This window comes from Sediminicoccus sp. KRV36 (assembly GCF_023243115.1).
Taxonomy (GTDB): Bacteria; Pseudomonadota; Alphaproteobacteria; order Acetobacterales; family Acetobacteraceae; genus Roseococcus.
Genome location: NZ_CP085081.1, coordinates 112,772 through 228,114, shown reverse-complemented (window position 1 = coordinate 228,114; position 115,343 = coordinate 112,772). Strand labels below are relative to the sequence as shown.

Below are 115,343 nucleotides of genomic sequence, written 5' to 3'. Positions count from 1 at the left end.
ATTGCGCCAGCCACCCCCATGCGCCGGGCCGCCGCCTTGGGGTTGCCGGCGGCATGGTCCGGCGGTTCGGCGTGCGACGGGCCTGCCTCAAACGCCTTGCCGCGCGGGCGCGTCACTGAGCGCCGGCCGGCCGATTTCGCCTCGCAAAGGCAAATCTCGCCGCACGCGGCCCCGCAGCTCCTGGCCGGATCAGGCAAGGCCGTTCGGCTGGGCGCGGCAGCTCGCGCATGTTCAAGCGGTGCATCGTCGCGCGGCGACGCGGAACATGCGTGGAGCAAAGGACTGGAGGCGTTTCACCGTCTTCGCTTCCGGTGAAACGGCTTCAGGGTGAATGATGCGCTACCCAGTGCCGCGCGATATCGCCCCGCCGGCACACCCAGACCTCCGGCTGGGTGGCGACCCAGTCCAGCAGCCTCGCCAGCCCAGCCGCGCGCCCGGGATGGCCCATGATGCGGTTGTGCAGGCCGACGCTGAGCATGCGCCCACCCGGCTCGCTCAGCATCAGCTGGACGGCGCCCTTGATGTAGCGGAAGAACTCGGCCCCGGTCGTCAGCGCCGCCCGCTGAAAGCGGACGTCATTGTGCGCAAGGTTGTAGGGCAGGACCAGATGCGGCCGGCCCGCCACGCTGCGCCAATAGGGCAATTCATCATCATAGGCGTCGCTGTCGTAAAGGTAGCCCGCCTCGGCCAGGAGGCGACGGGTGTTCTCGCTGGGCGCATAGCGGGTGTACCAGCCGAGCGGCGGTGCCCCGATCTCGCGCGTGATGATGGCGGTGGCCTCGGCGATCCGCTGCCGCTCCGCGGCCTCCTCCAGGCCGATATGCATTTCCCAGCGCAGGCCGTGCCCGGCGACATCCCAGCCCGCCTCGCGGATGGCGGCGACGCATTGGGGCGTGCGCTCCAGCGCGCGGGCCACGGCGAAGACGGTGCAGGGCAGGGCGCGCTCGGTGAACAGGCGATGCAGGCGCCAGAAACCGACGCGGCTGCCATACTGGAACATGCTTTCAGCCGCGAGGTCACGGCCCTTCACCGGTGCGGTGCTGCCCTCGGTCAGGGCGTTTTCGCTGCGCGGATCGCCATCGGGGATGCTCTCCTCGCCGCCTTCCTCATGGTTGATCACGAAGTTCAGCGCGAGCCTGGCGCCATTTGGCCAACGCGGATCGGGCGGGTTGCGGCCATAGCCCTCAAGGTCGCGCATCACGCCCCCGATCGCCGCAGGGCATATGCCCGGAGGCGTGAATCGGTGGCGCGCCAAAGTGCCCCCGATCGTGGCGGGCCAGTTTCGCGGAAATGTGAATCGGCGGCGCTCACGCCTCCGAGCCGGGGATGATGCCCGCGGGCAGTCCGGTGACAAATTCGGCCAATTCGCCGGGCCGCGCGAGCCAGAGTTGGTCCTGATGGGCCATGATGTGACGCAGCGCCTGGCGCAGCGGCCGCAACCGATGCGGCTGGCCCAGGATGAAGGGATGCAGCACCACGCTGCACACCAGGGGTCGCTTCTCCGACTGGCGCAGCAACTCATCGAATTGATCGGTCAGCATCTCGGCGAATTCACGCGCACTGTGCTGCCGCGCGATCAGCGCCGGGCTGTCATTCAACTCGACCGAATAGGGCACGGAGAGGATCTTTCCGGCGCGCGTGCTCATCCAGAAGGGCTGGTCATCCGCCGGCCAATCCATGACATAGGTGAAGCCCGATTCCTTCAACAGGTCGAGCGTCACGGCACTTTGCGCGACATAGGGGCCAAGCCAGCCCTTCGGCGGCGTGCCGGCATGGCGGGCCAGGACATCGCGGCTTTCCTCGATCAGGCGCCGCTCATCCTCCTCCCAGAGGATATCCTGGCGCTCCGAATTGCTGCGCCCATGGCCGATGAATTCATCACCGCGCGCCAGCAGCGCGGGCGCGATCTCGGGGCAGGCATCCAGCGCGGCGGAGTTGATGTTGTGCGCCGAGGGGATGCCCAGCTCATCGAGCATGTCCAGCATGTTCCAGAGGCCGACGCGATTGCCGTAATCGCGCCAGGCATAGCTGCGCTGGTTCTGGATCGGCGCCGGGCTCGTGCTGTCGGAGCCGAGGCCGGCGCGATAGGCGAAATGCTCGATGTTGTTGACGACGAGCAGCGCCAGACGCTTGCCGCCAGGCCAGTCATAGACCGGGCGGGAGGGGATGGCGCTATGGGCGTAGCGGTGATGGGCAGGGAGCTTCATGGCCCTCAGGCTGCCATGCCGCCCCGGCTCGCGCTACTGGCCGTGGCGCTATTCGATCTTCACCCCGGCCGCCCGCACGATCGGCGCCCAGCGTGCATATTCCTCGCGCACGAAGCGGTCGGTCGTGGCCGCATCCATCCAGATGGCTTCGCTGCCCAGGTCACGCAGGCGGGCCTGCATCTGGGGCATTTCCAGCACTTCCTTCGAGACGCTGGACATGCGGTTCACGATGGATGCCGGCGTGCCGCGCGGCGCGAACAGCCCCATCCAGGAGCGCACCGCGTAATCCGGCACGCCGCTCTCGGCGACGGTGGGCAGATCAGGGCGCACCGCCACGCGCTCCGCCGTGCAGACCGCGATGATGCGGATGCGCCCGGCCTCGGCCGGCGGGATCACGGTGGGCAGGTTCATGAAGCCGAGCTGGATGGTGCCGGCCAGCAGATCCGTCAGCACCGGCCCGCCGCCACGATAGGGAACATGCGTCATGTCGAGGCCCGTCCGCATGCGGAACAGCTCCCCGGCCAGATGGTTTGAGGTGCCGACGCCCGAGGAGCCGAAGCTCACGCCCCCGCGCTGCGCGCGAATGAAGGCGATGAGTTCCTGCACGTTGCGCACCGGCATGGCAGGGTTCACCGCGATGACATTGGGCACATCGGTCCACATCGCCATCCCGTGGAACACCTCCCGCACGTCGTAAGTCAGCTCGCCCGAGATCAGCGGATGGAACACATGGTTGGAGGCGGAGGAGGCGAGCAGCGTATGGCCATCCGGCCGCGCCCGCATCGCCACCCCCATGCCCACCGTGCCGCCGCCGCCCGGGCGGTTCTCCACCAGGAAGGGCTGGCCCAGCCGCGCCTCCAACTGCGGCGCGAAAAGCCGGGCGGTCACGTCATTGGAGCCGGCCGGCGCCCAGGGGACGATCAGGTTGACCGGGCGCGTGGGCCAGGCCTCCTGCGCGCGGGCCAGCATGGGGATGGCCAGCAAGGGGGCCGCTAGAAAAGGGCGACGATGCATGTTCTTGTTCCTCTCCATGGGGTTCTGATAGCACCAATCACGCCCTGCTGAAATCGCGACGCATGGCGAAGACAGCGCAGCCGGGTTAAGACAGTGGGGAATGGCGTGAGATGAGAGCGATGATGCGGCCCCTTCACCTGAGCTTGCTCGCGGCGACCCTGGCCGCCTGCGCCAACACGAATCCCGGGATCAACGCCACCGGCGGCGATGGCTTCGTGCTGGATGTGCAGGGCCTCAGCGGGACGCGGGCCGTGGAAAGCGGCCTGGCGCAGGCCCAGAGCTTCTGCGGCGAGCATGGGCGGCTTTTCGTCATGACCAACAGCCAGGTCGGCTCCAGCAGCTATCGGCTGGAATTCCGCTGTATCGGGCCGGCCAATGTGCTCCCGCCGCCGCCGGTCGTGGCCAGCGCCCCACCGCCCGCGCCCAGCCCGGTGCGGGGCCAGGGCCGGGGCCGCCGCGGGGCACCAGCCCCCGCTCCCGAGATCACGAGCAATGGCCCGCCCCTCGCCTATGGCGCCGTACTGCCGCCGCTGGCCGCCCCGATCGTGGCCCCGCCATGGAGCCCGGGTACGGCTAATATCCAACCGGTCCTGCCGCCCGTTGCTACCACGCCGCTCTTCGCGCCGCCGGCGGGCACGATGCTGAGTGTGGCGCCCTTGACCGGCCCGCGCCTGCCCCCGCCCGACAACTCGCCCCTGGTTGCGCTGCCACGGCTTGATGCCGTGACGACGCCCGAAACCCGCCCGGCCGCCATCGCGACGGCCGCGCCCTATGTGGCCCCGGCCGCGGCAGCGCAGCCCGTTTTGACGCGGGAGCCGCTGCCGCCCGTCGGCTCGCTGCCGCTGCTGCAAAGCCAGCCTGCGGTTCAACCCGCAGCGCAGCCCATGGCCTTGCCGCCGGCCAGCAGCCTGCCAATGGTGCAGGCCCAGCCCCTGCCGCCGATCCAGGCGCAGCCCGTCCAGCCGGCCTATATTCCGCTCAGTGCTCCGCCGGCCAGCTTCGGGACGGTGGTGCCAAGCCCGACGCCGCTGCCAGGGGCCCCCAGCTCCCTGCCGCCCATCGCCGGGGGAAGCACCCGCCCGGTGCCGCTGCCGGGCGGGAGCGGCTCCGGTTTCTCCAGCAACTCCTCCAGCTTCACGCAGGGGGTGCGCTGAGCACCCTCGCCGCGTCAAACGGCCCTGTCCGCCCCGGGCCCGGGATGCGGCCTAATCGTAAACCTGGCTGAGCGTCTCGGCGACGAGGCAGGGGCGCGGGTTGCCCTCCACTTCCATCTCGTTCTCCACCGTCAGGCGCACGCCGCCCTGGATCGGCTCGCAGGCCTTCAGCGTCATATGCAGCCGCACACGCGAGCCTGAGGGCACCATCGCGGTGAAGCGGACCTTGTTGCTGCCGTAGTTCAGCGCGCGCGAACGGTTCTTGATGCGATAGACCAGCGGCGACAAGCGCGGCAGCAGCGAGAGCGTCAGGAAACCATGGGCGATGGTCCTGCCGCCCGGCAATTCCCGCGCCGCGCGCTCGGCGTCAATATGGATCCATTGATGGTCCCCGGTGGCTTCGGCGAAGAGATCAATGGTGCGCTGGTCCACCGTGTACCAATCGCTGGTGCCCAGCTTCTTGCCGACCCATTGGGCCATGTCGCCAGGGTTTTCGATTTCGAGCATCCGCGTTTCCTCCAGATTGTTGGAGCCAGCTTGCGGAGGCGGGGGCTAGTCGTCCAGCCCCACCAGGCCGCGGGCGAAATCCCGCGCGGCGAAGGGGCGCAGATCGGCCGCCTTCTCGCCCACGCCCACCGCATGAACGGGCAGGCCGAATTCCTGCGCCAGCGCCACCACCACACCGCCCTTGGCCGAGCCATCGAGCTTGGTGACGACCAGGCCCGTCACATCCACCATGTCCTTGAAAACGCGCACCTGGCTGACCGCGTTCTGCCCGGTGGTGGCGTCGAGCACGAGCAGGGTGGAATGCGGGATCGCCGCATCATCGCGCTTCAGCACGCGCACCACCTTGCGGAGTTCCTCCATCAGCGCGGATTTGTTGTGCAGGCGCCCCGCGGTATCCACCAGCAGCACATCCACACCCGCCGCGCGCGCATCACGCAGCCCGTCAAAGGCGAGCCCCGCCGCATCGGCGCCTGGCTTGGCGGGAACCACCACATGGGCGCCCGTCCGCTCGCCCCAGATCTGCAATTGCTCGACGGCGGCGGCGCGGAAGGTATCGCCCGCCACCATCCAGACCTTCAGGCCGTCGGCGCGGTATTGCTCGGCCAGCTTGGCGATGGTGGTGGTCTTGCCCGTGCCGTTCACACCCACCACCAGCACCACATGCGGCGCATAGTCGCGGCGGATGACCAGGGGATGCGCCACGGGGGCGAGGATGGCGGCGATCTCCTCGGCCAGGGCCGCCTTCACCTCCGCATCCGTCACCTCGCGGCCGAAGCGCGTGCGCCGGAACGCCTCCACGATGCGGCCGGATGCGCTGACGCCGAGATCGGCGCCGATCAGCATTTCCTCCAGCTCCTCCAGCGCCGCGTCATCCAGCTTGCGCTTGGTGAAGACACCACCGATGGCGTCGGTGAGCTTGGCGGTGGAGCGGGCCAGCCCGGCCTTGAGGCGACCGAAGAAGCCCAGCTGCGCTTCCGCGGGTGGCGGCGCTTCGATGGGCGGCGGCGCCTCCGCCGGGGGTGGCTCGCCGATGGGCTCAGGCGATGGCGGCGGGGTTTCGGGCGGCGCGGGGGGCTGTACCGGCTCGGGCTCCGCCGGCGGCAATTCGACGGGCGGCCGCGGAATATCGCCCAGTGCCTGGCTGTCCCCCTGGCTGTCGCGCGGCAGCTCCGTCTCGCTGTCCGGCTTGCCGGATGCCTTGCCGGTGAGCTTGCCCCAGAAATCGCGCAACGCCATCAGGCGGCCTCCGCCATGAGAATGCGGCCATCGCTGCCCGTGACGCGCGCCCGGATCAGGCTGCCGCGCGCGGCACCCGGCACGCGGATGGGCGCGGAATGCTGCGTGTGGCCCATGCCATCCGCCTCCATCAGGCTTTCCTCCGTGCGACCGATGCGGCTGGCCAGGAATCGCCCCCGTTCGGCCTCGCCAGCGGCGCGCAGCCGCGCCGCGCGCTCGCGCCGCAGCGCCACGGGCAGTTGCGGCATGCGGGCGGCGGGCGTGCCTGCCCGCGCCGAATAGGGAAACACATGCAGGAAGGCGAAGCGCGCCTCCGCCACCAGTTCCAGCATCGCGCATAAATGCTCCTCCGTTTCGGTCGGGAAGCCGGCGATGAGATCCGCCCCCAGCGCCGCATCCGGACGTAAAGCGCGGGCGCGGGCGGCAAGTTGCAGCAGATCGGCGCGGGAATGGCGGCGCTTCATCCGCTTGAGCATCAGGTCATGCCCGTGCTGGGCCGAGAGATGCAGATGCGGCATCAGCCGATCCTCCTCGGCGAAGACGCGCCAGAAGGCGTCATCCAAGGCGGCCGGATCGAGGGAGGAGAGGCGCAGGCGCGGCAATTCCGGCACCTCGCGCAGTACGGCACGGATCAGCGCCGCCAGTTGCGGATGGCTGGCGAGGTCCACGCCCGTCAGCACGATTTCGGCATGGTGGGCAGCGAGCGCCCGGGCCGCCATGACCGCCTCGGCGATGGGCAGGGCGCGCGCCGGGCCACGCCCCTGCGGGATGATGCAGAAGGTGCAGCCATGGTCACAGCCCTGCTGCACCGCCAGGAAGGCCCGCGTGCCACCACCGGCAGCGATGCTCATCGGCGCCTCACGCAGGATCGGCGCCACGGGCGCCCCCCAGGCGCTGGGATCCAGCTTCACGCCATTGCCGATGACACGCGTGACGCCGGGCAGCGCGGCCCAGGCCTCGGGCGCGATCTGCGCGGCGCAGCCCGTCACCAGGATGGGCCGGCCCGGGTTTTCGCGCGCGGCGCGGCGGATGGCCTGCCGCGCCTGGGATTCAGCCTCGCCCGTCACCGCGCAGGTGTTGATGATGAGCGCATCGGCATAGCCGGCGCGGGCGGCGAGGCCGCGCATCGTCTCGCTCTCGGCGATGTTGAGGCGGCAGCCGAAGGTGATGGCCTGGGCTTGGCTGGCCAGCTGATTCACGCCTCCGCGCCCTTCGGCGCTCCAGCGATCAGCGGCTTGATTGACCAGCTGATTCACGCCTCCGCGCCCTTCGGCGCTCCAGCGATCAGCTGGCAAGGTCAAGCACTCCGCGAAAGGACGTCGCCACCGGGCCACTCATCAGCACGTGCCCATCCTCGCGCTGCTCGATGACGAGATCGCCGCCCGGGAGGGTGACGGTGCAGCGCGCCTGCACCAGGCCGCGGCGCCGCGCATTCACCAGGGCCGCGCAGGCGCCCGAGCCGCAAGCCAGGGTAAAGCCGGCGCCACGCTCCCAGACGATCAGATTCAGGTGGTCCTGCGCCAGGACCTGCACGAAGCCGATATTGGCGCGGTCCGGCAGGAGGGGGTGATGCTCCAGCAGCGGGCCGATGCGGGGGATATCGAGCGCCGCCAGATCGGGCACGAAGAAATTGGCATGCGGGTTGCCCATGGAGCAGCAGGCGGCATCGCCCACGCCCTCGGCCTGCATAGGGACGTGCAGCGTGTCCATCTCCCGCGCCAGCGGCACATCCCGCCAGCCAAGGCGTGGCGGGCCCATATCCACGCGGACGGTGCCATCCGCCAGGCGCTCGGCGCCGAGCAGGCCGGCGATGGTGCGAATGGAGATGTTCTGGCGCCCCGTCTCGGCCAGGACGAGTGATGCCACGCAGCGCGTGCCATTGCCGCAGGCCCCGGCCTCGCTCCCGTCGGAATTGTGGAAACGAAAGAAGACATCGGCGTCGCTCGCGGGCTCCAGCGTGATGAGCTGGTCGAAGCCCACGCCGCGATGCCGGTCCCCCACCCAGCGGATGGTCTCGGCGGGCAGGGTGAGCGGCTTGGGCCGCGCATCCAGCACGACGAAGTCGTTGCCCAGCCCATGCATCTTGAGGAAAGGAACTTGCATCGCCTGCATATAGAGTCGGATTGCCTTTGGTGAAATCACCAAAGCCTGGATGCCGGTCTGCGCCTCTCGCTCACCATGCGGGCGATGCAAAGACTTGGCGCGAAGGGGTGGGGGGGCCTATGTGCTGGGCGCATGATCCATCCATCCTTCCCACGCCTGGCCGCTGCCTTGCTCGGCGCCTCGCTCCTCGGCGCCTGTGGCAGCAATTATTCGGCCAATGAATACGCATCCCGCGCGGTGCAGCAGGCCAATCCGGTCCAGCAGGGCACCATTGTCGGCTCGCGCCGCGTCGCCATCGCGGCGGGCGGCGAAACCGGGGCCACGGCGGGTGGCGCGGCCGGCGGGGCCATCGGTGGCGCGGCGGCGGCGGGCAATTCGGTCAGCACCGCCCTGGGCGCCGTGGGCGGCGCGCTGCTCGGCAGCCTGGTCGGCACGGCGGCGGAGCGCGCTTCGGCCAATACCGACGCGGTGGAATACATCATCCGCAAGAATGATGGCGAGCTGATCTCCGTCACGCAGCGGGACCAGGTGCCGATTCCGCTCGGCACGGCGGTGCTGGTCATCACAGGCAACCAGGCGCGGGTGGTGCCGGACTATATTTCCACCCAGGCCGAGCCGCCTGCGCGCAGCGGTCAGCGCCGGCCAGCGCTGCCGCGCGCCGAGGGCGGCATGGCACCCATCGCCGGCCCGGCCGCCAGCGTCGTGACCGAACCATCCACGGCGCCGCTGCCACCCATGCCGACCGCCGAACCCCTGGCGGCGCCGGCCCAGGCACCGGCGCCCGCACCGATCCCGGCAACTGCACCAGCCCCAGCACCAGTCCAGGCCCCCGCGCCGGAGCCAGCGCCGCCGCCGCCCGCCGTGGCGGCGCCAATCACCCCCACCCCCGCGGCCGATGCGGCACCGGCCGGGTTGCCGCCCATTGCCGGCCAGCGCGGTGAGCCCCAGCGCAACGCGACACCAACGCCTTGATCCGGCCGCGGCGGGCGGCGGAAGCAAAAGGGCGGACGGCCCCTGGACTCAGCCGGGGAGCCCCGCTACACACCCGCCTCCCTTGCCGAGGCCGTTGGACAGCCCGGCGAGAGGAAGCTTGCCTCCGTCGCATGGTGCGATAGCCAGGGGCAGCCCCAACCCACCGACAGGAGGGCCCGAATGTCCAAGATGAAGACGACTTCAAGCGCCAAAAAGCGCTTCAAGATCACGGCCACCGGCAAGGTCATGGCCGGCCCCGGCAAGAAGCGCCATTGCCTTTCCGCCCGCAGCCAGAAGGCCAAGCGGCAGAATCGCGGCTCGCAGGTTCTGGAACCGCAGGATGCCAAGACGGTGATGAACTGGCTGCCCTACGGGTTGCCCCGGTAAAGCGCGGGAAGGAGAGAAGATATGGCTCGTGTCAAGCGCGGCGTTACCGCCCATGCCCGTCACAAGAAGATCCTGGACCTCGCGAAGGGCTATGTGGGGCGCAGCTCCACCACCTATCGCGCAGCGTTGCAGCGGGTCGAGAAGGCGCTGCAATACGCCTATCGTGACCGCCGCAACAAGAAGCGCGATTTCCGTGGCCTGTGGATTCAGCGCATCAACGCGGCCTGCCGTGAGCAGGGGATGACCTATTCCCAGTTCATCGCCGGCATCAAGGCGGCGGGCATCGAGATGGACCGCAAGGTCCTCGCCGCCCTCGCCTTCGACGAACCGGCTGCCTTTGCGGCCATCGTCGAGAAGGCCAAGGAAGCCCGCACCCCGGCGGCCTAATTCGCCCAAGGGTTGTCAAGTTTCGAGGGGCCGCGGCGCGAGAGCGTTGGCGGCCCTTTTTCTTGTGAACAGGGACCACTGCATGTCCGATGATCTTCTCGCCCTGGCCGCCAGCACCGAGGCCGATCTCGCCGCCGCCACCGATCTGCGCGCGCTGGACGCCGTGCGCGTGGCCGTGCTCGGCAAGTCGGGCGCGCTGACGGCGCTGCTCAAGGGGCTGGGCGCCATTCCGGCCGAGCAGCGTAAGGAGCGCGGTGCAGCGGTCAACGCGCTGAAGCTGCAGCTGGAGGCAGCGATCGAGGCCCGCAAAGCTGTGCTGGAAGCCGCCGCGCTGGACGCCAAGCTCGCCGCCGAAACCCAGGACATGACGCTGCCGCCGCGCCCCTTTGCACCAGGCGGTACCGGCGGCATCCACCCGATTTCACGCACCATCGAGGAACTGACCGCCATCTTCGGCGCCATGGGTTTCAAGGTGGTGGAAGGCCCGGATATCGAGGGCGACTGGTACAATTTCGCCGCGCTGAATATTCCCGACCACCATCCCGCACGGCAGGATCAGGATACCTTCTACCTGCCCGGCCTGATCGAGGGCCGCCGCACCGTGCTGCGCACGCAAACGAGCCCGCTGCAGATCCGCACCATGATCGGCCAGGCCCCGCCGATCCGCGTCATCGCACCAGGCCGCACCTACCGCGCCGACCATGACGCCACGCACTCGCCGATGTTCCACCAGGTGGAGGGGCTGGTGATTGATCGCGGCATCACGCTGGGGCACCTCAAGGGCTGCCTCACGGATTTCCTGCGCAGCTTCTTTGGCATCTCGACGCTGCCGGTGCGGTTCCGCAGCAGCTACTTCCCCTTCACCGAGCCCTCGATGGAGGTGGATATCGGCTGGAACCGCAAGACGGGCGAGCTCGGCGCCGGCACGGATTGGCTGGAAATCCTGGGCAGCGGCATGGTGCATCCCCGCGTGCTGGCCAATTGCGGGCTGGATGCCCGCGAATGGCAGGGCTTCGCCTTCGGCATGGGCATCGAGCGCATCACCATGCTGAAGCACGGCATGGCCGATCTGCGCCCCTTCTTCGAGGGCGATACGCGCTGGCTGAGCCACTACGGCAGCAACCCGCTCTCCCCCGCCAGCCTGCATGAGGGCGTGTGATGAAATTCCCCCTGTCCTGGCTGCGTGAACACCTGGAAACCAGCGCCCCGCTGGATGAGATCAGCACCACCCTCTCCGCCATCGGCATCGAGGTCGAAGGCATCGAGGATCGCGCCGCGGCGCTGGCGCATTTCCGCATCGCCCGCGTGATCGAGGCCGTGCAGCACCCCAATGCCGACCGGCTGCGCATGCTGCGCGTGGATGTGGGCGATGGCGTGGAGCGTTCCGTGGTCTGCGGCGCGCCCAATGCGCGCAGCGGCATGCTGGGTGTCGCGGCCCTGCCCGGCGCCTTCATTCCCGGCACCGGGATCACGCTCAAGGCCGGCGAAATCCGCGGCGTGAAGAGCGAGGCCATGATGCTCTCGGCCCGCGAAATGGGCCTGGGCGAGGATCACTCCGGCATCATGGACCTGCCGGAGGATGCCGTGGTCGGCGCGCGCTACGTGGATTATGCGGGCCTGGATGACCCGATCATCGAGATCAAGGTCACGCCCAATCGCGGCGACGCGCTGGCCATTCGCGGCATCGCGCGGGACCTGGCCGCCGCCGGGCTGGGCACGCTCAAGCCCTGGTCGGCGCCCGCTGTGACGCCCGCCTATGACACACCACTCACCTGGCGCATCGAGGACCCGCGCGCCTGCACCTGGGTGCTCGGCCGCGCCGTGCGCGGCGTGAAGAACGGCCCCTCCCCCGCCTGGTTGCAGGACCGCCTGACGGCGATCGGCCTGCGCCCCATCTCGGCGCTGGTGGATGTGACCAACTGGTTCACCTTCGCCCTGGGCCGGCCCTTGCATGTGTTCGACGTGGCGAAGGTGCGCGGCCCCACCCTGCACATGCGCATGGCCCGCCCCGGCGAGGAGATGCTGGCGCTGAACGGCAAGAGCTACGCCCTGACCGAGGAGGACGGCATCATCGCCGATGCCGCCGGCCCCGAGGCGCTGGGCGGCATCATCGGCGGCGAGCATTCGGGCTGCGACGAGAGCACGACCGAGGTCTTCATCGAATGCGCGCTGTTCGATCCGGTGCGCATCGCGCTCAGTGGGCGGCGGCACAACATCTTCACCGACGCCCGCGCGCGCAATGAGCGCGGGCTGGACCAGGCGCTGCTGCCGGCCGCACTGGATGCCGCAACGGCCATGATCCAGGAGCTTTGCGGCGGCGAGCCCAGCACCGTGACCGAAGCCGGCACCGAACCAGCCTGGCGGCGCGAGGCGACACTGCGCTTCGAGCGCCTGGCCGGCTTGGGCGGGCTGGATGTGGCGCCGGACCTGGCCGTGGCCCGGCTGGAAGGGCTGGGCTTCAGCGTCACGGCGCGCGATGCGCATCGCGTGACGGTTGCAGTGCCGCCCTGGCGGAACGACATCGCCGCCGCGATCCATCTGGACCAGGACCCGACGCTGGCCCCCGAGCGCGCGCGCATCGCCGAAGCCGGCTGCGCCGCCGTGGAAGCCGAATGCGACCTGATCGAGGAAGTGCTGCGGCTTGGCGGGCTGGATGCGGTGCCCTCGGTTTCCTTGCCGGTTGCGTCGCCCGTGCCGGTGCCGGCGCTGGATGCGAAGCAGGTGCGCTCTGTCCTGGCGCGGCGCGTGATGGCGGCGCGCGGGATGCAGGAGGCGGTGACCTACGGCTTCATCGAACGGCGTGTGGCGGGCTTGTTCGGCGACACGCCGGATGCGCTGCATCTGGAAAACCCGATCGCCTCCGATCTGGATCAGATGCGGCCGACACCCATCGCCTCGCTCGCTTTGGCCGCCGCGCAGAACGCGGCGCGCGGCTTCGCCGATGTGGCGCTGTGCGAGCTGGGCGGCGGCTATCGGGACACCTCGCCCGCCGGGCAGCTCGCCATGGCCTGCGGGCTGCGCGCGGGCATGACGCCGGCGAATTGGGCCGCGCCCGCGCGGCCGGTCGAGGCGCTGGACGCCAAGGGGGATGCTCTGGCCGTGCTGGAGGCGCTCGCCGTGCCGATGGCGGCGCTGCAAGTGACCCAGGATGCGCCGGGCTACTACCACCCCGGGCGCTCGGGCGTGCTGCGCCAGGGGCCGAAGACGGTGCTGGCACAGTTCGGCCAACTGCACCCGCGGCTCTGCGCGGCGCTCGACCTGCCAGCCGGCAGCGTGGCCTTCGAGGTGTTCCTGGATGCCATCCCGGAGCCGAAGCGCCGCAAGAAATCAGCGCCGGAGCTTTCGGCCTTTCAGCCGGTACGGCGCGATTTCGCCTTCCTGGTGGATGCCGGCATGCCGGCGGAAAAGCTGCTGCGCGCGGCCAGCGGCGCCGAGCGCGCGCTGATCACCGAGGTCACGCTGTTCGACCGCTATGCCGGCGAACGCCTGCCGGAGGGCAAGGTGAGCCTGGCCATCCAGGTGACGCTGCAACCGCGCGAACGCACGCTGACCGATGCCGAGATCGAGGCCGTGGCGGGCAAGATCGTGGCGGCGGTGGGCAAGGCGACCGGTGCGACGCTGCGGGGGTAGCGGGCAACGCGAGGCACACCAGCCCTGCGCACACCTTGCCCAATCCGCCATCCGCTGGCATCCACCCGGGGCCAAAAAATTCCGCGAGAAGGTTGCTTCCCATGCGCGTCAAGGATGTCAAGAAAGTCGTGCTCGCCTATTCCGGCGGCCTCGACACCAGCGTGATCCTGAAGTGGCTGCAAACCACCTATAATTGCGAGGTCGTGACCTTCACGGCCGATCTCGGCCAGGGCGAGGAGCTGGGCCCGGCCCGGGACAAGGCGCTGCTGCTGGGCATCAAGCCGGAGAACATCTTCATTGACGATCTGCGCGAGACCTTCGTCTCGGATTTCGTCTTCCCGATGTTCCGCGCCAATGCGCTGTATGAGGGGCAATACCTGCTCGGCACCTCCATCGCCCGCCCGCTGATTTCCCAGCGCCAGATCGAGATCGCCGAGATGGTCGGCGCCGACGCCGTGGCCCATGGCGCGACGGGCAAGGGCAATGACCAGGTGCGCTTCGAAATCAGCTATTACGCGCTGAAGCCGGACATCAAGATCATCGCCCCCTGGCGCGAATGGGACCTCACCAGCCGCACCGCGCTGATCGCCTTCGCCGAGCAGCACCAGATCCCCATCGCCAAGGACAAGCGCGGCGAATCTCCCTTCTCGGTGGACGCCAACCTCCTGCACAGCAGCTCCGAGGGGAAGATCCTGGAGGAGCCCTGGGACGCGCCGGATGAGATGGTCTGGCAGCGCACCCTCAGCCCGATGGACGCGCCCGATGTGGCGACCGAGATCACCATCGAGTTCAAGAATGGCGACCCCGTGGCGATCAATGGCGAGGCGATGAGCCCCGCCACCATCCTCACGAAGCTCAACGCGCTGGGCAAGGCCAATGGCATCGGCCGGCTGGATCTGGTGGAGAACCGCTTTGTCGGCATGAAGTCCCGCGGCTGCTACGAAACTCCCGGGGGCACCATCCTCTGGCAGGCGCATCGCGCGATCGAGAGCATCACGCTCGACCGTGAGGCCGCCCATCTGAAGGACAGCCTGATGCCCCGCTATGCCGAGTGCATCTATAACGGCTTCTGGTTCAGCCCGGAGCGGCGGATGCTGCAGGCGCTGATTGATACCAGCCAGGCCAGCGTCGAGGGCACGGTGCGGATGAAGCTCTACAAGGGCAATGTCATCGTCACCGGCCGGCAATCGCCGCACAGCCTGTATTCGATGAAGCATGTGACCTTCGAGGACGACCAGGGCGCCTATGACCAGTTCGACGCGCAGGGATTCATCAAGCTGAACGCGCTTAGGCTGCGCCTCGGCGCCATGGCCGGCCGCAAAGGTGGCGCCCTCTGATCTGGGTGCAGGGACCTGGGTCCCTGCCGGGGAGTTTGAGGGGCAGCGCCCCTCAAGCTAAGCTCCCCCCATGTCGCTCTACACCCCGCCCGCCTTCCGTGAAGACCGCCCCGAGGTGCTCCTGCGCCTCATGCGCACATCGCGTCTGCCGCTGCTGATCAGCAATGGCGCCAATGGCCTGCCCGATGTCACGCATCTGCCGCTGCTGACCGATGGCGTGCGCATTGTCGGCCATCTGGCGCGCGCCAATCCGCATTGGAAGGCGCTGCGGGATGGCGCACGGGCCATCGCCATCTTTCCCGGGCCGGAGGGCTACATCTCGCCCTCCAGCTACGCCTCCAAGGCGGAGCACCACCGCGTGGTGCCCACCTGGAATTACGAGGCTGTGCATGCCGAGGGGCCGATCGAGATCATCGAGGATGCGGCCCGGCTGCACGAGATCGTCTCGACGCTGACCGACCATCACGAAAAGCCGCGCGCGGAGCGCTGGAAGGTGGGCGATGCGCCGGCGGAATTCATTGCGGGGCAGCTCAAGGGGATTGTCGGCGTGGTGCTGACGATTGAAGCTCTCATCGGCAAGCGCAAGCTTTCGCAGAATCGCCCCGCGGCGGATCGCGATGGCGCGCTGGAGGATGTCGACCAGCATAATGCCGGCCTTGCGGAAGCGATGCGCGCGGCACGGGATGGGAATTAGCGCCTGATCCACCGAAGTGGTGAACCAGGCGCCCAGCAAGGGACCAGACGATGGATATGGAACTCGCCGGCAAGCGCGTGGTGATCACGGGCGCCTCCAAGGGCATCGGCTATGCCTGCGCCGAAGCCTTCGCGGCCGAGGGGTGTGACATCGTGCTGGCCGCGCGCACGCCTGATGCGGCAGCGGCGCAGCTGCGCGCCAAGTACCAGGTGCGGGTGGAGGCCGTGACGGCCGATCTCTCCAAACCAGAGGAGCGCGCGCGGCTGCACGCCTTCGCCCCCGATGCGGATATCCTGGTGAACAATGCGGGCGCCATTCCGTCCGGCGGGATTGCCGATATCTCGATGGAGAAATGGGCGGAGTCCTGGCAGCTCAAGGTCTTTGGCTATTTCCACCTGACGCAGCTGTTCATGGGCAGCATGTGCGCGCGCAAATCCGGCGTGGTGGTGAACATCATTGGCATGGCGGGGCGGGCCTGGAAGCCCGGTTACATTGCCGGCACGGCCGGGAATGCGGCGATCATCGCCTTCACCTCGGCCGTGGGGTTTGACGCGCAGAAGGATGGCGTGCGCGTCTTCGGCATCAACCCGGCGGTGACCCGGACGGAGCGCATGGAAACCCAGGCGCGGTTCCGCGCGGAACAGGCCCTCGGCGATCCCAATCGCTGGCCGGAGATGATCAAGGGCCTGCCCTTCGACCGCCCGATCGAGCCACGGGAAATCGCGGAAATGGCCGTCTTCGGCGCGTCACCACGCGGCGGTTACCTGAACGGCACCGTGATTGATATTGATGGCGCCGGGCAGTTCAAGGGGTAGGGCCCGGTCACCGCGGGTCACCTCGCCCGGCCCCCGAGCTTGTGCATGCTGCCCGCACCACGGATGCCAGCAGCGCCAGCGCCCGATTGACACGACATGGCGGGGATCGCGGCAAGCGGCCAGGGCGCAGGGCGGTGGCCCGCGTACAGCCTGCACGCAGCCCCGTCGTCACCATGCTTCATCGCCATGGGCCAGGCGCTACACGCCCATGGTGATGGGCAGGCGCAGCTCCGCCGAGAGCCCCTGGGCCACCCGGTTGCGCAGCCGAAGCTGCCCGCCATGCGCGCGCGCCACACTGGCCACGATGGCCAGCCCAAGCCCGAAGCCTTCCGCCGCACTGGGATTGCGCCGGAACGCCTCGGTGATATGCGGCAATTCCACCTCCGCGATGCCGGGGCCGTCATCCTCGACCGTCAGGCGCATCATGTCCTGGTCCTCCAGCAGCAGAATGCGGGCGCTGCCGGCATGCTTGCAGGCGTTATCCACCAGGTTGCTCAGGGCCCGCTCCAGCGCATTGGGCTGGGCGCGTACCACGAGGTGCAGCGGGCCGTCATAGGTGACGTCATGCCCCGCATCGGCGAATTGATCGCAGACGGTGCTGGCCATGGCCGCCACATCCAGCACCTCCGGCTCCTCCTCCCGCAGATCCGCCTCCAGCAGGGAGAGCGAGGCGCCGACGATGCGCTCCATCAGCCCGAGATCGGCGCCAAGGCGCTGGCGCTGGCCGGCATCCTCCACGGTTTCCACCCGCAGGCGCAGCCGGGTCAGCGGCGTGCGCAGATCATGGCTGACGCCAGCGAGGATGCGGGCGCGCTCCGCCACATCCTCATGCAGCCGCGCCAGCAACCCGTTGATGGCGCGCGCCAGGCGCCGCACCTCGCTGGTGCCCATTTCCGGCAGCACGGCATGGTGCCAGGCGGCGGCGATCGATTCAGCGGCGCGGGCCAGATGGGCCAGCGGGCGCGTCACGCGGGACGCCACCCAGAGCAGCACCAGCAGCAGCGGCACCCCCAGTAGAAGGATGGCGGTGGTGGGCGGCAGGACCAGGCTGGGAATGACGAGGCGCATCCGGGCCTCATTCAGCATCACCTGCCAACCCTCTCCGTCCGGCGCGGTCAGGGTCAGCACCAGCCCCTGCCGGGCGCTGCCGCTGGGCGCGAAGGCCGCAGCACTCATGGGCAGCCCGCGCTCGGCCAGCCGCTCGGTCACGGCGCGGGTGGCCACGGCATCGAGCCGGGCAGGCGGCTCCGCGCCGGAGATCGGCGTGATCTGAAAGAGCTGGCGGCCGGCCGTGGCGGCCATGCTCCCGCGTTCGGCCGCGGGCGCTGCCTCCAGCAACTCCACCACCGCGACGATCTCGGCCGCCATGGCACGGACCGAGCCCGGCATGACGCTGCCCGGCGAGAGGATCAGCCAGACCGCCAGCACCATCAGGTTGGAGGAGATGGTGGCCAGCGCCACCACCCAGGCCACCTGGCGGCCCGTGCTGCCAAAGAGGAAGGCGCGCAAGGGCTTATGCCTCGGTCACGCTGCGCACGGGGCGGGTGAAGACATAGCCGCCATTGCGCACCGTCTCGATCACCGTCGGCTCCAGCGGGTCGGGCTCGATCTTTCGCCGCAGCCGGCTGACCGCCACGTCAATGGTGCGGTCCAGCGGGTCCAGATTGCGGCCATGCAGCCGGCGCGCGATCATGTCGCGCGAGAGGACGGTCTGCGGCTGCTGCATGAAGATGGTCAGCAAGGCCAGCTCCATGGTGGTAAGCGGCAGCCGGGCGCCATTCTCGGCATGCAGGGCGTGGCGCCGCAGATCGAGGCGCATCCCTTCCGCCTCCAGGATATCCAGGCTCGCCACGTGATGCGCCTGGAGCAGGGAATGCCGCCGCAGCACGGCACGGATGCGCGCCAGCAGCTCCTCCGGGCCAAAGGGCTTCACCAGGTAATCATCCGCGCCGATATCGAGGCCGCGCACCCGCTCCACCTGGCTGCTGAGGGCGGAGACGATGATGATCGGGATCGCCGCCGTCTCGGGCGCCGCCCGCAGCGATTGGCAGATGGTGAGGCCGTCCACATCGGGCAGCATGATATCGAGCAGGATGAGATCAATGCCCTGGCTGCGCAGCACGCGCCGGAGCTGCCGCTCATTCGAAGCCCGCGTGACGATCAGGCCGCGTTGCGCCAGGAAATTGCTGATGAGCTGAGCGATCTCGCGGTCATCCTCGACGACGACGATATGCTGCGGCGGCCCGGCGTCTGCGGGGTCGTTGGGCCCCGGTCGGATGGCGATGTTCATGCGGCCGGTATAGCGCGGCTGGGCCAGGCCAGCGCATGCGCTTTGGTATCAAAACATGTCGCTCAGCCGCGGCGGAACCAGCCGCGCATGCGGTCGATCTGCCGGTCGCTCCAGGCCATCGCCCGCTCCTCACGCGCCTCGATGCCGGGGATCAGGTGCGGCCAGCGGCGATCAATCACGCTGACGCCGCGATAGGCCCAGACATACTGGTCCCGCAGGATGAAGGTGCCGAGGCCGACGAAGATGAAGCCCGGCAGGATGGGCAGGATCAGCCCCACCGGCCCGAGGCAGAGGCAGCCTATGCCGATGGCCTTGCGGCGGCGGGATGGACGAATTTCAATCATCCCGAAGCAATTGGCATCGAGGCGGCGCGGGTTCAAGCGAAATCAACCCCTCGACCGCGGCGGGGACATGACCCGCCAGCCTTGATCGCGGCCTGGCGCATCATCCATTCAAACGGGATCGTTTGGACGGATAAAGATGCTCGAAAATCAATGGTCCAGAGGTTGTGTCGTGAGCCCTTGCGAACGGAACAAGTTCTAGCGCGCCGGATGGATCGGGACGAAGACCGGGCGCAGCAGCCAGCGCCGGGCAATGGCGAAATAGCCCGGAAAGACGAAATGCCCGTTATGGGCCAGCAGCTTCTCCCGGTTCCGCCGCCAGAAGCCCGGAATCTCGAACCAGGACAGCGTCGGGTAGAGGTGATGCACGATGTGCAGGTTGTTCCACAGGAACAGCAGGCCAAAGAGCCAGTTGCTCTCGACCGAGGCGGTGCGTTCGCCCGGTCGCTCGCCCCAGCGATGCTCGATGAAGGCGCGCAGCAGGCCGAGCGAAATCCCCGGCAGCACCCAGACGAGGTAGTAATGCCAGACCGGCATATGGGCCACCTGCGTCACGAACCACAGCACGCCCGCCAGCCCGACAAAGAAGCCCAGCCAAGCCGGCACATCGGAAAAGTCGCCGCGTTGCAGCTTCGCACTTTCCACCAACACCAGCTTGCGCAGCCGCAGGATGGGCCCGACCGTCAGCCGCCCCAGCAAGGTCTGGTTGAACAGCAGCACGGCGCGGAAGGCGGGGGTATAGCCGCTCCAGTCTTCCTGCCTGTGATACTGCGTCTCGGTGTCTTCGCCTGGATAGGTGAGATGGGTGTTGCGATGGTGCTTGCTGTGGCTGCGCTTGTAGAGCTCGAACGGCCACCAGCCGCCGATGGGCGGCCAGACGATGGCGGTGCGCAGCCAGCCGGGCAGGCTGCGCCAGCCATGGATCGCCTCATGCTGCAACGAAAAATGCCAGGCGAGGATATAGGCGGCCAGCAACGCCTCGATCGGCCAGGGCACCTGCTCATGCAGCAGCAGCAGCGTGGCCCAGCTGGCATAGATGGCAATGGCGACGCCCCAGGTCGGCAACTCCCAGCGGCGCCAGAAAGCGCGCGGGGCGGCGATGTCGGGCAGGGGTGCGATCTTGGCCATCGGCCGGATGCTGCCATATCATGCGGCAGTGCAGCAATCGCGTTGCGCGCCCGCGACGCTCCCCTTAGGCTTCCCCGATGCCCGCACCCAAGACCCTCGCCGAACTCGAAGCCGATGTGGCGCGGGACCTGGACCTGACCGGCCACCCCAGGGCGCCCTGGCTCGTGCCGAAAACGGTGGGCGGGGCGGCCGCGCTGGATGTGCTGGTCATCGGCGGCGGGCAATGCGGCATGTCGGTGGCGCATGCGCTGAAGCGGGACAAGGTCGACAATATCCTGGTGCTGGACCGTGCCGATTTCGGCCGCGAAGGGCCCTGGACCACCTATGGCCGCATGCGCACCCTGCGCAGCCTGAAGGACATGACAGGCCCCGATCTGCGGCTGCCCAGCCTCACCTACCAGGCCTGGCACGAGGCGAATTTCGGCGTGGCCCATTGGGAGGCGATGCGCTTCATCCCCAAGGACCTCTGGAACGACTACCTCCTCTGGTTCCGCCGCGTGACGGGCGTGCCGGTGCGCAACGGTGTGGAGGCGGGCGCCATCACGCCGGCCACCACGGATGATGGCCTGCCTGCCTTTCGCGTGGAGACCAGCGAAGGGCCGATGCACGCGCGCAAGATCGTGATGGCGACGGGGCAGGAGGGCATCGGCGCCTGGTGGATGCCTGAGCATATCGCCGCCCTGCCACGCGAGTTCCGCGCCCATACGAATGAAATGATTGATTTCGCCGCCCTGCGCGGCAAGGTGGTGGCGGTGCTGGGTGCTGGCGCCTCGGCCTTCGACAATGCCGCCGTCGCGCTGGAACACGGTGCTGCGGAGGTGCATATCTTCTGCCGCCGCGCGGAACTCATGGTGGTGCAGCCCTATCGCTGGCTCACCTTCGCCGGCTTCCTGCGCCACATGGGCGAGATGCCGGATGAATGGCGCTGGCGCTTCATGTCCCATGTGCTGGGCATGCGCGAGGGCTTCGCGCAGGATCATTATGACCGCGTGATCCGCTTCCCGAATTTCCGCCTGCATGCCGGGCGCGAGTGGCAGGCGGCGCGCATCGAGAAAGGCCGCGTGGTGCTGACCACGCAAACCGGCGATTTCACCGCGGACTACTGCATCACCGGCACCGGCGTGCGGATGGATGCCGCGCTGCGCCCGGAACTCGCCCATTGCGCGGGAAACATCGCCACCTGGGGAGACCGCTACACGCCCCCGCCGGAGGAAGCGAATCCGCGCCTGGCCCTCTACCCCTATCTCAACGCCGACAGCGCCTTCGTGGAAAAACACCCCGGCGAGACGCCCTGGATTTCGGGCATCCACCTGTTCGGGATCGGCACGACGATGAGCTTCGGCCCGGCCGGCAGCTCGATCAACGCCATGGCGATCTCCGCTCCGCGTGTGGCCGCCGGTGTGACGCGCAACCTCTTTGCCGAGGACATGCCCCGCCTCTACGTCGATCTCCGCGCCTATGACGAGAAGCAGGTGGAAATCGACGCGGCCCGATTGGCCGCCGAGTAACCCCGCTGGCCCAGGATTCCCGCAAGGGCCTGCTGCTCATGGTGGCGGCGATGTTCGTCTTCGGCACCCAGGACGCCATTTCGCGCTACCTTGCCGAAATCTATTCGGTGCTGGGCATCCTGCTGATCCGCTACTGGTTCTTCGCGGGCTTCGTGGTGCTGCGCGCCGCGCGTTCGCCCGGCGGGATCGGCGGCGTCATCCGCAGCAAGCGGCCCTTCGTGCAAAGCCTGCGTGGCGTGATGCTGGTGGTGCAGGTCTGGATGATCGTCAACGCCTTCAAGCTGCTGGGCCTGGTCGAGACGCATGCCATCTTCGCCTGCTATCCGTTGATCATCACTGCACTCGCCGGCCCCGTGCTGGGCGAGCGTGTCACGCTGATGCGCTGGCTCACCATCCTGGCCGGCGCGCTGGGCGTGCTGCTCATCCTGCGGCCGGGGCCTGGCATGTTCTCGCCCGCCGCCTTGCTGGTGCTGCTCGCCGCGCTGAATTTCGCAGCCTATGGGCTTATCACCCGGCTGGTCGCGCGCGATGACCCGCCGGAGACGAGCTTCTTCTACACGGGCCTGGCCGGGGCTGCGGCAATCACCTTGCTGACGCCCTGGATCTGGACGCCCATCGCCTTCGCGGATTGGGGCTGGATGGGGCTGCTCTGCATCTCCGGCACGCTCGGCCATTACTTCCTGATCCGCGCGCTGGACCTGGCGGAGGCGAGCCGGTTGCAGCCGCTGGCCTATCTCCAGCTGGTCTTTGCCGCCGCACTCGGCGTGCTGGTCTTCGCCGAGCCGCTGCCCTGGACCACGGTGATGGGCGGTGCGCTGGTGGTGGCGGCCGGGGTGGTGAATATGCGGCTGACGCGGATGGGGCGTTGAGCGTTTTCAAGCCTTGTGGCTTGGCAAGGCGGCTTGGAACACGCGTGACAACAAAAGCTGGAGCGGGTGTCGTGAGCCCTTGCGAACGAAGCCCGCTCTAGCCTTTCAGCATCGCCGCCAGCTCTGGCGTCAGCCCCATGCTGTTCCGCCCGCGCGGCGCGGCAAAGCTTCCGCTCTGTGGCTTGGGCAGCTTCAACGCCACCAGCATTTCGGCCAGCTTCACCCCGCAGGCGATGCCATCCAGCAGGGGCACGGAAGCCTCCGCCTGCATCCCGGCCGCGAAGCCGGCCAGCGCGGCACCGCCGAGGATCACGCTCTCGGCCCCTTCGGCCACCGCGTGCGCGATGCCGGCCTGGACCTTGCGCCGCACGCCCTCGGGGTCCCGCACACTCTCCTGCGGGGTCGCATCCACGCCGATCAGCGCGGCAAGGCGTGTGGCCAGCCCGTGTTGCGTGATGCGCTCACGGTAGGTCTCCACGCCACCGAAGGTCACGAGGCCGAAGCGCCCGCCCACGAGGCAGGCGGTGAAACAGGCGGCTTCCGTCATCCCCACCACCGGGCAGGGCATGAGCTGGCGCGCGGCTTCCAGCGCGGTGTCATGACTGACCGCCAGCAGCACCGCATCCACCTGGCCCGCATGCTCGGCCAGCAGCGCCAGCAGGGCATGGCCGGCGATGATATTCTCCGCCCGCGTGCTGATCACCTCCGGCCCGAAGCGCGGCGTCGCGGGAATGATCTGCGTGCCGGCCGCGGCGGCCTCTCGCGCGGCGGCGGCGCAGCGCTGCGTGATGGCCTCGGTGGTGTTGGCATTGGCGACGAGCAGACGCATCCTGTTTTCCTTATTCCCCATCGGCGCGGCAAGGCCGCCATACGACACGAACAGGAGACTCCATGGAAGCCAAGCTCGACCTGCCCTTCGACAATGAGGCGATGCTCACCGGCCTGCGCACATGGGTCGAATGCGAAAGCCCGACGCATGACGCCGCGGCGGTGAACCGCATGATGTCACTCGCCGCACGCCACCTGGCGTTGATGGGCGCCACGGTCGAGACGATTCCCGGCCGCATGGGCTTTGGCGATTGCGTCCGCGCCCGCTTCCCGCATGCCTCGAAAGAGCCGGGCATCCTGGTGCTGGCGCATCTGGACACGGTGCATCCCATCGGCACGCTGGCCGGCGGATTGCCGTTCAAGCGCGAGGGTGACCGCGCCTATGGCCCCGGCATCCAGGACATGAAGGGGGGCACCTATCTCGCCATCGAGGCGATCCGCCAGCTCGCCATCGCCGGCATCGCCACCTCCAAGCCCGTGACCGTGCTGCTGACGCCGGATGAGGAAGTCGGCAGCCCCTCCACGCGGGACCTGATCGAGGCCGAAGCGGCACGTCATTCCGTCGTGCTGGTGCCGGAGCCCGCGCGGCCCGATGGCGGCGTCGTCACCGGCCGCTACGCCATCGCGCGCTTCAACCTGCGCACCACCGGCAAGCCGAGCCATGCCGGCGCGCGGCTGGGCGAGGGGCGCAGCGCCATCCGCGAGATGTGCAAGCAGGTCATCGCGATCGAGGAAATGACGACCGAGGCCTGCACCTTCTCGGTCGGCGTCATTCATGCCGGGCAATGGGTGAATTGCGTGGCGACCTATTGCGACGCCGAGGCGCTCTCCATGGCCAAGCGCCAGGAAGACCTGGATGCCGCCGTGGAGATCATGCTGAACCGCAAGGCCACGGGGAATGACGTGCAGCTGGAGGTGAAGCGCGGCGTGACACGCCCGGTCTGGGAGCCGGATGGCAAGGTGCTGGCGCTGCACGCCACCGCCGAAGGGATCGCCAAGCGGCTGGGTTTCGCGCTGCCGCACCAATCCTCGGGCGGCGGTTCGGATGGGAATTTTACGGGCGCGATGGGCATCCCCACGCTGGACGGCCTCGGCATCATCGGCGCCCTGGCCCATACGCTGGAGGAGCATGTGATCGTCAGCAGCATGGCGCCACGGGCCAAGCTCTTCGCCGGGCTGCTGCAAAGCGTCTGATAGGTAACCTCTATCGGTGTGATGGGTTTCTTGCCCTCACGCCGATGAGAGGCCGCGCGCTAATTCTTCTCTCACCGGCGGGGAAATCCCCCCGCCGCCGAGACGAGGAAGATCCCCATGCGCCGCTTCACCCTGTCCGCTGCCCTGCTGATCGCCGGTTTCGCTGGCGCGGCCTTCGCCCATGGCGCCGCCGCGCAGGGCATTGCGCCGAATGGCGTGGTGTTCGGCCAGGGCTGGAACCTGCCGCAGGATTTCTCGACGCTGGAGCGGATGCAGGCCGCACAGGGCTCCGGCACCGCGGCCGAGCGCGCCGCCCGCGCCGCCCGCCAGGCCCAGTTCAACCGCAACTTCCCGGGCACGCCCATCCGCCGCACCAGCGCCAGCCGCTGAACACTGGCGCCGGCAGCGGACCTCCAGCGGACCGGCCCTGCGGAACAGCGGGCTGAACGCCGGGGCCGGGGCCCAATGCAGCCTTGCAGGCCGGACACGGGCTCAGCTGAAAATGCCGCGACGATCCGGCTCGGCCCGCGTTAGAATGCGACCAGAGAGGTTCAACACACGCCATGAAGCACGTCGCTCTCCTCGCCATTCTGCTGGTTTCCCCCGTCACGGCGCCGCTGGCCCAGGGCGTATCGCCCAACGGAGCCATCTTTGGGGATGGTCGGGATTTTCAGCAGGATCTCAACCGCCCCGTCGAGCCGCCGCCACGGCCATCCCAGGCGGGGTCTGAACGCAGCCGGCGGACGGCACGGCAGCGCCAGGCCAGCCAGAACTTCCCTGGCACGGGGCGGCCGGTCGCTGCGCCCCCCGCCTCGACGCAGCCCGCCCCGGGTTTCGCCACGCCGACAGTCCCCACGCCGGCGCAACCCGCGGTGACAGCACCGGCGCGACCCAGCGCGCCCACCTCCGCGCGGCCGGCGGTGCCCGCTCCCGCCCAGCCCGCCGCGAGCCCGGCCGAGCCACGGCCCGCCACCGCCACGCCGCCGCCTTCACCGCGCGCAGCACCGGTGGCGATCCTGCCTGGTCAGTCCACCGGGGCCGCCAGGGGTACCCCAGCCTCGCGGTAAAACCGCATGGCGCCGGGGTGGAAGGGCAGGATGCGGTTATTGGCCGCATTCGCCGCCCGGCTTGCGGCCGCCACGGGCGCGATGTCGCGCGCCGGATCGCCCACCGAGAGCACCGCGCGGGTGATGGCATAGGCCGTCGCCTCGCTCAGCGCCCGGTTCGCGACGATGAAGTTCCACGCGGCAAAGCTCTCGATCGGCACGGTCTGGCCGGGATAGGTGCCGGGTTGCAGCGTGGTCGGCGCCAGCATCGGCAGGCGCTGGGTCACCCGGCCCACCACCTCTGCACCCGGGCCGAACACCACGCCCGGCGCGCGGGCCAGGGCGGCGAGGATGGAGGGGATCGGCACGATGGCGCCCTGCCAGAGCGCATCCATGCGGCCGGCCAGCAGGCCCTCGCTCATTTCGGCCGGGCTGCCGCTGACGATCTCGATGCGGATGCCGGCCGCCTCGGCCGCCGCGACCAGGAAGGTCTCGGCCGGGCCACGCGCCGGGCCGGCCCCCACACGCTTGCCGGCCAATTGGCTGAACTGGGTGAGGCCGCTCGTCGTCAGTGCCGCGATCTGGAAGCTTGTTTCATACATGGGCCACAGGGCCCGCACATTCACATGCTTGCGGCCACCCGCCGCCGGCGTGCCCTGCAGCGCATCCCAGACCGAGCCCAGGAAGGCCGTCCCCAGGGCATTGGGGTTATCCTCCACCGCCGTCAGGTTTTGCAGCGAGCCGGTGCTGGGTTCGACCGTCGCGGCCACGCCGTTGCGGCCCAGCAGCACGGCGATGGCCTGGCCATAGGTGACGAAAGGGCTGCCCTGCCCGGCCGTATGAATGGCCAGGGGGGCCGTCGGCGCGGCCAGCTGGGCCGAGGCCCCGCCCGGGAGTGCAAAGACGGCAGGGGAAGCCAGCAAGGAGCGGCGCATCATCTTGGTCTATCCTCAATCGGTTCGGGCGGATTAGATGGCAGGGAACGCCCGCCGCCAAGGACATCATGCCGCAAATCGCCGTCGCCCGCCTCTGGTTCGAAGGCAACAGCTTCGCTCCGGAGCCCACCCCCCTCGCCGCCTTTCAGGGACGCGAATGGCTGTCGGGGCCAGAGGCGCTCTCCCGCTATTCCGGCACCGCCACCGAGCTCGGCGCCCTGGCCGGCTTCGTGGCCGAGCGCCCGGACTGGCAGGTGGCCATGCTGCGCTGCGCCGCGGCCCAGCCCGGCGGGCCGATGAGCGACCTGGCCTTCGACGCCTGGATGAGCGAGGTGGAGGAAGGCCTCGCGCGCGGCCAAGGGGGCAGCCGGTGGGACGGCGTCTATCTCTCGCTGCATGGCGCCTGCGTGACGGAGAGCGACCCGGAGGCCGATCTCACCATCATCCGTCGGGTGCGCGCGGTGATCGGGCCCAGGGCGAAGCTCGTCGCCAGCTTCGATTTCCATGGCAATGTCTCGCCCCAGATGATCGGGCTGCTGGATGGCGCCTCGGTCTATCGGACCTATCCGCATGTGGACATGGCAGAGACGGCGCTGCGGGCGCTGCGCCTGCTGGAGCGGGCGCTGGCCGGCCACACCAACCACGGCTCATTGATGAAACTGCCCGCCCTACTGCACAGCTTCCACATGCGCGACGCCGAAGGCCCCATGGCGGAGGTCTGGGCGGAAGCGCTGGCGGCGGAGCAGCCGCCCATCCTGGATGCCTCGCTGTTCGGCGGCTTTGCCTGGGGGGACAGCCCACATGCCGGCCCCTCTGCCATGGTCTGGGCGGAGGAGCACGGCGCGGCGCGGGCCCTGGCGCGGCAGCTCATCGCCAGCATCGGCGCGCGGCGCGCACGCTTCGCCGTCACCCTCCCCTCGCCCGAGGCTGCGCTGAGCACGGCGCTGGCCGCGCCCCCTGGCCTCGTTGCGCTGCTGGACCCCGCGGATAATCCGCTTTCGGGTGGCGTCGCTGACACGCCCGGCCTGCTGCGCTTGCTGATGCAGGCACAGCCGGAGGTGGAGACGGTTTTCTGCTTCCTGCATGACCCCGAAGGAGTGGCCGCCGCCCGCGCCGCCGGGCTGGGCAGCGCCTTCGCGCGCGATCTGGGCGGGCGCACCACCGCGCAATTCGGCCCGCCCGTGCCCTTCTCGGGCGTGGTCGAGGCGCTGACTCATGGCCGCTTCCTCAACACCGGGCCGATGGAGCATGGGGCGCCCGTGGATCTCGGCCCCACCGCGCTGCTGCGCGCCGGCAAGCTGCGCGTGGTGCTGACCAGCCGCAAGGAGGCGGCGGTGGACCCGGCCTTCTTCGCGCTGCACGGCATTGATCTGGGCCAGGTGCGCCTCCTGGTGAACAAGGCGAAAAACCATTTCCGCGCGGCCTTCGCCAGCCGCTGCAGCGCCATCGTGGAATGCGATGTGCCCGGGCCGGCCGCGCTGGATCTCGCGGCGCTGCCCTTCCGGCATGTGCCGGCAGGCTGGAGGCAGGGATAGCGTCCCCACGGCCGATGCAGGTCGGTGCCTCGGCGGCATACGCCTGGCCGGAGCTCGGCCGGGCCCTGCCTCAACAACCCATATCAGCGTGGTCTGGTTCGGTCCGACGGCTCTGCCGGATCGAGCGATGCGCAGGCGCGGGGTTACCGAAAGCGAAGGCGGGAAACCGCTCCAGCCTGGTGTTTGGATCCGTGTTCCGGGTCGCCTTGCAAAGCGGCAAGGCGTGAAAAGCGCTACACCACCTCGTCGGTGAAGACCTGGAAGCCCGCCAGGGTGCAGGGGCCGAAGGTGGTCGCGATCGCTACATCCGTCGCGTCGCGGCCGCGGGCCATGAGGATGCGGCCGATGCGCGGCATGTTGTTGCGCGCATCGAAAGTGTGCCAGCAATCATCCAGATAGACCTCGAACCAGGCGGCGAAATCCATCGGGCCATAGGGCGGCGGCATGCCGATATCGCCGAGATACCCCGTGCAATAGCGCGCCGGCACGTTCACGCAGCGGCAGAGCGCGACAGCCAGATGCGCGTAGTCACGGCACACGCCGCGCCGCTCGAAAAACGCCTCGGAGGCGGAGCGCGTGGCGCTGGCATGCTCATAGCCGAAGGCGATGCGCTCATGCGCGTAGTCGCAGATTGCCTGCACACGGTCCCAGCCCGATGCGGCCTGGCCAAATAGCGACCAGGCGAGGTCGGTCAGCTTGTCCGTGTCGCAATAGCGGCTGCCCAGCAGATAGATCAGCATCTCATCGGGCAGTTGCTCGATGGGGCGCTGCCAGGCGGCCCGCGTCACGTCATCGGGCAGGCCGGAATCCTGCACCTGGAAGCGCGTCGTGATGGTCAGGCGCCCGGGCGGGGCGACGATCCGCGTGCAGGTGTTGCCGAAGCTGTCCTGGTAATCGCGAAAGGGAATCGGCGGATCGAAGCGCATCTCATGCGGGCCCACCACATCCGGCAGGCGGGAGGGGTGCGGGCTGATCATCAGCAGCATCGGGGTGGGCTGGGGGCAGTCATAGGCGATCTGGCAGCCGGCATTGATGCGCATGGGGAGCTCCGTCCGAAGATTCGTCATGGCCGCCCTCTCACCGCGCGGGTGAGAGGACCGCCTCGCTGTATTGGTCAACGGCCGAAACATGCACCGTGACGGTCATGCCGAGATCGTCGGAGGGAAAGCCGGTGAAGGTCCCGTGCAATGGCAGCACCTGCCGGTGATCGCGCGCGATCGCCACGCGGATCAGGTCACGATTGCCGATGATGCCATTGGTCGGGTCCAGTTCGATCCAGCCCGCCCCCGGCAGATAAACCCTCAGCCAGGCATGGGTTGCACCGCCACCGACGCGGCCGCTGCGTTCGGGCACATAAAGATAGCCCGAGACGAATTGCGCAGCGAGGCCGAGGGCGCGCACCGCCTCGATCATCAGCACCGCGAAATCCCGGCAGGTGCCGCTGTTGATGCGCAAGGTCTGCGTGGGCGTCTGCACGCCGCGTTCGGCGCGGGAGATATAGGTGAAGTCGGCGCGGATGGCCTGGGTCATCGTCGCCAGCATGGCGCGCGTCCGGGTTGGCCCGTCACGCCGCAGGAAGCGGCGCGCCCAGCGTTCCACCGTGTGGTCGGGGTCCGGATATTGCCGCTCGATGGAGCGCGCAAGGTCGGGCATGTCATCCACATCATAGGAGAAGGGATAGGTCTCGGCGTCCTGTTCGATCGGGAAATCGAGGCCACCATGGGGCGTATGATCGAGTTCGACCTTGCTCTCGAAGCGCAATTCCCGCGCGCGTTCCGAGAAATTCGCCACTGCCACGCTGTTGCCGAACACGTCATGCAGCCAGCGCAGCGAGACGGGCTCGGGCGTGATGTCGAGGCGGGCGCTGATCAGGCGGAGATCATGCCCCTCCCGCGGGCGGAACATGATCCGATGCTCACCGAAGCCCACCGGGCGACGATAGCGATAGGTGGTCAGATGATGGACGGCGAGAAGCGGCAAGCGGGACCTCCATCGGGAATGGAGGACACGGGCCAGGCGGCCTGCTGAAAGGGGATCATCCGGTCAGGTCTAGGCGCAACGGGCGCCGGGCGCATCAGCTAAGTTGCGCGCGCCGCGGGATCATGCGCGATCAGGCGCCGCTTTCGAGCCGCCGCTTGCGCAGATTGAGCCAGACCACCGCCGCCACGAGGGGAACCAGGACGGCAATGATCGTCTCGGCGCGGGTGCCGTAAAGCTCCCAGGGGAGTGGCTTGAGCAGATAGCCCAGCACGGTCAGCAGGTAATAGGTGATGCCCGCGACCGAGAGCCCCTCCACGGTCTGTTGCAGGCGAAGCTGCGCGCGGCCGGTGCCGGCGAGGGTGGCGAGCTGGGCTTCGGCCTGGGCCTCCTGCGTCACGGCGACGCGGGCGCGCAGCAGATCCACCAGCCGCCCGGTGCGGACCGAGAGCGCGGAAATACGGGCGCCGGTGGCGCTGACCGTCGCCATCGCGGGCTCCATCCGGCGGTCAAGGAAGCGGGTCAACGTGGGCAGGCCCACCAGCGGCGCCTCGCCCAATTCGGCCAGGCGCCGCAGCACCAGGCGGTGATAGGCGGCGCTGGCCGAAAAGCGTTCGGCCGTCGCGGCATTGGCGCGCTCGATCTCGCCGCCGATCTGGGTGAGTTCCTCCAGCGCCTCGCGCTCCTCGGCCAGTGTGTCCAGTGCGGTCAGCCGCTCGGACAGGCGGGTCAATTGCTCGGAGGCGGAAGCGAGGCCCGGCCCCACCGCGCGGGCGGCCGGCAGGGCCAGCAAGGCGAGGGCACGATAGGTCTCGATCTCCCACAGGGTCTGGGCAAGGCGGCCAGCGACGAGCGGCGAAGGATGCTCGGCCACCAGGATATGCGTGGCGCCATCGGCATGCAGGCGGAAATCGGTGAAGACCATCGCCTCACCGCCCGCGACCGCAGCCCCCGAGAGGCTGTCCCCGGCGAAGCCGCAAAGCTCTGGCGCGGTATCCACCAGGGTGATGTGCATGGCGGCGATCGCGGCACCCGGCAGGCCAGCCAGCCATTCAGGCGGCAGGGCAGCGAGGGCGGGTTGCTCGAAGGGGCGGTTGGGGTCGGCGCCATCGGCTACGAAATTCCAGCCGGTGAATTCGGTGTGGCGCTCAAAGCGGAGGCGGAAGGCGCCGAAATCGGCCAGAAACCAGGAAGCGCCGGGGGCGGGCGGCTGCACGCCATGCCGCGCGCAGAGGGCCGCCAGATGCGCATCCTCCGCCGCACGGTCGGGGGCCAGCATGGCGAGGCGCGAAAGCCGGGCCGGGCCATGGATGGGGATGGCCGGCCGGGCGTGCAATTCGCCAACCAGGGATTCGCGGGCAGGGTGGGTGGGAAAGCTCATGCCTGTGGTAACTAGGGATGCGGCACGCCGGGCGAAACCCTCGCCAGTCATCAAACTTCGTGCCAATCATGAGCCTATGGAGATTCGCAACATCCGGGACGGCGATGTGCCGGCCCTGCTCGCCCTGAACAATGCCGAGGCGGAACGCGTCAACGCGCTGACGGAGGAGGCCCTCTCCTCCCTGCTGGCCCGCGCCTTCGCGGCCCGGATCACGGCGGATGGGCAGGCCTTCCTGATCGCCTTCGATCACGCGACACCGCCGCAGGGCCCGAACCACGCCTGGTTCACCGCGCGGGAGAGCTATTTCGCCTATATCGACCGCGTGGTGGTGGCGCCCGGCGCGCGGGGCCGGGGCCTTGCCCGCGCGCTGTATGACGATCTGGCGCGGATTGCCCTGGGCGAGGCCACCAACCTGCTGGTCTGCGAGGTCAATCTGGACCCGCCCAATCCGGAAAGCATGGCCTTCCACGAGCGCCTCGGCTTCACGGCCTGCGGCGAGGCGGTGGATCACCGGAACGGCAAGCGGGTGCAGTATCTGCGCAAGCCACTCCAGGGCTGATCGCGGCGCTGGGATGCGGGCCTGGTCCCCGGGGCCTCGCGCGATCATTCACGAATGCTAGGCCCAGGCTCCGCCAAGGCGGCGCTGACAGAGGAGCCTGCCGCCGGAACTTCTGGCCTTTTCACGCGCCGCTGAGGCGCCCGCTTCAGCAGATCAGGCGATCCACCAGCGCCTCCATGCTGCCTTCCTCGCGGATGGCGCCGTCCAGCAGCAGATGCGCCAGGCCATGGACCATTCCCCAGCCGCGCAGTGCTGCGTCTTTTTCCCCGGTGCTGGCCTGCAACGCGGCAAAGGCCTGGCGTGAGGCGGCGAGCAAGGCCGGATGCGCGCCCGAGCGCGCCAGCAGCGGCCCGAACATCAGCCGGAACCGCCCAGGCCGCGCCAGGGCAAAGCGGATATAGGCCCGGCCACGGGCGACATAGGGCGTCACGTCGCCGCGCGCGACCGCCGCCGCCATCGCCGCGCCGAAGGCCTCGAACCCGCGCAGCGCCAGGGCTGCCAGCAGGGCGTCTTTGTCGGCGAAATGCCGGTAGGCGGCGGTGGGCGAGACACCGGCCATCCGCGCCGCTTCCCGCAGGCTGACCGCCCCATCCCCGCCCTGATCCAGCAGCGCATCGGCGGCGTCCAGCAGGGCCGTGCGCAAATCCCCGTGGTGATAGGGTTTTTCTAATGTTGACATCGCTTACATCCAGTGTATGTTTACGACGATAACATACCGAAGGCGATCCCACCATGCTCATGCTTCATCTCTCCCTCTCCCTCCTGGCCTTGGCCGCGATCCTGGTCATCCTCCTGCTGCCCAAGGGCATGGGGGCGCATCGCTGGCTGGGCCGCCTCGCCGCCGCGGCCCTGATGCTCAGTGCGCTGAGTTCCTTCGGCATCCAGGCGCGGGGGCATCTTTCCTGGCTGCATATCCTCTCGGTGGTGACGCTGGTGAACATCCCCTTTGCGATCTGGGCCGTGCGCCACGGCCGCGTCGCCACGCATAAGCGCGCCATGCTGATCAATGCGGGCGGGCTGTTCGTCGCCGGGCTTTTCGCCAGCCTGGCGCCGGGGCGCTACCTTTACGGCGTGTTGTTGGGCTGAGCGCGCAATTCCGCGACCTCGGCCCGCAGCGCCCGTACCTCCTGCACGAGGGCGCGGATATCCATCCGCTCGGCGCTTTTCGCCGCCTCCTCGGCGACGATCTTGTCGGCGCCGCGGTCATCGCGCAGCGTCTGGATGCTCTCCACGATCACGCCGATGAACAGGTTCAACACCACGAAGGTGGAGATGATGATGAAGGGCATGAAGAACACCAGCGCATAGGGCTGCAACTCCATGGCCGGCTTCACGATATTGGCCCAGTCATCCAGCGTCATCAGCTGGAACAGGGTAAAGAGGCTGGCGCCGAGCGTGCCGAATTGCTCCTCCATCTCGCCGCCGAACAGCTTGGTCGCCATCACGGCGAACACGTAAAACAGCAGCGCCATGAGCAGCACGATGCTGCCCATGCCGGGCAGCGCGCCCAGCATCGCCTCCACCACATTGCGCAGGCTTGGCACCACCGAAATGAGCCGCAGCACCCGCAGGACACGCAAGGCGCGCAGCACGGCGAGCGGCCCGCTGGCCGGCATCCAGGCGATGGCGACGACGGCAAAGTCGAACAGGCCCCAGGGATCCCGGAAGAAGCGCCCGCGGAAGGCATAGATGCGCAGCAGCAATTCCGCCGTGAACAGGTAAAGCAGCGCCGCATCCAGCGCGTGCAGCACGCCGCCGAACGTCTCCATCACGCTGTCGCTCGTCTCAAGCCCGAGGGTGACGGCGTTGATCAGGATCAGCCCGATCACCACGCGCTGAAAGATCGGCGTCAGCACGAGGCGCGCCACCCGCGCGCGGAGGGCATCGCCGGCGTCGAGGGCGGTCAGGGCTTCCTGCATGTCCGATTCTCCATCTTCCGGAGATGGAATGGCGGCCCCCGCGCCGGGGATCAAGCCCCGGCTCATGAACCCCGGGGCGATGCCAGCCAGGCGGCGATCCGTGGATCGGCGGCGAAGTGCGTGAGCGGGAGTTCAATCCGGATGCGCGGCGCCTCGCACCAGGCTTGCAGCGAATGGGGGCGGATGAAGATCCACCAGCTTTGACTGTCGCGCGGGGCAGCTTCGGCGAAAGCGGCGCAGTCCAGCAGGGCGATATTGGCGCGCCGCTCAGGGTCGCGCACGCTTTCGTAGCGCAGCGCCATGACGCCGGCGTGCTGCGCTTCCTCGGCGAAGGCCTAGCACGGCGCATCATCCACCGGATGCGTCCAGGCCGCGCGCCGCTGGTCCAGGGGTGGCGCTGTGAGATCCAGCGCCGATGCCGTCTCGACCGCCGCCGAAAAGGCGCGTCGCTGCAACGCCTGGCCCGGCCAGGTCAGGCCGGGCGCATCGGCCAGGAACAGCATCTGCCAGAAACCCGTCTCGATGGCCGCCGTCTCCACCGCCTCGGCCGCGTAGAAGCAGCCATGGGGGGCGAATGCGCGGCGGAAACGGCTGCCATGGCGGCTGGGCTGATAGCGGAAAGGCGTCGCGAGAAGGAAGTGGAGATGGGCGCAGGCCGCCGGCAGGGCAGGCTTGCTGGCTTCGAGCAGTTCTTCGAGCAAGGCCTGCTCATCCAGCGTATCCACCAGCCGCATGGTGGCGGGCCGGCCCTGATCCTCCACCAACCGCCAGACTAGCCCAGCATAGGGCCGCGCGTCAGATGCGGGCACGCGCCGCGTCGAGATAAGCGACCGTGTTCACCAATCCTGTGACCGTTCCGATGAGTTCCGCTGGAACGCCGCCCAGTGCGCGATTCTCCACACGCATCCAGGCGCTGATCTGCTCGATCTGATCGCCGAGAACGCCGCTCAGGCTGCGAAAGGCGCGGATCACCAGCAAGGCCATCTCAAAGGGCTTGCTGCCCGCCGGAAGCAGATACTGGCCCGCCATCAGACGAGAGGCGGACGCCGGCGAGATGCCGAGGGTATGGGCGAGTTCCAGCTGGCGCAGGCCCAGCGCCCCCGCCGCCCGAACCACCGCCTTGGAGACCACGGCGGAACTTGCCCCTGCGTCGCCGCGCGGCGGCGGGGAGCGGAGAGATGGAAGGGCGACGTTGGAGGGCATGATCCTGGGCTTTCTGTAGAAGGGCAGAGCCTATCCACAGAAAGTCCAGACCTCAAGAATTTCCTCAGAAAGGCAAGGCCGGATATCCGAAGATCCACCGATGCCCGAAGAGCAGCCCCAGCCAGGCGACCCCGCCCAGGATCCAGACCAGCCGGGGAATCTCCGCCAGCACCAGCTTGTTCCGCCCGACCAGAATGGCCAGGAAGGGCAGGATCGAGGTGCTGGGCGCCAGCCGCGCCCAAAGCGCCGGCTGCAGGGCGGCGAGCTTCCGATCAATCGAAGGCATGCCAACCAGCGAGGTCACAAGGAATGCGCCGAAGAACAGCACGCCCGCCAGATTGCCCTTGGCGATCAGGTGTAGTGCGGCCCAAAGCGCGAAGGACCAGAGCATCGGATGGCGCGTGATGCGCTGGATACCGCGCGGCCCCGCCTCATCGAGTTTCCCCGCCACCGCCGTGGGGTTGGGCGTCGCCACCGAGGCGACGAAGAGCAGCAGCACCGGCAGCATGAGCAACGCCATCACCCAGCGGAACCAGTCCGGAATGCCCCAGAGCGGGACATAGGGCGCGGCCTGCCAGGCCATGACCAGCAGCGTGATGCTCACCACGGAGATCAGCGAATAGCCGATGCGGAAGCCGGCATCGCCCAGGCGTTCCACCAGCCGCGCCCGCACCGCCGTCCCGGCGATGCCGACATGAACCCCAACCCAAAGCATCGCCGCGGCGAGAAGAAGCAACATCATGCATCCAGCGTAGCCGAAGCCGGACGCCCAAGGCCATGCCGAAATGGGCTCAGCCCTGGGACAGCGCGTCCAGATCCGCACGCACCATTTCCGCCACCAGGCCATCAAGCCCGGTTTGCGGGCGCCAGCCGAGCCGGTTGGCCGCCTTGGACGCATCGCCGATCAACAGGTCCACCTCGGCCGGCCGGAAGAAGGCGGGGTCCACCCGGACCAGGATGCGGCCAGTGGCCTTGCAGCGGCCCGTCTCCGTCACGCCCGCGCCCTCCCAGGCCAGATCCACCCCGATCTCGCGAAAGGCCAGGGTGGCGAAATCCCGGACGCGATGCGTCTCGCCCGTGGCCAGCACATAATCATCCGCCTCCGGCTGTTGGACGATGCGCCACATGCCCTCCACATAGTCCCGCGCATGGCCCCAATCGCGCCGCGCCTCCAGATTGCCCAGCAGCAGGCAATCCTGCCGGCCATGATGGATCGCCGCCACCGCGCGGGTGATCTTGCGGCTGACGAAGCCCTCACCCCGACGCGGGCTCTCATGGTTGAACAGGATGCCGTTGGAAGCGTGCAGCCCGTAGCTCTCACGGTAATTCACCGTGATCCAATAGGCGTAGAGCTTGGCCACGCCATAGGGCGAGCGCGGATGGAAGGGCGTTGTCTCGCTCTGCGGGACGGCCTGGACCTTGCCGAACAACTCGCTGGTGGAGGCCTGGTAGAAGCGGGTCCGCCGCTCCATGCCCAGCAGCCGGATGGCTTCCAGCAGGCGCAGCGCGCCCAGCCCATCCGTGTTCGAAGTGTATTCCGGCAATTCGAAGCTGACCGCGACATCGCTTTGGGCGGCAAGATTGTAGAGTTCGTCCGGCTGGGTCTCCTGCAGGACGCGGACCAGATTGGCGCCATCGGTCAGATCGCCGTCATGCAGGATGAGGCGGCCCGCATATTCCGGTGTGATGAGATGGGCGATCCGCCCCCGCGCCGCGGTCCCCGCCCGGCGCAGCAGGCCATGCACGATATAGCCCTTTGCCAACAGGAGTTCGGCAAGGTAGGAGCCATCCTGTCCGGTGATGCCGGTGATGAGAGCCGAGGGCATGCGCAGTCCTCTCATGATTGCAGGCACAGGACTACAGCAAGATCCGTCTCCCTGAAATCATCTGTTCAGTCGGCGGCGTCGCCTTGCGCTGCACGAAAGCGACGGCATATCTCCAAAGCCGACGGAAATTTCCAACTGCCAGCCCTTGAGCGGTGACCAGGGAATATTGCGGTCGCTCGTCAACTGTCGGCGCTGAGGGATTGCGGGTCGCTGGCCAGCCGCCTGGACCGCCGGCCAAGGATCAAATTTTCGTGACACATCCCCGCAAGCTGGCTTCACTCGAAGCCGGCCAGGTTTTGTTCGACCCCGGCGCCGATCGCCGGGCGCGCGGACGCATTCTCCGGCAGGGCTTTGCCATCCTGGCCTTAGGCGCGGCGCTCACATGGCTCGCCGTGGCCTTCGCCAATGCGCCGCTTGGCCTGTTGAGCCTGGCCATGGTGCTGGGCGGGCTCGGCTGGACCAGCATTCGCCTGCTGGTGAATTTCGCCACCCGCTTCCGCGCCCGCGCCAGACAGCGATAGGGCAACAAAAAAGCGCCGGGGGTTGCCCCCCGGCGCCTTCGATCCGCCAAAGAGGCGGCGTTACTTGCCGGTGCGCCAATCCGCCGCACTGGCCGAGCCATCCTCATTGGTCGCGAAGATGTCCCGCTTGAAGGTCTCCGGCACCATGAAGATGCCGATCACCACGGTCGCGAGCGCGATGACGATGGGATACCACAGGCCGTAATACACATCGCCCGTCTGCGCGATCATGGCGAAGGCGGTGGCGGGCATCAGCCCGCCGAACCAGCCATTGCCGATGTGGTAGGGCAGCGACATCGAGGTGTAGCGGATGCGCGTGGGGAACAACTCCACCAGCGCCGCCGCTATCGGGCCATAGACCATCGTCACATAGATCACGAGCAGCGTGAGGATGCCGATAAGAACGGCGGGCTGCTCGCGGAAGATGTCAAAGGGCCCCGACATCTTCACGACAGTCGGGTTGCTGGCCGCCGGATAACCGGCCGCCGTCACCGCCGTGGCCAAGGCCGCCGCGAAGCCTGGCTGGTCGGAGGAGACGCTCTGGTTGCCGATCTGCACCCGGGCCACATTCTGGCCGGGCACATTCTCAACCCGGTAATTCACCGAAAGCCGCGCGAGCGCCGCCTTGGTGATGTCACAGGCCTGGGTGAAGCGCGCCGTGCCGGTCGGGTTGAACTGGAAGGAGCAGGTGCTCTGATCCACCGAAACAACCGTGGAGATATTGGCGTGGGCGGCCGAGAGGGCGGGATTGGCCTCCGCACTCATCAGCTTGAACAGCGGGAAATAGGTCAGCGCCGCGATCAGGCAGCCACCCAGGATGATCGGCTTGCGGCCGATCTTGTCCGAGAGCCAGCCGAACAGGACGAAGCCGCCCGAACCCAGCACGAGCGACCAGGCGATCAGCATGTTGGTGGTGAAGCCATCCACCTTCAGCACCTGGCCCAGGAAGAACAGCGCGTAGAACTGGCCCGTATACCAGACAACGGCCTGCCCCATGACAAGGCCGAGCAGGGCAAACAAGGCGATCTTGGCGTTCTTCCACTGGCCGAAAGCCTCGCCCAGCGGCGCCTTAGAGCCCTTGCCCTCGTCCTTCATCTTCTGGAAGGCCGGGCTTTCCTGCATCTGCAACCGGATCCAGACGGAAATGCCGAGCAGGACGATCGAGAGCAGGAAGGGAACGCGCCAGCCCCAATCGGCGAAGGCGGCCTCACCCACGATGGAGCGGGTGCCCAGGATGACCAGCAGCGAGAGGAACAGGCCGGCCGTCGCGGTGATCTGGATGAAGCTGGTGTAGAAGCCGCGGCGCCCATTGGGCGCGTGCTCGGCCACATAGGTCGCCGCCCCGCCATATTCGCCACCAAGCGCCAGGCCCTGCAGCATGCGCAAGGCGATGAGCGCGATGGGCGCGACGATGCCGATCTGATCCGAAGTGGGCAGGATGCCGACGACAAAGGTCGAGGCGCCCATGATCACGATGGTGATGAGGAAGGTGTATTTGCGCCCGACCATATCGCCCAGGCGGCCAAACACCAGCGCGCCAAAGGGGCGGACCAGGAAGCCGGCGGCGAAGGCGAGGAGCGCGAAGACGTTTCGCGTGGACTCGTCATACATCGAGAAGAACTTCAACCCGATGACGGCGGCGAGCGAGCCGTAGAGATAAAAGTCATACCACTCAAAGACGGTGCCGAGGGAGGAGGCCAGGATGACCTTCTTCTCCTCCGGCGTCATGGGCCCTGCCGCCGATGACGCGACTATTCCTGAAGCCATTCCCCAACCCTTTCTTATTGAACACAAAAACACGGCCGACCGCGCCATGCGCTTCGGCGGTGACCGTGCCATTCAGACAGGGCTGTTGTGGCGCAGGCGTTGCGCTGGATCAAATTAAGCTGACATGCCGAAAACGTTAATCAACGCATTGCTGCACTGCAATAATTACATTTGATTCAGCATATTATCAACCATTTTGGCAGCATCGAAGCGGCGCTCCATCTCCTGCTGGGTCGTCACCATCTGAAAGCGGAGCGCGCCCTTGATGGCGAGGCTCTCGCCACGCCGCTGTTCGGGATGAACCGGCAGCGTCGCGAAGAGGACGGCCTCCGCCAGCAGCGGCAATTTGTCAGCCGGGAGGGGCGGCGCAAGCTGCAGGGTGGAGAGGTAATGCGGCAGGGCGTCGCGCGCATCCGCGGCACTGGGGACCTCACCGAGGGGCGGCGTCTCGTTGAGCAGGGCCGCCTGGTGCAGCGCGATAAGCCGTTCCTTCAGCGCGACTTCCTGGCCCGGGGCGTGCGGGCGCAGATGCGCCTCGATCAGGGCGGTCACGTCGGCGAGCGCGGCAAAGAAAACCTGCCACCGGCAATGCGCCAGCGCCGCCTGGAAGTCAGGATCGCCGAAAAGCTGCCTTTCGCTGCGGCCCGCCTTGACCCGGCAGTAATCCAGCACGGTCTTCTGCGCGACATAGGCCGCCTGGCCCTGGAGGAACCGCGCGAGCTCGGCGGGTGCCGAGCCGCGCCGGGTGCGAAAAAAATCAAGAAGGGCCATGGGATAGCCTCCATATCGGCGCTGGTATGGCGCGAAAACCACGCCAATTCCACTTCATTAAAGATTAACCATTCTTAACTCATCAGTGGGTTTCGGCTTCGCTAGATGACAAAACAGGTAGTGCACGTCGGAAACGTGTGCCGGGAGGAGAGTGAGCATGCCCTTAGTTGAATCCGGCCCTGAGCCGGAATCCGCGACGATGGCCGCCGTGGATCCAGTGACCGCGCAGGCCTATTGGAAAAAGACGTCCGGCCTGATGTGGACCGTTCTGGCCATTTGGTTCGCCGCCGGCTTTGGCGTGCATTTCTTCGCGCAGTCGTTGAACCCCATTCACATCTTCGGCTTTCCGCTCGGCTTCTACATGGCCGCCCAGGGCAGCCTGATCATCTTCGTCGTTGCCCTCTTCTGGTTCGCCAAGCGCCAGAACGAGATTGACGAAGAGTTCGGCGTGCAGGAGGACGCGTAACATGGCCGATACAACCGGGGCCAAAGACCCCTTCATCGCCAATCTCAACAAGATCTACATCGGCTACACGGGTGGCTTTGCCTTCTTCGTGGTGCTGCTGGGTATTCTTGAGCAAATGGGCGTGCCGGATCGCATCATCGGCTACCTCTTTGTCTTTTTGACCATTGGCGTCTATGCCTATATCGGTATTATCAGCCGGACGCAGGTTGCTTCCGAATACTATGTGGCGGGGCGGCGTGTCCCAGCCATATACAACGGCATGGCCACCGGTTCGGACTGGATGTCGGCCGCGAGCTTCATCGGCATGGCCGGCAGCCTGTATGCGCTCGGCTATGGCGGCCTCGCCTTCATCCTGGGGTGGACCGGCGGCTACATGCTCGTCGCCATCCTGCTCGCGCCCTATCTGCGCAAATTCGGCCAATACACCGTGCCGGACTTCCTGGGCGCACGCTTTGGCGGCAACTGGGCGCGCGGGCTGGGCGTGATCGTGCTGATCACCGCCTCCTTCGTTTATGTCGTGGCGCAGATCGTGGGTGTCGGCATCATCACCCAGCGCTTCCTGGAAGTCTCCTTCCTCACGGCGGTATTTCTCGGCCTGGGCGGCATCCTGGTCTGCTCGATGCTGGGCGGCATGCGCGCGGTCACCTGGACCCAGGTGGCGCAGTACATCATCCTCATCATCGCCTATCTGATCCCGGCGATCCTGATGTCGGTGAAGATCTCGGGCGTGCCCATCCCGCAGCTCATGTACGGGCTGGCGCTGGAGCGGATCGAGGTGCTGGAGCAAGGCTTCCGTGCGGCCGGCATGACGCCACCGCCCGGTGTCACGGGCTGGCATACGGCTCCCTTCATCGGCCCCAATGGCCAGTTCAGCCTGAACGCGGCGGTCAACTTCTTCGCGCTGATCTTCTGCCTCATGGTCGGCACCGCGGCGCTGCCGCATGTGCTGATGCGCTACTTCACCACGCCGAGCGTGCGTGAAGCGCGGGCATCCGTCGCCTGGTCGCTGTTCTTCATCTTCCTGCTCTACTTCACGGCGCCGGCCTATGCCGCCTTCGGCAAGCTGGAAATCTACCAGACCGTGATCGGCCAGCCGATCGCGAACCTGCCGGAATGGATCAAGAACTGGCAGATCATCTCGCCCTACGGCACACCTTGGGTGAACATCGTGGACGTGAACCGCGATGGCATCGTGCAATGGGGCGATTTCCGCATCCATCCCGACGTGGTCGTGCTCGCCACGCCCGAGATCGCGGGCTTGCCCTATGTGATTGCGGGCCTGGTTGCGGCCGGTGGCCTGGCCGCGGCACTCTCCACCGCGGATGGCCTGCTGCTGGCGCTGGCCAATGCGCTCAGCCATGACGTCTACTACAAGATGATCAACCGCGACGCGCCGACGGCCCGCCGCCTGGTCATCTCGCGCGTGCTGCTGCTGGTGGTGGCGCTGGCGGCCGCCTGGACGGCGGGCTCCATGGGGGCGGATATCCTGTTCCTGGTCGCCTGGGCCTTCTCGATCGCGGCAGGTGGCTTGTTTGCCGCACTGGTGATGGGCGTCTGGTACAAGAAGACGACCAATGCCGCCGCCTGCTGGGGCATGGCCGTGGGCTACCTCGTGACCTTCTTCTACCTGATCTGGTCCGAGTTCTACGGCCTGAGCTTCATGCAGACCTTTGGCACCAAGGAGGCGATCCTGCGCGCGGCCACGGCCACGGCCGCGTTGGCGACTGCCTCGCCGGAGCTGAAGGCCTATGCCGCCGGGCTGGTTGCCAATGCGGCGGCGATCCAGGACGGCACGCTCGCCTGGTTCGGCGCGCTGTTCGGCGGCCTGCCGACGGACCACGTGGTGCTGCGTGGCCGGGTGGTCGGGCGCCTCTGGGGCCTGAACAACATCTCGGGCGGCGTGCTGGGCGTGCCGCTCTCCTTCCTGACCATCTACCTAGTCTCGAAGTTCACCACGGCACCCTCCCTCGCGATGCAGAACTTCGTCGAGGATATCCGCATCCCGCGTGGCGGCGTTCGCCTGGCGGATCGGCGCGAGGCGGTGGACTGAACATCGCCCCGGCTTTCGGGTAACGGGGGCGGCCGCGGCAACGTGGCCGCCCCCTCTTTTTTGATCTCACGCTGAACGCCAGGACCCATGGAACAGCCGCATTTCGTCTTCGGGCACCTGCCCTTCTGGCTCATCACCTACACGCTGGCGCTGACCGCCTGGGCGTGCATCGGCCGCTTCATGATGGGCTTCTTCGTCCCGCATGAGAGCACGAACTATATCTGGCGCGGCTTTCGCGCGCTGAGCGACTGGGCCGTCTGGTGCGCGGCGCGCCTGGTGCCGAGCTATGTGGCGCCGCTCTATCTCCCGCTGGTGGCGATGGGCTGGCTCTTCGGGCTGCGCATGGTCTTTGGCATCTTCATGATCTCCGCCGGATGGGCGCCCCGCCTGGGGTCAGGAGTGACGCCATGACCCCGCAGGGCCTCTTTGTCACCATCGTCGCCGTTTGCCTGATCAATGGCTTCATCTCACCCATGCTCGCCGTCGTCTGGCACCTGCACCCGGTCTGGATGCCCGAGATGATGCCCGCCACGCGTGAGACGATCTTCTATGGCGCGAGCCTGATGGTCTCCACCGGCACGCTGCTGCTCTCGGCCGCGCCGGCCGGGGTCGCTGAACGGCTTGGCATGTCGCTCGGCAACGCCATGTGGGTCTGGCTGGGCAGTGCCGTCCTGCTGGTCCTCTTTGGCTTGCGCTGACTGCAACCCCGGCGTGTAGAATTGCCTTCTCTCAAGCCGGGGGGACTGCATGGATCGTCTGGACGCCTTTGCCGATATCTCCATCCGCCGCGCCTGCGCCTTTGTCGGGTTGGGCGCCGCGACCGTGATGATCGCCCTCTCCTTCGATCCGGTTCTGGCCTTCCGGACGGGCGCCGAGATCACCGCCCTGCTGGCCGTCGGGCTCGCCATCTCGGCCTGGCGCACGCCGCGGCGCAACATCCGTCACAGTGAGGTCTATGCGATGCTGCGCGGCGCCGGCGTGCCGCCGAACTGGCTGAGTGCCGAGGTGAATCGCACGCAGATCGCCGCCGTCCTGCGGGCCCGCCTGGCCTGGCATGCCGAGCGTGTGGCCGTGACCGCCATCGCCCTGTGGTGCCTCGCATTGGTCTTCTGGTTGCTGCGCCCAGGCTGAGTTGCACCGGCCCCCACTCTGGCCCGGCCCGCCTCGCCATGCCATGAATCGCGCATGATACAGATCGGCATCACCGGCATCGCCGGCCGCATGGGCAAGCTCCTGGCCGAGGAGGTGGCGGCGGCGGGCTGCACCCTCGCCGGCGGCACGGGGCGCGGCGATGACCCGCGCGCGCTGTTTGCCGCGAGCGATGTGGTGATTGATTTCACCCATGCCCACGCCGCCCCCCTCCATGCCGCGCTGGCGGCGGAATTCGGCAAGGGGCTGGTGCTCGGCTCCTCCGGCCTCTCGGCCGCCGAGGAAGCGGCGGTGGCCGAGGCCGCGCAGCACGCGCCCATCGTCTACGCGGCAAATTTCGCGACCGGCGTAAACCTCGTCATCGCCATGGCCGAGAAGCTCGCTGCCGCCCTGCCCGGCGCGCAATACGATGCCGAGATCGTCGAGATGCATCACCGCCAGAAGGTGGATGCCCCCTCGGGCACGGCGGTCGCCATGGGGCGCGCGGTGGCACGCGGGCGCGGCACCACGCTGGAGGAAGCCGGCCGCGAAAGCGGGCGCGATGGCCATACGGGGGCGCGCGGCACCGGCACCATCGGCTTCGCGGCGCTGCGCGGTGGCCAGGTGGTGGGGGAGCACACGCTGCTGTTTGCCGCGGGCTCCGAGCATATCGCGCTGACGCATCGCAGCTTCGACCGCCGTGCCTATGCGACGGGCGCGGTGCGCGCGGCGCAATGGCTGAAAGGCCGCCCGCCCGGTCTGTACAGCATGAATGACGTGCTGGGCCTGGCGTGACGCCCTTCATCTTCGCGGCGGCGATGGCCGCCACCAGCCCGCTCGAACCCGGCCGGGCCTCGGCGCGCATTTTCAGCCAGGGCAGCATGCAACTGCGCTGGTACGCGCCGCGCAGCACGGATGGGCAGGAACCGCACACCCAGGACGAAATCTACGTCGTGGTGAGCGGGCAGGGGCAATTCCGGCGCGGTGAGGACCTGCTGCCCTTCGGCGCGGGCGACGCCATCTTTGTGCCCGCCGGCATTCCCCATCGCTTCGAGGCATTTTCCGACGATCTGGGCGTCTGGGTCGTCTTCTACGGACCACAGGGAGGCGAGCATGACTGAGGTGAAGATCACCCCGCTGGCAGAACGCCACCGCGCCGATTGGGAGGCGCTCTATGCCGGCTACGCCGCCTTCTACAAGGTCACGCAGACTGCCGAGATGCGCGCCAAGGTCTGGTCCTGGATCATGGACCCCGCGCATGAAACCAAGGCCCTGGTGGCCGAGGACGCGGCCGGCCGCGCCGTGGGCCTGGCGCATTACCGCCCGTTCGCGCGGCCGCTCTCGGCCAGCACGGGCGGCTTTCTCGATGACCTGTTTGTGGACCCTTCGCAGCGTGGCCTTCGCGTGGCGGATGCGTTGATCGAGGCCCTCTCGCGGATTGGGCGCGAGAAGGGCTGGACTGTCATCCGCTGGATCACCGCGGATGACAATTATCGCGGCCGTGGCGTCTATGACCGCCTGGCGAAGCGCACCTTATGGATCACCTACGACAAGACGCTTTGATTTCGGCCCGCGGCTTCACTGCCGGACGATGCGCGGCGGCTGGTTGCCGAGCGTCGCCCATTGCGGCCAGCCGATGAAACGCTCCACCAGCACCAGCGCCACGCAGAGACCCAGCACCAGGGCCATGATGATGACGCGTTGGCGGGAAGGCGGGTGGCGGAACCATTGGGCGAGGCGGAAGCCCCAGCGGATCATCGGGTCCATCCACGCCGCTCCTGCGGGCGGCGCGCGTCAGGCCGGGCTTGGCCGCAGCTTCGCCATGAGGGCGCTGATCGCCGGGTAGAACATCAGCGTCAACCCCGCCACCATGATGCCGCCCACCAGCCAGTTCGAGAAGAACACCGCCAGCGACCCCTCGCTGATCAGCAGCGCCTGGCGGAAGCTTTCCTCCGTCCGATCACCCAGCACCAGGGCCAGCACCAGCGGCGCCAGCGGGTAATCCAGCTTCTTCATGACATAGCCGATGACGCCGAAGATCAGCATCAGCACCACGTCGAACTCCGCGCTGTTCACCGTATAGGCGCCGATGGCGCAGACCATCAGGATGATGGCGGCGATGATGGAGAAGGGCACGCGCAGGATCATCGCGAACCAGGGCACGGCGGCCAGCACGATGATCAGCCCCACGATATTGCCGATATACATCGAGGCGATCAGCCCCCAGACGAAATCCTTCTGCTCGACGAACAGCATCGGCCCGGGCTGCAAGCCCCACATGATGAGTCCACCCAGCAGCACCGCTGCCGTAGGCGAGCCTGGCACGCCGAGCGAGAGCATGGGCAGCAGCGCTGCCGTTCCCGCGGCATGGGCGGCCGTCTCGGGCGCGATCACGCCCTCGACGCGGCCCTTGCCGAAACTGTCCTTGTCGGTCGCCATGCGGCGCGCCATGCCGTAGCTCATGAAGCTGGCCGGCGTGGCGCCGGCCGGCGTGATGCCCATCCAGCAGCCGATCACGGAGGAGCGGATGAAGAGCCACCAATGCCGTGGCAGTTCCGACCAGGTTTTCAGCATGGTCCGCAGCGTGATCTTCGCGGATTGCCCCTTGAAGCGCAGCCCTTCCTCGATGGATTGGAAGATCTCGGAGAGGCCAAACAGGCCGATCACGACGACGAGGAAATCCACGCCGCGCATCAGTTCCATCGAGCCGAAGGTCATGCGCAACTGGCCCGTGACGCCATCCAGGCCCACGCCGGCCAGCAGGAAGCCGAACATCATCGCGGCCAGCGCCTTGAAGGGCGAACCCTTGGAGAGGCCGATGAAGCAGGCAAACGACAGGAACATCACCGCGAAGAATTCCGGCGGGCCGAATTGCAGCGCGAATTGCGCGACCAGCGGCGCCACGAAAGTGATCATCAGCACGGCGATGAAGGCGCCGACGAAGCTGGAGGTGAAGGCCGCCACCAGCGCCTCGCCCGCGCGGCCCTGCTGCGCCATGGGATAGCCGTCGAAGGTGGTGGCGACGGACCAGGGCTCGCCCGGGATATTGAACAGGATGGAGGTGATCGCACCCCCGAACAACGCACCCCAATAGATGCAGGAGAGCAGGATGATGGCGCTGACCGGCGGCAAGGCGAAGGTCAGCGGCAGCAGGATGGCGATGCCATTCGCCCCGCCCAGGCCCGGCAGCACGCCGATCAAGACGCCGAGCACGATGCCCGCGACCATGAGAACAATGTTCTCCGGCTGCAAGGCGACCGCGAAGCCCTGCATCAGCAGACCGATTTCTTCCATCAGAGCGAACCCTTCAGCGCCGCCGGGCGCGCCATTGCAGCATCACGCGCAACCGAGACGGCGCGTGCCTAGGAGCCCCGATGCGGCTTTGCCGCACCGGGATGAGGTGGTTGTTGGAGTGAAGGGGCCCCGGGGCCCCCGCGAAGATTTCGGCGGCGGAAGGCCGCGCAGCCGGCATTCCGCCGGCGAAAGCTTCGTGGGGAGAGCTAGTAGCCCAGATAGGTCTCAAGCGGGCCCTTGGGCAGCGCCACCAGGAACCACAGCTCGAAGATGGCGAAGGCCACCCCGGCCGCCAGCGCGCCCGAGGGGAAGGAGACGATGGAGCGGAACTCGCCGAAGCGGATCATGAAGAAGGCGATCAGCAGCGCGGAGCTGACATAGATCCCGGCGAAGGGGATCACCGCGACATAGATCGTGGTTGGCAGCAGCACGGAACCCACCATGCGCAATTGCGGCCAGGTGGCAAAGAGCGCGCCCGCCGATTTGACGCGGGGCCTGAGCGCCATTGCGAGATTGACGAAACTCGCCGCCATCAGGATGAGGCCGAGCCAGAAGGGAAAATAGCCCGATTGCGGGCCATCGGCACCCCAGCCGGCGCCAATGCGCAGGCTGTCCATGATGGCGATGCCGCCCAGGGTCATGAGGGCGACGGCGGTCGCGATCTCCATGCCCTTCATGCTCGGGCCGCGCTCGGCCGCCGCTTCGATCAGGGTGTCGTTGCCAGTCGTCACGCTCATGGTTGTCAGCCTCCGGAAGCGGCCAGGAATCCGGCCTCCTGCATCAGGGAACGGTGCCGCGCTTCCTCGCGCGTCAGCCACTCGACGAAGGGCGCACCCGTCATCGTCGTGGTGTTGAAGGCGCCGGTGGCCATCAGGTCCCGCCATTCGGGCGTCTGGGTCACGCGGTTGAGCAGGTCGGTGTAGAAGGCGATCTGCGGGGCGGTGATGCCGGGCGCGGCGAAGATGCCGCGCAGCATGAGGTATTCGACATCCAGCCCGGCCTCCTTGCAGGTGGGAATATCCTGCCAGCCCTGGGTTTCGGTGATGCGGCCCTCGCCCGGCAGGCGGCGGCTGTCAAAGACGCAAAGCGGGCGCAGCGTGCCCGCCCGCCAATGCGTCACCGCCTCGATCGGGTTGTTCACCGTGGCCTGGATGTGGTTGCCGACCAGCTGCGTCGCGACCTCACCACCGCCACGGAAGGGCACGTAGATGAACTCCGTGCCCATGGCGCGCTGCATGGCGACGGCGATGATCTGGTCTTCCTGGCGCGAACCGGTGCCGCCCAGGCGGATGCGCTGGGTTTTCGCTGCTTCGACGAACTCCGCCAGCGTGGTCCAGGGCGAGGACGCATTCACCCAGAGCACGAATTCATCCAGCGCCATCATCTTTACCGGCGTCAGGTCCCGCCAGGTGAAGGGGATGCCGGTGGACATCGGCGTGGTGAAAAGGTTGGACAGGCTGATGATCAGCATATGCGGGTTGCCGCGCGCACTGCGCGCTTCGAGGAAGCCCTCCGCACCGGCACCGCCCGCCTTGTTCACCACCATCATGGGCTGACGCATCAGGCTGTGCTTGGTGACGATGCCCTGGATGATGCGCGCCATCTGGTCGGCCCCGCCACCTGTGCCGGCGGGAACGATGAATTGCACGGGCCGCTGCGGCTCCCAGCCACGCTGCGCCAGCGCGGGCGCCGAGAGGACAAGCCCGGATCCAAGGATCGGCAATTGGCGGCGGCTGAGAATCATCACTGGCGCGCTCCGAGAGGCGTTCACGAAGTTTGTAAATGCCCTTTACAAACCGGCTTGGGAGCCCTCTCGTTTCGTAAAGGCGTCAATCCGCTGTGAAGCGATGAAAAGCTTGAAAAGCCGCTTGGCATCGCCCGACTTCCGCGCGATGCCGCATGACCGTTCCATTCGGGTTTCAGGAGAGTTCCGTTTCATGAGTGCGATCAGCAACCTCGGTGAATTGTTGCAGCGCGGCCCCGCCGCCCGGCCCGCGCTGCGCGCCCCAGGCCGGCCGGCACTGACGCATGAGGGTCTGCGGGAGCTGGCCGCCAGCACCGTCGCCACGCTGAACGCCCGTGGCATCGGGCGCGGCGACCGCGTCGCCATCGTGCTGCCCAATGGCCCGGAAATGGCCGCCGCCTTCCTCTGCGTGGCGGCCGGCGCCTCCACCGCGCCGCTCAACCCCGGCTACAAGGGCGATGAATTCACCTTCTACCTGGATGATCTGAAGCCCAAGGCCATCATCGTGCAGCAGGGCGATGCCACGCCTGCCCGCGCCTCGGCCGAAGGGCTCGGCATCCCCGTGCTGGAACTCACCCCCGGTGAGGCCGCGGGCAGCTTTACCCTCGCGGGCGGCACACCCGGCACCGCTGCGCGCCCCGGCATGGCCGAAGCGGATGACGAGGCGCTGGTGCTGCACACCTCCGGCACCACGGCGCGGCCGAAGATCGTGCCGCTCAGCCAGCGCAACATCACGGCCTCCGCCCAGCATATCGGCGCCGCGCTGGAGCTCTCCCAGAATGATGCCTGCCTGAACATCATGCCGCTGTTTCACATCCATGGCCTGATCGCGGCGGTGCTTTCCAGCATCGCGGCGGGCGGCGCCGTCTGCTGCACCGGCGGCTTCGACGCGCTGAAATTCTTCCGCCTGCTCGATGAGGAACGGCCCAGCTGGTACACGGCGGTGCCGACGATGCACCAGACCATCCTCAGCCGCGCCGAGCGCAATGCGGACATCATCGAACGCGCGAAGCTGCGCTTCATCCGCTCCTCCTCCGCCTCGCTGCCGGGGCCCGTGATGGAGGCGATGGAAGCCACCTTTGGCTGCCCGCTGGTCGAGAGCTACGGCATGACGGAAGCCGCGCACCAGATGGCCTCCAACCCGCTGCATGGCAAACGCAAGCCGGGGGCGGTGGGCCTGCCCGCCGGCCCGGAAGTCCGCATCATGACCGATGAAGGCGTCTTCCTGCCGCAAGGCGAAATCGGCGAGGTGGTGATCCGCGGCCCCAACGTGACCGCCGGCTACGAAGCCAATCCGGAAGCCAATGCCAAGGCCTTCACGAATGGCTGGTTCCGCACCGGGGATCAGGGGATGCTGGATGCCGATGGCTATCTGCAACTCACCGGCCGCCTCAAGGAACTCATCAACCGCGGTGGCGAGAAGGTGAGCCCGCTGGAGGTGGATGGCGTGCTTTCCGCCCATGCCGCCGTCGCGCAGGCACTCACCTTCGCCATCCCGCACAGCAAGCTGGGCGAGGAAGTAGGTGCCGCCGTGGTGCTGCGCGAAGGTGCCGAATTGACGGAGCGCGAGTTGCGCGACTTCGCCGCCAAATACCTGGCCGATTTCAAGGTGCCGCGCAAAGTGGTCTTCCTGCCGGAAATTCCGAAGGGCGCCACCGGCAAGCTGATGCGCATCGGCCTCGCGGAGAAGCTGGGGCTCAGTCTCTGAGATATAGCGGCGCCTGGTGACCCCGATGCGGGGTGATCACCGGCGTGGTTCATTTATCGCCGTGCCATGCGCGGCCACGGGAGAGACGGCATGAAGATTTGCGTGTTTGGCGCTGGCGCCATCGGCGGGTTGATGGCGGCAAAGATCGCCGCGGCGAATTCCGCCGAGGTCACGATCATCGCGCGCGGCCCGCATCTGGCGGCCATGCAGGCGAATGGCCTGAAGCTGATCAGCGATGGTGCTGAGACCATCATCCACCCGCGCTGCGTCGCCACCGCCGAGGAAGCGGGCGTGCAGGATGCGGTGATCGTGACGCTCAAGGCGCATTCACTGGCGGGGGCGGCGCGGCAGATGCAACCGCTGCTGGGGCCGGAGACCGCCATCGTCTCCGCCGTGAACGGCATCCCCTGGTGGTATTTCTACAAATTCGGCGGCACCCATGATGGCCGCCGCGTAGAAAGCGTGGATGCGGGGGGCGAGGTCTCGGCCCTGCTGGCGCCGGAGCGTGCCATCGGCTGCATCGTCTATCCCGCCGCCGATGTGCCGGAACCCGGCGTGATCCAGCACACCTATGGCGACCGCTTCACCCTGGGCGAGCCCTCGGGCGAGCGCACGCCGCGCATCGAGGCCGTGGCCAAGGCGCTTGTGGCGGCCGGCTTCAAGGCGCCGATCCGGCCCAAGATCCGCGATGAGATCTGGGTGAAGCTCTGGGGCAACCTGGCCTTCAACCCGATCTCGGCACTGACCTTCAACACGCTCGACCAGTTGACCGGTGACGCTGGCCAGCGGGAGGTGGCGCGCAACATGATGCTGGAGGCGCAGGCCATCGGCGAAGCGCTGGGCGTTCGCTTCGCGATTGACGTGGACAAGCGCATTGCGGGCGCCGCCGAAGTGGGCGCCCATCGCACCTCCATGCTCCAGGATCTGGAGCGCGGCCGGCCAATGGAAATCGAGGCCCTGCTCGGCGTGATCGTGGAATTCGCGGAGTTGACGCAACTGCCCGCGCCGACCTGCCGCACGGTGCTGGCGCTGGTGCGGGCACGTGCCAGGGCGGCCGGGCTGTAGCGGATCAGGCAGGATCGTCGGGGCGGAAACAGGCGCGCGGGACATCCGGCGTCACGCGGCGCCGCCCTTCGGACATCCCGGCCAACGATCACGCTGAGCCAGGCCTGAGTGCGGGGCGCGATGCGGCCTGGCGGTAGCCTCACGCCAGCAGGGCGATGCTCCCTGCCGCCAACAGCACGACCAACGCGAAGCGCTTGTAGAAGCGCTGCGGAACCAGGTGAAACAGCCGCGCCCCGATAGGCACGCAGGCCAGCAGCACCGGCAGCAGAAGCAGCAGCTTGGCCAGCACGGCGGCGGTGATCATCCCGAACCAGAGCGGCCCCAGGATGGACACCACCGCGATCAGGGCAAAGAACAGGATCAGGTTCGCCCGGTGCCGCTTGGCCTCCTCGGGCCCTGCCAGAAGGTAAAGGATCACCGGCGGTCCACTCATGCCGGTGGCGCCCTTCAGCAACCCGGCACTGGTGCCGACGAGGAGATTGAGCCCCAGCGGCCGGCTGCCGTGATAGCGCCAGCCGGAGAGCAGCAGCATGCCGAACACCAGCACGAACCCGCCAATGCAGCGGCGCAACAGGTCAGGCTCCGCCGTCAGCAGGACCACGGCACCCAGCGGCGTGGCCAAGGCGGCGGCGCCACCGATGGGCAGGATCACCCTGGTATCGGCGTCCTTGAAGGCACGCGGCAGCAGTTGCAGGGAGACGACCAGCTCCATCATCAGCATCACCGGCACGCCGGCGCGTGGGCCCCAGAGCACCGAATAGATCGGCGCCAGCAGCACCGCCGTACCGAAGCCGGCATAGCCGCGCATCAGCCCGGCCACCGCCGTGGCCAGCGCCGCCGCCCAGATCGGCCAGTCGCGCAGCAATTCGACCGATGCCGCCCAGAGCGCGCTCAAGCCTCGACCTGCTCCAGGGCGATGACGGCCAGGTTCACCAGCAACTTGCCCGCATGTTCGAAGTTGACCGTGACGCGGTCTCCGACAACCGACTGCACCTGGCCCACACCCCATTCGGGGCGCTGCGGGTGGAGGACCCGCATTCCTGGCTCAATTCCGTGCATGCATGCATCCCCTTACGCGTATGCCGCGAATATTCTGAACATCGATTCTCCCGCAGCGGGAAATCGCGAAACCCTGGAACAAGAGTGACGCGGATTTAAAGAATCCAGCAACCGTGCGGCGGTTAGCTGTGCCAAGACCAGGGGTGCGTCCTCCATCGAGGCTGCCCCGCGCAACCCGTATTTGCCTTCACTTGGCCCGCATCTTGCCCCTCACTTCCCCATACCGCCACCCGGCATGCCGGACGCCTCACGCGAATGACCTGAAAGATACGTGAATGTTCCCCTCCTCCCGCCTTGCGGAATTGCTGGCTTCGCGAATTTTCCATGATCTGGGTTCGCCCGTGGCCAGCATCACCGCCCTGCTGCCCCAGGGCACGGACCCCGCGGCGCACACCATCCTCATGGAAACCGCGACGGAATTGCGGGCCCGGATGAAGCTCTTTTCCGCCGCCTTCGGTGGTGGGGATGAGCTGGCCTGGCAGGATCTGGGCACACTTCTCCTCGGCGCGCCCATGGCGCACCGCGTCCGCTTCGACATGCCGTCAGCCCCGGGTATCCTGCCCCCGGGCCGGGTCCGGCTGATGCTCTCAGCCGCGCTGCTCGCGGCCGAGGCCCTGCCACGCGGCGGTGTGGTGCGCATCGCCCAGGACCAATCCTGGCGGGTGACCTTCCTGCCCGAAGGGCGCGATGCTGCCTGGTCCCCCACCTTCATGGATCTGATGGCGGATGGCAGCCCGGAACAGGCGCTGGCCGAGGGCCCGCGCCGGGTGCTGGCACCCTGGGTCGTGGCCCAGGCCCTGGCCGAGGGGGCGGAGCTGAGCTTTGCGCTGGGGGCCGGCCCCTCGCTTCCACCGCTGCTCATTGCGCCCTCGGCCTGAGGGGGGCGGCCGCGCGGCGCGTTGCAGATTGCGCTGCAAATCTCCGGCTGACGATGGCCGAAATTCTCTCGGGCGGCATTTACGGTTTCTTCGCCAGCGCCGGCGCATCCTCCTGGTCATCGTTGTCCCCGTCTCCAAGGGGGCACGCCTAGAAGGGACCGCCGATGGACGACCTGCTCGCCGATTTCCTGACCGAGACCAATGAAGGTCTGGCCAGCCTGGATGCCGCCCTGCTGCAGCTGGAACGCAACCCGGCCAATGGCAGCGTCCTCTCGGAGGTGTTCCGCACCGTCCATACCATCAAGGGAACCTGCGGCTTCCTCGGCCTGCCCCGCCTGGAGGCCGTGGCCCATGCGGCCGAGAATGTGCTGGGTCTCTGGCGCGATGGCACGCTGCCGGTCACGCAGGCCGGCATCACGCTGATCCTCTCGGCGGCGGATCGCTTCAAGCAGATCATCGCCGGGCTCGAAGCCACGGGCAGAGAGCCGGCCGGCGATGACGCGCCGCTGAAGGCGGCCCTGGCCGCCGCCGCCTCGGGCGAGGCGGCCCTGCCCGCCATCGAGGCCGTGGCCGACGCCGCCTCCATGCCCGAACCCCAGGCCGAGGCTACGCCCGGCAGCAGCAATGCGCCCCAGACCATCCGCGTGGCGGTGGATGTGCTGGAGGATCTCATGGTCCTCGTCAGTGAGCTGGTCCTGACGCGAAACCAGCTCATGCAGCTCGCCCGCGCCGAGGAGAATGCAGCCTTCGCCGTGCCCTTGCAGCGCCTCTCGCAAATCACCTCGGATCTGCAGGATGGCGTGATGAAGACGCGCATGCAGCCCATCGGCAATGCCTGGGCCAAGCTGCCGCGCCTGGTGCGGGACCTCAGCAATGATCTCGGCAAGCGGATCGAGCTGGAAATGCGCGGTGCCGAGACCGAGCTCGACCGCCAGGTGATGGAGCTCATCAAGGACCCGCTGACCCATATGGTGCGCAACAGCGCCGATCACGGGCTGGAGACGCCCGAGCAGCGGCGTGCCGCCGGCAAGAAGGAAACCGGCCGCATCCTGCTCAACGCCTTCCATGAGGGCGGCCATATCGTGCTGGAAATCGGCGATGACGGGCGCGGGCTGAACACCGATCGCATCAAGGCGAAAGTGGTGGCCCAGGGCCTTGCCACCGAGGCCGAGCTCGCCACCATGAGCGAGCGGGAGATCCATCGCTTCATCTTCCGCGCCGGCTTCTCCACTGCGGCCGAGGTCACTTCCGTTTCCGGCCGCGGCGTGGGGATGGATGTGGTGAAGACCAATATCGAGCGCATCGGCGGCATGGTGGACCTCACCTCCCGCGAGCATCGCGGGACGACCTTCAGCATCAAGATTCCCCTCACGCTGGCCATTGCCGCAGCCCTGATCGTAGAGGCGGGCGGCGAGCGCTTTGCCATCCCGCAGGCCGGCGTGCTGGAGCTGGTGCGCGTCGGTGGTGGCGATGGTCCCAAGGTGGAGCGCATCAAGGATGCGGCGGTGCTGCGCCTGCGCGACCAGCTCCTGCCGCTGGTTCCGCTGAAGCATGTGCTGCGGCTGGAGACGGCGGAGGGCCCTGCGGAATCGGAGGGCTTCGTGGTCGTCACGCAGATCGCGGGGCAGCTCTTTGGCATTGTGGTGGATCGCGTCTTCGACACGGAGGAGATCGTGGTGAAGCCCGTCGCCCCCATTCTGCGGCACATCACGATGTTCTCGGGCAACACCATCCTGGGTGATGGCAGCGTGATCATGATCCTGGATCCCAACGGCATCGCGCGCGCCACCGGCCTTGGCATGGAAGGCACGGCCGAGGGCAGCGGCATGCAGGAGGCGACGGCGGCGGCCCGTCGCAGTGAGCGCAACACGGCGCTGCTGCTGTTCCGCGCCGGCCCGGGCGCACCCAAGGCGGTGCCGCTCGGCCTCGTCGCGCGGTTGGAGAATCTCGATGCCGCGCGGATCGAGCGCACGGGGGAGAGCCTCGTGGTGCAGTATCGCGGCACGCTGATGCCGCTGGTGCCGCTCGATGGCTACATGAACCTGCCGGAATCCGGACATCAGCCCGTGCTGGTCTTTGGCGATGGCGATCGCGCCATGGGGCTGATGGTGGAGGAAATCCTCGATGTGGTGGATGTGCCGCTGGAAATGGATGGCGCCGGCCTGCGTCCCGGCTTCCTGGGCAGCTGCGTCGTTGCCGGCAAGGTCACGGATCTGCTGGACACCAGCTACTGGCTGAAGCAGGGCCAGGCGGATTGGTTCGAGCCCCCCGTGGTGATCGGCACCAAGCCGCGCGTCCTTGTGGCCGAGGACAGTGATTTCTTCCGCAACCTGATCGTGCCCGCGATCATGGCCGCCGGCTACGACGTCACCACGGTGAATAACGGCCGCGACGCGCTGCGCCTGCGCGATGCGGGTGAGCGCTTCGACCTCATCATCTCCGATATCCACATGCCCGAGCTGGACGGCTTCGGCCTGGCTCGCGCCGTGCGCGAGGGCGGCGCCTGGGCGGAATTGCCGATGATCGCACTCTCCAGCGCCTCCTCGCCGGTGGATGTGGAGCGCGGCCGCGCGGCCGGCTTCAGCGACTACATCGCCAAATTCGACCGGGACGCGCTGCTCGCCAGCCTGCAGCACTGCCTGCAGCCCCTTCTCGCCCGCTGAACCGAGGACATTCCATGCAGACCACACAAGCCACCCGGCCCGAAAGCCGTTTGCCCCCCACGGCTGCCAATACGGAAGCGACCAGCATGATGCTGACCCTGACCGTTGCCGGGCAGCTCTGCGCCGTGCCGGTGTTGACCGTCCGCGATGTGCTGGGCGTGCAGGCCATTACCCGCATTCCACTCGCCCCGCCCGAGGTCGCGGGCAGCCTCAACCTGCGCGGCCGCATCGTGACGGCGGTGGATCTGCGCAGCCGCCTCGGGCTGCCGGCGCGTGAGGCCGGCATGGTCGCGATGAGTGTCGTCGTGGATGTGGGTGGCGAGCTTTACAGCCTGCTGGCGGACCAGGTGGGTGAGGTGCTCTCCCTCAACGCCGAGGAGTGCGCGCCCAATCCGCAGACGCTGGATGCGGCCTGGAAGGAATTCTCCCTCGGCGTGCATCGCCAGGGGGATCAGCTGCTGGTGCTGCTCGACGTGGATCAGCTTCTGGCGCTGGGCGTCTGAAGGGAAGACGATCATGACCAATGGCACCTGCCTTGTGGTGGATGACAGCTCCGTCGTGCGCAAGGTCGCGCGCCGCATCCTGGAGCGGCACGGCTTCACCGTGCGCGAGGCGGAGGATGGGCAGAAGGCGCTGGATGCCTGCCGGGCCGAAATGCCGCGCGCCGTCCTGCTGGATCGCAACATGCCCGTGCTGGATGGCATCGGCTTCCTGCGGGCGCTGCGCGCCGAATTCGGCCCTGATGATCCGGTGGTGGTGATGTGCACCACCGAGGCAGGGACGGAGAAGATCCTCGAAGGGCTGGAGGCAGGGGCGCATGAATATGTGATGAAGCCGTTCGACGAGGATATTCTCTGCGACAAGCTGGCGCAGGTGGGACTGCTGCCGGCATGAGTACCTCAGCGCCGGCCAAGCTGCGCGTCATGCTGTGCGATGACAGCTCGACCGTGCGTGCCGCCCTGGCCCGCGTGCTGGAGACGGACCCCGCCATCGCGGTCGTGGCGCGGGTGGGCGATGGGGCGCAGGCGCTGGCCGCACTGGATGGCGCGCCTTCAGCCGAGCGCGCGCAGGTTGTCCTGCTTGACCTCGAAATGCCGGTGATGGACGGCATGACGGCCCTGCCGCTCATCCTCCGGCGCGAACCGCGGCCCATTGTCATCGTGGCCAGCGCCCTGACCCAGCGGGGGGCCAGCGCCACGATGGAGGCGCTGCGCGCTGGCGCCTCCGACTATATCCCCAAGCCTGGCGCCGCGGGTGGCGGGCTGAATGATCCGAATTTCCGCGCCGATCTTCTGGCCAAGGTGAAGGGCTGGGCCAGGCTGCGCCAGCCCACCGCGCGCGTGGCGGCCAGCCCGCCGCGCCCGGCACGGCGGGGCGAGCCGCCGCGGATCATCTGCATCGGCAGTTCCACGGGCGGCCCGCAGGCGCTGGCGGCACTTGTGCGCAGGCTGCCCAGGTTGATCACCCTGCCCGTGGTGATCGTGCAGCACATGCCCGCCGGCTTTACCGCCATGCTCGCCAAGCACCTGGACGCGCTGGGTGGCCCCCCGGTGAGCGAGGCGCGGCAAGGCGAGGTGCTGGAGGCCGGGCGCATCTACCTCGCCCCCGGCGATCATCATCTGCTGGCCAAGGCCGAAGGCGCGCGCACCGTGCTGCACCTCTCCGACGCGCCACCCGAGAATTTCTGCCGCCCGGCCGTGGACCCGACCCTGCGCAGCCTGATCGCCATCTATGGCCGCGCCGTGCAGGCCGTGATCCTGACCGGCATGGGCCATGACGGCCTGATGGGTTGCCGCGCCCTGGCGCAGGCCGGCGGTGCCATCTGGGCCCAGGATGAAGCCTCCTCCGTGGTCTGGGGCATGCCGGGCGCCGTCGCGCGCGCCGGCCTCGCCCAGGAACAGGGAACCCCCGAATCGCTGGGCGATGCCCTGGCCCATCTCTGCGGAAGACGCCCATGAACGGAAGAATCGCATGAATCCTGCGCCCCTGAACCCCGCCACATTCAGCTACCTCACCGGCATCGTGAAGACGCGCTCCGGCGGCATCATCGGTGCCGATCAAGGCTACATGCTGGAGACGCGCCTGGCGCCGCTGCTGAAGCGCGAGGCGCTGCGTGACCTGGAGGCGCTGGCCACGCGCCTGAAAGCCCCCCGCAGCGATGGCCTGGCGCAGGAAATGACGGAGCTTCTCACCACGAATGAGAGCAGCTTCTTCCGCGATACGCGCCCTTTCGAGCATCTGCGCGCCTTGCTGCCGGAGATGCACAGGGCCCGTGCGCCGGGGCAGCCGCTGCGCATCTGGTCCGCCGCATGCTCGACCGGGCAGGAGGCCTATTCCATCGCGATCATCCTGGCCGAACTGGCTGAGGCGGATACCAGCTTTCGCACGCGCCGCGTGGAGATCATCGGCACGGACATCACCTCCGCCGTGGTGGAACGCGCACGTGCCGGCGTCTTCACGCAGTTCGAGGTGCAGCGCGGCATGCCGATCCGCACCTTGATGAAGCGCTTCGTGCAGGAGGATACGCGCTGGCGCATCCGCCCCGAAATCGCGGCACCCTGCCGCTTCGAGAAGTTCAACCTGCTGGGCGACCTGCGGGCCATGGGCCGCTTCGACGTGGTCTTCTGCCGCAATGTGCTGATCTATTTCGACGTGCCCACCAAGGGCCGCGTGCTGGCCGGCATTGCGCAGCTTCTGGCCCCGGATGGCGCGCTTTATCTGGGCGCCGCAGAGACGGCGATGGGCGTCACCACGGCCCTGGTCGCCAAGCCTGGCGAGCGGGGCGTCTATGGCGTGGCGGAGCCGGTTCGCTTGCGGGCCTGAGAGTGCCCGCGCAAACTATGGGCATGCCCCAGGAAATTCGTCTGAACGCCTTCGACATGGCCTGCGTGGGCCATATCCAGCACGGGATGTGGACCCATCCGCGCGATACCAGCGCGCAATACAATACGCTGACCCACTGGCTCGACCTCGCGCGCCTGCTGGAACGCGGGCTGTTCGACGGCTTGTTCCTGGCCGATGTGCTGGGCGTCTATGACGTGCTGGATGGCTCGGCCGATGCCGCGTTGCGCGGGGGCGTGCAGGTGCCGCTGCTGGACCCTTCGATGATCGTGCCGGCCATGGCGGCGGTGACCTCGCAGCTTGGCTTCGGCGTCACGGCCAATCTTTCCTATGAGGCGCCCTATCTGTTCGCCCGGCGGATGAGCACGCTGGACCACCTGACGCAGGGGCGCATCGGCTGGAACATCGTCACCGGCTATCTCGATTCGGCGGCCCGCGCCATGGGGCTGGACCGCCAGATGCAGCATGATGACCGCTACGATCTGGCCGAGGAATATATGGAGGTGGTCTATCGCCTCTGGGAGGAAAGCTGGGCCGAGGATGCCGTGCTGCGCGATGCGGCCGGCGGGCGCTTCACAGACCCGGCAAGGGTGCGCCGCATCCTGCATGAGGGGCGGCAATATCGGCTGGATGCCCATCACCTCTGCGAGCCATCGCCGCAGCGCACGCCGGTGCTCTATCAGGCAGGCGCTTCGGCGCGTGGGCAGAAATTCGCGGCGCGGCATGCGGAATGCGTGTTCCTGAATGGCGGGCCGGCCGCGGATGTCGCGCAGCAGATCGCCAGCCTGCGGGCACTGGCCGCACCGCGTGAGATTCGCGTCTTTGTCGGTGCCACGCTGGTGCTGGGCCACACCGAGGCCGAAGCGCAGGAAAAGCTGGCCGAGTACCGGCGCCACTCCAGCGTGGAGGGGGCCTTGGCCCATGCCGCAGCCTCGCTCGGCATTGATTTCGGGCGCTATGCGATGGATGAACCGATCGAGGCGGGGCCCGGCAACGCCATCCAATCCAATGTGGCGGCAATGAAGCGCGCAACCGGGCCCGCCTTCACCAAGCGCGGGCTGGTGGATCAGTTCATCCTGGGCAGCCGGCAGAAGCCGATGGTTGGCAGCGTGGAAGGGATCGCGGAGCGGTTGATCGCCTATGCCGCCGAAACGGGGGCGGATGGCTTCAACCTCTCCCGCACCGTATTTCCGGAATGCCTGGTGGAGGTGGTGGAGCAATTGGTTCCCGCCCTGCAGGAGCGCGGTGCCTACAAGACAGGCTACGCGGCGGGAACCTATCGGGAAAAGCTGTTCGGCACCGCACGCCTCGCCGCACCGCACCCGGCGGCAGGGTTCCGCCAAGGGCCAGGCCAGGGGATCACCCGGTCAGGTTAGACGAAGGCCAGGTCCTGCTGGGTCATCGTGGCCCCGCCCTGCACGGTGCACACTACGCTCAGCCCCCCGGCGCCGATGCCGTTGCTGTCGAAATACAGCACATAGGCGTTCGGATCGTAGATGAACTGGCTGAGCGACGAGGTCGGCGCCGCGCCGAACACAAAGCGCCCATCCAGCGAGGCACCAGGTGCGAAGCCGAAGCTCGACCCCATCAGTAAAATACGATCCACGCTGGACGAGAAGTCAAAGATCGTGTCGCCCCCCTCGCCGAGCGAGAAATAGAACACATCCGCCCCATCGCCGCCGTAGAGCGCATCAACGCCAGGCCCACCCGCCAGCGCGTCACGGCCAGGCCCACCAAAGACGGAATCAATCCCCGCATTGCCCACCAGCACGTCATCCCCGCCATTGCCGACCAGGACATTATTGCCCCCATCGCCGACCAGCGCATCGTTGAACTCGGAGCCGAGGAAGGCTTCGCATGCGACATAGATATCACCCGTCGCCTCGCCGCCCGTGCCAGTGCCACTGGCAAGTGAGGCGGTGACGCCGGCCGCCGCGAAATCGAAGCGGACATAGTCATAGCCATTGCCGCCATTGTGGTAATCCGCACCGGCGCCGCCGAAGAAGCTGTCATCATTCTCGCCTCCATAGAGCGCGTCACCGCCGCCCGCGCCAAACAGCACATCATTGCCGTTCAGGCCCGAGAGGACATTCACCGCCTCATCACCGAACAGCGTGTCCGGGAAGTTCGAGCCGATCAGCCCTTCGATGTTGATGAAGATATCGCCATTGGCTTCAAAGCTGCTGGAATCCGGCGCGAACATGAAGACGGCCACATTGCTCACGGCGAAGTCGTAGCGCGCGTAGTCAAAGCCGGCACCGCCATCCAGGACATCGGCCCCGGTGCCGCCGAAGAAACTGTCATCGCCGTCGCCGCCATAGAGGGAATCATTGCCGCCAGCGCCAAAGAGCACGTCATTGCCGGCCAGGCCGATCAGGATGTTGAAACCCTCATCCGCGATCAGCGTGTCACCGAAGCCGGATCCGACCATGCCCTCGATGGAGGAATAGCCATCGCCATTGGCCTCGCCCGTGTTGGAGTTGGGCGTGGTGAGAAATGCCGCCACACCCGCGGCGGCATTCTCATAGGAGGCGTAGTCGAAGCCGCTGCCGCCGTAGAGCCCATCCACACCAGGGCCGCCATCCAGGATGTCATCGCCTTCAAGGCCATGGAGCTGGTCATTGCCGGCCAGCCCTCGCAGGCGGTTGCCCAGCGCATTGCCGGTGATGCTGTCGGTGCCCGTTGTGCCGATCGCGTCCTCGATATTGACGCCATAGGCAATCGCCGTGGATTTTACGAGGTCGGTCGAGGAGAAGGCGCCCTGACGCAAATCCAGCACCGAACTGGAGCCAAGCGCCTGCAGCGTATCCTGGCCCGCGGCATCCCAGATCGTATTGAGCGAGGTTGAGGCACTGAGCGTGTAGAGCGTGTTGCCGCTGCGCGTGGAGTAGTTGGCACCATAGACATATTGGATGGCCAGCACGTCAAACAGCATCGGCGTCACGGCGCGCTGCGGGGCCTGGCTGTCCGCCGACCTGCCCTGGTTATAGGACATGATCGAGTAGAGCGTATTGTCGAGCGAGGCGGGGAGATAAGGCCCTTCGGTGATGCCGCCGCCGGCATTGTAGCTGCCCGGATGCTTCAGCCCCAGCGCATGGCCAATCTCATGGATGAGCGTCTCGAAGCCCGAGGTGCCACGCGCATTGGGGCGGTTGGTCGCTTCGGTATCAATGTAGATATTGCCGCCCACATCCAGGCCATTGGCCTGGGAATTGGGATAATAGGCGCTGCCGGCCTGGGCGCTCAGATCGGCCAGGCGAAACTCGATATTGGCCTCGGCGCTCGCGTTGATCCGGACGAGATTGATGTTGGCCAGCTCGTTCCACGTCGCGATCGCCTGGTCTGCGTAGGCGGAATCCTGGGTGCTGAATGTGTAGGTGGTTCCCGCCTTCGGATCCCTCAGGAAGTACCAGCTCGGCGAGTTGTAGGAGAGGTTGACGCCAGTGCCGAAGCGCCCGCTGTTCCAGTAGAGATCGAGGTCCTGGTTGAGCAGCGCGTCCAGGATCGAATTGCCTGCCAGCGCCGCAACAGAGCCATCCCCCGAGACGACCGCGGAAGCGCCTGCATCGGGCGCAGCGAGGGGCTCTGCAGCCAAGCCGGGACTGGCCACGCCATCCCAGGCATCGGCGCTAAAAGCCGTACGCTCACGGGTCTGACAAAAAATGCACATGCCTGCCTTCCGGAGGATTTATCTCGCTTCAGGATAAATCGGCCAAACCGCTGACGAAGTCTTGCTGGCCGAGCCTCGCCTGGACCTGAACCAGCGGGTGCCAGGCCAAAAGCGGCTTCCAGTGGCGAGAATGCCTCAGCCCGTCACCGGAACGCAACGCTCGTCAAATGAATTGCCCACGCAAAAACCCCAGCGCCGGCAGCGGCGTCCACTTGCGCGGCAGGTCGGAGCGGCGAATGGGCGCCACCGAGTAATGCGGCAAGGGCTGCTTCGAGCGCTCCAGGAAATCGGCATAGGCCCGCACCTGCTGGGCGCGCCAGGCCCGATCCTCCAGCGCCGCGGCGCGGCTGCGGAAGATCTCCGCCACCCGGTTGGCCCGGCCTACCGTGGCCACAACCGCCCACAACGTGTCCTCGTCGCCACGAGGCAGCGCCTTGATGTCCCGCATGCCGATAGTGAAGTGAAAAGCGCCGTGCCGGGTCAAGCGGATCATGCGCCACTGCGCAAAAAAAGGCGCCGGAGGTTTCCCCCCGGCGCCGCTTTCCCCCAATCGGACGGATCAACTTACCCCAGACGCTCGCCATGCTGCGTGACGTCCAGACCCTCGCGCTCTTCCTCTTCGGAGACGCGCAGGCCAACCATGGCATCCACGATCTTCAGCAGGATGAAGGTGGCCACAGCCGAATAGACCAGCGTCGCCAGGATGGATTTCGCCTGGATCAGCAGCATGTCGGAGTTGCCATAGAGCAGGCCCGAGAAGGCCACCGCCGCCTCCGCATCATCCGGCTTGGCCAGCACGCCAGCGGCGAAGATGCCCGTCAGCAGGGCGCCGACGATGCCACCAACGCCATGCACGCCGAAGGCGTCGAGGCTGTCATCATAGCCCAGTGCCTTCTTCAGCGCCGTCGAGGCCCAGAAGCACACCACGCCAGCCACGCCGCCAATCACCAGCGCGGCACCCGGGAAGACGAAGCCGGAAGCCGGCGTGATCGCCACAAGGCCAGCCACCGCGCCCGAAATGGCGCCAAGTGCCGAGGGCTTGCCCTTGGTGGCCCATTCGGCGAACACCCAGGTCAGCGTGCCCATGGCGGCCGCCACCATCGTGACCAGCATGGCCATGCCCGCACGGCCATCAGCCGCCAGGGCAGAGCCGGCGTTGAAGCCAAACCAGCCCACCCACAGCAGCGAGGCGCCGATCATGGCCAAGCCCAGATTGTAGGGGGACATGTTGTCCGTCCCGTAACCAACACGCTTGCCAAGCACGAGGCTGGCCACGAGGCCCGCCACGCCGGCATTGATGTGCACCACGGTACCGCCGGCGAAATCCAGCGCGCCCCAGGCGAAGATGATGCCGGCCGGATGCCAGACGGCATGCGCGATCGGCGAATAGACCAGCAGCGACCACGGCACGATGAACAGGCAGACGGCGCTGAACTTCATGCGGTCCGCCACGGCACCAAAGATCAGCGCCGCGGTGATGATCGCGAAAGTCATCTGGAACATGAAGAAGACCGTCTCCGGGATGGTCGTCGCCACCGTCGGGTCGGGATCGCCGGTCATGCCGGCACCCAGGATGAAGGGCTCATTCCAGCCAATGCCGGAGAGCATGACCTTGGAGAAATCACCAAAGAACTGGCCGCCATTGCCGAAGGCGATGGAATAGCCCGCGACCATCCAGGTGACGGCGATCAGCGCCGCCACGAAGAAGGACTGCATCATCGTCGCCAACACGGTCTTCTTGCGGACCATGCCAGCGTAGAACAGGGCAACGCCCGGAATGGTCATCATCAGCACGAGGCAGGTGGAGACCAGCATCCAGGCCGTGTTGCCGGCATCGAGCTTCGGCGCATCGGCTGCCAGTGCCGGAGAGGCCGCGAGCGCCAGCAGCGGTGCGGCCACCAGGGGGGCGAGGACAGCGCCGCGCATCCAGGGTTTCATGGTCAGGCTTCTCCCAAGGGAATTGGCGGACGACAGCGCCGCATCTGGTTGCATGGAGCGGATCACAGGGCGGCCCCGTCGGTTTCACCGGTACGGATGCGCAGCGCGCGGTCCAGATCGAGGACAAAGATCTTGCCGTCGCCGATCTTGCCGGTCCGGGCCGAGGCGGCAATCGCCTCCACCACGGCATCCACCAGCTCGGAGGCAACCGCCACTTCGATCTTGAGCTTGGGCAGGAAGCTCACCTGGTATTCGGCGCCACGGTAGATCTCGGTCTGCCCCTTTTGCCGGCCGAACCCCTTCACCTCCGTCACCGTCAGCCCCTGCACGCCGAGGGGCGTGAGCGAATCGCGCACCTCATCGAGCTTGAAGGGCTTGATGATCGCCATCACGAGCTTCATCCGCCTGCCTTTCCTGAATATTGCGCCGGCTCAACTCCGACCGCTGGCTTTGCTATCCAAGACTCGTGCCAACGCGAAAACCCAGGCGTGGCCGGGGCTTGCCGATGGAATTGCCCGTTTTTCGGGCATCGTTGCAGGCGTGAAGACGAGTCTTTCGCCCCATCTCTTGCACAAGACGGGAATGGCCTAAGCTTGCAGGCATGAACCTGATCGCCGCTCCTAACCCGATATCCCACCCGACGCTGGAGGTTGCTGTTGCCATCATCGGCGCCGGCCCGGTCGGTGCCACGCTGGCCGCGGCCCTGGCCGCGCGGGGCGTGCCCGTCGCCGTGGTGGATGCCGCCCCGCTGCCGCCTATGGAACTCGCCGGCTTCGATGGCCGCGCCTATGCCATAGCACTCGCCTCCAAGCGCCTGCTGGAGCGCGCCGGCATCTGGGAGCGCCTGCCCAGCGCGCCCTGCCCCATCGAGGGCATCAAGGTGGCAGATGGCCGCGTGGGGGAGGCGCCCTCCTCGCTCGATCTCGATTTCGAAGCCGCCGAGGTGGCGGATGAGCCCTTTGGCTGGATGGTCGAGGCGCGGGCGCTGCGCGTGGCGCTGAACGCCCGGCTGCCGCATCTGGCGCATCTGCAGGCCTTCGCGCCGATGACAGCGAAGGTGACCCGCGATGCCGAGGGCGCCACCGTGACCCTGGCGGATGGGCGGGTGATCCGCGCGCGGCTGGTGGTCGGCGCCGAGGGGCGCGGCAGCCCGCTGCGGCAGCAGGCGGGGATCGGGACGGCCCGGCATGATTACGGACAGGTCGGCATGGTCGGCGCCTTTGCGCATGAAAAGCCGCACCACAACCGCGCGCTGGAGCTATTTCTCCCCGCCGGCCCCTTCGCGCAATTGCCGCTGGCGGACCTGGGCAGCTTCGGCACCAGCGCCTGGCCGCATGCCTCATCCTTTGTCTGGACCGAGCGGCGCAGTGTCGCGATGCGCATGCTGGCCCTGCCCGACGCGGATTTCGCCCGGGAGTTGCGCCGGCGGATCGGCGGGCATCTGGGCGAGATCGAGCCCATCGGCCGCCGCTGGCACTACCCGCTGACCGCCATGCACGCGACGCGCTACGTGGCTGGGCGCCTGGCTTTGGTGGGCGATGCGGCGCATGGCATGCACCCCATCGCCGGGCAGGGGCTGAATATCGGCTTCCGCGACGTGGCGGCCCTGACCGACCTGGTGGCCGAAGCGCATGCCGCCGGCGAGGATGTGGGAAGCACCGCGCTTTTGGCACGGTATCAGGCGCAGCGGCGGCCGGATGCGCTGATGATGATCGGTGCCACGCATGTGCTGGAAAAACTGTTCGGCAATGACATCGGGCCGATCCGCTGGGCGCGGCGGCTGGGGATCGCGGCGGTGGACCGGATCCCCGGGCTGAAGCGGGCCTTTGCAAGGCAGGCGATGGGGCTGCCGCTTCGCGGGTGAAGCGAGGGTGCCTTTGCGGCGCCCTCGCTCCCGGGTCAGAAGAATACCAAGTCACTGGCTTGCAGGCTCGGCGTGCCTTGCAGTGTGGCCAGCAGGAGTTGCGGTGCCTGAGCGGTGCTGTCCAGCCACCAGAGATCGCCATCCGCCTCGTATTGGAAGCTGGCGGTGGGGCGGCTGGAGACGCTGAAGCTGGTCACGCCGCCGGAGGTGCCGGCCAGGGAAACAGTGCTGCCGCCCGCGATGTTGAAGGCCGCCGCGTTGAACAACAGCGTGTCATCGGCCGAGGTAAAATCGGCGATCTGGTCCGGGCCTTCGGTCATGATGTTGAAGACGAAGGCATCGGCACCGCTGCCGCCCGTCATCCAATCCCGGCCGAAGCCACCGATGAGCCGATCATCCCCGCCGCCGGCCAGCAGCGTGTCATTACCATTCCCGCCACTCAGCGTATCCGCGCCATTGCCGCCCGTGATGCTGTCATTACCGAAGAAGCCGGAGAGCGCGCCGGTTCCGGTGATGACCTGGCCCTGAATGCCATCGCCATCGGGCGGGTAGAGCGGCGTGAAGTTGGCCAGCGTGAAGTTGGCGGCGTTGGTGTTTTGGAGTGTGTAGACGGTGGTGTAGCTGTTGCCGCCGCCGTCGCGGTCAATCTGGAAGAGGGTATCACTGCCCGCGGTGAGCAGGCGCATGAAGCCCGCACCGAAGGGGTTGGCGCTGCCATCCCAGCCTTGCAGCCCGGCCAGGAAGTTGTTGAGCAGGATCACGTCGCCGCCGCTGCCGGCAGCGAAATCGGTGACGGTCGCGAGGTTTGTGCCGCCAGCCCAAACGTCATGGATACCCATCACGTCGCTGCCGCTGCCCAGCGTGACCAGGGCATTGGCGTTCGTGTTCGTCCAAAAAGTGAGGCTATCCGCGCCATTCCCCGCATTGACGGTGACGCCGGCCCTGTAACCCAGATACAGCAGCGTATCATCGCCGGCACCACCGTCGATCGTCTGGCTCGTCGCTTGGTAGGATGCGTAGATCAGGTCGTTGCCGTCGCCACCCAGAACGGTGATGGTCCCGCGGCCCTGATACGCGTCAATGGTGTCATTGCCGTCGCCGCCATCGCCGAGGCCGCTACTGCCGGACAAACTCAGATAATCAATACCAAGGCCGCCGTTGAGCGTATCGGTCCCCTGGCCAGCGAACAGCCGATCATCGCCATCACCGCCCTCCAGCACATCATTTCCGATGCCGCCCTCGAGGTAGTCATTTCCAGCATTGCCCTCGATCACATCATTGCCGGCCTCGCCGAAGATCTGGTCATCACCCTCACCACCGCGCATCAAATCCGCGCCAGGGTCGCCATACAGCGTGTCAGCACCACCAAGGCCGTCCACCGTATCCCCACCGAGGCCAGCCCGAAGAGTTTCGCTGGCGGGGGTCCCAGTGACGACGATCCCAACCGGGGCGGAACCGTCCGGGGAATAGCCTGGCGTGAAGTTGGCCAGCGTGAGGTTGGCGGCATTGGTGTTTTGGAGTGTGTAGATGGTGGCGTAGCTGTTGCCACCGCCATTCTGGTCAATCTGGAACAGTGTGTCGCTGCCCGAGGTCAGCAGGCGCATGAAGCCTGCGCCGAAGGGGTTGGCGCTGCCATCCCAGCCTTGCAGCCCGGCCAGGAAGTTGTTGAGCAGGATCACGTCGCCGCCGCTGCCGGCAGCGAAATCGGTGACGGTCGCGAGGTTTGTGCCGCCAGCCCAAACGTCATGGATACCCATCACGTCGCTGCCGCTGCCCAGCGTGACCAGGGCATTGGCGTTCGTGTTCGTCCAAAAAGTGAGGCTATCCGCGCCATTCCCCGCATTGACGGTGACGCCGGCCCTGTAACCCAGATACAGCAGCGTATCATCGCCGGCACCACCGTCGATCGTCTGGCTCGTCGCTTGGTAGGATGCGTAGATCAGGTCGTTGCCGTCGCCACCCAGAACGGTGATGGTCCCGCGGCCCTGATACGCGTCAATGGTGTCATTGCCGTCGCCGCCATCGCCGAGGCCGCTACTGCCGGACAAACTCAGATAATCAATACCAAGGCCGCCGTTGAGCGTATCGGTCCCCTGGCCAGCGAACAGCCGATCATCGCCATCACCGCCCTCCAGCACATCATTTCCGATGCCGCCCTCGAGGTAGTCATTTCCAGCATTGCCCTCGATCACATCATTGCCGGCCTCGCCGAAGATCTGGTCATCACCCTCACCACCGCGCATCAAATCCGCGCCAGGGTCGCCATACAGCGTGTCAGCACCACCAAGGCCGTCCACCGTATCCCCACCGAGGCCAGCCCGAAGAGTTTCGCTGGCGGGGGTCCCAGTGACGACGATCCCAACCGGGGCGGAACCGTCCGGGGAATAGCCTGGCGTGAAGTTGGCCAGCGTGAGGTTGGCGGCATTGGTGTTTTGGAGTGTGTAGATGGTGGCGTAGCTGTTGCCACCGCCATTCTGGTCAATCTGGAACAGTGTGTCGCTGCCCGAGGTCAGCAGGCGCATGAAGCCTGCGCCGAAGGGGTTGGCGCTGCCATCCCAGCCTTGCAGCCCGGCCAGGAAGTTGTTGAGCAGGATCACGTCGCCGCCGCTGCCGGCAGCGAAATCGGTGACGGTCGCGAGGTTTGTGCCGCCAGCCCAAACGTCATGGATACCCATCACGTCGCTGCCGCTGCCCAGCGTGACCAGGGCATTGGCGTTCGTGTTCGTCCAAAAAGTGAGGCTATCCGCGCCATTCCCCGCATTGACGGTGACGCCGGCCCTGTAACCCAGATACAGCAGCGTATCATCGCCGGCACCACCGTCGATCGTCTGGCTCGTCGCTTGGTAGGATGCGTAGATCAGGTCGTTGCCGTCGCCACCCAGAACGGTGATGGTCCCGCGGCCCTGATACGCGTCAATGGTGTCATTGCCGTCGCCGCCATCGCCGAGGCCGCTACTGCCGGACAAACTCAGATAATCAATACCAAGGCCGCCGTTGAGCGTATCGGTCCCCTGGCCAGCGAACAGCCGATCATCGCCATCACCGCCCTCCAGCACATCATTTCCGATGCCGCCCTCGAGGTAGTCATTTCCAGCATTGCCCTCGATCACATCATTGCCGGCCTCGCCGTAGATCTGGTCATCGCCCTCCCCACCGCGCATCAAATCCGCGCCAGGGTCGCCGTACAGCGTGTCAGCGCCACCAAGGCCGTCCACCAACTGCCCATTGATCGTGCCCCACAGCGTATCGCTCCCGGGCGAGCCGATCACCGGCGGCGCGTCCAGCACGGTCAGGTTGAAGGTGAGCGTGCTGCTCACCCCATCCGCCTCACTGCCGCGCAGCCGGATCTGATAGTTATCCGCCGCATCTGCCGGCGGTGTGCCGGTGAAGCTGCGCGTCGCGGCATCGAAGATGAGCCAGGCGGGCAGCGGGCTGCCGTCATTCAGCGTGGCGGAAAGCGTGATCGCACCTTCGCCATCGCTGTCCACGAACAGAGTGTCAGGGACGGTGAAGTTGAAGTTGGTCTGCACCTGGCCCGAAAGATTGGCGATGCTGCCATTGACCACGGGCGCGTCATTCACCCCGGTCACGGTCACCGTCACCTCGGCCGTCGTGGTCTGGCCATTGCCGTCGCGTAGCGTGTAGCGCGCGGTGCTTGTGGCGGTCTCGCCCGTCCAAAGCGCCTGGTAGCCGGCGACGCCCCGCGGGTCGAAGACCACCTGGTTGCCCAGCAGTGAGAAGCCACCAAAGCCGTTGACCAGCTCGATCCCTTCGAGCGTGAGCGCCAAGCCAGTGTCATTGGACAGGACATTCAGCGTCACCGCCGCGTCCTCATTGGTCGTCGCGGCGTCGTTGGCGCCAAGGATGCTGGCCGTCACATTGCCAAACGCGAAATCATCCAGCCCGAAATAGTCATTCGCGCTGAACTCCAACCGGTCAATGCTGGTGAAGCGCTGCCCCGGATATTGATCGCCGAAATCATAATGCGGCGCGGCGCCGTAGGGCACGGTGATGGTGACGGTCCCGACCAGCGCGCCGTCATCATAGGCGCGCGCCGTGATCGGCAGCGTGCTGCCAAAGGCCGCCGAGAAGAAGGCGCCGTAGAAGTCGAAATCCGCGCCATCCGCCCGGTTCACCGTCAGCGGCGAGCCGGCCGGCGCAGGATAGCCCGGCACCTCATTGCCCCGCGCCTCGCCAAAGAAGGCCAGTGTGGTGCCGGAGCTGGTCGTGTAGCCCAGCGCGCCATCCGGATTGTAGATGCCCGCCTGTCCGAAGGTGAAGCCGGCATAGCTGGTCAGCGGCCGCTCCCCGCCATCGCTCAGCGCGCCGCCGGGCACATCCTCGAAGCTGAGGATCACGGCGCTCGGCGGCGTCTCGTCGCGGTCGGTGAGTTGGATCGCCACATTGGCGGAGGTCTCGGCGCCGAGCGAATCCCGCGCGAAGACGGTCAGGTTCTGGGTGGCCCCCGCCTCGAAATTCAGCAGGGCGCCGTTGGCAACGGTGATCACGCCCGTGGTCGCATCAATGGCAAAGCGCCCCGTGGCATCCACTGCGGAAGCGACGCCCGCCACCTTGAAGCTGTAGCTCAGTGCCCCGCCATCGGGGTCGCTCGCCAGCATGGTGACGCCCGTAGCGCTGCCATTGGCCGCACCCTCCAGCACCGCATTGGCGGCGAGGTTGCTGTCAGCCAGGTTGGTGGGCGCGTCATTCACGCCGTTGATGGCCACGCTGATCACCCGGCTCGCCGTGCCATCCAGCGAGGTGACGGTCAGCGTGTCCTGCACCACCTGGCCCGCGGCCAGCGCCTGCACATTTGCCGCCGCATTGTTCAGCGCATAGCCCCAGGCGCCGGTGCTCGCATGGAAGGTAAAGCTGCCATAGACGCCGGTGAGCGAGCCTGGGGTCGCAAAGACCGCCTGGCCCGCATCCACATCGGTCACGCCCAGCATGCCCGAGGCGGTGAGCATGCCATCCTCGGTGACGGAGCCCGTGCTGTTGCCGGAAATGCTGGCCGCATCATTCGCGCCGGTTACGGCGATGGTGATGGTGCTGCTCGCCGTTCCATCCCGCGAGGTGACGGTCAGCGTGTCATTCACCAATTGGCCGGCCGTCAGCGCCTGAACCTGGGCGGAGGCATTGTTCAGGCGATAGCCCCAATCCCCCGTATTCGTGTTGAAGGTGAAGGTTCCGTATGTGCCGATCAGCGAGACCGGCGCGGCAAAGCGTGCCTCTCCCGTATCCACGTCACTGACGATCAGCCTGCCGCTGAGCCGCGCGGCCGAATCCTCGATGATGGCGCCAGTGTTGGTGCCGGAAATGGTGGCCGCGTCATTCACGCCGGTGATGCGCAGCGTCACCACCGCATCGCCCGTATCGCCGTCGGCATCCGTCACGCGATAGTTGAAGCGCAGCGTCGCGACCTGCCCGGCCGCCAGATATTCGAATGAGGTGCCGGTGTCGAAACTCAGCAACCCCGCATTGCTGAGCGAGAAGATGCCAGGGCTGGGCGGCGCGCCGACCAGCGCAACCGAGGCGATCAGGTCAGGCACGATGTCATTGGCGACCACGCTGCCACTGACGGCCGCACCTTCCGACAGGTTGAAGGTATCGGCACGGGCGGTCACGGCGTCATCCGCGGCGGTCAGGATCTGGCCCTCCACCGCGACGGAAAGCTCTTCGAATTCGGCGAAGTTCAGGCCGAACAGATTGCTGGTGACCACACCGCCAGCCCGCGCCGGTGGCGCCGCATTTTCGGCCACCAGCCGCGCCAGCTCGGTCTGGTTGGCGGCGTTGAACCATTCGGCCCGCGTGAAGGTGAAGCGAAGGGTATCGGTGCCCGCACCACCGCGCAGCATGTCCTGGCCCGGGGCGCCGTCATTGCGGCCCTGAAGCACGAAGTCGTTGCCGGCGCCGCCAAACACCTGGTCCTGGCCACGGCCGCCCAGCAGCGTGTCATTCCCGTCATCGCCACTCAGCATATCCGCGCCATCACCCGCGGTCAGGCTGTCCTGGCCGAGGCCGCCATAGGCGTAGTTGTTGCCGCCGCCGGCGTTGATGGTGTCGTTGCCGGCATCGCCGGTCACCTGGTCGTTGCCGTCACCCATGGTGATTCGGTCATTGCCCTGGCCGCCATAGGCCCAGTTGTTGCCGCCTTCATCCAGGATGGTGTCGTCGCCATCCTCGCCATAGATCATGTCCCCGCCGGTGCCGGCGCGGATGCTGTCATGGCCCAGGCCGCCATAGACCCAATTGTTGCCGCCGCCGGCGTTGATCGTGTCGTTGCCGGCATCGCCCCAGATCATGTCGCCGGTATCACCGGCGGTGATGCTGTCGTGGCCATCGCCGCCATAGACCCAGTTGTTGCCGCCGCCGGCATGGATCGTGTCGTTGCCGGCGTCGCCCCAGATCATGTCGCCGTCATCACCGGCGGTGATGCTGTCGTGACCATCGCCGCCATAGACCCAGTTGTTGCCGCCGCCGGCATGGATCGTGTCGTTGCCGGCGTCGCCCCAGATCATGTCGCCGTCATCACCGGCGGTGACGCGATCATTGCCCTCGCCCGCGCGGATTCGATTATTGCCGGAACCGCCGTTCAGAACATCGGCGCCCATGCCACCGTCCAGGCTGTCATTGCCGTCGCCACCATCGAGGGTGTCGTTCCCATCGCTGCCATCTAGCGTGTCATTGCCGTCGCCGCCGACCAGGCTGTCATTTCCCAACCGCCCGAAGAGTGCGTCGTTTCCGGCCTCGCCAAAGGCCTGGTCATGGCCGGTGGAGCCTTCGAAAACGTCGTTACCGTCACCCAGCAGAGAACGGGCGAAATCGCCCAAGGGGAGGCCGGACGCATTGATGCTGTCGGAGAATGCGGTTCCGTTCAGAATGCGGCGGGCCATCTAACGTCTCCGTAACGGTTCGAGGGCATATATTCGGTCCGCCGGACATCGGAGTCCAGAAACTACCGATTGATGGCATGTATTATTTTATGCTACTCATGGTTGTGATACAAAAATAATGAGACAATGCGATGCCTGCACCTGCACTGCCGAAAGGGGCGGCGCCCCTGCCCTTCGGATCTTGGAGGCATGAGCCGGAGGATCGCCCAACCCTGGACCATGGATAACTCTCATGGTGACTTAGCGGTCCGCCACGGGCCGCGCTGGGCTATTTCGCGTGATATCTGAAGGGAGATCAGCGGCCTTAAAACCGCGCAAATCCTAAAATTCACGCTTCATAAGGACGACAAAAACATTCCTTGGCAGTTTTCTTTGGCGCATTTCTTCTGCCTTGCGGGATCTTCTCAATTTAACATTTATGTTATCTTGCGCCACTCACGCTTGTCCGCAGAGGCCTGTCTTTCGGCATAGCCCCCCGCAGCACGGCTATCCTGCCCTGGCTCATCTCATGCCGAGACGGCTCTCGCGGCCGCGTGCTTTTGCGGAAGCCGGACCGCTTCGATCCTCCGCTCAGCCGCCAGGGCTGCCGGCGGCAGGGGAGCGAGGGCGAGATGGGTTCGAAAGCCGGCCTCGGGCCGAGGGGAAGCCTTGGGAAAGCAAGCCGCGAGTGCCCGCACCTCGACATCGGGCGCGGTTTCCAGATGTGCGATTTCGAGTGCCTCTTCGCTGACCTTGTTCAGCCACTTGAGGAGCTGCTCGGACTGCGCCCATCGACATCGACATCCTGGACGGCACGCTGGCGATCCAGATCGCGGATCTGGCCACGTCCATGCTGGGCGACACGCCCTGCTTGCGCATCGGCCGCGCGCCGAAGCGGCTGCTGGTCTATCGCGCCGTCACGCCCTTCGCTGGCCGCAAGCGCCATCCCCTCGAGCTGCTGGCGCGCGGCCAGCAATTCGTCGCCTATGCCGTGCACCCCGATACCGGCCGTCCCTATGAATGGCCCGAGGAGAGCCTGCTCGACGTCCCGGTGGCAAAGCTGCCGGCGGTGGATGAGGCAGCCAGCAATGCGTTCCTCGACGCCGCATGGGCGCTCCTGCCGGATGAGTTGCGGCAGTCCTCCCTGCTGTCCGATGCGCCCACCAGCGCCTGGCACGGGCCGTCAGATCCCCGCGGCACGCTGCAGGCCGTCACCGACGCGCTGGAGTTCCTACCGAACGAGGATCTGATCTGGGACGACTGGTTCCGTATCGGCATGTCCATGAAGGCGGCTCTGGGCGACGAGGGCCGTGACCTCTGGCTCGCCTGGTCCAAGGGGGCCAGCAAATCTGGCCGCAGTGGCAAGTCCGATACCGCAGAGCGGTTCTGGGCCTCCGCCCGGCCTCACAGCATCGGCGCGGGCACGATCTACTGGCTGGCCGAGAAGCGCGGCTGGATCCCGCCACCTGAGGTCACGCTGAACGGCGACGCCGCCGATCGTGCCGCTGAATCCCATCCCGCCGCGGGCATGCTAGCAAAGATCGCGTTAGCGGCACCCGCCGTGCCGCCACCGAAGCCCTATCGCGTTCCGTCCGAGCTGCTGAAGGTGGACGGCGCGTTGCGGCTGTTCATGGACTACGCCACCGCCAGCGCCGTCAGCCCGCAGCCGTTCCTCTCGCTGGGCGCTGCCATCTGCCTGGTAGGCGCTATCGCTGGGCGCCGGTATCGCACGCCGACCGACCTGCGCAGCAACGTCTACGCCATCGGCATTGCCGACAGCGGCGGCGGGAAGGACCATGCCCGGCGATGCGCGAAGCGCGCGATCTACGCCGCAGGCCTCGACCGCTACCTGGGTGGGGAGGATCTCGCCTCGTCGGCCGGCCTGCTCACGTCGCTGCAGCGCCACCCGGCACGGCTGTTCCAGGTCGATGAATTCGGCCAGTTCCTGAAGCTGGTCCTGAATGTCCGTGCCCCGGCCCATAAGGCGGCCATCTGGTCGGAGCTGACCAAGCTCTACACCTCGGCCGCCGAGCCATACATCGGCGCAGAATACGCCGACCAGAAGGCGCGGCCGCGCGTCACCATCGAGCAGCCCTGCGCCTGCATCTGGGGCGTTACCGTGCCGGGCCCGTTCTGGTCGGCGCTGGAGGGTGGCGCCCTGGCGGACGGCTCCATCGCGCGCTTCCTGGTGTTCCTGACCGACGACGACTACCCGGAGCGTAACGAGACACCTGCCGCCATGGATCCGCCGACCGATCTGGTAGCGGCCCTGCAGGGGATCGCTCGGGGTGTGCCCGGCCACAGCCATGGCGGGAACATCGCCGACGCCATGGAATCCTCGGCGCCAATCCATGCCTATACCGTGCCGCTCAGCCCTGCTGCCAACGCGGCCATGGCCCGCGTTCGTCGCGAGGCTACCGATCTGCTGCGCTCCCATCGCGGCACACACGCCACTGCCCTGTTCGGCCGTTACGCCGAGAACACCGCCAAGCTGGCGATGATCGCCGCGGTCAGTCGTGCCCCCGCCCGGCCGATCACGGAGGCGGCGGACGTCACCTGGGCATCGGCGCTGGTCGAGCACTGCGTCGGCACGCTGCTGCGCGAAGCAGAGCGTCTCGTCTCGGACAACAACACCGAGGCGAACCACAAACGCGTCCTGGAGATCATTCGCACCGCTGGCGAGATCAGTCGGAACGCCCTGGTCCGCAAGACCCAGTTCCTGTCGAAGCGCGAGCGTGAGGAGATCTTCGACGCGCTGGTCGAGGCCGAACTGGTGTCGCGCTGCGGGTGCTCTCGGCGCAGATCGTGCGCCAGGCGAGTGCCGCCACGCTCGACGCCATCCGCCGCGGCGGCAGCGCCACCTCCATCGTGCGGGGATAGGCAGATGACGGAATACGCCTGGCCCACCGTGCTGCGCCCAAGCCGCCTCAGCTTCTATCTCCAGCACAACACCCTGCGCTTTGTCTCGCCCGTCACCCGCGCCACGCAGGTGTTGCGGCGCGAGGGCGCCCGCTGGGTGGCGGAGGCGAGCTTCGAGCCGCTGGGGCGCGTGCAGGCCGGCGTGATGGATGGGCTGCTCGCGGCGCTGGCCGGCTCGGCCAACACCGTCCGCATCTGGGACTGGCGGCGCGAATATCGCACCGGCGATCCACGCAGCCAGGGCGATGTGCCGACCGGACCCTATTCCTTCTCGGACGCCACGATCTTCACGGACGGGACCGGGCTGGTGGTGGGATCCGGCAATCCCTCGCTCGCGGCGGGTGCGCCACGCGGGGCGCTGTCCATCGTCACGCAGGGTTGGTGGCCCAGCACGGTCGTGGTCGGCGCCGGCGACTATATCGGCCTCGGCGGACGCCTCTACATCGCCACCGCCGCGGTCGCCGCCTCCGGGGCCGGCACCGCCACCATCGCCATCGCCCCGCCGCTGCGCGCCGCGGTGGTGGTGGGCGAGCCGCTGATCCTGTCGCTGCCGAGCGTGCCGATGCGGCTGGTGTCGGATGACGAGGCCGCCAACCCGACGCGGCCGGGTCCCTTCGCCGCCGTCACCATCCGTATGGAGGAGGCTTTATAGGCGATCAGCCTCTCGCTTTGGGGAGTGACGGCCTCTGAAACCAGCACAGGTCGAGAAACGTGACGTCATGATCCAGCGCTTCCCATTCTTGGCGCAGCCGCCGCAAAACGGCGGCTTTGCCGTGTTCAGGCCATGGCGCGCTTGGCGGATCGGAATAGGGGCTGGACACGGGGATGAAGCCCTGGTCGAGCATCAGGCCGACGAAGTGCAGCATGCGCTCGGTGTCGTCATTGCCGGGGGGAATTTCGGTGAGGCCCCTCAACGCGTCGAGAACACTCGGAAAAGTCACGTCATCGACCTTGGCATACTCCCAAAAGTCCGAAATTTCGTCCTTCATGGTGGGCATTCTGGCATCCTCAAAAATGGAGTTTCGTAACGGCGGTAAAGCCGGGAATGTTGATGTCGATCGAAGGGCTGCCGCTCGACGTCAATGGCCGATAGCCGATGATCGTACCGTCATCGAGGCGGTACATCCGCCCGAGATGCCCCGGCGGGGTGATGTCAACTGCGCCCCGGCCTTGTGTCAGTCGCCCAAGCATTGCCTCGGCTCCCGCCTGCCCTCCCGGAAGGGTTCGAATATTGGCTCTCGCACGGCCCTGTTGCGATCCAATCGGCTGTCCTCCAGGCGCAACCATATCCACGAGTTCCTGGCTGCGCCGGGATACGGCGGGAGCCTGTGGCGCAGGCGTTTGGCTGGGACGACCAGATGGCCGATAGCCACCGCCGCCTCCGCCTCCGCCTTCTGGGATGACTCCTCGGCGACCACCGACCACCCCGTCTTCTGGCCGTCGAGCCATTGCGGGCACGACAAGAGCGTCGTCCAAAAGATTTCGACGACGAAGCTGCATGCCGCGAAAGCCAACATCCACGGGGCGCGGCGCTTCAACTTGGCCGCCGCGCGCTGGCTGACCCGTCAGATCGTCTATGCCGCCTTCACCGCCGGACGCGGGAGCACCGCGAGTATGGGCTGCGACGGGCTGGCCGTTGCGGATATAGGCCCGGACATGAACGACACCGCCGCTTGGCCGAGCGTCGCTGCCGTACATGGCCTGAAAGCCGTCGTTGACCCAGGCCCGCCACGCATCACGCTCGGGGTGGCCTGCCCGCCAGTACCTTTCATCCGATACGGCAGCACGGAGGCCGGCAGCGTCGATGGGCACCTTTTCTGACATGCGCACAGATCTCCGCTGTCGAGAGACGCGCTCGCGCCTCTCGGTCTGATGGAACAGGAATGAATGCAGTGAAGCACCGCGCCATTCAGCGCGGCGTGGTCAGCGCAATTGGAATGCTGACGGACGCCGTCGAAGGGTCCTGGTGGCCCTTGGCAGCCTGCCTGAGGCGTCCAGTTTTGCGACGACGCCATCGAACTGGCTGGCACGCCGCCGGCGATTAAGCGCACACCAAATCACCGAGGGAAGGCCCTCGATGGCGCAGCGCTTTGGACGAATTTCGGGTGACGACAACACCCCTATCGCACAACCGAGCAAACTTTACAAGACAATTATCCTATCGCACTTCAACCCAGCGCATCCGACGGAGTCTCTTTGATGTCCGGCACCCCGCGCCTCAGCAACCAGGCCGCGGCGGCCGCCACGGCGCCGATCGCCACGCCGGTCGTCCTGGTGGAGCTCGACTTCGCCACCGGTCCCTTTCGCGTCTGGACCGGGCTCGGGCCGCTCGACTGGGCCGGGAAGGTGTTCGAGGGCGCCGGCAGCATTGGCGCCATCTCGGATGTGGAGGAGACGGTGGAGCTGCGCGCCGTGCGGCTCACCCTCGCGCTGTCGCCCGTGCCGCAGGAGGTGGTGGACATCGCACTGGCCGAGCGCAGCTACCGGCTGCGGCCGGTCACGCTGTGGGGCGCGCTGCTGGATGCCCAAGGGTCATTCGTGGCGGACCCGTTTCCGCTCTGGGCGGGTCTGATGGACACGATGGAGGTGACGGACGGCGCCGAGCCCTCCGTGGCGCTGGCCTGCGAGAGCCGGCTGGTGGACCTCGAGCGGGCCGAGGTGCGGCGCTACACGGATGCTGACCAGCAGGCCGAGTATCCGGGCGATCGGTTCTTCGAGTTCGTGCCGGCGCTCCAGGAGGCGGAGATCCGGCTGCCGATCCAGTGACCCGGCTGCCCGATTGGCCGGAACGGCTCGCGGCCCTGATCACCGCCGCCGAGCATCGGCCCTTCGACGCGACGCGCTGGAACTGCGGGCGCTTCGCCATGGCCGCGGTGGTGGCATGCACGGGCTACCGGCCCTTGTGGCAGCACCGCCCGACCCTCGCCGCGATGGCGGACACCGCAGGCTTCCCGCGCGTGCCGGTGCCCTTCGCCCGAGCCGGCGACGTGGTGCTGGCCACCGACCCGGATCGCCTCGGCGTGGTCCTGGATGCCGGTCGCGCCGCCTTCGTCGGGCCCGCGGGCCTGCTCCGCCTCCACATCACCGCCTGCACCATCGCCTGGAGGGTTGGCTGATGCCCGTCGCCATCCCCTTCATCGCCGCCGCGGCGGGAGCCGCCGCCTCGGCCGTCATTGGTGGCGGCGTCCTGGGCGCCGTGGCGGCCGCCGGCGCCGCCCTGGTGGTCTCCGCCGTAGGGGCCGCGGTCTTCCGCCCCAAGTCGCCCTCCGCCGCCCGCAGCGCCAACGTCACGCCAGGGACCGACACTGGGCCGGGCTCCGGCTTCGATCCGCGCACGCCAGGCGCCGGCCGCACCCAGTCCTTCCGCCAGCCCATCACCGAGCACCAGATCGTCTTTGGCCGCTGCCGCACCTCGGGCCCCGTCGTGTTCCTGCATTCCGCCACCGATGACGAGGGCCGCGCCGACGGCTTCCTGCATGTCGTCGTGGTGCTGGCGGCGCATCGCGTGCGCGCCATAGGCGAGGTCTTCCTCAACGGCACCGCCTCCACCGACGCGAAGTTCGCCGGCCTGCTGCGCATCGACCGCGCGCTGGGCGATCCCGGCCAGGCCGCCAACGCCAACCTCGTCGCGGACACAGGGGGCCAATGGACCGCCGCCCATCGTGGTCAGGGTCGGGCCTACCTCGCCGTGCGCCTCAAGCTGCGGCCCGAGGCCTTCCCCTCCGGCGCGCCCAGCCTGTCCGCCATCGTCGAGGGCGCCGACACCATCCTCGATCCGCGCACCGGCATCACCGGCTGGTCCGACAATCCCGCGCTCTGCCTGGCCTGGTATCTGACCTCGCCCTTCGGGTGGCGCGCGGCCTGGGCCGATATCGACCTGCCGGCGCTCATGGCCGCGGCCAATATCTGCGACGAGATCATGGGCCGCCGCGATGGCACCGCAGAGCGGCGCTACACCGTCAACGGCGCTGTCACTCTGGGTGAGGGCAAGATCGCCATCACCCGCAAGCTGGTCGCCGCCATGGCCGGCGCGCTCGTGGTGTCGGGCGGGCGCTTCTACATCCATGCGGGTGCGCCAGCGCTGCCGGCTGCGACGCTCACCTCCGACGATCTGCGCGGCGACGTCACCATCGTCGGCTCGCGTCCGCGACGCGATCTCTTCAACGGGGTGCGTGCCGTCTATGTCGAGCCGGCCGCCGCTTGGCAGCCGACCGATGCGCCGCCGCTGCTGGCCAGCAACTACGTCACCGAGGATGGCGGCGAGGCGATCTACCGGGACATGGAGTTCCCACTCACCACCTCGGCGGCGACCGTCCAGCGCCTGATGAAAATCGAGCTCGAGCGCAACCGCCGCCAGCGCGAGGTGGCGATGCAGGCGAACCTCGCGGCGCTGCGGCTGCGGCCCTGGGATGGGGTCACCGTGGCGCTGGAGCGCCTCACGCCGTTCCCGGCCCGCGTGACGGGCTGGGCGCTGGCGCCGGATGGCGGGGTGAACCTGCAACTGGCCGAGGAGGATCCCGCCGTCTGGGCGTGGAACCCGGCAGTCGACGAACGGGCGACAGGCCAGAACCCATCCGTGGTGCTGCCCAACCCGGGCGTGATCGCGGCGCCGGCTGCCATCCTGGTCGAGACGCCGGTGGCGGCGAGCTTCACCGCGATCGCGGTGTCCTGGTCGGCGGTGGGCTCGGCCTATCTCGCCGGCTACGAGATCGAGTTCCGCCCCACCTCGGTCGCCGTGTGGCAGGGCTATGCCGGTGGCTTCGGTGCCACCGCCGTCGCCATTCCCACTGCTGAGCCGACTGCCTTTCGGGTGCAGGCGCAGGCGCGCAGCGGCGCGGTGTCAGGCTGGCGCGAGGCGCTGGTCCCGGCCGCAGCGTCAGGTCTGGCGGCAACGGGCATCGCCGGCGGCGTGCGGCTGTCGGGCGGCTTTCCCGCGGACGGGGTGCGGCTCCAGGTGTTCGAGGCCAGCAGCTCCAGCCTTGCCGCCGCGACCAAGCTGGCCAGCGAGCCGAGCGCGCTGCCCTGGGACCGCACTGGCCTCACCACCGGCCAGACCCGCTGGTACTGGCTGCGCAGCGTCTCGGCCGAAGGCAACGTCTCCGCCTTCGCCGGCCCGGTCACCGCCACCGCCCTCTGATCGGAGAACGCCATGCCGGCGCGCATCGACGACCTGCTGGTCCTCAACGCCAACCTCAACAAGACCGACTTCGCGAAGTACCTGCGCGACCGCGAGGCGGTGCTGCCCAATGACTTCGGCGGGCTCGGTGATGGCGTGGCCGATGATCGCACCGCCATCCAGGCGGCCTTTGATCGGGCAGGCGCGGACCAGAAATTCGCCATGATCCCGCCAGGCACCTGGAACGTCTCCGGCACCGTCACGCTGCCGGGCGGGGCGCGCGGCCTGATCATGCAGGGCACCATCCGCTACACCGGCACCGCGCCCACCTCCGTGCTGGTGCTGGGCGATGGCGGGACCATCCGCAACGCCGAGAAGCTCTACACCGGGCTGAACGTCATTCGGCAGACGATCTCCGACTGGTCCTCCGAGGCCGATATCGGCATCACCGTGCGCAACGTCGATGCCAGCCAGATTGAGTTGCGGCGGGTGGAAGGCTTCACCATCGGCATGCGCACGCTGGGCGATGGCCGCGGCATGGAGGACAGCACCTTCACGCTGGGCCGCATCGTCAACAACCGCATCGGCCTCGACATCTGGTGCGCCACTGCCACCGCCTGGAACACTTCGATCCGCTACTACGGTGGGCACTTCGCCCAGGCGACGGGGGTGAATGCCACGCAGGACCGCTTCGGCGTGCGCTTCGGGAATGAGGCCGGCGCCTACACCAACCACAACCGCCACGTCTTTGACGCGCCGAACTTCGAACTGCGCCAGGCCGGCAGCAACATCGCCATCCCCTTCCTGAACCAGACCTCGGGCAGCGCCATCATCGCCCGCAATATGCGCATGGAGGCCTGCTCGCCGCTGGCGGCGCGACACACCGCCGGGGCTCAGGATTGCGAATACGACATCGCCTGGACCAACACCTACCTGGTCGGCATCGACTACACGGCCACAGCGAACCGCTGCGGCAATGCGGTAATCAACCGGCACCGCGCGCCGGCGTCGCGGTTCCAGCGCTTTCTCGCCGGCGTGCCGAACACCCGCGCCGCGGCGTTCCGGCAGTCGGCGACCGAGGTGGGCGTCGAGGGGCTGATCACTATCGCCACCTCCACCACCACTGCGACCTTCATGGCGGATTTCTGCTTCAACGGGCTGACCGACCTGACGCCGACCGATCGCGCGGTGACGCTGGCGGCGAACCGTGGGCTGGGGTGGATGCTGGATACCTCCCAGGCGAAGGAATTCGCTCTGGCGCATTGGCTGACGAGCGGCGCCTCGGGCGGGCGGTTGTTCGTGCGCGTGTTCGATGGCGCAGGGAACGTGCGGGAGGACATCGCGGGCGATGTGCTGGCCTCCATCACCACCATGCAATGGAACGGGCCGGCCAAGGGGTGGAATGCCGGCGCACCGATGGATGATGCGAACTTCAATCGGCGGCAGACCATCCGCGTCGGCGCGTCCGTGGCCTATGCCCAGGTCGGCGTGATTGGCTTCGACGGGGCGATCGACCTGCAATCGCTGCGGCTCTACGGGCTGCCAGAAGCCGCGCCTGCCGTACTGAACGGCACGCCGTTGCTTACGGGAGCGCTGTTTGGCTCAGGGCGGCGCGAGTTCGCGACGGAGGTGTCCTGGGACCTGCCGAGCCTGGCGCCGGGGGCGACCGCGCTGCTCGACGTCACGGTGAACGGGGCGCGGGCCGGCGACCTGGCGGCGGCGTCGCTGGTCTCTTCGACTCGTTTTATTGAGCTCGATGCGGCGGTGTGGTCGAACAACACGGTGCGGGTGATGGCGCGGAACATCTCCGCGGCGACGTTCGATCTGGCCGCGGCGACGCTGTCGGTGGGGGTGGTGAAGCGGCGTATACCGTGAAGGTGGACAAGATCACGAAGTCGATGATCGCCAGCCATCTCCGGTCCCCACGCACCGTTGCGCATGTCGAACGCAACCACAACTGTGCGATCAACCGATTGGCCGAAGGACACTTCGCGTGACAGAGTTCTATCTCATACTGGCCGTGTTCCTGGCATTCACCCTCAACCAGTCCAGTCGGATTCTTCGCGCGCTCGGCACGCTGACGGCGGCGCTGGCCCTGGTCATGATCTCCTGGTCGATCATCCTGGCCAATCTCGATGGCACCTTCGCCGCCATTCCCGTGGGTGCCAGGCTCGCCGATCGTATCAAGCCCTTCGTCCTGAACACCCAGGCTGCGATCGCCGCGGCCGCGGCGCTCTTCCTGCTTTGGGCGGTCTGGGCGCAGGCCACGCGGCGCGTCGGTGAACCTTTGCCGCTGCGCAACACGCTGTCGGCCTTCGGGCGGGCCTCACGCTATGCGCACTGGGTGATCGGCACGCTGATCCTGGTCCTGCTGCCGATGGGGCTGTTCACCTCGGTGCTGGCGGCGGACCATCCGGAGCGAGGCGCCTTCCTGGCGATGCACCAAACGCTTGGCCTGACGGTGCTGCTGCTGGTCGTGCTGCGCGTACTCTGGCTGGGGCAGAGCCCGGCACCGCCGATGCAGGCCGATGCAAGCCCAATGCAGCGCCAATTGGCCGGGGCGACGCATATCGGCCTCTACGGGCTGATGCTGGGCTTTCCCATCACCGGCATTCTGCTCACGGCCTGGCGCGGCGATGCAATGGACGTCTATGGATGGTCGGTCACCGGCCTGCTGACACCTGATCCGCAATTCGCCGCGGCCGTGGGTGTGCTGCACAATCTGGTGCTGCCAGCAGTGTTCTACGTAGCACTTTTCGCGCATCTCGGCGCCGTGACGAAGCACCATTTCATCGAGCGCCGGCCGCAGGACATCAGGCGTATGCTGCGGTAATCGCCCTGGCACTACAACAGCGCGGCGACGTCCCGCGACAACCCTTCAGGCTTCGTCGTCGGCGCGAAGCGGGCGCGAACCAACCCTGTCTTGTCCACGAGGAACTTGGTGAAGTTCCACTTGATGCCGCTGCCGATCAGCCCGCCCTTCTGCTGCTTCAGCCAGACATAGAGCGGATGCGCGTCAGGCCCATTCACATCGATCTTGCCGAAGAGCGGAAACGTCACGCCGAAGCTCCGGTCGCAAAAATTGGCGATCTCCTGGTCCGAGCCTAGCTCCTGACGGCCGAACTGATCGCAGGGGAAGGCCAGCACGGAAAAGCCGCGCGGCGCGTATTCCTCGTGCAGCGCCTGCAGCCCCTTGTATTGCGGCGTGAAGCCGCATTTCGAAGCGACATTGACGATGAGCAGCGCCTGGCCGCGATAGGTAGCAAGGCTCTGTTCCTCGCCCGTGCCGAGCTTCGCCGTGAATTCATACAGCGCCATTCGGCACTCGCTTCTGTGCTGGTCGCGCGCGCTCGCCAGCAAATGGTCGAAGGCGCCGTATACCGTGCGTGCATCGAAATTGAGCAGGAGACTATACGGCAGGCGGCCGGCCAGCGGAAGCCTGGCGAAGAGCGCCCGATCCTCGCCCAGCGCGCGATGGCGGATCAACAGCTTCGGGAGGTTGGTGACGCTGGGCTCGCAAATACATCCCGGCTGGCTTTTGTAGGCGGCCAATTGATCACCTCGATGCCCGATCGTTCCCTCACCGCTCACGCCGATCCCGCTCGCAGGACACCCAAATGTCAATTGCACTTGACAGGCAATTCGCCGGATTAAATGATCTAACCGCTGTAGGTGTTCATACGCCCTTGCCCGTGAAACGGGCGGGGGGGGGGCAACGTCCGTTACCAACTGCGATCCACCATGTGCATCGGGATTTCACGATGCCGGACACATAGGACGCAGGCTGAGCAGGGACGCACGCTTTACCATGGCGAGAGTTGCCGAGCGGCTGCTCAGGCAGGCGTCAGCGTCGCTCCACACATCGTGGTGGCTTTGCGTCGACACCGCGCCTGCCCAACTCGGATGCGGTAGGCGAAGGGCCAAAGACGATGCTGAGCGAGTCACGCGCGACGATCAATGCCATGGCAGGTCACGCAGCTTCTTCTGCTGAGCTTTCCACCGTCGTCTACCGCAGTAAGGCCGTGAAGCCGCTCTCCGACCATGACCTGAAAGCGCTTCTGCGCACGGCGCAGGCGCGCAACCAGCGGGAAGCAATCACCGGGGTCGTACTCTACGACAACAGCCAGTTCTTTCAGTGGCTGGAAGGACCTCCCGCCGGGGTCGAACGGGTGATGGACTCGATCCTCAACGATCGCCGTCATTGTGATCTCGAGATTCTGACCAAGACCATTGCGCCGGAGCGTCGTTTCGACGGCTGGGACATGAAGCTCGCCGCGCCGGGGGCCAGCGCCACGTCGCTCGGAAGCGAGGCGCTCGAACCGCCGCGCGACGTCATCGACGGCTTGCGCCGCCAGCCGGCCGCAGCCCCCAGCCTTCTCGTCAAGCTGGTACCCTTGCTGCCGGCTGAGAGCGAGAATCCATTGGCGGCATCGCTGGCCGGTCGGGAGCTCGGCAATTCGGCGGCGGCGATTCTGAAGACTATGATCCTTGATGCGGTGATCCCGAGCCTGCTCGATGTCCGCGGTCTCTCGCCAGACAGGATCGGAGCGCCGCGGACCAACCCCCGTGCATCCGAACTCGCCGAACTCCTGATCGCGTCGGATCAGTCAGCATCCCTCGATCTGATCCGTGAGTTGCGAGGAACGCACGGCAATGTCGAACAGCTCTTTGCGCCGTTGTTCGAGCCGGCTGCGCGAAGCCTCGGTGACCTGTGGGGTGAAGACGTCTGCAGCGAGTTCGACGTCACCCTGGGGCTTTGCCGCCTGCAGACCGCTGCTCGCCTCCTCGGAGCCGATTCGGTTCGGCCTACTCTGCGCGTCGCGCAGCCCACCGTCCTGATCGCTCCCGCCCCCGGTGAGCTGCATCAATTGGTCGCCGGCCTGGACAGCGAATGGCTCTGGCGTGCCGGTTGGTCGCCGCGATCCGAGTTTCCTGCATCCGAGCGCGACCTCGGGGACATGTTATCGTCAAACTGGATCGACATCCTGGATCTGTCCCTGAGTGCCGCCTTTCGCCGAGAGGACTCCCTGCCGCGGCTCGCCGGCACAATTGCCGGCGCCCGGCGCGCGTCCCGCAACCCGACGCTCGTTGTGGTCGTCGGGGGCCGGGCATTCGTAGAGGACTGTACAGACGGACCCGACGTTGGTGCCGACTTGTCCAGCAGCACGACACGCGACATTGACCGGCGGATGCTGGCAAGCATCCATTCAGATCGGGTTGCGTCCCCCGGCAGTCGTGCCGGACGATCGCGATGAGAGAGCCGGAGCGCTGTGGGGGCCTGATAACCGCGGAACGGTAGGAAGCCATCCACCTCCCCGGCCTAACCTCGGCCACCGCATATCGCGCTTATAGGGAAGTCGGCGTTTCACCTGTCGCGGGAAGTGCCACCTTGATGCCGTCGCTCGCCAGTCCGTCGATTGCGGTTGGCTGGCCCATGAAATCCGCGAATAGCCGCGCGCAACTCCGCAACGCCGCCAGGAGATCTGCGACGCTGCCGCGCCGCGCATCGCGCCGGTCGGTGTTCTTTGGTCCGCATCGCGAGGCCAGACCTGAAGTCAGCCTGAACCAAGCCCGCATTCGTGGCTTGGTCAGTTCTCAGGACGCAGCGCGCAAACCAACAAGGGTCTCGCTCAGTTCCCACAGCCTGCGCCCGCGCCGGTCATCCTGCGCCTTGGCGGAGAGCGGCTGCGCGAAGGGCTTCGCATCCGCCTTCTGCCGGTTGCCCCAGCTCCAATGGACACCCGATTGCTGGAACTCCGGGTCGCAGACCACCTGCGCCACGCGTTCCCCCGACAGCGGCTGCGAGACGTAGCCCTTGGTGATGTTCTTCTGGAACCACGGGAAGATCCGCTGGAACAGCCTCGGCGCGTTGCGGAACAGCGCGGTCTCGGCGACGCAGCCGGGATAGAGCGTGTTGAATACGATGCCGGTCTCGGCGTGAAAGCGCCGATGCAGTTCGCGGCTGATGATCATGTTGCACAGCTTGCTATCCTTGTAGGCCTTGCCGGCCTTGAAGGGCTTGCCGTCGATCATCGCCACCGGCGCGCGGAACCCAGCCTCGAGCCCCTCAAGGTTGCCGATGTCGGCCGGGGCGGGGATCGGAACCTTGCCCCCGAACTCCTCCGAATTCGCCGTCACAGTGCCGAGCGTGACCAGCCGCGGCCGACGCAGCGTCGCCCGCCGCAGGTTGGGCAGCAGCAGGTTCATCAGCAGGAAATGGCCGAGGTGGTTGGTCGCCACGCTGATCTCGTAGCCTTCCGGCGAGCGCGCCGGTTCCTTCAGCAGCGGCAGGTAGACGGCGGCGTTGCACACCAGCGCGTCGAGCGAGCGGCCGCTTGCCTGGAAGGCCAAAGCGAAACGCCGCACGCTCGCTAGCGAACCGAGGTCGATCTTCATCAGGCTTACCGCGTCCGCCACGATGCCGAGACCCCTCGCGGCAGCCTCCGCCTTCGCGAGGTCGCGGCAGGCCATAACGACATGCCACCCGCGCCGGGTAAGCGCATGGGTCGCATGCAGGCCGACGCCGGAAGAGGCGCCGGTGACAATCACGATGGGCTGGTCGGTGCTGAGCATCAGCATCTCCTCCCTGTGCCGGCGTTACGCGTCAATCGGGCCGGTGACAAATTGCGCCGCAGCCCGCATATCCGAAGCGCGGGGTGGCCGATGCGCGGCGGCTGAGAAGGTTAAAATGGGACGTGGTGTGATCATCCTCACCGTAATACTGGCCGGCGTGCTGTTGGGTGGCGGGATCTGGCTCTACAGCCCCGATCTGCCCCGCGCCGCACTGGAGCGCCGCTGGGCGCCGCCGCCTTCGCAGTTCGTCGAGGTTGCAGGGGTGCGGCTCCACATCCGTGACACCGGGCTGCGCGACGGCCCGGCGGTGCTGTTGATCCACGGCTTCGCCTCCTCCCTGCATACCTGGGAGGCCTGGGCGCCGTTGCTGGAGGATCGCTTCCGCGTCGTCTCACTGGATCTGCCGGGCTTCGGCCTGACCGGGGCTGACCCGACCGGCGACTATTCGGACGAGCGGAGCATCGCCTTGCTCGCTGCGTTGATGGACCAGCTCGGGATCGGGCAGACGGCGGTGGTCGGCTCCTCCATGGGCGGGCGGATCGCCTGGCGGTTCGCCGCGGCCGAGCCGGCGCGCGTTTCGAAGCTCGTGCTGATGGCGCCGGACGGTTTCGCGAGTCCTGGCCGCGAGTATGGCCGCGCGCCGGAGCGGCTGCCCTGGCTGATGCGGCTGCTGCCCTACACCGCGCCGAAACCGCTTCTGTCCAGGACCATGCGGGGCGCCTATGCGGTGCCAGGGGTTCTGACCGATGCGGTGGTTGACCGTTACCACGCCATGCTGCTGGCCCCTGGGGTGCGGCGTGCCATCCTCGACCGCATGCTGCAGACGCGCCTCGTGCCGCCCGAACCGATCCTGGCGACGATCCGCGTACCGGTGCTCCTGCTGTGGGGCGAGCGGGACGGCGCGGTGCCAGCCTCCCACGCTGCCGACTACGAGCGCGCGTTACCCGATGTGCGCACGGTAATGCTGTCTGGGATCGGCCACGTGCCGATGGAGGAGGCGCCGGAGGCGTCGGCGCGGGCGCTGCGGGCATTCCTCGAGGGCGAGGCGGAGGTCTGAGGCGAGCGCGCGACGCCGTGCGCGTCGCTAGGATGCATCGTGCTAAGGCGCTGGCAAAAGAGGGTGCTGTGTCGGCAACGCGAGTCATGGCGCTTGCCAAGGAAATCGGTGTCGCGCCGGGGATCGCTGTGGGGTGGATGCAGAAAGAGAAGCGGCTTCCCTGGACGCACCTTAACGGGCTCAGGGTGTCCAACACCTGGGCAAACGAGCGTTCGGCCGCCTGAATGGCCAAACCGCCCCGTCCCAACATTTCCTGTAGTCGACGCCTTACTGTGGACCCCTATCAAGCCCCCGGCTTGGATGCTTCGGTGTCCTTCCGCTTCGTGGCAGAATGATGGAGCGTATCCAGCGGACCCGAATCCAGGTGTTCGAGAATACGCTTCAGTGCTGCGATGTTGTTTTCGTCTTCGGCGCTCTCGAGCGCTTCCTGCAGCACCGCGCGGATGTCGTCGGCTCCGACCAGCTCCATCTCCCAATTCGGATACAGACGCGCCCGCTTCTCCACACTTTGGTCCAGCGTGACGATGTCGTGATGGCGCGGATCGCCATGAAGGCTCGCGGCCAGCTTCTCCACCTGGGCGGGCGGCCCCTCGATCCATTGGAAGAAGACGCCGCTGCCGAAAACCAGCACCCCGGTGATCTCGCGAGCGACATTGCTGCGTTGAGACCACTCGATGATGCGGTCGACCTCGGCGTCGTCGACGTCTTCGGCGGCAAGGCTGCAGTATACGAAAGTACCAAGAATGGGCGCGGCGTAGTCCGAGTCAGCGTCGCGTGGAAAACCGAATTCGTCGAACATGGGTTAGCTCGCTTTGTCTGTGCCGGGCAGGCCGTGGCATCCCGTGGGCCGGCATAAGGCTAGCGCATCTTTCCGATTTGGGTAAGGAAGGATTGGAGCCCCATCCCGGTCCCGGTTTCGCGCGACCGGCAGCTTCGGCGCAAGTGCCGACTGAACGCCCCGCTCTCCAAGGCTCCAGCCTAGAGACCGCTTGTAACCGGTCGCACCTCCTCCGCCGGTTCCCATGCGAACACTGCTCTCCGCCTGACCAGGCGCCGCGCTGAGTGGCAGGTTTCCTGGGGTTTTTAGAGCATACCTGTTGACTGGCCCGGCGCGGAGAAGCCCGAAAATCGCTCTCCGGGGGCCAATTCACTCCGGACCTCCTGACTTGGGCGTTTTGGTACGGAACTCAAAAATCCATTTAGAAGGTCGGTTTCAGCACGGTCGACACTTGGCCTGGTTCGAACCCCACTTGCCTTAACTCCGTACTTTTAGAACAAATACTTTGGTACGGGTCTGAGGGCAATGTGAGGGGCTTGCGTATGATTGACCCGACTTATCCACCCAAAGCCACTGAGCTGCACTCCCGTGCCGAGCTTGCATTGCGTGAGGGGGACCCATTGCAGGCGGAGCGCGCGTTCAGGGAAATACTGCGTCAACATGCAGGTGACGCCGGGGCTCTACATGGGCTGGCACTTGCCTTGCATGACCAGCGCTGTTTTGCCGAAGCGGAGGTCGCTTTTCTCCAGGCCCGCCCTGCTACTCCCGCGCTGACGGACTATCACACGGCCCTGCTTCGCCTGTTGCAGGGGGATGGTGCGGGCTGGCTCGGTTGGGAAGCCCGGCTGAAGGTCCCAGGGCTCGTGCCTGTCCAGCCTGCGCTGCCGCGTTGGGACGGTTCCCCGATTTCGCGCGGTAGGCTGCTTCTACTGGGGGAGCAGGGCTTTGGTGATTGCCTGCAGTTTCTACGCTTCCTTCCAGCGGCATTGCGGTGCAGTGGCGCTCCCATTGTCCTGGGCGTGCCCGATGCGCTTGGAAGTTTACTGCAACCCTGGGCAAACAGCTTGGGCGTGGACATCGTGACCGGCCGTCTTTCGCTCGATGGCTTTTCGCATGTCGCGCATGTCGGCAGCTTGCCTCTCCTGCTGCGTGTGGCTGAGGCGGCGCCTCGGGGCGAGCCCTGGCTGACCGCGGACTCCGAGCGAACCGCGACCTGGCGCCGGAGACGCCCCGCCGCTCAACGGACGGTTGGGTTGTGCTGGGAGGGGCGCGCGAGCCATCCGCAGGACGCGCGGCGCTCCCTTCCCCTCCACTTGCTGCAGCGCCTCGTTCTGCCGGGCACGCTGCTCACCGGGTTGCAGCGGCCCCCGCTGCGGGCCGTACCCCCGGAGAGCTTTCTGGCGATGGATTGGGGGCCGGACGTCATGGATTTTGCCGAGGCTGCGGCCATGCTCACCGCGCTCGACGCGCTGGTGACAGTGGATACGGCCATGGCGCATTTGGCCGGCGCCCTGGGCCGCCCTGCTGTGGTGCTGCTGCCCTGGGTGCCGGACTGGCGTTGGGGCCTCAGCGGGGAGCGGACGCCCTGGTACCCGTCGCTGCGCCTGGCGCGGCAACCGCGGCCGGGCGACTGGCTTGGCGCCTGGGCACAGGTCGGGGCGCTGCTGGAGACAATCATTCCGGCAGGCTGATCATCCGGCGGATTTCGCTGCTCTTGAACCCGAGGGCTGCCGGGCGGCGCACGCCTTCCAGTACCGCTACGTCGTATAGCTCCTGCACCATGCCCTCGAAACGTAACCAGTGCACCGTGTCGCCCGTGCGCAGATCGATGAACAGGATGGCGCAGCGCGGCTCGGCGTTGCGGCGCGCCAGCTCGCTATCCAGCGCGAGGCCGGTGAAGGTGCGGTTGTCCCGCGGCATCGAGGTGCCGACCACCGCGCAATCTCCCAGAAAAGTCAGTCCGCGCAGGAAGCCCGGGCAGAAGGCGATGGGTTCGAAGCGTCCGCGGGTTACGTCCACCCTACCCAGCTCACCGGTGCCGGCGTTCAGCACATAGAGTTGGCTGCGATGCACTCGGGGCGAATGGGGCATGGAAAGGCCACTCACGACCACCTCGCCACTGGCCACGTCGATCACGCAACCGCCGTCGCGCCGATGCTCCCGCCAGCCATCGGCCACGTCGCTTTGCCCTACCAGGGTGACGTATTTCGGCGCGCCGTCCTGCATGGCCAGGCCATTCATGTGGCAGCGATCCTCGGCGGCGAGCCTGCTGATGAAGGGCGGCCGCCAGAGGGGGGTGAAATTGTGCTGGTCGGAGACGGTCGCCAGGCAAGAGAACAGGGTATTGGCAAAGACCGGCCGGCCATCTGGCAGCAGCGCCATGTCATGCGCATCAAGATCGCCGGTGACCCAGGAGAGGCGCGGCGCATAGACCGCATCATATCCCTCATAAGGGTGCCCTGCGGCGTCCCCGACGATGCGTTGGAAGCGCCAGATCTGGAACAGGGTCGAGATGTGCAGGCTGTTGGGCGAGGCAACGAGGCCCATGCAGCGTTCCAGCGTCCGCTCGAAGACACTGAGAGAGAGGTCGGGCTTGGTGCCGATGAGAAAGAGCTTGCCAGCCTGGTAGGTGGTGATGGCGAGACTGGCGCCGTGCTCGGCGAGGAAGGGAGCGAGCTGGCGGGAGGTGTGAATCTCCACTTTGGAGCTCGGTTCGTCTGCAAGCCGGACTTGCGCAGGTACTCTTGGTTCGATCATACTATGGAATAACCTTTATATACATATAATGTAAAGCGGGGCGGCCGGCCAGAATTTGAACCGCAGGTCGATGCTGCAGTTTCCGTGGATGAGGATCAATTAGCGTTGAGCATTTTGACCGTTACCGTCATGCTGTTTCGATGCCGAATTCAAGCTTCGCACCCATCGACTTATCGCAAATCGCAGCTGGCACGGCTGGATTTGTCATCTATGGGGCGGATGCGGGTGATTTGGGCAGTTCAGTGGCCCTGGCGGGTGACATCAACGGTGACGGCTTTGATGACCTGATTATCGGCTCGCATGGCGGCGATGCCGCCGGCAATGGAAAGACCAGCGCGGGTGATAGCTATGTCGTGTTCGGCAAGGCAAGCGGTTTTCCGGCTGCTATCGACCTGACGCAAATAGCCGCCGGGACCGGCGGCTTCGTCCTCTATGGCGTGGATGCTTTTGACCAGTCCGGACGCTGGGTTGCCTCCGCGGGCGATATCAATGGCGACGGCTTCGATGATCTTCTCATCGGGGCGAGCGGTGGCGATGCGTTCGGAAATGCGAAAGCAGGCGCCGGCGAGAGCTATGTCGTGTTCGGGAAGCCTGGCGCCTTTGGGGTCAGTATCGATCTGGCGCAGGTGGCTGCCGGCACCGGCGGCTTTGTCATCCATGGCGCGGATGCATACGACTTTTCTGGTCATCGCCTGGCCTCGGCGGGCGACATCAACGGAGACGGCTTCGATGATATCATCATCGGGGCGCCTGGAGGGGATGCCGCCGGCAACGCCAAGTCCAGTGCTGGCGACAGTTATGTCGTGTTCGGTAGGGCGAGTGGCTTCGGCGCCAGCATAGATTTGACCCAAGTGGCCGCAGGCATCGGCGGCTTTGCCCTCTACGGCGTGGATGCAGGCGACCAATCCGGCATCTCAGTGGCCTCGGCGGGCGATATCAATGGCGACGGCTTCGATGATCTTCTGATTGGCGCCTATCTCGGCGATGCAGCCGGCAACGCCAGGCCCGATGCGGGCGAGAGCTATGTTGTGTTCGGCAAGGCCGGGAGCTTCGGTGCCAGCATCGACCTCACTCAGGTGGCCGCCGGTACCGGCGGCTTCGTCATCTACGGCGCGGATGCCGGTGACGCCTCCGGGATTTCAGTGGCCTCGGCGGGTGACATCGATGGTGACGGCTTCACGGACCTGTTGATCGGCGCATTCGGTGGGGATGCCGCGGGGAATGCCCAGGACGCCACGGGCGATAGCTATGTTGTATTTGGCAAGGCCGGTGGCTTTGGCGCGGCCATCGACCTGACGCAGGTGGCGGCAGGCACCGGCGGCTTCGTCATCTACGGCGTGGGAGCGAATGATCAGTTCGGCCGTTCGGTGGCCTCGGCTGGCGACATAAATGGCGACGGCTTCGACGATCTGATCATAGGTGCTGTCGGCGGCGATGCTTCCGGCAATGCGAAGACCGACGCGGGTGAAAGCTACGTGGTGTTCGGCAAGGCAGGTGGCTTTGGCGCCGGCATAGACCTGACGCTGGTGGCCGCTGGTACTGGCGGCTTCGTCATCTATGGCGCGGATGCGGGCGATGTCTCCGGCTACTCGGTTGCCTCGGCGGGCGACATCGATGGCGACGGCTTTGATGACCTGCTGATCAGCGCGCTTGCGGGCGACGCTGCGGGCAATGCCAAAACCGATGCAGGCGAGAGCTACGTTCTGTTCGGTCGCGACTTCACCCAAACCGTCACCCAGGCCGGCACCGGCGCCAGCGAGACCCTCACCGGCACAGGCCTACCCGACATCATCATCGGCGGGCAGGGCGACGACACGCTGATCGGAAATGGTGGCTTCGACGTGCTGCGGGGCGGCTCGGGCAATGACGTGCTGCGGGTCGGCACGGCCAGCTTCCTCGAAGTCAACGGCGGGGGCGGCACCGACACGCTGGCGCTGGACGCCGCGGGCCTCACGCTCGACCTGAGGGGGGTGGCCAACAACCGCCTGACCGGTATCGAGCAGATCGACTTGACCGGCAGTGGCAACAACCAACTGATCCTCACGGCGCTGGAGCTGCTGAACCTGTCCGACAGCAGCAACACACTGCGCGTGCTGGGCAACGCCGGCGACAGCGTGCTGGTGGCCGATACCGGCTGGGCACGCGGGGCTACCAGTGGCGGCTTTACCGCATACAACAACGGCCAGGCCCAGCTGCTGGTCGCCACGACATTGTCGCTGACGGTCTCCTTGAGCATCCCATCGATCGATCTAACGCAGGTTGCTGCCGGCATCGGCGGCTTCGTCATCTATGGTGCGGAAGCGGGTGACCTCTCCGGCATCTCGGTGGCTTCGGCTGGTGATATCAACGGCGACGGGTTCGATGATCTGCTGATTGGAGCGCATGGAGGTGATGCCGCAGGCAATGCCAAATCTCTTGCCGGCGAAAGCTATGTCGTATTCGGCAAGGCTGGCGGATTCGGCGCCAGCATTGACCTGACGCAGGTGGCCGCGGGCACTGGCGGTTTCGTCATCTATGGCGTGGATGTAAACGACTATTCTGGCGGGTCCGTCGCCGCGGCGGGTGATATTAACGGAGATGGCCTCGATGATCTTCTGATCGGCGCGAATGGTGGCGACGCCGCCGGCAATGCGAAATCCCGAGCGGGCGACAGCTATCTCGTATTCGGCAGGACCGGCGGCTTCGGCAGCAGCATTGACCTGACCCAGGTGGCGGCAGGCACCGGTGGCTTCGTGATTTACGGGGCCGATGCCAATGATCTGGCTGGTTATTCGGTGGCCTCGGCGGGCGACATCAATGGCGACGGCTTTGATGACGTGATCATCGGGGCCCCCCGAGCCGATGCCGCCGGCAACGCCAAGACCGATGCCGGCGAAAGCTATGTGGTGTTCGGCACGGCGAGCGGCTTCGGTGCCAGCATCGACCTGAACCAGGTAGCCGCCGGAACCGGTGGTTTCGTCATCTACGGAACCGACGCAAACGACCGGTCTGGCCGCTCGGTTGCTTCGGCAGGCGATATCAATGGAGACGGCTTCGACGACCTGCTGATCGGGGCTCCGAGCGGCGATGCAGCCGGCAATGTGAAATCATACGCTGGCGAGAGCTATGTGGTGTTTGGCAAGGCTGCCGCCTTCGGCGCTAGCATCGACCTGACCCAAGTGGCAGCCGGCACCGGCGGCTTCGTCATCTACGGCGCAGATGCAAATGACTACTCTGGTCGCTCGGTGGCCGCGGCGGGCGACATCAATGGCGACGGCTTCGATGACCTGGTTATTGGAGCGCGGTACGGCGACGCCGAAGGCAACGCCAAGGTCAATTCTGGCGACAGCTATGTCGTGTTTGGTAAAGCGAGCAGCTTTGGCGCCAGCATCGACCTAAACGGTGTGGCCGCGGGCACCGGCGGCTTCGTGATCTATGGCGTCGATGCATTGGACTACTCTGGTCGCTCGGTGGCTTCGGCGGGCGACATCAACGGAGACGGTTTCGACGACCTGTTGATTGGCGCCTTCGGTGGCGATGCGGCGGGCAATTTCAAATCCTCTTCCGGTGACACCTATGTTGTGTTTGGCAAGGCGGCTGGCTTCGGCCGCAGCATTGACCTGACCCAGGTGGCCGCCGGCACCGGCGGCTTCGTCATCTACGGCGTGGATGCGAATGACCAGTCCGGCATCTCGGTGGCTGCGGCGGGTGACATTAACGGCGACGGCTTCGATGATTTGTTGATCGGGGCGCGCTATGGCGATGCCGCCGGAAACGCCAGAGGCGATGCCGGTGACAGCTACGTTCTGTTCGGCCGTGACTTTACCCAGCGCGGCACCAGTATCGGCAAGACCGTCACCGGCTTCGCCGTGGCCGACATCCTCATCGGCGGCCAGGGCGACGACACGCTCATCGGCAATGGTGGGTTTGACGTGTTGCGCGGCGGCGCTGGCAATGACGTACTGCGAGTCAGCGCGGCCAACTTCCTCGAAGTCAACGGCGGCGGCGGCGTCGACACGCTCACGCTGGACGCCGCAGGCCTCGTGTTCGACCTGCGCGCGGTTGCCAATAATCGACTGACCGGCATCGAGCAGATCGACCTGACCGGCAGCGGCGACAACCAGCTCATCCTCACTGCGCTCGAACTGCTGAACCTGTCCGACAGCAGCAACACTCTGCGCGTGCTGGGCAATGCCGGCGACGGCGTGCTGTTGGCCGATGGCGGCTGGGTACAGGGCGGCACCAGCGGCGGCTTCACCTCTTACGGCAACGCCCAGGCGCAACTGTTGGTTGGTGCGGCGCTGGCTGTGACACTGACGCCTACGCCGCGGCTGATACACCCGGCTGTGGACCTGGCTCAGGTGGCCGCCGGCACCGGCGGTTTCGTGATCTACGGCGTGGATGTGGGTGATCGGTCCGGTTTCTCCGTGGCTTCGGCGGGTGACATCAATGGCGACGGCTTCGATGACCTGCTGATCGGGGCGCGCTACGGCGATGCTGTCGGAAACTCCAAGACCGACGCCGGCGACACTTATCTCGTATTCGGCAAGGCCGGCGGCTTCGGCGCCGCCATCGACCTGACCCAAGTGGCCGCCGGCACTGGCGGCTTCGTCATCTACGGCGTGGATGCCGGGGACCAGTCGGGCATCTCGGTGGCCTTGGCAGGCGACATCAATGGTGACGGCTTCGATGATATGCTCGTCGGGGCGATCTTTGGCGATGGCGCCGGCAATGCCCAGTCCGCTGCGGGCGACAGCTATGTCGTGTTCGGCAAGGCCGGCGGCTTCGGCGCCAGCATTGACCTGACCCAGGTGGCGGCCGGCACCGGTGGCTTCGTCATCTATGGCGCGGATGCAGGTGACTATTCCGGCTTTCGGGTGGCCTCGGCGGGCGACATCAATGGTGATGGCTTCGATGAGTTGCTCATTGGAGCATACCGTGGCGATGCCGCTGGCAATGCGAAATCCGGGGCCGGGGATAGCTATGTCGTGTTCGGCAAGGCGGGTGGCTTCGGCGCCACCATCGACCTAGCGCAGGTGGCCGCCGGCGTTGGCGGCTTCGCAATCTATGGCGCTGATGAGGATGACCAGTCCGGCCGCTGGCTGGCCTCGGCGGGCGACATCAATGGCGACGGCTTCGATGATCTGCTCATCGGCGCGCGCCTGGGCGATGCCGCCGGCAACGCCAAGCCTAATGCCGGCGACAGCTATGTCATCTTCGGCAAGGCAGGTGGCTTCGGCACCAGCATTGACCTGGCGCAGGTGGCCGCCGGCGCTGGCGGCTTTGTCATTTATGGCGCGGATCCGGGTGACCAGTCCGGCTTCTCGTTGGACTCGGCGGGCGACGTCAACGGCGACGGCTTCGATGATCTGCTGATTGGTGTGCGCTCCGGCGATGCCGCCGGCAATGCCAAATCCTACGCTGGCGAGAGCTACGTCGTGTTCGGCAAGGCCGGCGGCTTCAGCGCCAGTATCGACCTGGCCCAGGTGGCGGCCGGCACCGGTGGCTTCGTCATCTATGGCGCGGATGGGTATGACCAGTCCGGCCGCTCGGTGGCCTCGGCAGGCGACATCAACGGTGACGGCTTTGATGACCTGCTGATCGGGGCGCGCTACGGCGATGCCGCCGGTAATGCCAAGACCGATGCCGGCGATAGCTATGTGGTCTTCGGCAAGACCGGTGGCTTTGGCGCGGCTATCGATCTGACCCAGGTCGTCGCAGGCACGGGCGGCTTCGTGATCCACGGCGTGGATGCGAATGACCAGTCCGGCATCTCGGTGGCTGCAGCGGGCGACATCAATGGTGACGGCTTCGATGATCTACTTATCGGAGCGTATAATGGCGATGCCGCCAGCAATGCCAAAGGCAATGCCGGCGATAGCTACGTTCTGTTTGGGCGCGACTTCACCCAGACCGTTACCCAGGCCGGTACCAGCGCCAGCGAGACCCTGACTGGCAGTGCGCTGGCCGACATCATCATCGGCGGACAGGGCGATGACACGCTGATCGGCAATGGTGGCTTCGACGTGCTACGCGGTGGAGCGGGCAATGACGTCTTGCGCATCAACACGGCGAGCTTCCTCGAAGCCAATGGCGGGGGCGGCATCGACACGCTGGCGTTAGACGCCGCAGGCCTCACGCTCGACCTGCGCGCGGTGGCCAACAACCGGCTGACCGGCATCGAGCAGATCGACCTAACCGGCAGCGGCAACAACCAGCTGATCCTCACGGCGCTGGAGCTGCTGAACCTGTCCGACAGCAGCAACACGCTGCGCGTCCTGGGCAACTCCGGCGACAGCGTGCTGCTGGCCGATATCGGCTGGACACGCGGCGCCACCGGTGGGGGCTTCACGGCTTACACCCAAGGTCAGGCACAGCTATTCGTCGGCACTTCACTGACGCTTTCGCTGGCGAACCCGGCTGTTGATCTGACCCAGGTCGCCGCGGGTATCGGGGGTTTCGTCATCTACGGCGTGGATGCCGGTGACACATCGGGCATTTCGGTAGCCTCAGCCGGTGACATCAATGGTGATGGTTTCGACGACCTCCTTATCGGGGCCCAGGGTGGCGATGGAGCAGGCAATGCCAGGCTCAATGCTGGCGACAGCTATGTTATTTTTGGCAAGGCCGCCGTTTTTGGCGCGTCGGTTGACCTCACCCAGGTCGCGGCCGGCACAGGTGGCTTTTTTGTCTATGGAAGCGAGGCCGGCGACCGGTCCGGTTACTCGGTCTCCTCGGCGGGCGACGTTAACGGCGACGGCTTTGATGACCTGCTGATTGGGGCGAACCGCGGCGATGCCGCCGGCAACACCAAGACCGACGCCGGCGAGAGCTATGTTGTGTTTGGCAAGGCCGGTAGCTTCGCTGCCAGCATCGATCTCACCCAGGTCGCTGCCGGTACCGGCGGCTTCGTCATCTATGGCGTGGATGGGGGCGACCAGTCCGGAATTTCGGTGAGTTCAGCCGGCGATATCAACGGCGATGGCTTCGATGATCTGTTGATCGGCGCGTATCGGGGCGATGCAGCCAATAACCTGAAAAACAGTGCTGGTGAGAGCTATGTCGTCTTCGGCAAGCCCGATGGCTTCGGGGCCAGCATCGACCTGGTCCAAGTGGCTGCCGGCACCGGCGGTTTTGCCATCTACGGCGCGGATGAGAATGACGAGTCCGGCCTCACGGTCGCCTCGGCGGGCGACGTCAATGGCGATGGCTTTGACGACCTGTTCATCGCGGCGGATCGTGGTGATGCCGCGGGCAATATCAAATCCTATGCTGGCGACAGCTACGTGGTGCTGGGAAAAGCCGGCGGCTTCGGCGCCAGTGTGGATCTGAGACAGCTCGAGGCCGGCACCGGTGGCTTTGTCCTCTACGGCGCGGATGCGGTGGACCGCTCCGCCCGCTCGATCGCTTCGGCAGGCGACATCAATGGCGACGGCTTCGGCGACCTGCTCATCGGGGCTTTCGTTGCCGATGCGGCCGGGAATAGCAAGGCCGATGCTGGTGAAAGCTATGTCGTATTCGGCAAGGCTGGCGGCTTCGGCGCCAGCGTGGATCTAACTCAGGTCGCCGCTGGCAGCGGTGGCTTCGTCATCTACGGCTCGGATGCCGGTGATTTCTCTGGCTTCTCGGTGGCCTCGGCGGGCGACATCAATGGCGACGGCTTCGATGATTTGCTCATTGGAGCGCCGTACGGGGCTGCTGCCGGAAATGCCAAATCGAAAGCCGGCGAGAGCTATGTCGTATTTGGCAAGCCAGGCGATTTCGGTGCGAGCGTAGACCTGACACAGGTGGGCGCTGGCATCGGCGGCTTCGTCATCTATGGCGTGGATGCCAATGATCAGTCGGGACGCTCGGTGTCTCCAGCTGGCGACGTCAACGGTGACGGCTTTGACGATCTGATAATCGGCGCGTTCCTGAGTGATGCCGCCGGAAACGCCAAAGCCGATGCGGGTGACAGCTACGTTCTGTTCGGCCGCGACTTCACCCAGACCGTGACCCAGGCCGGTACCAGCGCCAGCGAGACCCTCACCGGCACAGGGCTGCCCGACATCATCATCGGCGGGCAGGGCGACGACATACTGATCGGCAATGGTGGCTTCGACGTGCTGCGGGGCGGCTCGGGAAATGACGTGCTGCGGGTCGGCACGGCCAGCTTCCTCGAAGTCAACGGCGGGGGCGGCACCGACACGCTGGCGCTGGACGCCGCAGGCCTCACGCTCGACCTGAGGGGGGTGGCCAACAACCGCCTGACCGGTATCGAGCAGATCGACCTGACCGGCATTGGCGACAACCAGCTGATCCTCACGGCGCTGGAGCTGCTGAACCTGTCCGACAGCAGCAACACGCTGCGCGTCCTGGGCAACGCCGGCGACAGCGTGCTGCTGACCGATACAGGATGGTCGCTGGGCACCACCGGCGGAGGCTTCAGGACCTACACCAACGGCCAGGCGCAGCTCTTGATCTCCACGCCGGTCACCTCTCTCTTCACCATGGGGCAGGCGCTGTCCGGCGGCGACGGCAACGACGGGATCGACGGCGGCAGCGGGGACGACACTTTGTCGGGTGGCGCCGGCGATGACACGCTGTCCGGCGGCGGCGGCAACGACACACTGTTTGGCGGCGCCGGCAACGACAGCATCAGCGGCGGCGACGGCACCGACACAGCCTTCTTCGATCGCGCGGCGGCAAACTACACCATCACCTATGACAGCGGGACCAGCCTGTTCACGGTCGTCGGCGACGGCACTGATCTCGTCGCCCGCGATGTCGAGACGCTGAACTTCGCCGGCACTGCGATCAACACCGCCAGCCTCATCAACACGGTGCCGAGCGTCACCTCCGGCGGCACGGCGAACTTCGCTGAAAATGCCATCGGCACCGCCTACCAGGCTACCGGCTCTGATCCGGATGCGGGCACGACACTCAGCTGGGCGCTGGGCGGCGTGGATGCCGCACTGTTCAATATCAGCAGCACGACTGGTGCAGTCACCTTCAAGGCCGCTCCGAACTTTGAGGCGCCCACCGACGCTGGCGCCAACAACGTCTACGACATCACCGTCGCGGCCAGCGACGGGACGCTGAGCAGTGCGGCGCGCGCGGTGGCCATCACCGTCACCAATGTGAATGAGGTGCCGAGTGTCACCTCCGCTGGCACGGCGAATTTCGCTGAGAATGCCAGCGGCGTCGTTTATCAGGCTACCGGCTCTGATCCAGATGCGAGCACGACACTCAGTTGGGTGCTGGGCGGCGTGGATGCCGCGCTTTTCAACCTCAATGGGGCAACGGGCGAGGTCACCTTCAAGGCTGCTCCTAACTTCGAAGCACCAGCCGACGCGGGCGCCAACAATGTCTATGACATCACCGTCGCGGCCAGCGACGGGACGCTGAGCAGTGCGGCGCGCGCGGTGGCCATCACCGTCACCAATGTGAATGAGGTGCCGAGTGTCACCTCCGCTGGCACGGCGAATTTCGCTGAGAATGCCAGCGGCGTCGTTTATCAGGCTACCGGCTCTGATCCAGATGCGAGCACGACACTCAGTTGGGTGCTGGGCGGCGTGGATGCCGCGCTTTTCAACCTCAATGGGGCAACGGGCGAGGTCACCTTCAAGGCTGCTCCTAACTTCGAAGCACCAGCCGACGCGGGCGCCAACAATGTCTATGACATCACCGTCGCGGCCAGCGACGGGACGCTGAGCAGTGCGGCGCGCGCGGTGGCCATCACCGTCACCAATGTGAATGAGGTGCCGAGTGTCACCTCCGCTGGCACGGCGAATTTCGCTGAGAATGCCAGCGGCGTCGTTTATCAGGCTACCGGCTCTGATCCAGATGCGAGCACGACACTCAGTTGGGTGCTGGGCGGCGTGGATGCCGCGCTTTTCAACCTCAATGGGGCAACGGGCGAGGTCACCTTCAAGGCTGCTCCTAACTTCGAAGCACCAGCCGACGCGGGCGCCAACAATGTCTATGACATCACCGTCGCGGCCAGCGACGGGACGCTGAGCAGTGCGGCGCGCGCGGTGGCCATCACCGTCACCAATGTGAATGAGGTGCCGAGTGTCACCTCCGCTGGCACGGCGAATTTCGCTGAGAATGCCAGCGGCGTCGTTTATCAGGCTACCGGCTCTGATCCAGATGCGAGCACGACACTCAGTTGGGTGCTGGGCGGCGTGGATGCCGCGCTTTTCAACCTCAATGGGGCAACGGGCGAGGTCACCTTCAAGGCTGCTCCTAACTTCGAAGCACCAGCCGACGCGGGCGCCAACAATGTCTATGACGTCACCGTCGCGGCCAGCGACGGGACGCTGAGCAGTGCGGCGCGCGCGGTGGCCATCACCGTCACCAATGTGAATGAGGTGCCGAGTGTCACCTCCGCTGGCACGGCGAATTTCGCTGAGAATGCCAGCGGCGTCGTTTATCAGGCTACCGGCTCTGATCCAGATGCGAGCACGACACTCAGTTGGGTGCTGGGCGGCGTGGATGCCGCGCTTTTCAACCTCAATGGGGCAACGGGCGAGGTCACCTTCAAGGCTGCTCCTAACTTCGAAGCACCAGCCGACGCGGGCGCCAACAATGTCTATGACATCACCGTCGCGGCCAGCGACGGGACGCTGAGCAGTGCGGCGCGCGCGGTGGCCATCACCGTCACCAATGTGAATGAGGTGCCGAGTGTCACCTCCGCTGGCACGGCGAATTTCGCTGAGAATGCCAGCGGCGTCGTTTATCAGGCTACCGGCTCTGATCCAGATGCGAGCACGACACTCAGTTGGGTGCTGGGCGGCGTGGATGCCGCGCTTTTCAACCTCAATGGGGCAACGGGCGAGGTCACCTTCAAGGCTGCTCCTAACTTCGAAGCACCAGCCGACGCGGGCGCCAACAATGTCTATGACGTCACCGTCGCGGCCAGCGACGGGACGCTGAGCAGTGCGGCGCGCGCGGTGGCCATCACCGTCACCAATGTGAATGAGGTGCCGAGTGTCACCTCCGCTGGCACGGCGAACTTCGCTGAGAATGGCACCGGCGTGGCCTACCAGGCTACCGGCTCTGATCCGGATGCGGGCACGACACTCAGCTGGGCGCTGGGCGGCGTGGATGCCGCACTGTTCAATATCAGCAGCACGACTGGTGCAGTCACCTTCAAGGCCGCTCCGAACTTTGAGGCGCCCACCGACGCTGGCGCCAACAACGTCTACGACATCACGGTCACGGCCAGTGACGGGACGCTGAGCAGTGCGGCGCGCGCGGTGGCCATCACCGTATCGAGAGGGGTGAATCTGACAGGCACCGATGGTGCCGACAACTTGGTTGGCACCACGGCGAATGAAACGCTCTCGGGCCTGGGAGGCAATGACACGCTCTATGGCCTCGCCGGCAATGACCTCCTCTCCGGCGGTGAGGGTGATGACATCCTCAATGGCGGCTCTGGCGCGGATACGCTGAATGGCGGAAATGGGTTTGACTATGTCACCTATGAGAACGCCGCCTCGGGCCTGGCCGCCTTCCTCACCACGCCTGCCTCCAACACCGGCGAGGCCAATGGCGATACCTACATCTCCATCGAGGGTATGGTTGGCACGAGTTTCGCCGATACGCTGATCGCCGATGAGGGCGCCAATATCCTGATCGGGCTGGGCGGGAGCGATGTCCTGTTCGGTGCCGGCGGCAATGACACGATTTATGGCGGCGATGGCGATGACAGCTTCTTCGGCGGCACGGGCGCCGATGTGCTGATCGGCGGCGGGGGCTTCGACTATGCGCGCTATGACTTCGCTGCCGCCGGCGTCGCCATCTTCATCTACGCGCCGAGCTTCAACACGCTGGAGGCCGTGGGGGACATCTTCATCGAAATCGAGGGGCTGATCGGCTCAGCCTTCAGCGACACGCTCTTCGGCGATGAGGGCGTCAATGTGATCGGCGGCAATGACGGCAATGACGTGATCTTCGGCGCCGGCGGCGGGGATGCGCTCTATGGCGGCGATGGGGATGACAGCTTCTTCGGCGGTGATGGCGGCGACTACATCAATGGCGGCAATGGCTATGATTATGTGCGCTTCGACTTCGCCGCGGCGGGCGTGACCGCCTCCCTCGCCACCGGCAGCGGCACGAGGGGCGAGGCGGCGGGCGACATCTATGCCGATTGCGAGGCCATTCTCGGTTCCGAATTCGCCGATGTGCTGTTCGGCGATGGCGGCAACAATGTCCTGGTCGGCAATGGCGGGGATGATGTGCTGATCGGCAATGCCGGGATTGATTCCATGTTCGCGGGCTTCGGCAATGACGTGCTGAATGGAGGCGCCGGCGCGGATGCGCTCTATGGCGGTGACGGGGCGGACCAGTTCTACATCGCGCTGGGCGAGGGCGGCGACACGATCAATGACTTCACCTCGACGGTGGATCGCCTCCTGCTGATCGGCTTTGGCTTCACGCCGGGCGCTTCGCTGGATGGGCGCTTTGTCGCCGGCACGGCGCCGACCTCCTCGCTGAGCCAGTTCCTGTTCAACCCGGCGACCAATGTGCTGTCCTTCGACAGTAATGGCATCGGCGCGGGTGGGGTGAGCGTGGTGTGCAATCTGCAGACGGGCGCGACGATCCGGCAGCAGGATTTGTTCCTGGTTTGATGCCAGGCCAACGGGGACAGGTTCGGCTTATGGCGAGCCAGTGCCGGGAGCGAAGCGGATGCCGGCGGCGTTGCGCGGCAGTCGCTTGAGTTTGACGACGGACAAGCAGCGTAACTGGGCGATGTTCTCACCGGTCACGCCTCACGACCCCATCCTCCTCTGCAACCCCGCCACGACCAGATCCAGCAGCCTGGTTCCCAGCGCTCCCGAAAGCCCCGCGGCGCCACCCACGATGAGCAGCCCCCATCCCGCATCGCGCAGCGACGGATCGAGATAGGTCACGGCCGACGCGGCGATGATCCCGAGCAGCGCGCCGAGCCCGGCTTCGATCAGCAGGACAAGCCAGCGCCGCTCTCCGCCATGCAGCGCCAGCAGCACCCGTCCCGCGCCGCCGGCGGCCGCGGCCGTGGAGGCCATCTCGATGATCGGAGGATCGCCACTCATGCCAGGATCTCCGTCACCCGTTCGATGGTCAGAAGGCCGGCCGCCGCCATGGCGTGCAGCCCCGCCACGGTGCGGGGGTCGTCGAGATTGACCTCCTGCGCACCCGAGAGCCGATCGAGCCAGACGCGCACCGCGGCCGAGGCCATGCCCGCCTGAGTGATGGCGACTTCCTCGGCCGGCGTCAGTCGGTCGCGGAATTGCAGCACGGTCAGGATGCGTGGCGCGGCCACGACCGGCGCGACGTAGTCAGCCGGCGCCTGGCCCGCGAGCCAGTCGTGCATCAGCTCGCGCAGCCATGTGTCCGGTGGCAGCGACGTGTCGGTGGACCATTCCTGGCCGTCCTCCATGGTGATGATCGCCGCGGTCGAGGGTGCGGCCGCAGCAAAGCGAATGGACTGGATCATGGCTTAAAGCTCCGCATCGGCCTGGATCCAGACGTTGGTGTTCGTGGAGACCGGGACGCAGGTGAATGGCGTGGCGACCGAGCCGGATGCCACGCCGGCGCTCAGAATCCAGACGTTGCCGCCGGTATCGGAGCCGAAGGACATTGAGTTGCAGGCGACGGTGTTCAGCGTAAAGCCGGCTGCGCCCGATCCCGAAACGGCTGGCGCCGTGCGCTTCGGCCGAAAGGGAATTTGCAGCCCGGTGATGACCAGCGGGTTGATGGTGGTGGTGAGCGCGCCCGCCCCCAAATGCGATCCGTTGGCGTAGTTTCGACGCTCGAAATACCACTGGCAGAGCATCATTTCAGCGGCGGCTGCGCGGCGCTCGAATGGCGTCGCGATCGGCCCCGGCTCGAGCTGCGCCATGGTGAAGGTCCCCCCCGTGAAACGCACGATGACGGTCGTGTTGGGGGTGAGGGAGATCGTTCCCTTGTTCGCGATGGCAGAACCATTGACCGTGGCCGTTGCGTTTCCCGTCCAGGAGAGAGTGTGAAAGCCGCCGAGGTTGTTGGGAGCCTCGACGACCTGCTCGATGCCGCCAGCCGGCGCGGTCACGGTTCGCAAGCCCGCACTGTCGGTCCAGGATGCGTTCTGGCCTGACGTCACGACGCGCCAGCGATCCAGCGTGTATTGGTTCGCAGCACCCGTCGCCGTGCCGCTCACATAAGCCCGCTGGTTGATCACCGGGTTGCCGTTGATGAGCAGATTCCGGAAACCGGCCAACTGCGAGTACCGCTGGAGCGCCATCTCCGAATCCGGCACCGCGGACCAGGCGATGCAGGCGGATGCGAAGGTCTCCGTCGCGGGCGAGCCGATCACTTCATTGATGGTCACCGTGCCGCCACTGTTGACCGTGACGAGGCAGGACAAGCGCTTGCCTGCGCCGTCATCCAGGATGAAGTAAGCCGGGTTGCCGGCCCCGAAGGCGGCCAGAAATGTGCGATGCGCCGATGAGAAGGCGAGACCCAGCGTGATGACTGAGCCAGCGCCAATCGGCCCGCCCGGATTGGGCACCACCTGATAGACGCGATTCCTGATGAGCAAAGTGCCGGACATGTCATAACCTTTCGGAAATGGTGGCGGACCACGTGCGACGATGGCCGGTGGCCGTGAGGAATCCGCGGCCCCCTGGCTTTAAAAGTCCGAGGATGGTCTCCGCTGATGCGCGCGCACTGCCCTCGCGCGGAACAGCCAAGATGTTGATGCCACCCGCGGCTGCGCTCTCGAGCGCGTCAAGCCATGCGATGTCATTGTCGAGCAGAGCGGCAAAGACCAGATTCCATGTGCGCGCCGCCGAGAGAGGCTCCACGATCACCGTCCCGCCGCGCATGGATGTGTCAGCGCGACGAACATCGCGGCCGGCCTCTGAGGACGGCGCGATATTGGTCACTCGGACCGGACCAGCATAGGCCAGAGGAACATTCAGAAGCCGATCGGGATTTGCGGCGTCCGTGAGCGTGATCACCATGGAAGGCCCGGATGCGTCAGCCGGAAGGATGTGCAGCGCCTGACCAACGCCGGCCACCACGCCAGCCGAGATCGTGCCGCTGTCGTAAGCGCCCACCTGCACCCGCATGGTTGCGCTCGAGGTCAGGTTCGTGCGCGCCAAGCACGCCACGCGCCAGGTGATCGGCGTCGGGGCGGTGAGGCTGAGCGTTGCACTCACCACCCCGGAAACCGTCTGCCATGCGACGCTGGGGTTGCCCATGCCGATCCGAAGGAACTCGGGGCTGTAGCCATCCGATACCGAGGATGCCGAAAGCACCACCGCAGGATCTAGGACAGCGTTCTGATAGCCGAGCATTGCCATGGCGCGCCTCCTAGACCAGCACCAGCAGCGAGGCCGTGGGCTCGCCGCCGCGCAGGGAATCGCCCACCACCTGGCCAAGTGCCCCACCGCCCAGCCCAACGCCCAACCCATCGGCCGGCCAGCGGATTTGGACCACGTCACCGATCTCGCGGACCAGCGCCGCAGCGGTGGGCACCCGCACCTGCCAGAGCCCGCGCGGAACGCCCCAGAGCGCGCCGAGAGCATTTGCCAGCCCTTGAGCATCCAACGCGCCAAGCAAGGCCGTCTCGACCAGGTCAGGTCGGCCGGCCTGGACGTAGCGGGTCAGGTTGGCCGGATCCGCCCAGCGCGCCGTGCGCCAGGCCTGCGCCAGCCGCTCCCGCTCCGCGGGTAAGACGCTCGCCTTGGGGTTGGCGGTCATGCTGTGCGTCCTGCCGTAGCCGACATTCCACTCGGCGGCTGGTGGCGCCAGCGGCGCGTCCAGTGACACTGGGGAAACCGAGATCGCGGTGGCAGTGTCAAACACCGCCACGGCGCGCGCCGTGGCAGGGATCGCGCGCAGCGGCCACGGACGCAACCCGCCAGAGCGTGATGCCACCAGACGCGCACCCAAGGCGGCCAGCAGCGGCTGTATCGCGTCCCGTGCGCTCTCCTTGCCCGACCATGCCCAGCCGCCGACATAGGGCACTGCCGCGGCCGTGTTGATGGCGGAATCTTCATCGAAGAGCAGCGCTGGCAGGCCAAGTCCCGTCACAATCAAATCGCGCAGCACCGTCGCCGCCAGTGTGGCGCCGCCATAGCCATCCATCGTGACAGCGCCTTGCGGATCGGAGCCGATCCGAATTTGCCCGGTCGCATCCCAGGACCAGTTGCCCACGCCAGGCGATGCCGCGAAGGCGTCTGCAACTTGGCCGATCCCCGTGTAGACCGGAGCGCCGTCCTCGTAGAGCTGGGTGGGAATTCCGGTGTCTGTCCATCGGTAGACACGCGCTGCAGCGTTCACGAGCATCACTGGAACACTGCGCACAGGGACCGAGGCAGAGCCGCCGCGGACGATGGGCCAGGGCGTGCCTGCCAGATCCGCGGGCCCCTCAGCGCCGCCCGTGCCGAGGAATTTCCGCACGCCGATCGGCGCCGCGAGCCATGCGCCGGGGTCACGCAGCGGGATCACTGCGCCATCGTCGCGCGGTTGCCAGGACATGGCCAACCCGCTGAATACATCCACCAGGGCCGATGCGGGCGGATCGGTCGGATAGCCGCGCGCCGCGTCAAAGCCGCGCATGCCCGCGCGCACCCGAACGCGGCGCATCGCAGTGTCGCGTCCAGCCAGCGACGTACCGGGAATTAAACCCGGCGAGGCCAGCCGCAGAAAGCCCCAGGCCACGCTATCCGATGCGCCCGGTGCCAGCGCCACGCGGCGCTCGATCGATGGGCCTTCCGCAAGGAGGGGCGCATATGGCTGCGTCCCGCGCCAGCCGAGATCGCTCACGCGGATGGTATCGACACCCCCAGCGGGTGCAGCGGCGGGCGGTGGCTCCGCCCAGGGGCGATCCGCCCACGGCTCGCCCCCGATGGGCAGCGTGCCGCCATTCAGAGCCGCCTCGATATCAGCAATCAGCACCACAGCGCCGCCCAGCCGATCGTCGAACCGATCTGGTACGATGGGCGCATCCGCTGACGCCGGTGGCCGCACAATCAGCGGCGGATCCGCCCATGGTTGTTCTGACCAACAACTCATGCGGCAGGTCGCATCATCAGCAGAATGATATCCTGGCGCAGGGCAGCGACCTCCCGAAGCAGCGCCTCATTGCCTTGCATCAGGCGGTCAGTTTGTTCCCGCGCATTCTCTGCGATGAAGCTTTGCGTGAGCGTCTCTGGCCCGAGGTCAGCGACGCTGCCAACACGCTCCGTGATCAGCCGTACGGCATCAGCGAAGCCCTGGCCGCCGCCATAGACCTCGCGCGCCGCCACGCGATAGGCCTCGGCAGCGTTTTGCAGGCCGGAGAGGGAGTTCGCATCGCCCGCGCTCGCGGCACCGAAGACGGCATCGAATTGACGCAACGAGCCGGAGAGGCGATCCAGCGCAGTGCCCGCGCCAGCGCCTGTGGTGGAAAACGATCCCACGTAGTTGCGCAGGCTGGTGATCGTGGCGAGTGCGCCGCCGGCGGCGGCTTGCAGCGCCTGCGGTGAGAGCCCCGTCACGCCGACCGTCACGCCAGCCAGCGCGGCTTTGCGCGCCTGATCGGCCTCGGCTGCCTGGATGGCCGTGAGCGAAGCGACAGCCGCCGCGACCCCATCGGAATTGATGCGCAGATTCTCGAGCTCCTCCGTCAGGCTACGAATCTCGGCGCTCGCCCGCCTGGCCGCGTCGAAGGCATCGGCATCGCCGGCCACCAGGCCCACGCGTATGGCGCGGCTCAGCAGGTTGTCGTTTGCCGCCTTGAAGCTCATCGCGCGCGCCTGGGCTGCCGCCTCTGCCTCGGCCTGGCGCTGGGCTTCTGCGGCCTGGCGCGCAGCGAGGCGCTGATAGGTCTCGGCCTGCAACAGGCCGGTGAAGCTATAGACCTCGGCCGCGACTTCGCCGGCGGCGAGGCCGAGGCCCTCCAGCTGCGTGCGCAGCTCCTCCACCTACTTGGCGGCGGTGGCAGCCTCCTGACGGGCGACCACGCCCTCATTCAGCGCGTTGATATCGCCGCCCATGGCGCCAGCGGCGATAAGCCGGCCCTGGATGGATTCCCGGATGTTGGCCACCTCGGCATCGCGCTGCTGCGTCAGCTTGGCGATGGCTTCGTCGCGCTTCTGGGTGATGCCGTCCTCGGCCAGGGCGAGGCTGCGGGCCTTGGCGATGGCGTCGTCATAGGGCTTGGAGAGCGCGGTCACCTGGCGCTCAAATTCGTTCGTCGCCTCGCCCACCTTCTGCAGGGCCTTATAGGTGCCCTCATACCACTCGAGGTTTGCCTGCAGACTCGCGATGTCACCGCTATTGTTCGCGAGCTTGTTGTAATCACCCTCGGCGACACTCCGAAACGCCTGCAGCACATAAAGCGCGGCCGTATCCGCGAGCGCCTTAGATCCGGCCTCATCATTCGCAAATTGCGCCTTGCGCCCCGCGACATCGAGATAAAGCCCGCGCTCGGTGACCCCCACCGCCGCATTGCCGTTGATTCTCGCCCCGCCGAGCGCATCCCCGAGTTGTGTGGCGAGCGAGACGATGGACTGCACCGCCGCTGCGCTCTGATCACGATTCGCCTGGCTGTATCGGTCTCCGCCGAGGCCCGCATAGGTGCTCACCCCGGAATTGAAATCGAGTCTTGTTTCTTGCCCGCGCGAGGATGGCTTTTGCCCGGGCAGCAGCGCGCCGGCGATGGCCAGCACGGCCGCGCCAATCCAGCCGATGGGGCCGAGCCCCGCGCTGATAACGCCCAGCGTCTGCAGGATTGTGGAAACGCCCGATGCGACGCTAAGTGCGCCGCCGGCGGCTGACGTGTAGCCTCCAATTCCTCCGCGCTGGACGCCGGAATAGATGCCGTAAGCCCCGCCGGCGATGCCTGCCGCACCGCCCAGGGCGCCGCCGACCGAAAGGCCGTTTGAGGCCGTCCCGTCCACCAAACCCTGGAAGGCCGCCTCGCTTGGGAAATTGACCGGTGCCGCAATTTGAGCGTTCAGCGCGTTGTCGAGAAAACCATAGCCGCTGTTGGCAGTGCCGCCGGTGAATGCACCGCCCAGCCCTGTGGATCGTCCAAACTGAAACAGGCCGGCAGACTGCCCCGCCTGGCTCACGGCGCCTTGCGTGCTGCCTGCGTTGCTGACCGCCGTGCCGCCCGAGGGGCCGAAGATGCTGCCGATAGAGGTCCCGATGCCCGACGCCGAGCCGAATTGCCCGAGGCCCAATCCGGAGACAACGGGCGCGATGATCGGGCGGATGATCGCCTCGGAAGCGATGCGCGCAAGAACGCTCCGGGCGGTGCCGAGGAACCCCTGCCACATCTCCTTCCAGCTTTTCTGATTGTTGCCGAACATATCCGCGAAGCGATCAGCGCCGTATCGCACGACCGCATCGGTCATTTGCTTGTTGTCGGCTTCGACCTGTCGGGCGGCCTCGCGTGCAGCCTTCACCGCCGGATCGGCCGCGGCCACAGCTCGGTTATAGGTTTCCTGCGTGATGGCGCCCGCGGCGAGCAGGTTACTCAGTCGCGCCTGCTCGTCGGCATATTTCTCGATCTCGGTGCGAGCCGCGGCAGTCACCGTTTCGCCGTCGCGCATCAACGTTAGGCGGTCTTTCTCAATATCAGAGACGATGCGCGCCACCTGCGCGAGGGATTCATCCGTCTCGATCCGCCCGCGCGCTGCCGCGTCCAAAGCCTTGAGGCCGTCTGCGAGCTCTTCATTCGCCATGCGCCGCAGACGCGCAGCGCCGGCGGCGTCGGTGTCGCCATTGGCGAGGCCCGCGTCGATGGCCGTGATGCGGGTGGCGTGATCGGTGCGGAGCTTGCGCTCCTGGTCCAGAGCGTCGCGCGTGGTGTTGAACGCGGTGGTCTGCGCGGTCCTGGCTGCCGCGAGACGCCGCGCCGCTGCCGTCGCCTCCTCGGCCTGGCGCACATCGTCGGCCTCGGTGTGGACCTGGTTGCGGCGCGCCAGCCCCTCACGGATCAGGGTGTTCTCGGCCTCGATGCGCTGGCGGAGCTCGGCGAGGCGTTCCTCGCGGGGTTGGGTTTGGGCCGCCGCCTCCTGCATGGCGCGCGAGATCGTGCCGCGGCGGGGGGTGGCGTAGAGGCCCGGCTCCCCGCTGAGGGATGCTGCCTCGGCCTCCAGGCGGGCAATGCGCTCCCGTGCCTGGGCCACATCGAAATCGGCCTGCTCGGCGGGCGAGCGGGGCGCCATGCCGCCACTGACCTGGCCCACCGCGGCGGCCGCCGCTGTCGCGGCCCGGGCGATGGCCTGGGAGAGCCCGAGCGCCTGATCCAGCTTGCCGACGAATTCGACCATGGCCTGGCCGAGCACGCCAAAGGCGCGGCCCATGGTGGGGGTGAGCTCGGTGAATTGCTTGTTGATGGCCTCGCTGGCGCGCAGCAGCGCCTGGAACACGCGATCCGAGGTGAGCTGGCCCTCGCTGCCCATCGTCCGCAACTGGCCGATGCTAACGCCAAGCTGCTGCGCCAGGGCCTCGGCCAGGGTGGGCATGTTCTCCAGGATGGAGCGCAGCTCGTCGCCTTGCAGCGTGCCCGATGCCAGCGCCTGGCCGAGCTGCTGGACGCCGGCGGCGGCCTCCTGGGTGGAGGCACCGGAGATGAGCCCGGCCTGCTGGATGGTGCGGGTAAGTTGCAGCACCTCGCCATTGGTGGCGCCGATGGCGCGCGCGGCGACCGAGAAGCGCACGAAGGCTCCGGCGCTTTCGGAGATGGATGCGCCGGTCTGCTGGGACATGGCCACCAGCTCGGCATAAACTGCGCCGGCTGCCTGCACGCTGCCCGTGGCGGCGCGCAGCTTGTTCATGGTGGTGGTGTATTCATCGCCCAGACGGGCGATGGCCACGCCGCCGGCGACAACGCCAGCGGAAAGCCCAGCGATGGCGGCTGCGGGTGAGGTGAGCGCCGAGCCAAACCGACCGAGGCTCGCCGTCAGGCCGTCCGTGGCGGCACCCAACACGGAAAGCTCTCCGCGCATGCCGCGCATGGCGTCGACATTCTTGCGCAGCGCCTGCTCGGTACGCTCGGCGCCGGTCGCGAGGGCCGGCTGCGCCTTGATCAGCGCGTCATAGGCGCGGCCGGCCGCGGCGCTCTCGGTGGCGGCCGCGCGCAGGTCGCGGATCACCTGGTCTGCGCCCTCGGTGGAAAGGCGCAGCACCCAGCGATTGGCGGAGCCGGACATGGTCAGCGTTTCAGGGAGGTCGCCGCGCGATCGATCAGGCTTGGCAGACGCCGCGCCCAGCTGGCGGCGATGGGACGCGGGGCCAGACGCTTGGGCAGTGTCACGCTGTCCTGGAGCCAGAACATGACCACCTCACGGGTGCGGCCGCGGGCGATCTGGGCGCGTGTGGCGCCACGCACAGAACCACCTCGTGTGGTGCGGGCCTCTACCAGCACGAGGGCTGGCTTACCGCCGAACACCCGCAGCTCGAGCTTGCGGAGAAATCGCGTCTCGACCTCGCGCGGGGTGAGCTTGGCGTTCCAGCGGCCGCGCGGCACGGCCGCGGTGGGGATGGCCAGATACCGGCCGCGGCCGCGGATGGTCACACCCTCGGAGAAGGCCTCGATGATATCGGCGGCGTTGCTGGAGGCAGAGATCTCGCTGGCCGCGCGCATCGAAACGTGGGGCAGCTTGGGAAAGGTGCTTTGGCGCACCGCATTGCCCAGGCGCTGGCCCATGCCGGCCGCGCGGATCATGGCGCGGATGTCCTGCTGGGCGCCCTTGCCGGCGGCGTCGATACCGATCGAGATCGCCTGGGCCACCACGCGAGAGCGGGTCTTCAGCCATTCAGAGGGGGCGATACCCTCAATCCTGGCGACGACGCGCATGGCTGCCCCTTTTGCTCAACCCTAACGTCGCGTCCCCACCGTTGGTGGTGCGCGCCGTCGGCCACAGCGCAGCAAGCCGCGCGGGTGGAAATTCAGTGTGCGGCTGAAAACTCGACAGATCACACGAGTTCGCTCATCGCGCGACGATCAGATTAGATGCGCCGCGCTGGTCAATCGGTGGACAGCAGCCAGACCGGGACAGGCGGGCGCGTCTCAAAGCGCGGCACACCGTCGGGCAATTTCACCCATGGTTGGGCGCTGCGGACCCAGACATGGACCGCTGGCCGAAGCCATGAGGTGTCGTCGAGGGTGCCAGCCCGGAGAATTCGCAGCATGCCGCGATCGTCTGGAGCGTTGATCGGTCCACTGCCAAGCCGGGTGCCGCAATCACGGCAAAACCAAGCTTCGGACCGGCGTCCGCTGTCATGGCGACGCTCAAAGCGGCCTGGGTCACCGCAGGTCAGTCGAAATTCCGCCTCGGCGACGACGAGCCCCATCCCAAAAGCGCTGCCGGATTGCTTCTGGCAATCGGTGCAGTGGCAGGCATAGACGATGCGCGGTACCGCCGTGATCTCGTAACAAAGCGAACCACATTGGCATCGCCCGGTCTGTGGCAGGTCCATCCGCTTGTATCTCCCCGCCTGACAATCAGGGCCAGGCGTCGCTCGGCGTGATTGTTCTAGCGTACAGCACGTCAGGGAGCATTGTCAGGCTTCGTCTGTCACGTGCGGCGATCTCCCGTGCAGGGTCACGAAGGTGATTGGCGCAGGCCTTGACGTGCTGGTACAGTTCCACGCGTCGATGCACGGGGCAGCATAGGCGGCGCTGAGCGTCTACCAAGGCTAAGCATCACTGCCTGCATCGCGCCCCTTGGCCAAGCCGGCGGCAATGCCCCGCGTCGCCTGAGTGATCAGATACGCTGCGGCGCGCCCATCCACACCGAAGGCTGCGGCCAGCGCCAGTGCTGCGCCCGCATCCACCGAGGCGCCCGCCATGTCCTGTCGAATGGAGGCCTCGACAGCCTCCAGAACCGCTACGCCTTCGCGGCTTTGCGGGGCGTGGCGGATGGCGGGGCAAC

At 66.9% G+C, this 115,343-nt stretch carries 100 protein-coding genes (1 of these 100 cut by a window edge); 48 read left to right on the top strand and 52 right to left on the bottom strand.

Translation table 11 applies throughout. The features are described from left to right. Nucleotides 1-322 precede the first annotated feature (322 nt). From LHU95_RS01070 to LHU95_RS01060, 3 genes are all read right to left on the bottom strand, one after another. Nucleotides 323-1,198 carry a polysaccharide deacetylase family protein gene (locus LHU95_RS01070; protein WP_248711628.1) on the bottom strand — a complete coding sequence of 292 codons (876 nt, stop codon included), beginning with the start codon at nt 1,196-1,198 and terminating at the stop codon, nt 323-325. A 109-nt stretch (nt 1,199-1,307) separates the two neighbouring features. Next, the gene (locus LHU95_RS01065; RefSeq protein ID WP_248709530.1) at nt 1,308-2,207 is read right to left on the bottom strand and encodes a polysaccharide deacetylase family protein; all 900 of its coding nucleotides are present in this window, start codon (nt 2,205-2,207) and stop codon (nt 1,308-1,310) included. 48 nt (nt 2,208-2,255) lie between these two features. Next, a complete protein-coding gene (locus LHU95_RS01060; protein ID WP_248709529.1) occupies nt 2,256-3,221 on the bottom strand; it encodes a tripartite tricarboxylate transporter substrate binding protein in 966 nt (321 codons plus the stop codon). 122 nt (nt 3,222-3,343) lie between these two features. Here LHU95_RS01060 and LHU95_RS01055 point away from each other — a divergent pair, with 122 nt between their 5' ends. Next, nucleotides 3,344-4,375 carry a hypothetical protein gene (locus tag LHU95_RS01055; protein WP_248709528.1) on the top strand — a complete coding sequence of 344 codons (1,032 nt, stop codon included), beginning with the start codon at nt 3,344-3,346 and terminating at the stop codon, nt 4,373-4,375. A gap of 51 nt (nt 4,376-4,426) precedes the next feature. Here the strand turns inward: LHU95_RS01055 and LHU95_RS01050 are convergent, their stop codons facing one another. From LHU95_RS01050 to dapF, 4 genes are all read right to left on the bottom strand, one after another. After that, nucleotides 4,427-4,882 carry a MaoC family dehydratase gene (locus tag LHU95_RS01050; RefSeq protein WP_248709527.1) on the bottom strand — a complete coding sequence of 152 codons (456 nt, stop codon included), beginning with the start codon at nt 4,880-4,882 and terminating at the stop codon, nt 4,427-4,429. A 45-nt stretch (nt 4,883-4,927) separates the two neighbouring features. Next, nucleotides 4,928-5,878: a signal recognition particle-docking protein FtsY gene (gene ftsY / locus LHU95_RS01045; protein WP_248711627.1), complete on the bottom strand. Its 951-nt coding sequence runs from the start codon at nt 5,876-5,878 to the stop codon at nt 4,928-4,930. Between the two features lie 239 nt (nt 5,879-6,117). Beyond that, nucleotides 6,118-7,317: a MiaB/RimO family radical SAM methylthiotransferase gene (locus LHU95_RS01040; RefSeq protein WP_349292655.1), complete on the bottom strand. Its 1,200-nt coding sequence runs from the start codon at nt 7,315-7,317 to the stop codon at nt 6,118-6,120. An 85-nt stretch (nt 7,318-7,402) separates the two neighbouring features. Continuing rightward, the gene (gene dapF / locus LHU95_RS01035; protein WP_248709526.1) at nt 7,403-8,221 is read right to left on the bottom strand and encodes a diaminopimelate epimerase; all 819 of its coding nucleotides are present in this window, start codon (nt 8,219-8,221) and stop codon (nt 7,403-7,405) included. Between the two features lie 132 nt (nt 8,222-8,353). On the opposite strand from dapF, the gene LHU95_RS01030 reads away from it, so the two are divergent. The 8 genes from LHU95_RS01030 to LHU95_RS00995 all read left to right on the top strand — a co-directional run bounded on the left by LHU95_RS01030 (nt 8,354) and on the right by LHU95_RS00995 (nt 16,443). After that, nucleotides 8,354-9,193, top strand: coding sequence for a hypothetical protein (locus LHU95_RS01030; RefSeq protein ID WP_248709525.1), 840 nt, complete (start codon nt 8,354-8,356; stop codon nt 9,191-9,193). A gap of 180 nt (nt 9,194-9,373) precedes the next feature. Beyond that, a complete protein-coding gene (rpmI, locus tag LHU95_RS01025) occupies nt 9,374-9,580 on the top strand; it encodes a 50S ribosomal protein L35 (protein WP_248709524.1) in 207 nt (68 codons plus the stop codon). A 21-nt stretch (nt 9,581-9,601) separates the two neighbouring features. Continuing rightward, nucleotides 9,602-9,967: a 50S ribosomal protein L20 gene (rplT, locus tag LHU95_RS01020; protein WP_248709523.1), complete on the top strand. Its 366-nt coding sequence runs from the start codon at nt 9,602-9,604 to the stop codon at nt 9,965-9,967. 82 nt (nt 9,968-10,049) lie between these two features. After that, nucleotides 10,050-11,126, top strand: a complete 1,077-nt coding sequence (gene pheS / locus LHU95_RS01015) for a phenylalanine--tRNA ligase subunit alpha (RefSeq protein WP_248709522.1) — start codon at nt 10,050-10,052, stop codon at nt 11,124-11,126. Further along, a complete protein-coding gene (pheT, locus tag LHU95_RS01010; RefSeq protein WP_248709521.1) occupies nt 11,126-13,597 on the top strand; it encodes a phenylalanine--tRNA ligase subunit beta in 2,472 nt (823 codons plus the stop codon). Before pheS ends, pheT begins: the two co-directional genes overlap by 1 nt. 101 nt (nt 13,598-13,698) lie before the next feature. Then, nucleotides 13,699-14,934 carry an argininosuccinate synthase gene (locus tag LHU95_RS01005; RefSeq protein WP_248709520.1) on the top strand — a complete coding sequence of 412 codons (1,236 nt, stop codon included), beginning with the start codon at nt 13,699-13,701 and terminating at the stop codon, nt 14,932-14,934. A 70-nt stretch (nt 14,935-15,004) separates the two neighbouring features. Beyond that, nucleotides 15,005-15,628 carry an FMN-binding negative transcriptional regulator gene (locus LHU95_RS01000; RefSeq protein ID WP_248709519.1) on the top strand — a complete coding sequence of 208 codons (624 nt, stop codon included), beginning with the start codon at nt 15,005-15,007 and terminating at the stop codon, nt 15,626-15,628. Nucleotides 15,629-15,678: 50 nt separating this feature from the next. Beyond that, entirely contained in the window at nt 15,679-16,443 is a 765-nt protein-coding gene (locus tag LHU95_RS00995; protein WP_248709518.1) for a short-chain dehydrogenase/reductase, read from the top strand. A 198-nt stretch (nt 16,444-16,641) separates the two neighbouring features. Here LHU95_RS00995 and LHU95_RS00990 read toward each other — a convergent pair whose 3' ends face one another. From LHU95_RS00990 to LHU95_RS00975, 4 genes are all read right to left on the bottom strand, one after another. Next, nucleotides 16,642-17,952, bottom strand: a complete 1,311-nt coding sequence (locus LHU95_RS00990; RefSeq protein ID WP_248709517.1) for a HAMP domain-containing sensor histidine kinase — start codon at nt 17,950-17,952, stop codon at nt 16,642-16,644. A 4-nt stretch (nt 17,953-17,956) separates the two neighbouring features. Next, nucleotides 17,957-18,733 carry a response regulator transcription factor gene (locus LHU95_RS00985; protein ID WP_248709516.1) on the bottom strand — a complete coding sequence of 259 codons (777 nt, stop codon included), beginning with the start codon at nt 18,731-18,733 and terminating at the stop codon, nt 17,957-17,959. 62 nt (nt 18,734-18,795) lie between these two features. Further along, nucleotides 18,796-19,113 (bottom strand): hypothetical protein, encoded by a 318-nt coding sequence (locus LHU95_RS00980; protein WP_248709515.1) that lies wholly within the window; start codon nt 19,111-19,113, stop codon nt 18,796-18,798. Between the two features lie 159 nt (nt 19,114-19,272). Continuing rightward, entirely contained in the window at nt 19,273-20,202 is a 930-nt protein-coding gene (locus LHU95_RS00975; protein ID WP_248709514.1) for a fatty acid desaturase, read from the bottom strand. A 77-nt stretch (nt 20,203-20,279) separates the two neighbouring features. On the opposite strand from LHU95_RS00975, the gene LHU95_RS00970 reads away from it, so the two are divergent. Beyond that, nucleotides 20,280-21,710, top strand: coding sequence for an NAD(P)/FAD-dependent oxidoreductase (locus LHU95_RS00970; protein WP_248709513.1), 1,431 nt, complete (start codon nt 20,280-20,282; stop codon nt 21,708-21,710). 50 nt (nt 21,711-21,760) lie between these two features. Then, nucleotides 21,761-22,579 carry a DMT family transporter gene (locus tag LHU95_RS00965; protein ID WP_248709512.1) on the top strand — a complete coding sequence of 273 codons (819 nt, stop codon included), beginning with the start codon at nt 21,761-21,763 and terminating at the stop codon, nt 22,577-22,579. 97 nt (nt 22,580-22,676) lie between these two features. Here LHU95_RS00965 and LHU95_RS00960 read toward each other — a convergent pair whose 3' ends face one another. Then, entirely contained in the window at nt 22,677-23,408 is a 732-nt protein-coding gene (locus LHU95_RS00960; RefSeq protein WP_248709511.1) for an aspartate/glutamate racemase family protein, read from the bottom strand. A gap of 62 nt (nt 23,409-23,470) precedes the next feature. Between LHU95_RS00960 and LHU95_RS00955 the strand changes: the two genes are divergently transcribed. After that, the gene (locus tag LHU95_RS00955) at nt 23,471-24,601 is read left to right on the top strand and encodes a M20/M25/M40 family metallo-hydrolase (RefSeq protein ID WP_248709510.1); all 1,131 of its coding nucleotides are present in this window, start codon (nt 23,471-23,473) and stop codon (nt 24,599-24,601) included. Between the two features lie 117 nt (nt 24,602-24,718). Further along, nucleotides 24,719-24,991 (top strand): hypothetical protein, encoded by a 273-nt coding sequence (locus LHU95_RS00950; protein WP_248709509.1) that lies wholly within the window; start codon nt 24,719-24,721, stop codon nt 24,989-24,991. A gap of 634 nt (nt 24,992-25,625) precedes the next feature. Here LHU95_RS00950 and LHU95_RS00940 read toward each other — a convergent pair. Then, nucleotides 25,626-26,585 carry a TAXI family TRAP transporter solute-binding subunit gene (locus tag LHU95_RS00940; protein ID WP_248709508.1) on the bottom strand — a complete coding sequence of 320 codons (960 nt, stop codon included), beginning with the start codon at nt 26,583-26,585 and terminating at the stop codon, nt 25,626-25,628. 65 nt (nt 26,586-26,650) lie between these two features. Here LHU95_RS00940 and LHU95_RS00935 point away from each other — a divergent pair, with 65 nt between their 5' ends. Beyond that, on the top strand, nt 26,651-28,117 hold the full coding sequence (locus tag LHU95_RS00935) for a M81 family metallopeptidase (protein ID WP_248709507.1): 1,467 nt from the start codon (nt 26,651-26,653) through the stop codon (nt 28,115-28,117). A 233-nt stretch (nt 28,118-28,350) separates the two neighbouring features. Here the strand turns inward: LHU95_RS00935 and LHU95_RS00930 are convergent, their stop codons facing one another. The 3 genes from LHU95_RS00930 to LHU95_RS00920 all read right to left on the bottom strand — a co-directional run bounded on the left by LHU95_RS00930 (nt 28,351) and on the right by LHU95_RS00920 (nt 31,475). Then, nucleotides 28,351-29,184, bottom strand: coding sequence for a transglutaminase family protein (locus LHU95_RS00930; RefSeq protein WP_349292653.1), 834 nt, complete (start codon nt 29,182-29,184; stop codon nt 28,351-28,353). A 10-nt stretch (nt 29,185-29,194) separates the two neighbouring features. Next, on the bottom strand, nt 29,195-30,097 hold the full coding sequence (locus LHU95_RS00925) for a transglutaminase family protein (protein WP_248709506.1): 903 nt from the start codon (nt 30,095-30,097) through the stop codon (nt 29,195-29,197). A gap of 130 nt (nt 30,098-30,227) precedes the next feature. Continuing rightward, complete coding sequence (locus LHU95_RS00920) at nt 30,228-31,475, bottom strand: DUF3422 domain-containing protein (protein WP_248709505.1); 1,248 nt, start codon at nt 31,473-31,475, stop codon at nt 30,228-30,230. Nucleotides 31,476-31,551: 76 nt separating this feature from the next. Here LHU95_RS00920 and LHU95_RS00915 point away from each other — a divergent pair, with 76 nt between their 5' ends. Further along, entirely contained in the window at nt 31,552-32,034 is a 483-nt protein-coding gene (locus LHU95_RS00915) for a GNAT family N-acetyltransferase (protein WP_248709504.1), read from the top strand. Between the two features lie 145 nt (nt 32,035-32,179). Here LHU95_RS00915 and LHU95_RS00910 read toward each other — a convergent pair whose 3' ends face one another. Next, nucleotides 32,180-32,713, bottom strand: coding sequence for a TetR-like C-terminal domain-containing protein (locus LHU95_RS00910; RefSeq protein WP_248709503.1), 534 nt, complete (start codon nt 32,711-32,713; stop codon nt 32,180-32,182). 53 nt (nt 32,714-32,766) lie between these two features. Between LHU95_RS00910 and LHU95_RS00905 the strand changes: the two genes are divergently transcribed. Next, entirely contained in the window at nt 32,767-33,120 is a 354-nt protein-coding gene (locus LHU95_RS00905) for a DUF2306 domain-containing protein (RefSeq protein ID WP_248709502.1), read from the top strand. On the opposite strand, the gene LHU95_RS00900 is transcribed toward LHU95_RS00905, so the two are convergent. The 6 genes from LHU95_RS00900 to gmd all read right to left on the bottom strand — a co-directional run bounded on the left by LHU95_RS00900 (nt 33,099) and on the right by gmd (nt 36,982). Then, nucleotides 33,099-33,953, bottom strand: coding sequence for an ion transporter (locus LHU95_RS00900; protein WP_248709501.1), 855 nt, complete (start codon nt 33,951-33,953; stop codon nt 33,099-33,101). The genes LHU95_RS00905 and LHU95_RS00900 overlap by 22 nt on opposite strands. Nucleotides 33,954-34,015: 62 nt before the next feature. Continuing rightward, nucleotides 34,016-34,255, bottom strand: coding sequence for a hypothetical protein (locus tag LHU95_RS00895; protein ID WP_248709500.1), 240 nt, complete (start codon nt 34,253-34,255; stop codon nt 34,016-34,018). Between the two features lie 33 nt (nt 34,256-34,288). Beyond that, complete coding sequence (locus tag LHU95_RS00890) at nt 34,289-34,762, bottom strand: RES family NAD+ phosphorylase (protein WP_248709499.1); 474 nt, start codon at nt 34,760-34,762, stop codon at nt 34,289-34,291. Further along, the gene (locus tag LHU95_RS00885) at nt 34,749-35,156 is read right to left on the bottom strand and encodes an MbcA/ParS/Xre antitoxin family protein (RefSeq protein WP_248709498.1); all 408 of its coding nucleotides are present in this window, start codon (nt 35,154-35,156) and stop codon (nt 34,749-34,751) included. The genes LHU95_RS00890 and LHU95_RS00885 overlap by 14 nt, the downstream gene beginning before the upstream one ends. A gap of 64 nt (nt 35,157-35,220) precedes the next feature. Continuing rightward, nucleotides 35,221-35,895 (bottom strand): NnrU family protein, encoded by a 675-nt coding sequence (locus LHU95_RS00880; RefSeq protein WP_248709497.1) that lies wholly within the window; start codon nt 35,893-35,895, stop codon nt 35,221-35,223. Between the two features lie 52 nt (nt 35,896-35,947). Next, complete coding sequence (gene gmd, locus LHU95_RS00875; protein WP_248709496.1) at nt 35,948-36,982, bottom strand: GDP-mannose 4,6-dehydratase; 1,035 nt, start codon at nt 36,980-36,982, stop codon at nt 35,948-35,950. 251 nt (nt 36,983-37,233) lie between these two features. Here gmd and LHU95_RS00870 point away from each other — a divergent pair, with 251 nt between their 5' ends. Continuing rightward, a complete protein-coding gene (locus tag LHU95_RS00870) occupies nt 37,234-37,503 on the top strand; it encodes a hypothetical protein (RefSeq protein ID WP_248709495.1) in 270 nt (89 codons plus the stop codon). Between the two features lie 60 nt (nt 37,504-37,563). On the opposite strand, the gene LHU95_RS00865 is transcribed toward LHU95_RS00870, so the two are convergent. Next, entirely contained in the window at nt 37,564-39,270 is a 1,707-nt protein-coding gene (locus tag LHU95_RS00865; protein ID WP_349292650.1) for an MFS transporter, read from the bottom strand. Here LHU95_RS00865 and LHU95_RS00860 point away from each other — a divergent pair. After that, the gene (locus LHU95_RS00860) at nt 39,206-39,388 is read left to right on the top strand and encodes a hypothetical protein (RefSeq protein WP_248709493.1); all 183 of its coding nucleotides are present in this window, start codon (nt 39,206-39,208) and stop codon (nt 39,386-39,388) included. The two genes, LHU95_RS00865 and LHU95_RS00860, sit on opposite strands and share 65 nt — an antisense overlap. 47 nt (nt 39,389-39,435) lie before the next feature. On the opposite strand, the gene LHU95_RS00855 is transcribed toward LHU95_RS00860, so the two are convergent. Further along, nucleotides 39,436-39,942, bottom strand: a complete 507-nt coding sequence (locus LHU95_RS00855; protein ID WP_248709492.1) for a hypothetical protein — start codon at nt 39,940-39,942, stop codon at nt 39,436-39,438. Nucleotides 39,943-40,198: 256 nt separating this feature from the next. Between LHU95_RS00855 and LHU95_RS00850 the strand changes: the two genes are divergently transcribed. The 8 genes from LHU95_RS00850 (at nt 40,199) to LHU95_RS00815 (ending at nt 45,248) form a co-directional block, all read left to right on the top strand. Further along, complete coding sequence (locus LHU95_RS00850; protein ID WP_248709491.1) at nt 40,199-40,507, top strand: DUF4212 domain-containing protein; 309 nt, start codon at nt 40,199-40,201, stop codon at nt 40,505-40,507. A gap of 1 nt (nt 40,508) precedes the next feature. Further along, entirely contained in the window at nt 40,509-42,557 is a 2,049-nt protein-coding gene (locus LHU95_RS00845) for a sodium:solute symporter family protein (protein WP_248709490.1), read from the top strand. 87 nt (nt 42,558-42,644) lie between these two features. After that, nucleotides 42,645-42,968: a hypothetical protein gene (locus LHU95_RS00840; protein WP_248709489.1), complete on the top strand. Its 324-nt coding sequence runs from the start codon at nt 42,645-42,647 to the stop codon at nt 42,966-42,968. After that, nucleotides 42,965-43,255, top strand: coding sequence for a hypothetical protein (locus tag LHU95_RS00835; RefSeq protein WP_248709488.1), 291 nt, complete (start codon nt 42,965-42,967; stop codon nt 43,253-43,255). Before LHU95_RS00840 ends, LHU95_RS00835 begins: the two co-directional genes overlap by 4 nt. A gap of 49 nt (nt 43,256-43,304) precedes the next feature. Further along, nucleotides 43,305-43,688, top strand: coding sequence for a hypothetical protein (locus tag LHU95_RS00830; RefSeq protein ID WP_248709487.1), 384 nt, complete (start codon nt 43,305-43,307; stop codon nt 43,686-43,688). A 54-nt stretch (nt 43,689-43,742) separates the two neighbouring features. Next, nucleotides 43,743-44,480: a 4-hydroxy-tetrahydrodipicolinate reductase gene (gene dapB / locus LHU95_RS00825; RefSeq protein ID WP_248709486.1), complete on the top strand. Its 738-nt coding sequence runs from the start codon at nt 43,743-43,745 to the stop codon at nt 44,478-44,480. Beyond that, on the top strand, nt 44,477-44,806 hold the full coding sequence (locus LHU95_RS00820; RefSeq protein WP_248709485.1) for a cupin domain-containing protein: 330 nt from the start codon (nt 44,477-44,479) through the stop codon (nt 44,804-44,806). The genes dapB and LHU95_RS00820 overlap by 4 nt, the downstream gene beginning before the upstream one ends. Continuing rightward, nucleotides 44,799-45,248: a GNAT family N-acetyltransferase gene (locus tag LHU95_RS00815; RefSeq protein ID WP_248709484.1), complete on the top strand. Its 450-nt coding sequence runs from the start codon at nt 44,799-44,801 to the stop codon at nt 45,246-45,248. The genes LHU95_RS00820 and LHU95_RS00815 overlap by 8 nt, the downstream gene beginning before the upstream one ends. A 15-nt stretch (nt 45,249-45,263) precedes the next feature. Here LHU95_RS00815 and LHU95_RS00810 read toward each other — a convergent pair whose 3' ends face one another. The 4 genes from LHU95_RS00810 to LHU95_RS00795 all read right to left on the bottom strand — a co-directional run bounded on the left by LHU95_RS00810 (nt 45,264) and on the right by LHU95_RS00795 (nt 48,723). Beyond that, entirely contained in the window at nt 45,264-45,452 is a 189-nt protein-coding gene (locus LHU95_RS00810; RefSeq protein WP_248709483.1) for a hypothetical protein, read from the bottom strand. A gap of 27 nt (nt 45,453-45,479) precedes the next feature. Further along, a complete protein-coding gene (locus LHU95_RS00805) occupies nt 45,480-46,979 on the bottom strand; it encodes a tripartite tricarboxylate transporter permease (RefSeq protein ID WP_248709482.1) in 1,500 nt (499 codons plus the stop codon). A 206-nt stretch (nt 46,980-47,185) separates the two neighbouring features. After that, nucleotides 47,186-47,716 (bottom strand): tripartite tricarboxylate transporter TctB family protein, encoded by a 531-nt coding sequence (locus LHU95_RS00800; RefSeq protein WP_248709481.1) that lies wholly within the window; start codon nt 47,714-47,716, stop codon nt 47,186-47,188. A gap of 5 nt (nt 47,717-47,721) precedes the next feature. Next, on the bottom strand, nt 47,722-48,723 hold the full coding sequence (locus tag LHU95_RS00795) for a tripartite tricarboxylate transporter substrate-binding protein (protein WP_248709480.1): 1,002 nt from the start codon (nt 48,721-48,723) through the stop codon (nt 47,722-47,724). 193 nt (nt 48,724-48,916) lie between these two features. Here LHU95_RS00795 and LHU95_RS00790 point away from each other — a divergent pair, with 193 nt between their 5' ends. Together LHU95_RS00790 and LHU95_RS00785 are read left to right on the top strand one after the other, a co-directional pair. After that, nucleotides 48,917-50,431, top strand: a complete 1,515-nt coding sequence (locus LHU95_RS00790) for an acyl--CoA ligase (RefSeq protein WP_248709479.1) — start codon at nt 48,917-48,919, stop codon at nt 50,429-50,431. 90 nt (nt 50,432-50,521) lie between these two features. Beyond that, nucleotides 50,522-51,496, top strand: coding sequence for a 2-dehydropantoate 2-reductase (locus tag LHU95_RS00785; protein WP_248709478.1), 975 nt, complete (start codon nt 50,522-50,524; stop codon nt 51,494-51,496). 139 nt (nt 51,497-51,635) lie between these two features. Here the strand turns inward: LHU95_RS00785 and LHU95_RS00780 are convergent, their stop codons facing one another. Both LHU95_RS00780 and LHU95_RS00775 read right to left on the bottom strand, forming a co-directional pair. After that, nucleotides 51,636-52,391 carry a sulfite exporter TauE/SafE family protein gene (locus LHU95_RS00780; protein ID WP_248709477.1) on the bottom strand — a complete coding sequence of 252 codons (756 nt, stop codon included), beginning with the start codon at nt 52,389-52,391 and terminating at the stop codon, nt 51,636-51,638. Further along, a complete protein-coding gene (locus LHU95_RS00775) occupies nt 52,388-52,555 on the bottom strand; it encodes a DUF3553 domain-containing protein (protein ID WP_248709476.1) in 168 nt (55 codons plus the stop codon). The genes LHU95_RS00780 and LHU95_RS00775 overlap by 4 nt, the downstream gene beginning before the upstream one ends. Before the next feature lie 275 nt (nt 52,556-52,830). Here LHU95_RS00775 and LHU95_RS00770 point away from each other — a divergent pair, with 275 nt between their 5' ends. From LHU95_RS00770 to LHU95_RS00740, 7 genes are all read left to right on the top strand, one after another. Continuing rightward, the gene (locus tag LHU95_RS00770; RefSeq protein ID WP_248709475.1) at nt 52,831-53,433 is read left to right on the top strand and encodes a histidine phosphotransferase family protein; all 603 of its coding nucleotides are present in this window, start codon (nt 52,831-52,833) and stop codon (nt 53,431-53,433) included. Between the two features lie 164 nt (nt 53,434-53,597). Beyond that, on the top strand, nt 53,598-56,096 hold the full coding sequence (locus LHU95_RS00765; protein WP_248709474.1) for a chemotaxis protein CheW: 2,499 nt from the start codon (nt 53,598-53,600) through the stop codon (nt 56,094-56,096). Between the two features lie 86 nt (nt 56,097-56,182). After that, nucleotides 56,183-56,599, top strand: a complete 417-nt coding sequence (locus LHU95_RS00760; protein WP_248711624.1) for a chemotaxis protein CheW — start codon at nt 56,183-56,185, stop codon at nt 56,597-56,599. A 13-nt stretch (nt 56,600-56,612) separates the two neighbouring features. Beyond that, the gene (locus LHU95_RS00755; RefSeq protein ID WP_248709473.1) at nt 56,613-56,990 is read left to right on the top strand and encodes a response regulator; all 378 of its coding nucleotides are present in this window, start codon (nt 56,613-56,615) and stop codon (nt 56,988-56,990) included. Then, nucleotides 56,987-58,054, top strand: a complete 1,068-nt coding sequence (locus LHU95_RS00750; RefSeq protein ID WP_248709472.1) for a chemotaxis response regulator protein-glutamate methylesterase — start codon at nt 56,987-56,989, stop codon at nt 58,052-58,054. Before LHU95_RS00755 ends, LHU95_RS00750 begins: the two co-directional genes overlap by 4 nt. A gap of 13 nt (nt 58,055-58,067) precedes the next feature. After that, nucleotides 58,068-58,919: a protein-glutamate O-methyltransferase CheR gene (locus LHU95_RS00745; RefSeq protein WP_248709471.1), complete on the top strand. Its 852-nt coding sequence runs from the start codon at nt 58,068-58,070 to the stop codon at nt 58,917-58,919. A 23-nt stretch (nt 58,920-58,942) separates the two neighbouring features. After that, the gene (locus LHU95_RS00740) at nt 58,943-60,313 is read left to right on the top strand and encodes an LLM class flavin-dependent oxidoreductase (protein ID WP_248709470.1); all 1,371 of its coding nucleotides are present in this window, start codon (nt 58,943-58,945) and stop codon (nt 60,311-60,313) included. Here the strand turns inward: LHU95_RS00740 and LHU95_RS00735 are convergent. The 4 genes from LHU95_RS00735 to LHU95_RS00720 form a co-directional block, all read right to left on the bottom strand. Further along, complete coding sequence (locus LHU95_RS00735) at nt 60,310-62,532, bottom strand: M10 family metallopeptidase C-terminal domain-containing protein (protein WP_248709469.1); 2,223 nt, start codon at nt 62,530-62,532, stop codon at nt 60,310-60,312. The genes LHU95_RS00740 and LHU95_RS00735 overlap by 4 nt on opposite strands. Nucleotides 62,533-62,770: 238 nt before the next feature. Next, nucleotides 62,771-63,055, bottom strand: a complete 285-nt coding sequence (locus LHU95_RS00730; protein ID WP_248711623.1) for a hypothetical protein — start codon at nt 63,053-63,055, stop codon at nt 62,771-62,773. Nucleotides 63,056-63,171: 116 nt separating this feature from the next. After that, a complete protein-coding gene (locus LHU95_RS00725; protein WP_283094280.1) occupies nt 63,172-64,533 on the bottom strand; it encodes an ammonium transporter in 1,362 nt (453 codons plus the stop codon). A gap of 74 nt (nt 64,534-64,607) precedes the next feature. Continuing rightward, nucleotides 64,608-64,946, bottom strand: a complete 339-nt coding sequence (locus LHU95_RS00720; protein WP_248709468.1) for a P-II family nitrogen regulator — start codon at nt 64,944-64,946, stop codon at nt 64,608-64,610. Here LHU95_RS00720 and LHU95_RS00715 point away from each other — a divergent pair. After that, complete coding sequence (locus tag LHU95_RS00715; protein ID WP_248709467.1) at nt 64,924-65,136, top strand: hypothetical protein; 213 nt, start codon at nt 64,924-64,926, stop codon at nt 65,134-65,136. The genes LHU95_RS00720 and LHU95_RS00715 overlap by 23 nt on opposite strands. 10 nt (nt 65,137-65,146) lie before the next feature. Further along, nucleotides 65,147-66,409: a UbiH/UbiF/VisC/COQ6 family ubiquinone biosynthesis hydroxylase gene (locus LHU95_RS00710; RefSeq protein WP_248709466.1), complete on the top strand. Its 1,263-nt coding sequence runs from the start codon at nt 65,147-65,149 to the stop codon at nt 66,407-66,409. Nucleotides 66,410-66,444: 35 nt separating this feature from the next. Here LHU95_RS00710 and LHU95_RS00705 read toward each other — a convergent pair whose 3' ends face one another. After that, complete coding sequence (locus tag LHU95_RS00705) at nt 66,445-73,302, bottom strand: VCBS domain-containing protein (RefSeq protein WP_248709465.1); 6,858 nt, start codon at nt 73,300-73,302, stop codon at nt 66,445-66,447. Between the two features lie 829 nt (nt 73,303-74,131). Between LHU95_RS00705 and LHU95_RS00700 the strand changes: the two genes are divergently transcribed. Further along, nucleotides 74,132-76,852: a PriCT-2 domain-containing protein gene (locus tag LHU95_RS00700; protein WP_248709464.1), complete on the top strand. Its 2,721-nt coding sequence runs from the start codon at nt 74,132-74,134 to the stop codon at nt 76,850-76,852. Nucleotides 76,853-76,856: 4 nt separating this feature from the next. Here the strand turns inward: LHU95_RS00700 and LHU95_RS00695 are convergent, their stop codons facing one another. Beyond that, a complete protein-coding gene (locus LHU95_RS00695) occupies nt 76,857-77,189 on the bottom strand; it encodes a hypothetical protein (RefSeq protein WP_248709463.1) in 333 nt (110 codons plus the stop codon). Here LHU95_RS00695 and LHU95_RS00690 point away from each other — a divergent pair. The 6 genes from LHU95_RS00690 (at nt 77,188) to LHU95_RS00665 (ending at nt 84,149) form a co-directional block, all read left to right on the top strand. Then, a complete protein-coding gene (locus tag LHU95_RS00690; RefSeq protein ID WP_248709462.1) occupies nt 77,188-78,021 on the top strand; it encodes a hypothetical protein in 834 nt (277 codons plus the stop codon). The two genes, LHU95_RS00695 and LHU95_RS00690, sit on opposite strands and share 2 nt — an antisense overlap. A gap of 378 nt (nt 78,022-78,399) precedes the next feature. Continuing rightward, nucleotides 78,400-78,966, top strand: coding sequence for a hypothetical protein (locus LHU95_RS00685; RefSeq protein ID WP_248707319.1), 567 nt, complete (start codon nt 78,400-78,402; stop codon nt 78,964-78,966). Continuing rightward, nucleotides 78,963-79,316 (top strand): hypothetical protein, encoded by a 354-nt coding sequence (locus LHU95_RS00680; RefSeq protein ID WP_248707320.1) that lies wholly within the window; start codon nt 78,963-78,965, stop codon nt 79,314-79,316. The genes LHU95_RS00685 and LHU95_RS00680 overlap by 4 nt, the downstream gene beginning before the upstream one ends. Beyond that, nucleotides 79,316-81,337 (top strand): phage tail protein, encoded by a 2,022-nt coding sequence (locus LHU95_RS00675; RefSeq protein ID WP_248707321.1) that lies wholly within the window; start codon nt 79,316-79,318, stop codon nt 81,335-81,337. Before LHU95_RS00680 ends, LHU95_RS00675 begins: the two co-directional genes overlap by 1 nt. Nucleotides 81,338-81,349: 12 nt before the next feature. After that, the gene (locus tag LHU95_RS00670) at nt 81,350-83,191 is read left to right on the top strand and encodes a glycoside hydrolase family 55 protein (protein ID WP_248709461.1); all 1,842 of its coding nucleotides are present in this window, start codon (nt 81,350-81,352) and stop codon (nt 83,189-83,191) included. 118 nt (nt 83,192-83,309) lie between these two features. Further along, entirely contained in the window at nt 83,310-84,149 is an 840-nt protein-coding gene (locus LHU95_RS00665) for a cytochrome b/b6 domain-containing protein (protein ID WP_248709460.1), read from the top strand. An 11-nt stretch (nt 84,150-84,160) separates the two neighbouring features. On the opposite strand, the gene LHU95_RS00660 is transcribed toward LHU95_RS00665, so the two are convergent. Continuing rightward, a complete protein-coding gene (locus LHU95_RS00660) occupies nt 84,161-84,634 on the bottom strand; it encodes a glutathione peroxidase (protein ID WP_248711621.1) in 474 nt (157 codons plus the stop codon). Between the two features lie 611 nt (nt 84,635-85,245). Between LHU95_RS00660 and LHU95_RS00655 the strand changes: the two genes are divergently transcribed. Further along, nucleotides 85,246-86,571, top strand: coding sequence for a BLUF domain-containing protein (locus LHU95_RS00655; protein ID WP_248709459.1), 1,326 nt, complete (start codon nt 85,246-85,248; stop codon nt 86,569-86,571). 340 nt (nt 86,572-86,911) lie between these two features. Here LHU95_RS00655 and LHU95_RS00650 read toward each other — a convergent pair whose 3' ends face one another. Next, nucleotides 86,912-87,889: a protochlorophyllide reductase gene (locus LHU95_RS00650; RefSeq protein WP_248709458.1), complete on the bottom strand. Its 978-nt coding sequence runs from the start codon at nt 87,887-87,889 to the stop codon at nt 86,912-86,914. Between the two features lie 127 nt (nt 87,890-88,016). Between LHU95_RS00650 and LHU95_RS00645 the strand changes: the two genes are divergently transcribed. Then, the gene (locus LHU95_RS00645; RefSeq protein WP_248709457.1) at nt 88,017-88,946 is read left to right on the top strand and encodes an alpha/beta fold hydrolase; all 930 of its coding nucleotides are present in this window, start codon (nt 88,017-88,019) and stop codon (nt 88,944-88,946) included. Between the two features lie 283 nt (nt 88,947-89,229). On the opposite strand, the gene LHU95_RS00640 is transcribed toward LHU95_RS00645, so the two are convergent. After that, on the bottom strand, nt 89,230-89,745 hold the full coding sequence (locus LHU95_RS00640) for a BLUF domain-containing protein (RefSeq protein ID WP_248709456.1): 516 nt from the start codon (nt 89,743-89,745) through the stop codon (nt 89,230-89,232). Between the two features lie 1,049 nt (nt 89,746-90,794). Between LHU95_RS00640 and LHU95_RS00635 the strand changes: the two genes are divergently transcribed. Next, on the top strand, nt 90,795-91,415 hold the full coding sequence (locus tag LHU95_RS00635; RefSeq protein ID WP_248709455.1) for a glycosyltransferase family 9 protein: 621 nt from the start codon (nt 90,795-90,797) through the stop codon (nt 91,413-91,415). On the opposite strand, the gene LHU95_RS00630 is transcribed toward LHU95_RS00635, so the two are convergent. After that, nucleotides 91,399-92,424 carry a TIGR03032 family protein gene (locus LHU95_RS00630; RefSeq protein ID WP_248709454.1) on the bottom strand — a complete coding sequence of 342 codons (1,026 nt, stop codon included), beginning with the start codon at nt 92,422-92,424 and terminating at the stop codon, nt 91,399-91,401. The genes LHU95_RS00635 and LHU95_RS00630 overlap by 17 nt on opposite strands. Before the next feature lie 197 nt (nt 92,425-92,621). On the opposite strand from LHU95_RS00630, the gene LHU95_RS23310 reads away from it, so the two are divergent. Beyond that, complete coding sequence (locus LHU95_RS23310; protein ID WP_283094279.1) at nt 92,622-105,074, top strand: hypothetical protein; 12,453 nt, start codon at nt 92,622-92,624, stop codon at nt 105,072-105,074. Nucleotides 105,075-105,215: 141 nt separating this feature from the next. On the opposite strand, the gene LHU95_RS00610 is transcribed toward LHU95_RS23310, so the two are convergent. The 11 genes from LHU95_RS00610 to LHU95_RS00560 all read right to left on the bottom strand — a co-directional run. Continuing rightward, the gene (locus tag LHU95_RS00610) at nt 105,216-105,518 is read right to left on the bottom strand and encodes a hypothetical protein (RefSeq protein ID WP_248709453.1); all 303 of its coding nucleotides are present in this window, start codon (nt 105,516-105,518) and stop codon (nt 105,216-105,218) included. Then, nucleotides 105,515-105,922, bottom strand: a complete 408-nt coding sequence (locus LHU95_RS00605; protein WP_248709452.1) for a hypothetical protein — start codon at nt 105,920-105,922, stop codon at nt 105,515-105,517. Before LHU95_RS00605 ends, LHU95_RS00610 begins: the two co-directional genes overlap by 4 nt. A gap of 3 nt (nt 105,923-105,925) precedes the next feature. Then, a complete protein-coding gene (locus LHU95_RS00600; RefSeq protein ID WP_248709451.1) occupies nt 105,926-107,017 on the bottom strand; it encodes a hypothetical protein in 1,092 nt (363 codons plus the stop codon). 1 nt (nt 107,018) lies between these two features. Then, entirely contained in the window at nt 107,019-107,771 is a 753-nt protein-coding gene (locus LHU95_RS00595; RefSeq protein WP_248709450.1) for a hypothetical protein, read from the bottom strand. Nucleotides 107,772-107,781: 10 nt separating this feature from the next. Beyond that, the gene (locus LHU95_RS00590; RefSeq protein ID WP_248709449.1) at nt 107,782-109,371 is read right to left on the bottom strand and encodes a hypothetical protein; all 1,590 of its coding nucleotides are present in this window, start codon (nt 109,369-109,371) and stop codon (nt 107,782-107,784) included. A 113-nt stretch (nt 109,372-109,484) separates the two neighbouring features. Continuing rightward, nucleotides 109,485-110,378, bottom strand: a complete 894-nt coding sequence (locus LHU95_RS00585) for a hypothetical protein (RefSeq protein ID WP_248709448.1) — start codon at nt 110,376-110,378, stop codon at nt 109,485-109,487. After that, nucleotides 110,379-113,594 carry a tape measure protein gene (locus tag LHU95_RS00580; protein WP_248709447.1) on the bottom strand — a complete coding sequence of 1,072 codons (3,216 nt, stop codon included), beginning with the start codon at nt 113,592-113,594 and terminating at the stop codon, nt 110,379-110,381. A 26-nt stretch (nt 113,595-113,620) separates the two neighbouring features. Next, nucleotides 113,621-114,265 carry a DUF6441 family protein gene (locus LHU95_RS00575; protein WP_248709446.1) on the bottom strand — a complete coding sequence of 215 codons (645 nt, stop codon included), beginning with the start codon at nt 114,263-114,265 and terminating at the stop codon, nt 113,621-113,623. A 170-nt stretch (nt 114,266-114,435) separates the two neighbouring features. Next, a complete protein-coding gene (locus LHU95_RS00570; RefSeq protein WP_248709445.1) occupies nt 114,436-114,888 on the bottom strand; it encodes a GFA family protein in 453 nt (150 codons plus the stop codon). 219 nt (nt 114,889-115,107) lie between these two features. Then, a complete protein-coding gene (locus LHU95_RS00565) occupies nt 115,108-115,260 on the bottom strand; it encodes a hypothetical protein (protein WP_248709444.1) in 153 nt (50 codons plus the stop codon). Between the two features lie 38 nt (nt 115,261-115,298). Beyond that, nucleotides 115,299-115,343, bottom strand: the 3' end of a protein-coding gene (locus LHU95_RS00560) for a hypothetical protein (RefSeq protein WP_248709443.1). The gene runs 483 nt beyond the window's last position; 45 of the gene's 528 nt are visible here — the last part of the coding sequence; its start codon lies off the right edge, out of view; it ends in the stop codon at nt 115,299-115,301.

Excerpts from the sequence above, each read along its gene's own strand:
- LHU95_RS01070 (WP_248711628.1), bottom strand. The coding sequence starts at position 1,198 with ATGCGCGACCTTGAGGGCTATGGCCGCAACCCGCCCGATCCGCGTTGG.
- LHU95_RS01065 (WP_248709530.1), bottom strand. The coding sequence starts at position 2,207 with ATGAAGCTCCCTGCCCATCACCGCTACGCCCATAGCGCCATCCCCTCC.
- LHU95_RS01060 (WP_248709529.1), bottom strand. The coding sequence starts at position 3,221 with ATGCATCGTCGCCCTTTTCTAGCGGCCCCCTTGCTGGCCATCCCCATG.
- LHU95_RS01055 (WP_248709528.1), top strand. The coding sequence starts at position 3,344 with ATGCGGCCCCTTCACCTGAGCTTGCTCGCGGCGACCCTGGCCGCCTGC.
- LHU95_RS01050 (WP_248709527.1), bottom strand. The coding sequence starts at position 4,882 with ATGCTCGAAATCGAAAACCCTGGCGACATGGCCCAATGGGTCGGCAAG.
- dapF (WP_248709526.1), bottom strand. The coding sequence starts at position 8,221 with ATGCAAGTTCCTTTCCTCAAGATGCATGGGCTGGGCAACGACTTCGTC.
- LHU95_RS01030 (WP_248709525.1), top strand. The coding sequence starts at position 8,354 with ATGATCCATCCATCCTTCCCACGCCTGGCCGCTGCCTTGCTCGGCGCC.
- rpmI (WP_248709524.1), top strand. The coding sequence starts at position 9,374 with ATGTCCAAGATGAAGACGACTTCAAGCGCCAAAAAGCGCTTCAAGATC.
- rplT (WP_248709523.1), top strand. The coding sequence starts at position 9,602 with ATGGCTCGTGTCAAGCGCGGCGTTACCGCCCATGCCCGTCACAAGAAG.
- pheS (WP_248709522.1), top strand. The coding sequence starts at position 10,050 with ATGTCCGATGATCTTCTCGCCCTGGCCGCCAGCACCGAGGCCGATCTC.
- pheT (WP_248709521.1), top strand. The coding sequence starts at position 11,126 with ATGAAATTCCCCCTGTCCTGGCTGCGTGAACACCTGGAAACCAGCGCC.
- LHU95_RS01005 (WP_248709520.1), top strand. The coding sequence starts at position 13,699 with ATGCGCGTCAAGGATGTCAAGAAAGTCGTGCTCGCCTATTCCGGCGGC.
- LHU95_RS01000 (WP_248709519.1), top strand. The coding sequence starts at position 15,005 with ATGTCGCTCTACACCCCGCCCGCCTTCCGTGAAGACCGCCCCGAGGTG.
- LHU95_RS00995 (WP_248709518.1), top strand. The coding sequence starts at position 15,679 with ATGGATATGGAACTCGCCGGCAAGCGCGTGGTGATCACGGGCGCCTCC.
- LHU95_RS00985 (WP_248709516.1), bottom strand. The coding sequence starts at position 18,733 with ATGAACATCGCCATCCGACCGGGGCCCAACGACCCCGCAGACGCCGGG.
- LHU95_RS00975 (WP_248709514.1), bottom strand. The coding sequence starts at position 20,202 with ATGGCCAAGATCGCACCCCTGCCCGACATCGCCGCCCCGCGCGCTTTC.
- LHU95_RS00970 (WP_248709513.1), top strand. The coding sequence starts at position 20,280 with ATGCCCGCACCCAAGACCCTCGCCGAACTCGAAGCCGATGTGGCGCGG.
- LHU95_RS00965 (WP_248709512.1), top strand. The coding sequence starts at position 21,761 with ATGTTCGTCTTCGGCACCCAGGACGCCATTTCGCGCTACCTTGCCGAA.
- LHU95_RS00960 (WP_248709511.1), bottom strand. The coding sequence starts at position 23,408 with ATGCGTCTGCTCGTCGCCAATGCCAACACCACCGAGGCCATCACGCAG.
- LHU95_RS00955 (WP_248709510.1), top strand. The coding sequence starts at position 23,471 with ATGGAAGCCAAGCTCGACCTGCCCTTCGACAATGAGGCGATGCTCACC.
- LHU95_RS00950 (WP_248709509.1), top strand. The coding sequence starts at position 24,719 with ATGCGCCGCTTCACCCTGTCCGCTGCCCTGCTGATCGCCGGTTTCGCT.
- LHU95_RS00940 (WP_248709508.1), bottom strand. The coding sequence starts at position 26,585 with ATGATGCGCCGCTCCTTGCTGGCTTCCCCTGCCGTCTTTGCACTCCCG.
- LHU95_RS00935 (WP_248709507.1), top strand. The coding sequence starts at position 26,651 with ATGCCGCAAATCGCCGTCGCCCGCCTCTGGTTCGAAGGCAACAGCTTC.
- LHU95_RS00930 (WP_349292653.1), bottom strand. The coding sequence starts at position 29,184 with ATGACGAATCTTCGGACGGAGCTCCCCATGCGCATCAATGCCGGCTGC.
- LHU95_RS00920 (WP_248709505.1), bottom strand. The coding sequence starts at position 31,475 with ATGAGCTTTCCCACCCACCCTGCCCGCGAATCCCTGGTTGGCGAATTG.
- LHU95_RS00915 (WP_248709504.1), top strand. The coding sequence starts at position 31,552 with ATGGAGATTCGCAACATCCGGGACGGCGATGTGCCGGCCCTGCTCGCC.
- LHU95_RS00910 (WP_248709503.1), bottom strand. The coding sequence starts at position 32,713 with ATGTCAACATTAGAAAAACCCTATCACCACGGGGATTTGCGCACGGCC.
- LHU95_RS00905 (WP_248709502.1), top strand. The coding sequence starts at position 32,767 with ATGCTCATGCTTCATCTCTCCCTCTCCCTCCTGGCCTTGGCCGCGATC.
- LHU95_RS00900 (WP_248709501.1), bottom strand. The coding sequence starts at position 33,953 with ATGCAGGAAGCCCTGACCGCCCTCGACGCCGGCGATGCCCTCCGCGCG.
- LHU95_RS00895 (WP_248709500.1), bottom strand. The coding sequence starts at position 34,255 with ATGGCGCTGCGCTACGAAAGCGTGCGCGACCCTGAGCGGCGCGCCAAT.
- LHU95_RS00885 (WP_248709498.1), bottom strand. The coding sequence starts at position 35,156 with ATGCCCTCCAACGTCGCCCTTCCATCTCTCCGCTCCCCGCCGCCGCGC.
- LHU95_RS00880 (WP_248709497.1), bottom strand. The coding sequence starts at position 35,895 with ATGTTGCTTCTTCTCGCCGCGGCGATGCTTTGGGTTGGGGTTCATGTC.
- gmd (WP_248709496.1), bottom strand. The coding sequence starts at position 36,982 with ATGCCCTCGGCTCTCATCACCGGCATCACCGGACAGGATGGCTCCTAC.
- LHU95_RS00860 (WP_248709493.1), top strand. The coding sequence starts at position 39,206 with ATGACCTTCTTCTCCTCCGGCGTCATGGGCCCTGCCGCCGATGACGCG.
- LHU95_RS00865 (WP_349292650.1), bottom strand. The coding sequence starts at position 39,270 with ATGGCTTCAGGAATAGTCGCGTCATCGGCGGCAGGGCCCATGACGCCG.
- LHU95_RS00850 (WP_248709491.1), top strand. The coding sequence starts at position 40,199 with ATGCCCTTAGTTGAATCCGGCCCTGAGCCGGAATCCGCGACGATGGCC.
- LHU95_RS00845 (WP_248709490.1), top strand. The coding sequence starts at position 40,509 with ATGGCCGATACAACCGGGGCCAAAGACCCCTTCATCGCCAATCTCAAC.
- LHU95_RS00840 (WP_248709489.1), top strand. The coding sequence starts at position 42,645 with ATGGAACAGCCGCATTTCGTCTTCGGGCACCTGCCCTTCTGGCTCATC.
- LHU95_RS00835 (WP_248709488.1), top strand. The coding sequence starts at position 42,965 with ATGACCCCGCAGGGCCTCTTTGTCACCATCGTCGCCGTTTGCCTGATC.
- LHU95_RS00830 (WP_248709487.1), top strand. The coding sequence starts at position 43,305 with ATGGATCGTCTGGACGCCTTTGCCGATATCTCCATCCGCCGCGCCTGC.
- dapB (WP_248709486.1), top strand. The coding sequence starts at position 43,743 with ATGATACAGATCGGCATCACCGGCATCGCCGGCCGCATGGGCAAGCTC.
- LHU95_RS00815 (WP_248709484.1), top strand. The coding sequence starts at position 44,799 with ATGACTGAGGTGAAGATCACCCCGCTGGCAGAACGCCACCGCGCCGAT.
- LHU95_RS00810 (WP_248709483.1), bottom strand. The coding sequence starts at position 45,452 with ATGGACCCGATGATCCGCTGGGGCTTCCGCCTCGCCCAATGGTTCCGC.
- LHU95_RS00805 (WP_248709482.1), bottom strand. The coding sequence starts at position 46,979 with ATGGAAGAAATCGGTCTGCTGATGCAGGGCTTCGCGGTCGCCTTGCAG.
- LHU95_RS00800 (WP_248709481.1), bottom strand. The coding sequence starts at position 47,716 with ATGAGCGTGACGACTGGCAACGACACCCTGATCGAAGCGGCGGCCGAG.
- LHU95_RS00795 (WP_248709480.1), bottom strand. The coding sequence starts at position 48,723 with ATGATTCTCAGCCGCCGCCAATTGCCGATCCTTGGATCCGGGCTTGTC.
- LHU95_RS00790 (WP_248709479.1), top strand. The coding sequence starts at position 48,917 with ATGAGTGCGATCAGCAACCTCGGTGAATTGTTGCAGCGCGGCCCCGCC.
- LHU95_RS00785 (WP_248709478.1), top strand. The coding sequence starts at position 50,522 with ATGAAGATTTGCGTGTTTGGCGCTGGCGCCATCGGCGGGTTGATGGCG.
- LHU95_RS00775 (WP_248709476.1), bottom strand. The coding sequence starts at position 52,555 with ATGCACGGAATTGAGCCAGGAATGCGGGTCCTCCACCCGCAGCGCCCC.
- LHU95_RS00770 (WP_248709475.1), top strand. The coding sequence starts at position 52,831 with ATGTTCCCCTCCTCCCGCCTTGCGGAATTGCTGGCTTCGCGAATTTTC.
- LHU95_RS00765 (WP_248709474.1), top strand. The coding sequence starts at position 53,598 with ATGGACGACCTGCTCGCCGATTTCCTGACCGAGACCAATGAAGGTCTG.
- LHU95_RS00760 (WP_248711624.1), top strand. The coding sequence starts at position 56,183 with ATGATGCTGACCCTGACCGTTGCCGGGCAGCTCTGCGCCGTGCCGGTG.
- LHU95_RS00755 (WP_248709473.1), top strand. The coding sequence starts at position 56,613 with ATGACCAATGGCACCTGCCTTGTGGTGGATGACAGCTCCGTCGTGCGC.
- LHU95_RS00750 (WP_248709472.1), top strand. The coding sequence starts at position 56,987 with ATGAGTACCTCAGCGCCGGCCAAGCTGCGCGTCATGCTGTGCGATGAC.
- LHU95_RS00745 (WP_248709471.1), top strand. The coding sequence starts at position 58,068 with ATGAATCCTGCGCCCCTGAACCCCGCCACATTCAGCTACCTCACCGGC.
- LHU95_RS00740 (WP_248709470.1), top strand. The coding sequence starts at position 58,943 with ATGCCCCAGGAAATTCGTCTGAACGCCTTCGACATGGCCTGCGTGGGC.
- LHU95_RS00730 (WP_248711623.1), bottom strand. The coding sequence starts at position 63,055 with ATGCGGGACATCAAGGCGCTGCCTCGTGGCGACGAGGACACGTTGTGG.
- LHU95_RS00725 (WP_283094280.1), bottom strand. The coding sequence starts at position 64,533 with ATGCGCGGCGCTGTCCTCGCCCCCCTGGTGGCCGCACCGCTGCTGGCG.
- LHU95_RS00715 (WP_248709467.1), top strand. The coding sequence starts at position 64,924 with ATGATCGCCATCACGAGCTTCATCCGCCTGCCTTTCCTGAATATTGCG.
- LHU95_RS00720 (WP_248709468.1), bottom strand. The coding sequence starts at position 64,946 with ATGAAGCTCGTGATGGCGATCATCAAGCCCTTCAAGCTCGATGAGGTG.
- LHU95_RS00710 (WP_248709466.1), top strand. The coding sequence starts at position 65,147 with ATGAACCTGATCGCCGCTCCTAACCCGATATCCCACCCGACGCTGGAG.
- LHU95_RS00705 (WP_248709465.1), bottom strand. The coding sequence starts at position 73,302 with ATGGCCCGCCGCATTCTGAACGGAACCGCATTCTCCGACAGCATCAAT.
- LHU95_RS00700 (WP_248709464.1), top strand. The coding sequence starts at position 74,132 with ATGCTGGGCGACACGCCCTGCTTGCGCATCGGCCGCGCGCCGAAGCGG.
- LHU95_RS00690 (WP_248709462.1), top strand. The coding sequence starts at position 77,188 with ATGGTGGGCATTCTGGCATCCTCAAAAATGGAGTTTCGTAACGGCGGT.
- LHU95_RS00695 (WP_248709463.1), bottom strand. The coding sequence starts at position 77,189 with ATGAAGGACGAAATTTCGGACTTTTGGGAGTATGCCAAGGTCGATGAC.
- LHU95_RS00685 (WP_248707319.1), top strand. The coding sequence starts at position 78,400 with ATGTCCGGCACCCCGCGCCTCAGCAACCAGGCCGCGGCGGCCGCCACG.
- LHU95_RS00675 (WP_248707321.1), top strand. The coding sequence starts at position 79,316 with ATGCCCGTCGCCATCCCCTTCATCGCCGCCGCGGCGGGAGCCGCCGCC.
- LHU95_RS00670 (WP_248709461.1), top strand. The coding sequence starts at position 81,350 with ATGCCGGCGCGCATCGACGACCTGCTGGTCCTCAACGCCAACCTCAAC.
- LHU95_RS00660 (WP_248711621.1), bottom strand. The coding sequence starts at position 84,634 with ATGGCGCTGTATGAATTCACGGCGAAGCTCGGCACGGGCGAGGAACAG.
- LHU95_RS00655 (WP_248709459.1), top strand. The coding sequence starts at position 85,246 with ATGCTGAGCGAGTCACGCGCGACGATCAATGCCATGGCAGGTCACGCA.
- LHU95_RS00650 (WP_248709458.1), bottom strand. The coding sequence starts at position 87,889 with ATGCTCAGCACCGACCAGCCCATCGTGATTGTCACCGGCGCCTCTTCC.
- LHU95_RS00640 (WP_248709456.1), bottom strand. The coding sequence starts at position 89,745 with ATGTTCGACGAATTCGGTTTTCCACGCGACGCTGACTCGGACTACGCC.
- LHU95_RS23310 (WP_283094279.1), top strand. The coding sequence starts at position 92,622 with ATGCCGAATTCAAGCTTCGCACCCATCGACTTATCGCAAATCGCAGCT.
- LHU95_RS00610 (WP_248709453.1), bottom strand. The coding sequence starts at position 105,518 with ATGAGTGGCGATCCTCCGATCATCGAGATGGCCTCCACGGCCGCGGCC.
- LHU95_RS00605 (WP_248709452.1), bottom strand. The coding sequence starts at position 105,922 with ATGATCCAGTCCATTCGCTTTGCTGCGGCCGCACCCTCGACCGCGGCG.
- LHU95_RS00600 (WP_248709451.1), bottom strand. The coding sequence starts at position 107,017 with ATGTCCGGCACTTTGCTCATCAGGAATCGCGTCTATCAGGTGGTGCCC.
- LHU95_RS00595 (WP_248709450.1), bottom strand. The coding sequence starts at position 107,771 with ATGGCAATGCTCGGCTATCAGAACGCTGTCCTAGATCCTGCGGTGGTG.
- LHU95_RS00575 (WP_248709446.1), bottom strand. The coding sequence starts at position 114,265 with ATGCGCGTCGTCGCCAGGATTGAGGGTATCGCCCCCTCTGAATGGCTG.
- LHU95_RS00570 (WP_248709445.1), bottom strand. The coding sequence starts at position 114,888 with ATGGACCTGCCACAGACCGGGCGATGCCAATGTGGTTCGCTTTGTTAC.
- LHU95_RS00565 (WP_248709444.1), bottom strand. The coding sequence starts at position 115,260 with ATGGCGGGCGCCTCGGTGGATGCGGGCGCAGCACTGGCGCTGGCCGCA.